Origin of the sequence: Novosphingobium rosa NBRC 15208 (genome assembly GCF_001598555.1) — a bacterium.
GTDB classification, from domain to species: domain Bacteria; phylum Pseudomonadota; class Alphaproteobacteria; order Sphingomonadales; family Sphingomonadaceae; genus Novosphingobium; species Novosphingobium rosa.
Window position 1 is genome coordinate 1 of sequence record NZ_BCZE01000010.1, and the last position, 115,343, is coordinate 115,343.

Sequence of the window (115,343 nt, forward strand, 5' to 3'; positions counted from 1 at the left end):
ACACCGGCTGCCCGGACTGCCTGGCAGATGGTGCGTATGGGCCTCGATCGTGTCGGTGTGCGGCCCGTTTTGCGTGTTGGGGCCGTGGCATGACAGGCAGACCTCGGTGACCGGCTTGCGCAGCATCGCTTCATTCTGGCTGCCATTCCATTCGGCGACAGCCTTTGTGGCGGGATTGTAATTCACCGAATGGCAGCCATCGCAGAGCGGGCCGGTGGGGCGATTGCTGTTATCGCCCTTGTCAGGATAGTGCGAAGCCCAGGCAAGTGCTGGTTCATCCGCTCCCATCGGCGAGAAATTGGGATCCAGGTGTCGACGCGGCTTCGTACCGGAAGCCACAAGGCCGCGCCGAAAGTATGAGCAGGCTGGCCGTGACGGTCTATTGCGCCCGATCGAACCATTCGAGGAAAGCCTTGGACTTGCCATCCGGAGCCTTGCCCACGCCCCAGCGCACCAGCGTCTTGCCATCGGGCGAGAAGCGCCAATATTGTCCCACGATCACATCGCCATCCTTCTGCTCCAGAACCTGATAGGTGTTGGCATCCAGTTGCTTGATGCGGATCTGGTTGAAGCGGGCATTCTCATGCAAGGGGCCGGGCACGTCATCCAGCGTCGCCTCGAAATTGTTGAGATAAGGCTTGGCCGGATTGGTGGTGTTGACGGCGTGATACTCCAGCTTGTTGGCCGTCCACTTTAGATCGATGGACAGCTTGAAGCCCTTGGGAAACTCGCCATTGCTCCAATAGCTCTTGGCTTCGTTGGAGACATATTTGCCATCATGGCTGACGGCAGCAGGCTTGGCCATGGCGGGCACAGCCACCACGGCGGCAATCATCATTGCGGCGCCCATGGCCGAGGTTTTGGCAAACGTCATCATTGTGATTGTCCCCTGTATTTCAGAAGTTGGTGGTGGATTCCAGATGCGCCTCGACATCCTTGCGAGTGGTCCACAAGGTGCGGAACGTCTTGGATGTCAGGAACTGCAACTGGTCAGCGTTATGCGGCGAATTCGGCTGGCTGGAATTGCCATAGCTCATCATGCCGACCGCCTTCATCGGGGTGGAGAACTCCACCATCGAAACCCAGGTCTCGCCATGGGCCGGGGTGCGCTCGCCATTCTTCATCGGGCCCCAGGTGATGGTGCGGAACACGCCGGTGTTGCCGAAACCGCCATTGCCCGGCAGATTGACATTGCCCAGATGGAAGCGCGACACCTCGCCAAAGGGCCGGTCGATGGCGCCATAGAGCTGCTTCGTTTTGGCGACGGCCTGCTTCAGCATCGCCACCGCCGCTGCCGGATCTTTCAAGCCGCGCGGCGTTTCCAGCGGATCGTCCAGCGACCATTTCACCGCATAATTGGCCTGGCTGGTGAAATTGCCCGGCGCGAAAATGGCCGCCCATGTCTCGAACAGCAGAGCGCCCTTGCTTTCCGCATTGTCCTGATGATCCCAGGCCGACAGCACCGCCACCGCAGCCTGCACATCAGGGTCGGTGCTGTCCTTGGCGGCAGCCAGCAGCGGAGGCAGCATGCGGTCGGCCATCAGGCTGCGCGTGGTCAGCTTGCGCGCGACGAAATCGTCGAAGCTCAGTTTGGGCGTTTCGCTCAGCAGTTTGACCGACATCTGCGCGCGTTGACTCATCGGACCGACGGTCGAAACATAGGAGGGCCACTTGCCGGGATCGAGCACGCGCGGATATGTCGCCAGCCATGGCGGATCATTGGCGTTCTGCACAAAGCCGCTGGAAGGGTCGAGCACCTTGGGCAAATCGTCATAGGAATGGACGTCCTTCCACAGGGTGGAGGAACTGTCGCCCGCCACGGGCTTCACCCAATCGGCATAGCTGCCGCCCTGCTTGTGGACGGGCAGGATGCCATTATCCAGATAGAGGATATGGCCCGCCCGGTCGGCATAGACGATGTTGAACATCGGCGCCTGCACCGTGCGCAGCGCCTTTTCGAAATGGGCCCAGTCCTGCGCCTTGCCCATGTCGAGATATTGCTGCAGCACGCCGGGGCGGTCCAGCCCCGCGACCTTGAGCGCGATGGTTTCCTTGCCGCCGGGCAGATCGAAGACCGGGCCCTGAACGGCGTAGCGCTGGGTAAAGGCTTCGGTCTTCAGGCTGCCGTCGGCCTGCCTGATCTTGAAGCTCTTCTGCTGGGTGGTGAAAGGCAGGGTCTTGCCATCGAAGCTATAGCCTTCGCCGCTCAACGTCAGCTTGTACGACGTGTAACCCTGAATGGTGTTCACCGTATTGGTGAAGCCCAGATTGTTGTTGAAGCCGAAGCGCAACACCGGCAGGCCGACCTGCGTCGCCCCATAGATCGAGAGGCCCGGCGCTGTGATCTGGGCCTCGAAATAGGTCAGGATGCTGGGCGCCCAGGGCAGATGCGGATTGGCCAGCAGCATCGCATGCCCGCTGGCCGAGCGCGAGGGCGCCACCGCCCAGGCATTCGACCCGCCCGCATTGTTCGTCGCCGGATTGACCAGCACCCGCTGGTCCGAGGCGATGTAGACATAGTTCATCAGGCGATGCGCATGGGCCATAATGTCCACGCCCTTGATCGGCAGCACCTGCCTCACCTCGGGCTTGAGCGCCTCGGGGTGGGCCTTGGCGTAGGCGTTGATCCCGGCGGCAAAAGCATCGAGATCGGCGCGCATCTGCGGCGTCTGCTGCGCATACCACTTGGCCGAGCGCTGGGGCACATCATTGGCGACCAGCCAGCGGTCCTGCTTGGCGAAGCTCTCGCCCCAATATTCGGCGGCGCGGGCGCGCGCCTCGCCCAGCATATGGAGCAGGATGTCGCCATGTGCCTGCGCCTGCGCATAGCCGAAGCCATAGAAGCCGCCCGCCTCGGTTTTCGCGTAGATATGCGGCACCCCGAAGCTGTCCCACAGGATCTGCGTGCCTGCTTGAGGGGCAGGGGCATGTTTGATGGGGGCCTTGGCCTCCACCGCCGCACCGGTCAGCGCGGCAGTGGCCATCAGGGCGATGGAAAGAAGCTTGCGTTGCATCAGAAGTTCACCCTTACTCGGCCATAATAATAGCCACCTGTGAAGCCATAGGAGCCGGTCGAGGGATATTGGCCATTGCCATAGATGGCGCTCGCCACACCCACGGCATCGGGATAGACGTTGAACAGATTGTTCGCGCCGATCGCCAGATTGATCGCCTTGGTGGCCTGAACACCCAGCTCCATATCCGTGATCCACTTGGCGCCGAAGTAGCGGTCGCTGGCATAGACGGGCTGACCACCCACCGTGCCGCTGGCATTCTGGTTGGAATAGAAACCGCCGTAACGCACCAGCCGGGTGCTGAGTGTGACCGGGCCAAAGGTGGAGATGTTGTTCAGGAACAGCTTCGACTTGGGCAGGTTTTCGGTCATGTTCATCTGCGACACACGGTCGAAGAGGACATAATTCGCGCCCAGCGCCGCCAATTGCGCCGGATTGGCGGCAACGCGGGTGATGACCGTCTGGTTGTAGTTATAACCCAGATTCCACTGCATCTTCACGCGCTGCGCCACGGTGTTGTTCCAGGTGGCGACCACATCGATGCCGCGGGTGCGGGTGTCGATGGCGTTGGAATAGTACTGGGCGCTGATGTCACCCGACAGGCCGTTGGACACCAGAATGTTTGACACCGCAGTACCGGTCAGCGTGGAGGTCAGGGCGATACGGTCATTGACCTGGATCTGATAGGCATCGACCGTGATGTTGAGGCGCCGCGTCGGCTTCAGCACGAAACCGGCGCTGAAGTTGAGCGAACGCTCGGGCTTGAGCGGCTTCGATCCCAAGGCGATGGCGGCAGGCGAATCCACCGGCAGCGTCTTGATCTGCAGCAGGTTGAGCGTGCCATTGATCGTGCGGAACTGGCCGGTCGTGGAGGCATAAAGCTGCTGCGCGATGGAGGGCGCGCGGAAGCCATTGTTCACCGCGCCGCGCAGCGCCAGCCAGGGGGTCACCTCCTGACGGATGGTGGCCTTGCCGATCACTGCATTGCCGCTGCTGTCGTCGAAATGCTCGAAGCGGCCAGCCAGATCGATGGTGGTGTGGCGGGTGGGATCATAGGCCACATCGAGATAGGCCGAGATGTTGTTGCGGCTCTTGTACCCCGCATCAGCCGGGGTGAAGCCATTGGCCGCCTGAGCGCCCGGCGCCGGGCGGATGGTGGTGCCGTTCACCACATAGGTGTAGGTGCCCGCCGCATAGGAATTGGGGTCGCCCTGCTGCACGGCATAGCTTTCACGCCGGTGCATCACGCCTGCCGAGACCTGCAGATTGCCGCCGCCCAGCTTGTAGCCCTTGGTCAGATCCAGAGAATTGTCCCATTCGGTGGAGATCAGCGAACCGACATAGAAGCTGGTCGGGCTCGTCGGCCCCAGCGAGGGGTTGAGCGTGTTGACGCCATCCTGCCAGCTGCGGTTCTTGCCGTAATTGCTGGAAAGATCCCACTTCCAGCCATCGACCGCGCCCTTGGCGCCGAGCGTGAATTCGAAATCCTCCTCATTGATCAGCAGCGAGGGGCGGAAACCGTTGGGATAGACCTGAGGCAGCGAGGCCGAATTGTTGGGATAGCGATAGGTGAAATCGAGCTGCGACTTACGCAGACCATAGGTGCCGAAGGAATAGATCTCGAAGGCACCGGCGTCATAGCTGCTGTTGTAGCCCAGGTTGACGGCCTGCGTGGGGAAGGCACCGTAATTCTTGGTGACCATGCGGTCGGCGGTGGCTTCACGCGGGTCGAGCTGGCCATTGACCGGGTAATAGAGGCAGGTCGACTGGCCCACCGCCGTGCAGTTGGCGATGGCGGTGGCACGGTTCGATGCGTCCTGCTTCTTGGCGTTGACGAAGAAATCGGCATAGCCCTTGTCGCCCAGCGAGACGCCATAGCTGGCCTCGGCCAGATAGTTCTCGCCGTCGGAGCGGTCCATGTTCTGCCCGGCGCTGAAAGAGGCCGTCCCCTTGTTGCGGTCCTTCCGCAGGATGATGTTGATCACGCCGGCAATGGCGTCGGAGCCATATTGCGCGGCTGCGCCATCGCGCAGCACTTCGATGTGGTCCACCGCAGAGGTCGGGATCATGTCCAGATCGGTCGGCACCGAACCATTGTAGAGTGAGGACACCGCATTGATCAGCGAGGTCTTGTGGCGCCGCTTGCCATTCACCAGCACCAGCATCTGGTCCGGGTTCAGGCCGCGCAAACCGCCCGTGCTGATCACGGTGGAGGTGCCGCCGCCCGCGCGGGTGGGCACGTTGAAGCTGGGCACCAGCGTGTTGAGCGCGGCCAGCACGCCCGGCTTGCCCGTGGTCTCCAGTTCCTTGCCCGAGATCACGTCGATCGGCGTCGGACTGTCGGTGACGGTACGCGGAGTCCCGCGTGAGCCGGTGACGACGATGGTGGCTGGCGGCGGTGCATCCTCGCTCGCAGCGGGGGGCGTTGCGGAGGCGGACACCGCGGATTGCGCCGCGACATAGCTGGTGGCCCCGCCGGTCAGCAGCGCCACGGGGCGCACTTCGGCGCCGGTGCCGTTCACACCGCCATTGGCCTTGGCCAGCGACAGCGCAAAGGAGCGCGTCCCGGCATGATTGGCCTTGATGCCGGTGCCCTCGATCAACGCCACCACCGCCTGTTCGGGCGACATGCGCCCATCGACGGCATGCGTTTTCACATCCTTGAGCAGGTCATAGGGAAACAGGATCTGAAACCCCGACTGGCGCGAAAACTCCGCCATGGCGGCAGGCAGCGACTGGCGCGCGATATGGAAGTCCACATTGCCCTGCCCGGCCTGCGCCGGAGCGGATATGGCGGCCAGGCATAAGCCCAGCACCCCGGCCAAATGATAGTGATGTCGTGTAGCGCCCACAAAATTTCCCCGAGTTCGTGACGATCTACCCGGCTGAAACGGATGGGGTGGGCAAGTCTGCCAGTGCCGTTTTCAGAAATATGACAAAAACTCGATATCCGGTTCGTTTACCGTATGGCAGCCGGGCGATCCCTCATGAAAACAGGCACGAGTGCTGGTGCGACAGAGGGATTCGCAAAGGAGCATCCTCACGTGACGAACAATCCTGTCCGCTTGCGGCTCGACTGGTTCAAGACCGTCATCCTGCCCCATGAAGCCGCGCTGCGCGGACGGATGCGACGCGTGCTCAGACAGCGCGAGGATATCGACGATGTGGTGGCAGAGGTGCTGGCGCGGGCCTATGCCGCCGGCGATTTCACGCGGATCACCTCGGGCCGCGCCTATCTGTTCCAGATCGCCCGCAATCTGCTGATCGACGAGGCCCGCCGCGCGAAAATCGTGGTGCTGGAGGATATTGTCGATCTCGATCTGGTGGCCGACACGCTCTCGGCGGAGCGCCTGCTTCAGGCGCGCGATCAGTTGCGGCGGCTCGAGGCCATTGTGGAGACCCTGCCCCCGCAATGCCGCCGGGCCTTCATCCTGCGCCGTGTTCATGATAGGCCGGTGAAAGAAATAGCAGAAGAGATGGGCTTATCCGTCTTCACAGTCGACAAGCATATTGCCAAAGCGACTCTGAAAGTGATGCAGGCCCTTGGCCAATTCGAGGATGCAAGGTTTGACGACCCCGATCACGTCTGGCCCGCCCCCGTCCGGCCCGACACATCCCGCTCAGCAGCGGGAAGCGATTGAGCAGGAAGCCGCTCGCCTGTTCCATCAGGCGCGTGACAGCGGCAGCGATGAGGCCTGGGCACAGGTCTATCGCTGGGTCGAACAGAGCCCGGCTCATGGCGTGGCCTTCGCCAAGGCCGAAGCCGGCTGGGAAATGGCCGAGGCCCTGCGCTCTGGGAGTGTGCAGCATGGCGTTGCCGCGGATGCGCCAACTGCTGATCTGCGGAACCGGGCCGATCGCGAGGAACCATCCGCCCGCACAGGGCCTTGCCTCTCACGCCGCAGCTTCGCGGTGCTGGCGGCGGGCAGCGGGATTGCGGCGGCGGCATCGCTGGGCTTCTGGCGTATGCTGGGCGGCCAGCGCTACATCACCAAAGTGGGCGAAGCGCGGCTGATCGAGCTGGCCGACGGCAGCAAGGTCCGCCTCAACACCGACAGCGCTATCGACGTCAACCTTGAGGAGCGCAAGCGCACCATCCGCTTTCTGAAGGGGGAGGCACGTTTCGATGTCGCCCATGATCCGAAACGCCCCTTTCTGGTGACCGCACGCGACGGTTCGGTGCAGGCGCTGGGCACGGTCTTCAACCTGCGCCAGCGCAAGGATTTCACCGAGGTGACCGTGATCGAGGGACAAGTCGCGGTGATCGATCAAGGCGCGCCTGCCACCACCGTTCCGGCAGGCACCGCAGCGATGATCCGTGCCGCCGCGGTCTCGGTGATCAGGCTGGCGCCGAGCGATCTCGACCGGCGCACGGCCTGGCAGCAGGGGCAGATCCATCTGGAGGGCGAAACGCTCTCGCAGGCGGTGGATGAGTTCAACCGCTATCGCACCAAGCCGCTGGTGATCGGCGATCCGGATCTGGCCAGCCTGCGGATGGGCGGCATGTTTTCCGCGACCCATTCCGACGATTTCGTCGAGGCGCTCAAACAGTCTTTCGGCATTCGGGTGATGGCAGGCAGTGATGGCGCCGTGATCCTGCTGCCGGAGAATGGGAAATCGCCGCTGGATCACGGATCTGTATAGGAGAGGCTAATAGCCAATGATCCGAAGCAGGTTCTGATCAGCCATGGTTTACGCCGATGTCCTCAAGCCTTTTTTTGGCGACGCCGAAGCTGCGGAAACCATGTCCTTGTCCGGGCATCCGCAGCAAATCTTTTCAGGTCCAAAAAGTGGTTGCTTCCGGAAAACCGGATTTTTAGCAACATGGCCAAATGCTGTCTTGCCGCGCGGCCCTGAACGAAAGGCTGCTGCACGACATCCGAGCCAAATAGCTGCCATTCCGGTTCCTACAACATGCTGGCGGTGTGGCTTAGTTGCGACTGAGAAGGAAGTTGCTCACGCTCCGACAGAGTGCGAGCACTCCGATAGCGTTACGCGGCCTCACTTTTGGGCGAAGAGCCAGCGATGCTGACGGTCACCCCGAAGTGAGGCGTCGTAGCCATAAAGCTGGTCCCAATTGCGTGCACCAGACCGTTGATAGGAACGAACCGGCAAGTGGCATCCTCACCCTGTCCGTGGGCCGGATCCCACAAAGGTGAGCCGGCGCATGGGCCAGCAAAGATGTTCGAGGTGATCGCTGTCACAGGCTTGGGAATGCGCACTGCGGTCAGAAGCAGCAACAGGAGCCCACGGCGTATGGTGAGGCATTTCTCCTGCGCCACGCCCTTGAGATACCAGGCGATCTCATCCTGACTAAGCTTGCGGGTGCGCGGCTTCTCGGGAAATTTGAGATCGCCAAGCTGCTTTGACGGATCGATCTTCAGCCCGATCTCGCGGCCTCGCAGCCCAGCGGCCCACCCGAAAAAAACCTTCAGCTCGGCGGCGAGGCGATTAGCCCTGACCTTTGCCGTTTTGCCCTTGTCGTTGACGAGTTTGACGAGGTCGTCCTCGGTGATCTCGCAGATGCTTCGTTTGCCGATCTTTGGGGCGATGTCGAGGTCGAAGATCTTCCGTTTATCTTTGATGGTTCGAGGCTTTTTGATCCGCTTGGCGCGTGATGCCCGTCCGTCAAGAACGGCCTCTATGTAGAGCTGGTGCGCCCGGCTGACGGTCATCTCCGCGCGCTTCTGCTCCGCGCGCAGCACCTCGCGCGGTTTGATGCCTTTCTCGACCTGCTGGTTGATATGGGCGGCCCATTTGCGTGCATCGGCAATTGTGAAAGCCGGGAAGAACCCGAGCGTCCAACGCAGCAGTTGTTTGCGTCCGGCAATCCGCCGTGAGTATTTTCAGCTCTTTTTCCCGCTGGAGAAAACCTCCAGGACGAGACCGGGCGTCATCCCGTTAACGATGCAACCTTTGCGCAGCACCTCGATGGCTGCTGTGGATAGCGTAGCCTTGCGGGTCATCACCGACTCCAGGTCGGCTCCCGCATCCAAAAACCACGATACAAATGCTGTCCAAATCAGACGAACCCAGGCTAACTGAGTCCACATTTTGAACCAATGCGATTTGACCTGACTGGGACGAAAAAGCCAAATCAAGTGGATTTTGAAAAGTCCAACTGCTTGAATCGTCGGCGTTTTCTAAGATTATCTCAACGACTCGCAACTGGCTGGGGCGGGAGGATTCGAACCTCCGCGTGGCGGTACCAAAAACCGCTGCCTTACCGCTTGGCTACGCCCCAGCATCGCGGCCTCTATCAGGCCGAGGAGGCGCGCTTTGCCGTATTTGGTTTGCCGGGGCAAGAGGGTGGGGGGAATTTTTCATCCACGCCACCGCTTATGCCCGGGCCAGCGTTACGCAGGCGCCGTCCCGGCCAGCAGCGCCGGATCGAGCGCCGCGAAATCTGTCCCCGCATGGCGCTCGCGCAGGCCACCGCTCGGCTTGTTGACGAAGCGGCCACGGCGGGTGCCGGGGCGGGCGTCGATCTCGGCCACCCAGCGGCCGACATGTTCATAGTCCTGCGTGGAAAGGAAGTCCGCCGCCTCGCCATAGGCATCGCCCTGAATCAGCCCGCGGAACCAGCCGAAGGTGGCCATATCGGCGATGGTGTAGTCATCGCCCGCCAGAAAGCGGCTCTCGGCCAGACGGCGGTCGGCCACGTCGAGCAGGCGCTTGGTTTCCATCGCATAGCGGTTGATGGCGTATTCGATCTTCTCGGGCGCGTAGAAATAGAAATGTCCGAAGCCGCCGCCGATAAAGGGCGCCGAGCCCATCTGCCACATCAGCCAGTTGAAGGTCTCGGTGCGGGCCTTGCCGCTGGTGGGCAGGAAGGCGCCGAACTTCTCGGCCAGATGCACCAGGATCGAGCCCGATTCGAAGACCCGCACCGGCTCGGGGCCGGAGCGGTCCAGCAGCGCCGGGATCTTGGAATTGGGGTTGATGTCGACAAAGCCGCTGCCGAACTGGTCACCATCGCCGATGCCGATAAACCACGCATCGTAGTCGGCGGCGTAACCAGCTTCGATCAGTTCCTCGAACATGATCGAGGCCTTCTGGCCGTTGGGCGTACCCAGCGAATAGAGCTGGAAGGCATGCTGCCCGACCGGCAGGTCCTTCTCATGTGTGGCGCCCGCGACGGGGCGGTTGAGCGCGGCGGCCGAAACGCCGGGCTTGTTGTCCCATGTCCAGACCTTGGGGGGCGTGTAAGTCTCTGTCACCGCGTGGGCACTCCTGTTGGGGGGGGCATGATCGGTGAACAGATAAGGCGCCCCGACCGGCCTTGCCAGAGGGACGCCTTATGCGATTTGATAATAGATGGCCGTGCGGTGAAAATTCCTGCACGGTGAGCAATTTAGGCCAGCTTCACAACCCAGCCATGCGTGTCCGGAGCCTGACCGCGCTGGATGGCAACAAGGCGTTCCTTCAGCTTGCCCGTGGTCTGGCCGGGGCCGCCGGTGCCGATGGTGAAGCTGCTGTCGGTGTCCGACACCTTGCCCACCGGGGTGACGACCGCCGCCGTGCCGCAGGCGAAGGTTTCAAGCAGCTTGCCCGAGGCGGCATCGGCGCGCCACTGGTCGATGCTGTAGCGCTCCTCGCGCACGGTCAGGCCTTCCTCGCGCGCCAGCGCCAGGATCGAATCGCGGGTGATGCCCGGCAGGATCGTGCCCGAGAGCGGCGGGGTGATGAGCGAACCATCCTCGAAGACGAAGTACAGGTTCATGCCGCCCAGCTCCTCGATCCACTTGTGCTCGGCGGCATCAAGGAAGACGACCTGATCGTGGCCCAGCGCCATGGCCTCGGCCTGCGGCACGAGGCTGGCGGCATAGTTGCCGCCGCACTTGGCCGCGCCCGTGCCGCCCGGCGCCGCGCGGGTGTACTGGCTGACCCAGATCGACACGGCAGGCGCGCCCGACTTGAAGTAATTGCCGGCCGGGCTGGCGATCACGATGAACTTGTAGGTCTTGGCCGGTCGCACGCCGAGGAACGCCTCGGTGGCGATCATGAAGGGGCGCAGATAGAGCGAGGCGCCATCCTGCTGGGGGATCCAGTCGCGATCGGCCAGCACCAGCGCCTTCACAGCGTCAACAAAAAGGCTTTCGGGCAGGGTGGGCATGGCGAGGCGCTTGGCGCTCTCGTTGAAGCGCGCCGCATTGGCTTCGGGACGGAACAGCGCGATGGCGCCGTCCGCCTGCTGGTAGGCCTTGAGGCCTTCGAAGATTTCCTGCGCGTAATGAAGCACGCTGGCCGCCGGATCGAGCGGGATGGGGCCGCGCGGGCCAATCACGGCATCATGCCAGCCCTTGCCTTCGGTCCATTCGATGGTCACCATATGGTCGGTGAAATTGGTGCCGAAACCGGGGTTGGCCAGCACAGCCGCGCGCACATCCGCCGGGGTGGGGGCGGGGTGGGGCAGGGGGGTGATGGTCAGTTCGGCGGCACTCGCCATGATGGTTACTCCTTGGGGGACTCGGACGGGTGGCTCTTTGTACTAAAATTTCACCCAGGGCAAGTCTTAAGACATAAAAATTCGCGAAGCTTCTGATCTAGCACAGGGCGATCAGGGGGCAAAGGTGGCAGTTTCGCGCAGGAAACAACGACTCAGGGCGGTTGTTTGGAAAATGCGCTTCCGCCGGATTTCCAAACAAACTCTTCGCCCAAATGAGAAGGGCTGCGATGGCCCGTCACCATCACAGCCCTTCGCATGGTCAGCGGCCAGAAAGTGCCGCCACGAAGCCTTTATCGCTTAATCGAAACTCAGCGATAATGCTCCATGATGCGGGTTGCCGACCTCTCTGCTGAACCATGAGACATCGGATCACCTCCTTTCGCGCTGTTGAGCCAAGTTGGCCGCGAGGAGGATCTTGTGGCACGGCACCGACCCAACCCTTGCGACGGGGCCAACCGGCATCGACCGACTGGCCTTGAGGCAAGGTGTGACTCCTTTTGCGGCGCACAACAAGACTTGAATTGCGATTTATTGCTGGCAATATACTGTGCGCTTTACGGCCTTGGCCACTTATCAACAGGGCTGAGATCAGCGGTTTACCGCAGCACCGCCATCACTGGCGGCAATCCTCGATCACGCGCGAAACCTCTGGCCAACTCGGCAGATAGAGCGCCCCCACGCCATCGGCTTTCACCGCGAAACGACCGCGCGAAAAGGCCATGGCGTCCAGCAGCGGATCGCGGGCGTTCAGCACGGTTTCCAGCCAGGCGCCGCGCGGCTGCAGCCACAGGGCGCGGGTCTGGCTGGCGGTGATCAAAGTCATGCTGACATTCTGCGTCGCCCCCGGATTGGGCAGATCGAGCGAGAGGGTGCGGTTGGCAGGGGCGCAGCGGATCACGAAACGGCTGCTGCCCGGCGCGCCGAAGCGGGCAACCGATTCGGCACCTTCGCGTGCCCAATGCCAGTCGCCCGGGGTGATTGGCGCATCGCGCCAGTCCGCGACGGGTGCGGGCGGCGGGGGGGGCGGTGTCGGCGCCGGGCGCACCGGCTGGGGCCGCGGGGCCGGGGCGGGCGGGGGCGTGCTGGCGCAGGCCGCCAGCAGGGCGATCAGGCCGCAGGCCAGAGCCCCGCGCAGCGCGCGACCGTAACGAGGCGAAAGATAGGGCGAAAGAGCGCGATTTGCCTTCATGGCCTCCCTATGGAATGAGGGGCCCGGCTCGGCAAGAGTCGAACCATCCATTCACCGCCAACAGGTTTCCGCTTGAGCCAGTCTTCTGATTCCAAACCCGCCCGTCCTCTCAAGAAGGCCAAGATCCGCGTGGATCAGGCGCTGGTTGATCGCGGGCTGGTGGAAAGCCGATCGCGTGCGCAGGCGCTGGTGCTGGCCGGGCTGGTGTTTTCCGGCGAGACCAAGATCGCCAAGCCGGGCCAGACTATCCCTGAGGATGCGCCGCTGGAAACGCGCGGGCGCGATCATCCCTGGGTCAGCCGGGGCGGGATCAAGCTGGCCCATGCCATCGATCATTTCGGGCTCGATCCCAAGGGCGTCACCGCGATGGACATCGGCAGTTCGACCGGCGGCTTTACCGATGTGCTGCTGACCAAGGGGGCAGAGCATGTCTTCGCGGTCGATTCGGGCACCAATCAGCTGGCGTGGAAGCTGCGCCAGGATCCGCGCGTCACCGTGCTGGAGCAGACCAGCGCCCGCGTGCTGACCCCCGCCCAGATCGACCGCCCGTGTGACTGGGTGGTCTGCGACGCCAGCTTCATCGGTCTGGCCAAGGTGCTGGATGTGCCGCTGAAGCTGGCGGCGCCTGTCTGTCGCCTTGTGGCGCTGATCAAGCCGCAGTTCGAGGTGGGCCGCACCGAAGTGGGCAAGGGCGGCGTGGTGCGCGACCCCGTGCTGCATGAGCGCGTCTGCGCCGAGGTGCGCGCATGGGTGGAAGGTTTGGGATTCGTGGTCGACGGCGTCGTCGAAAGCCCGATCACCGGGCCGGAAGGCAATGTGGAGTTTCTGATCTGCGCCTTGAGAAGCTGAGGCGCGCCCCGCACCACGGGGCGTAATTTCTACATAGCGGAATAGACGGAGGCAAGGGCCCTTGGGCAATCATCTCCGAAACGGAATAACCCTTAGGCGGTGGCTTGCGCGGGGGCTTTATCGTGGCATGATGAACGCCTTGTTAAGGATCTCATGCAAAGGTTCCCCCGCCTGATGACCTCCACGATGCAACAGTCTGCCGCGCGCCCCGCCGATCGACCTGCGCATCGCGGAGACACTCGGTTCACCGCAACAGAATCCTTTTCCACACCGGGATCTTTCCGTAATGTCAGCCGCGACAGGCAGGATGCCTTTCATCGTTCGAGCAGGGTCTCCTACCGCATGACCGAGATTGCCTCTTCGCGCCAATTGATGGCCGGCCTGCTGCGCTGGGTTATCGTGTTCGTGCCCGCCATGCTGCTGCTGGGTTTCGTTTCGGCCTCCGCTTCGGGCAGCGGGCCGGACAATCCGTGGTTCGCGGCGCTGGCCAAGCCCTCGCTCTATCCTTCCCCCAGCACCTTCCCGGTGGTGTGGAGCGTGGCCTATGTGCTGATGGGCGTGGCGCTTTCGATGATCGCCAGCGCGCGCGGTTCCAGCGGCCGGGGCCTCGCCATCGGGATCTTCGCGCTGCATCTGCTGGCCAATTTCGCCTGGTCGGTGATCTTCTTCGGCCAGCACAACATCGCGCTGGCGCTGGGCGATGTGGTGGTGATGGGCATCACGCTGGCCGCCTCGATTGTCCTGTTCGCCCGGCTGCGCCCGGTGGCGGCATGGCTGCTGGCGCCGGTGATGGCCTGGGTGCTGTTCGCCACGCTGCTCAACTGGCAGGTGCTGAGCCTCAACCCCGATGCCCATGAGGCCGGTCAGGCCGCCGGGGCTGTGCATGTGACGTTCTGAAGGCTGGCGCGCCACGCATCGTGGCGTTAAGGCAGGTTGCAAGCGGACTCGTGGCATCACGGGCCGCAAGACCACACCTATCCGAACGGACCTGACCCATGCAGAGCGAAAACCCCCTTCTGGCCGATGTCGTCAAGCTGATGAACAGCGCGGCGGGCACGCTGGCCGGCGCCACCCGCGAAGCCCGCGACGGCGCGCGCGAAAAGCTGCGCGAAACCTTCGGCGGTCTGGATTTCGTGAGCCGCGAAGAGTTCGACGCGGTGAAGACCATGGCCGCCCGGGCGCGCGAAGAGGCCGAGGCTCTTAAAGAGCGCGTTGCGGCTTTGGAAGCGGCTTTGGCTGCCAAGTAAGGTTTAAAGGGAAAGTGCGAGGGTGTTACACCCTCGCGCTCCCATTTGTGTCTACGTTGCGCATCGGGTTCGGCCAAAGAGCTAAAGTCGCTGCGCCGCAGGCCTTCAAAATTTTTGGTTATCGTAAAGGCGCCGGGGCTTTCTGCCTGCGGTGCCTTTTCGTTGCGCTGGTGGAGAGTTTGGACGCGCCGAACGGGTGCCACCACCCTATCGCCGGAAGACGTCTTGGGAGCGCGAGGGGGTAACCCCCTCGCATCTTCCCTTCTTTCCTAACTCCTTATCGACGCGGCGGCGGCCCACCCGGCCCACCGGGGCCGCCAAACCCGCCCGGCCGGCCACCGCGACCCGGCATCAGCTTGTCGATCTCGTCGCTGGAGAGGGTGCCGTCCTTGTCGGTGTCGGCCTTGTCGAAACGGACGTGTTCATAGGCCAGCAGTTCGGGCAGGCTCATGCCGGCGTCGTAATCGGTGTTGGCCTTGGCGATCACCACGGCGTTCAGCGGTTCGACGGCGATGGCAAGGGCGGTGTCGCGCTCGCCGTCGCCCAGAACCGGGCCGATGCTGTTGGGGATGATCTCGGCGAATTCGCCATTGCCGTTGTCTGACAGCGCCGTCGAACCCAGCTTGCCCTGCCAGGCGATGAATTCGTTCTCGTCGATCTGGCCGTTGTGGTTGGTGTCGATGGCCTTGAAGCGGGCGCGGATGATCGTGTCGCGGCGGGCGGTGACCACCTGATTGAACTCGGCCAGAGTGACGATGCCGTTATGATCGGCGTCGGCGGCGCGGAACATGCTTTCGACGGCTTCATCGAACTTCTTGAGCGAGATGGGCTTCATGTCGCGGGGGCCGCGCGGGCCGCCGACGGGCATATCCGGGCCGTGGTCAACGCCGCCGCCGGGGCCGCCACCCATACCGGCGCCACCCATGCCGCCGCCCATACCGCCCATGCCACCCATTCCGCCCATGCCTCCCATCTGCGCCATGGCCGGTGAAGCGGCGATCAGGGTTGCAACGATGGTGGCGAGCGGCAGGGCGAGCCTGCGCGAGGGAGAGCGCATCGATAATCCTTATGGTTCTGACCGGTGACGGGCGGAGTGGTGCCTTTGCCAAGATTGCTGCCAGATGAACAGGGGGCTTTCGTCGCGCATAAAGCCCGGCCTGACGGCATATTTGCATCACAGGTGGAGAGGGTATGGCGCACAGGTTGGATGCCGCTGCCGTTTCGCCGGAAGACGACATGGGAGCGCGAGGGTGTAACACCCTCGCGCTTCACCTTTTTCCTTTAAAACTGATCCGCCACATCCATCAGATGCACCAGCTTGCGGGGCGCAACCGAACGCCAGCTGCGCGCCAGCCAGTCGGCGATGCTGTCCCAATCGGTGTCGCCCAGATCGAGGCGGATGCCGATCCAGTTGTCGCCGAAATAGGCGGGGCGGGAGTAGCGCTCATCATCCTGCTCGATCAGCGAGGCCTGCTCGTCGGCGCCGCTGATCTTCACCAGCAGGGAGACACGGCCCCCGGCGTGATGATTGTTGGCGACATAGGCGAACTTCTTGCCCTTCACGATGCCGAAACAGGCCATGCCATGGCTGTTGATCTCGTCAGCCTCGGGCAGGGCGAGGGCGCGGATACGCACCTGCCCGGTCAGCCATTCGGGCGATCTTTCGCGCGAGACCCATGCGGCGAGGCAGCGGGCATAAAGCTGATGCTCGGCGAAGAGCACGCGCCCGGCCAGCGTTTCCGCCGTATCGCCGGGCAGAATGGCCACGCGGGTCTGGCCCAGCACGGGGCCGTCATCCAGCTCGGGCGTCACCAGATGGACGCTGACGCCGCCGTGGCTGTCGCCTGCGTCGATGGCGCGCTGGTGCGTGTGCAGGCCCTTGTAGGCGGGCAGCAGCGAGGGATGAATGTTGAGCATCCGCCCCTCCCAACTGCGCACAAAGTCATCCGTGAGGATGCGCATGTAACCGGCCAGCGCGACATAGGCCGCGCCTGCCTCGCGGATGGCGGCATCCATCGCGGCGTCATGCTCGGCGCGGGTCAGGCCCTTGTGAGGCAGGGCGAAGGTGGGCACACCCTCGGCGGCGGCCAGCGCAAGGCCGCCCGCTTGCGGATTGTTGCTGGCCACCAGCACGATCTCATAGGGGCAGTCCTCCGCGCGGCTGGCATAGAGCAGCGCGGCCATATTGGTCCCCGAGCCCGAGATCAGCACCGCCACCCTGGCCTTGGGGGCGGCAGGCTGGCGGATCAGATCAGGCATTGTGCGTGGCGGTCCAGGGCGCGCGGGCCGACCACACTTCGTTGTCGCCGAAAACGGTGCAGCCGCGCTGGCCAGCCTCGATGGCGCCGATGGTGTAGACGGTTTCGCCAGCAGCGGTCAGGTCTGCGGCCAGTTGTTCGGCCTCGTCAGCCGCCACGGCCAGCACCATGCCCACGCCGCAGTTGAAGGTGCGGGCCATTTCCTCTGGCTCGATGTTGCCCTGCGCCTGCAGGAAGGCCATCAGGCGGCTCTGCTCCCACGATCCGGCGTCGATGCGGGCATGCAGGTGAGCGGGCAGCACGCGGGGCACGTTCTCCAGCAGGCCGCCGCCGGTGATATGCGCCAGCGCATGGATGCGGCCCGAACGGATGAAGGGCAGCAGCGTCTTCACATAGATGCGAGTCGGCTCGATCAGATAGTCGATCAGCAGGCGGTCGGCATCGAAGAGGGCGGGGCGGTCCAGCTTCCAGCCCTTGTCGGCGGCCAGGCGGCGCACCAGCGAATAGCCGTTGGAATGTACGCCCGAAGAAGCCAGACCCAGCAGCACATCACCCTCGGCGACGCGGTCACCGGTCAGCTGCTCGCCGCGTTCCACGGCGCCGACGCAGAAGCCCGCCAGATCGTAATCGCCAGCGGCATACATGCCCGGCATCTCGGCGGTTTCGCCGCCGATCAGCGCGCAACCGGCCATCTTGCAGCCTTCCGCAATCCCTGCGACAACGCGCTCGGCCACGCCGTTCTCCAGCTTGCCGGTGGCGAAATAGTCGAGGAAGAACAGCGGCTCGGCGCCCTGCACGATCAGATCGTTGACGCACATGGCCACCAGATCCTCGCCGATGCGGTCATGGCGGTCATGGTCGATGGCCAGCTTGACCTTGGTGCCCACGCCATCATTGCCCGCCACCAGCAGCGGGTCCTTGTAGCCCGCCGCCTTGAGGTCGAAGAAGCCGCCGAAGCCGCCCAGATCGGCGTCGGCGCCCGGGCGCGCGGTCGATTTGGCGAGGGGGCCGATGGCTTTGACCAGCGCATTGCCAGCGGCGATCGACACGCCGGAATGTTCATAGGTGTAGCTGGTGGGCGTCTTCTTGTCGTCGGTCATGGCGGCTTCTCGGCTTTCCGGAAACGACGCTAAGGTGCGCCGAAAATTGAGTAGTGAACAGCTTTCGCGCGCCGCCTAGCGCTTTCCGGCTTGGATTTCCATGGGGGTTACGCCAATAGGCTCACAGCTTTTTGACGATTGAAGGCCCGATGCAGACCCTTTTCCCCCGAGAAGCCTTGCTCGAACCGCTGCGCCGCATGGTGCGCGGGCGTCCGCGCATGGCGCTGGCCGGGGCAGGCGTGCTGGCGCTGGCCGGGGGAATCGTGGCTTTCGGCCCCTCGCGGCTGATCGCGCAGATCGAGGGGGATCGCGGCATCGCCCCGGTCGTCACCACCGGCGATATCGAGATCAACGGCATTCAGGTCGATGTGCAGGGCAAGACGGCTCAGGAAGCGCGTCAGGCCGGTTGGCACGAGGCCTATAAGCAGGCCTGGGCCAAGGCGGGCGGGCCCGAGATGGGCGCCGATGCCATCGGCAATCTGGTCTCCGCCGTGGTGGTGGAGAGCGAGCAGATCGGCCCGCATCGCTATCGCGCCACGTTGGGCATCGTCTTCGATCGCGGCAAGGCCAGCGGTTTTCTGGCCGGGCATGGGCCTTCGGGCGGCATGCGCTCGGCGCCGATGCTGGTGGTGCCGGTGCTTTATTCCGGCGGCGTGGGGCAGGTCTATGAGGTGCGCGGCATCTGGCAGAAGGCCTGGGCCGAGTATCACACCGGCGCCAGCGCCATCGATTATATCCGCCCGCAGGGTTCCGGCAGCGATTCGCTGCTGCTGACGGCGGGCCAGCCCGGTCGCCGCAGCCGCATCTGGTGGCGCGCCCTGCTCGACCGTTTCGGCGCCAGCAATGTGCTGATCCCCGAGGCGCGGCTGGAGCGGCAATGGCCCGGCGGACCGGTGAAGGGCACCTTCACCGCGCGCATCGGCCCGGACAACACGCTGGTCGACAGCTTCAGCCTCTCCGTTCAGGATGAGGGGCAGGTGCCCGGCATGCTTAACCAGGCCGTGCTGCGTTTCGACCAGATCTACACGCAGGCCATGACCAGCGGCCAGCTGCGCTCCGATCCCACGCTCAATGTCGATCATCCGGTGATCGATCCGGGTCTGGCCCAGCTGATTCGCACCGGCGAGGCTGCCGAGGCCGAACAGGCCGCCGCCCGCGCCCGGGCCGAGGCCGATGCTCTGGCCGCTCAGGCCCAGCCGACTCCGGCTCCCACGCCCGAGCCCAAGCCTGCCGCCGCCGCCGCCGCTCTGTCGGTGCAGTTCGCCTCTCCGGATGCCGGGGCGGTGGATGCGGCGCTGGGCGGGGTGCGCGGCACCAAGGGGGTGGAGGGCGCGGCCACCACCAGCATCGCCATCGGCGGAACCTCCGTGATGCGGGTTACATTCAATGGAACGGCGGCGGAACTCGCCGCTGCGCTGCGTTCGCGCGGCTGGCAGGTGAGCGTGGCGGGCAACACCCTGCGCATCCACCGCTAAGGAAACTTATGACTGCACAAATTGCTCTCCCGCTCGATATGCCGGGCCGTGATACGCCGTCGCGCATCGTGGTGGGCGCGGCCAATCTGACCGTGATCGAGGCGTGTCAGCAGGCCGACAGCTGGCCCTTCCGCACCGCCATCCTCTTCGGCCCGGCGCGCAGCGGCAAGAGCCTGCTGGCCCGCTGGTTCGCCGAAAGCGGCGTGGGCGAGGCGGTGGACGATGCCGACAGCATGGACGAGACCGCGCTGTTCCACCTTTGGAACCGTGCTCAGGAAAGCGGCACGCCGCTGCTGCTGACGGCCACCACCCCGCCCGATGGCCGCGCCTGGGACGTGAGCCTGCCCGATCTGGGCACGCGTTTGCGCGCCGCGCTGCGTCTCGACATCGGCGAGCCCGACGACATCATGCTGGAAGAGCTGATCGCCCTGCATGCCGAGGCGCGCGCCCTGCCGCTCTCGCCCGAGGGTTGCCGTTACCTTGCAAGCCGGGCCGAGCGTTCCCATCTCAACGCCGAAACGCTGGTGGCCATCATCGACAGGCTCAGTCTGGAGCGCAAAGCTGCGCCGGGCATGTCGATCTGGCGCGAGGCTCTGGAGGAGGTGTCGGGTTCGGCGGGCCCCGCTTAAAGGCGGAATGCTTGTGCCGGGCGCGGCGACATGGGATAAGATACGCATGATCCGGCGTCTGTTGGCCTATATCGATTCCGTGGTGGCGCGTGATCCGGCACCGCGCTCGCGCTGGGAAGTGCTGCTCTATCCCGGCTTCTGGGCGCTGGCGCTGCATCGCGTGGCGCATGGGTTGTTTACCCGCCAGTTCTATTTTCTGGCGCGCGCGGTGAACCATCTCGCCCGCTTTCTGACCGCCATCGACATCCATCCCGGGGCCACCATCGGGCGGCATCTGTTCATCGACCACGGCTTTACCGTGATCGGCGAGACCAGCCTGATCGGCAACAATGTCACCATTTATCAATGCGTCACGCTGGGTGGCACCAATCCGGCCAATGGGGTGGGCGGCAAGCGTCACCCCACGCTGGAAGACAATTGCATCATCGGTTCGGGCGCGCAGATCCTTGGCCCCATCACTGTGGGCAGCCGCGCGCGCGTGGGCGCCAATGCCGTGGTGACCGAGGATGTGCCCGAGGGCGCGACGATGGTCGGCGTGAAGGCCCGCTCCACCCTGGTGGCGGCGGAGACCTGGTCGCGCGATTTCATCCCCTATGGCACGCCCTGCCGCGAGCCTTGTGCCGATGCCGAACCTGCTGTCAGCCGCATCGAGGCGCTGGAGGATGAACTGGCGGCGCTCAAGGCGCAGCTTGCCGCGCTGGCCGTTGAGCGTTCGCCCGATGCCCCGCGCGACGGGACACGCGATGGGACACAGGGGTAAGTGGCTGAGCCTGGCACCTCGCCCGGCACGCCGGGTTCCACCGTCGTTGCCTTTCCGCGCCCGGCCCAGCAAGTCGGCTTCGACCGGCTGGAACTGACGCGCATTCTCGATCTTTATGGGCGGATGGTCGCGGCGGGGCTGTGGCGGGACTATGCGATGAATTTCGACAAGGAGGCCGCCAGCTTCAGCGCCTTTCAGCGCACCGCCGAGCGTCCGCAGGCCCGCATCGAGAAATGCCCGGCCTTGCGTAACCGACAGGGCATGTGGACGCTGTTCGGCGAAAGCGGGCAGGTGCTGAAACGCGGCCATGAGCTGGCCGGCGTGCTCAGCCCGATTGAACGCCGGCTGGTGAAAGCGGTGGAGAGCTGATCAGGCTGGCAGCGTGCTCAAGCCTTCCAGCGTGGGGATCAGCGCGTCGAAGTGATCGATCACCGCATTGGCGCCCAGCGTATCGACCGGCAGCTGGGAAAAGCCGAAGCTGACCGCCACCACCGGCAGACCCGCCGCTTTCGCCGCATTGGTGTCGAAATTTGTGTCGCCCACATAGACGGTGCGTGGGCCGCTCAGGCCGGAGCGTTCGATCATCAGCTGCAGCAGATCGGGGGCGGGCTTGGCGCGGCCCGGGCCCAGCGTGTCGCCGCCGATGATGGTGGTGAAGTGGTGCGTCAGGCCCAGTGCGCCCAGCAGCTTGCGGGCCAGATGCTCCAGCTTGTTGGTGACCAGCGCCAGCTTCACGCCCCGCGCCGCCAGCGCCTCCAGCATGGCTTCCATGCCCGGATAGGGCTTTGTGTGGCGCGCGATATGCGCCTCGTAATAATCGACCAGTTGCGGCAGCAGCGCCTCGAACTGCTCCTGCGGCACCGGGCCGCCGGTGGCCGTCAGCGCGCGCTCCAGCATCATGCGCGTGCCGCCGCCCACAAAGGTCAGCGCTTCCTCGCGCGTGGCGGAAGGGCGCCCGGCTTGCGTGAGCGCATGATTGAGCGCCTCGGCCAGATCGGGGGCGGTGTCGAGCAGGGTCCCGTCGAGGTCGAAGCCGACCAGATCGAAGGGAAAGTCGGGGCGCTGCAAGGCGTTGGGAGAATTTTCGGTCATTGCCCCAAAGGGTGCCCTCTCCGTATGGAAACCGCAAGCTTTTGCTGGCAAAGAGCCCTCTATGACTGATGTGACATCCGCTCTGGCGATCGTCGTTCTTGCCGCCGGCAAGGGCACCCGCATGAAAAGTGACACCCATAAGGTGCTGCATCCCATCGCGGGCAGGCCGATGCTGGACCATCTGCTGGCCAGCGCCGAAGCGCTCGATCCGCAGCGCCGCGTGGTGGTGGCTGGGCATGGGCGCGACCAGCTGGAAAAGGCGCTTCAAGGTCGGGCGGATATCGCGCTGCAGGAGCCGCAGCTGGGCACCGGCCATGCGGTGCAGATGGCGGAGCAGGCGCTTGCCGGTTTCGATGGCGATGTTTTGATTCTCTATGGCGATGTGCCTTTCGTCCGCACTGAAACCATGCGCGCGATGATCGAGCGTTTGAACGCTCCCGATGCCCCCGCCGTTGTCGTGCTGGGCTTCGAGCCGGAGGACACGCTGCAATATGGCCGCGTGATCGCGGACCATGGCCGCATCCTGAAAATGGTGGAACACAAGGATGCCACCGAGGCAGAACGCGCTTGTGGCCTGTGCAACTCCGGCCTGATGGCGGTGAAGGGGCGAGACCTTTTCGCGCTGCTGGCGCGGGTGGGCAATGACAATGCCCAGGGCGAATATTACCTCACCGATATCGTCAACATCGCCAACGCCGATGGGCGGATCTGCGCTGTGACCGTTACCGATGACGAGCATGAGGTGCAGGGCATCAACAGCCGGGGCGAACTCGCCCTGGCCGAGCGCCGCTGGCAGGACCGCCGCCGCACCCAGGCGATGGTCGATGGCGCCACGCTGGTCGCGCCCGAAACCGTGTGGTTCAGCTGGGACACGCAGCTGGGCCGCGATGTGGTGGTGGAGCCCAATGTGGTCTTCGGCCCCGGCGTGTCGGTGGCCGACCATGTGGTGATCCATGCCTTCTCGCATCTGGAGGGCGCGAAGGTGGCCAGCAAGGCCGACATCGGCCCCTATGCCCGCCTGCGCCCCGGCGCGGACATTCGCGAGAAGGCCAAGGTCGGCAATTTTGTCGAGATCAAGAACGCCATCATGGGCGTGGGGGCCAAGGCCAACCACCTCTCCTATGTGGGCGATGCCGAGGTGGGCGCCGCCGCCAATCTGGGCGCGGGCACCATCACCTGCAATTACAACGGCTATTTCAAGCACAAGACGATCATCGGTGACCGGGCCTTTATCGGCTCGAACTCGGCGCTGATCGCGCCGGTGACGATCGGGGCCGATGCCATTGTGGCGGCGGGCAGCGCCGTCAGCCGCGATGTGGCGCCCGGCGAGCTGCGCATGGTGCGCGCCGAGCAGATGGTGAAGCCGGGCTGGGCCGACCAGTTCCACGACATCATGCGCAAGAAAAAGGCCGAGAAGGACAGCAGCAAGGGATAGTGCCCTTAAGCTGGCGGAAAGCCTCACCTATATAACTGCAAGCCCCACGACAGGGCATACCAAACAGGGAATTGAGCGCGCATGTGTGGCATCATCGGCATCGTCGGCAAGGATGAAGTGGCGGACCGTCTGGTCGATGGCCTGCGCCGCATGGAATATCGCGGCTACGACTCGGCGGGCGTCTGCACCGTGCATGAGGGCGAGCTGGTGCGCCGCCGCGCGCCGGGCAAGCTGCTCAATTTGGTGAAGGAGCTGGCGGTCAATCCGGCGCCGGGCCATGTCGGCATCGCGCATACGCGCTGGGCCACCCATGGCGCGCCCACGGCGGCCAATGCCCATCCCCACGCCACCAGCGTGCTGGGGCTGGTCCACAATGGCATCATCGAGAACTTCAAGCCGCTGCGTGACGAACTGACGGCCAAGGGCCGCAGCTTTGAATCCGATACCGATACCGAGGTGGTGGCCCATCTCGTTTCCGATCTGGTGGAATCCGGCCTCTCGCCCGAGGAAGCCGTGGCGCAGGCGCTGCCCCGGCTGCGCGGCGCCTTCGCGCTGGCCATCGCCTTCCGCGAATATCCCGATATGCTGATCGGCGCGCGTCTGGGCTCGCCGCTGGTGGTGGGCTATGGCGAGGGTGAGACCTATTTGGGTTCCGATGCTCTGGCTTTGGCCCCGCTCACCCAGCGCATCTGCTATCTGGAAGAGGGCGACTGGGTGGTCATCACCCGCGAGGGTGCCCGCATCCACGACAAGGACAACAACCCTGTCGAGCGCCCCATCGTGGCCAGCGGCGCCAGCGCGGCGGCGGTGGAGAAGGGCAATTACCGCCACTTCATGCAGAAGGAAATCTACGAGCAGCCCACCGTGGTCGCTCAGACGCTGCGCAGCTACGTGCGTCAGGTGGACGAGAGCGTGGCCCTGCCGCAGATCGATTTCGATCTCTCCGCCATCCGCCGCGTCACCATCGTGGCCTGCGGCACCTCTTTCTACGCCGGTTTGGTGGCGAAATACTGGTTCGAGCAATTCGCGCGCCTGCCGGTCGACATCGATGTCGCCAGCGAATTTCGCTACCGCGATCCCGTGCTGGAGCCCGGTGGCCTCGCCATCTTCATCAGCCAGTCGGGCGAAACCGCCGACACGCTGGCCGCGCTGCGCCACTGCAAGGAGAACGGCCAGACCATCGCCGTGGTGGTGAACGTCCCCACCAGCTCCATGGCGCGCGAGGCCGATCTGCTGCTGCCCACCCATGCTGGCCCGGAAATCGGCGTGGCCTCCACCAAGGCCTTCACCTGCCAGCTGGCGGTGCTGGCCGCTCTGGCCGCGCATCTGGCGGTGAAGCGCGGGCGCATGAGCCGCGAGGAAGAGCGCCATGTCGTTCATCAGCTGATCGAGACGCCCGCTGCGCTCAACGCTGCTCTGGCCTATGACGATGCGATTGCCGCCATGGCGCATCTGATCGCTCCGGCGCGCGATGTGCTGTATCTCGGGCGCGGGCAGGACTTCCCGCTGGCGCTGGAAGGTGCGCTGAAACTCAAGGAAATCAGCTATATCCACGCCGAAGGTTATGCGGCGGGTGAGATGAAGCACGGCCCCATCGCGCTGATCGACGAAAATGTGCCGGTGATCGTGCTGGCCCCCTCGGGCCCGCTGTTCGAGAAGACCGTCAGCAACATGCAGGAGGTCCGCGCGCGCGGCGGCAAGATCGTGCTGATCTCCGACGCGGAAGGTCTGGCCGAGGCCGGTGAGGGCTGCATCGCCACCATCGAGATGCCGAAAATCCACCCGCTGATTGCGCCGCTGGTCTATGCCGTGCCGGTGCAGTTGCTGGCCTATCACGTGGCCTGCGTGAAGGGCACCGATGTCGATCAGCCGCGCAATCTCGCCAAGTCGGTGACGGTGGAGTAAGGCGCCGCTCCTTACTTATTCTTAGGGATTGCTCCTTAGGAATTTGGCTATGATCCGTCCTATCGAAGTCGCGCAGGAAAGAGCCACGGGCGGTCCCGCCGCCGCTGGTGGCGCTTTCGACGCCGCTTCGCTTTTGGCCCGGGCCAATGCTCTGGCCGGGATCGGATCCTGGAGTTGCGATCTCGCCGATACCGCGCTCAGCTGGACTCCGGCGGTTTTCGACATCTTCGGTTTCCCCCCGGATCATCAGCTCGATCGGCGCGAAGCCGTTGAATTCTATGCCGAGGAGTCGCGCGCCCTGATGGAGCGGCTGCGCGCCGAGGCGCTGGCCCATGCGCGCCCCTTCACCATGGAAGCGCAGATCATGCGCGCCGATGGCACGATGCGCTGGATGCGCCTCACCGCCGATGTGATCCGCGAGAATGGCCGCATCACACATCTCTATGGCCTCAAGCAGGACATCACCGAGGACAAGCAGCGCTGGGAGGCTCTGCGCCGTCTGGCCGAACATGACCCGATCACCGGATTGGCGAATCGCGCGGTGTATGAAACTCGGTTTCTCAATGCTCCCATGGTGCAGCCTGCCATCGCGCCGCTGGGCGGGCTGATCCTCTTCGATCTTGACCGGTTCAAGCAGGTCAACGATCATTTCGGCCATGCGGCGGGCGATGCCTGCCTGAAGGCCGCGGCGCGCCGTCTGGCCGCGGCTTTCCCCGATGCGCCGCTGGTGGCGCGGATCGGCGGCGATGAATTCGCCGTGCTGACCGATGCCAGCCTGGCGCCTTTCGCGCTGGAACGCCGCGTGGCGCATGTGCTGACCGATCTGGGCAGGCCGATCCTGTGGCGCGGGCATCGTCTGGCCGTCGGCGCCTCGGCGGGGCTGGCGCTGGCCGATGATCCCTATCGCTATGATGCCGAAGCCCTGTTCGCCATCGCCGATGAAGCGCTCTATGCCGCCAAGGCGGCGGGGCGCGGTGTGATGATGAGTGGAAGCGCGTCGCGTCCGGCGCTGCGTCAGGCCTCCTGTTCCTGAAAACAGAGCGTGGCTTAAAACAAGCCATGACGAAGGCGGACAAGCGATGAACCGCTTTCCACGCTTCTTTGCTTGCGCATCTTGACATGTATTATGCACAAGCTTGATGGAAAAACACGATAATCTGTCATCTTAAGAGGCCAGACTGGCCGCTTGCGATGTATGATGGATCCGGGAGGATGGTTTGACTGGCGGGTTATGGGATCGTTTTCGACAGACTCTCGGGCTGGGCGGGCGTGACGAGGATGATGCGCAAGGCCTGCCGGTCAAGAAGCTGTTCGCCTTCTTCCAGTCTCTTGCCGAGCAGGATCGCATGCTGCCCGCGCAGATCGCGCATTATGTGACGCGTGGCGACAATCCCTCGCTGCTGCTCCAGGTGCAGACGCCCGCCGTGCGGCAGGCCTGGCAAGGCAAGCACCACCAGTATACCATCAAGGACGAGCATGGGCTTCTCGCCGATCTCTCGCCGTGGGAAGCCGGGGCGCTGCGACGGCTGGGGGAAGTCCTTGCCGCCTTGCAGCCGATCCCGTCGCCATGGAGCTTTTTCGGCACGAAAAACGGGCCTGACTGGCTGCGCCTGACCGTCACCCTCTGGATGCTTGACCGGGAGCGCAAGGATCAGCCCCTGACCCTGCTGCTGGCACTGGTCTCGGATCAGCCTGACGGCACGGCGCAGGCGCTGGACATTCTCTTCAACCGCGATCCCGGTCGAGGGGGCGACAACAGCCTCCATCGCTTCTCCGGCGTGACCGATTGGCTGGCGCAGGCGCATGACAGCATCGTGGCCGCGCTGCCCGGCGTGTCGGCGGACAGTCGCTCTGCACTGCTGGTGGCGATCGGACGCCTGGGCCTGCATCAGCCCTATCTCGCGCTGCTGATCGACAGCGCCAGCGGCACGTCGAAAAAGCTGCGGGTCACGGCGCGGCAGGCGCTGACCGGCGCGGATCGCGATCAGCTGACGGCCGGACTGAACCAGGCTTTCGCCGCCGCCGCACCGAGCCGCCGGGCGGAACTGGTCGACGTCGCCGTCACGGTGCTGGGGGAGGCGGCCCCGCCGCTGCTGGCCAGCTGGCGCCAGCAGGATGCCTCACCCAAACTCGCCGCCGCGCTGGATCGCCTTGACGCCAGCCTTGCGGCCGGTGTTGCTCAGGGGGGGGAACCGGATGGCGCGCAGGGCTATCTTGCCGTCGATGGCAGCCGGATCGAGGTGGGGCCGCGCGCGCCTCTGCCGGTCGCCACGCCGGTGCCCGAGGCTTTGCTCAAGCGCCTCGAACCGGCGCTGGCCGAGTTCAACCGCATGCTCGACCAGAGCAAGGCGGAGCCCGATGCCGTCAAGAAATGGCATTGGAGCCGCCATGAAACCCGCAGGGACGCCCGCGATCTCAAGGCGCTGGCCGCGCTGGCGGAGGGCGACGAGCCGGTGACGGAGGCGTCGCGCAAAAGCCTGAACTGGATGCATCAGATCCAGCACGCCAGCCCGGCGGTCGGCCAGTTCCTCAACGATCCGGAGCTGACGCTGTACCATCTCACCCGCATGGCCGTGGTGATGTCCGGCGGCCGTTACGTGCAGCTCTTCAACGAGTGGAGCGGCCCCTTCTGCGCCGCGCTGCGGCAGCGGCTGGAGCAGGGCGCGGATATCCGGGTGGTGCTGGGGCTGTGGCAGCAGGCGGGCGGGACGGTCATCCTGTCCGACCATCTGGCCAGCCGCTGGTCCTTGTCGCTGAAAGAGCAGGACTCCGGTCTGCTCGCCACGCTCTGCGAGAGTTTCGGCGCGCTGGACGAGGCGCTGGGGCTGGTGCCGCAAAGCGGCGCCCGGCAGACGGACATGGGGACGGTCTTTGCCTTGCTGGGGCTGTTTCCCGTTCTGCCCGAACGCTATCGCAACCGCCTGATGCTGCTGGCGGGGGACAGCTCCAAACATCTGCGTGAACCGGCGCGGGCCCTGCTGCGCCAGACGCCGGGGCTGGGCCGGGCCATCGCCCTGCAATTGCAGGACGGCAAGCAGGATGTGCGCGCTCTGGCGGCGGAATGGCTGGCCGCGCGCGGGGAGGCCGGGCAGGTGCCCGCCCTGCGCGCGGCTCTGGCCAAAGAACGCAGCGATCTGGGCCGCGCGGCGATGATCACCGCGCTGGAACGGCTGGGCGAGGATGTGTCCGACTGTTTCGATCCCGAAGCCATGCTGAAAGAGGCGAGGGCGGGTCTGGCCAGGCCGCGCCCCAAGGGGCTGGAATGGTTCCCCTTCGATCAGCTGCCCGCCCTGTCATGGGCGGATGGCACGGCGCTCGACCCGCTGCTGCCGACATGGTGGGTCGTACTGGCGACGAAGCTGAAGCAGCCGGGCGGCAACGCGCTGATGAGCCTGTGGCTGGACCGTCTCGCCCCGGGCGATGCGCAAAAGCTGGGCTGGATGATCCTGACCGGCTGGATCGAGAAGGACACGCGCACGCCCAGCGACGATGAAGCCAACGCCTATGCCGCGGCCCATGTCGACGCCACGCTTGCGAACAACATCACCTACGCCAAGCGCTATCCGCAAAGCGCCGATTACTGGCCGACCGACCGCGATGTCGTCTTTCAGCAGCTCCGGCGCGCCAAGGCGGGCACCTATCTCGACACTGCGGCGGAGAGCAAGGGCATGCTGGCGCTGGCCTCGCGCGTGAATGGCGCGGATGCGGCGCAAAGGGTCAGGGCTTTCCTCAAGGACCATGGCGGGCGCACCTCCCAGGCCAAGGCGCTGCTGGAGGTGCTGGCGACCAATGGCTCCAGCGCGGCCTTGCAGGCGGTGCTGGCGGCGGCCAACCGCTCCAAGCAGCGCAGCGTTCAGGCCCATGCCGCCCAGCTGATCGAGCAGATCGCCGAGCGCAACGGCTGGAGCGCGGCCCAGCTGGCCGACCGCACCATCCCCACCGGCGGTTTCGAGGCCGATGGCACGCAGGATGTCGATTGCGGCGAGGGGCGGGCCTATCGCCTGCAGCTCGATGCGCAGGACAATGTGGTGATCCTCAACGGCGAGGGGCGCGAGGTGAAGGCGCTGCCCGGCGTGCGGGTGGAGGATGAAAAGCCGCTGATCGATGCCGCGAAAAAGCAGCTGACCACCGCGCGCAAGGAGGTGAAGCAGGTGCTGGCCGCTCAGGGCGAGCGCTTGCAGGAATCCATGTATCTCGAGCGCATATGGGATCTGGCCGAGTGGGAGAGTTTCGTCGCGGGCCATCCGATCGTGGGCCGGATCGCGGCGCGGCTGGTCTGGCAGGGGCTGGATGGCGCGGGCGCGCCTGTCGCCACTTTCCGTCCGCTGGGCGATGGCAGCTACAGCGACGCCGGGGATGACGAGGTGGAGATCGGCGCCTTCGCGCAGATCAGGCTGGCGCACAGCTCGCTGCTGGGGGCCGGGGAGATTGCCGGCTGGCGCACCCATCTGGCCGATTACGCCGTGGCCGCGCCTTTCGACCAGCTGGGCCGCGATCTGCCGGTGCTGACGCAGGGGCAGGGCCGCCAGCGCAGCATCGCCGACCGCGAGGGCTGGATGATCGAGACCTTCAAGCTGCGCGGCGCCGCCACGAAACTGGGCTATCAGCGGGGGCAGGCGCAGGACGGCGGCTGGTTCCTCACCTATGAGAAGACCTATCGCGATGCCGGTCTGGTCGCCGAGATCGAGTTTTCCGGCAGCCCGCTCCCCGAGGAAAACCGGGCTTCGGCCTTGCAGGGGCTCAGCTTCCGCAAGCTGCGGATGAATGGCGGGGGCGGCGGTCTGGTGGTGCTCGACGATGTGCCCCCGGTGCTGCTGGCCGAAAGCTGGCGTGATCTGCATGACATTGCCGAAAAGGGGACCGGCTTCGACCCCGAATGGAACAAGAAAGTCTATTGATGGCCAGTCTTTCGCTGGAGAGCCAGCCCCGCTCGATCCGCCCCCCTGCCGAACAGCGCTATGCGCGGGAACTGGCGGTGCTGGCCGCGCAGGACAGTTTCCCGCGCCCTGCCGGATGGCACCTGTCGCCGCGCGCGGTGCGCAGCTTTCTGCTGGGCGATCCAAAGCTGGGCGTCTCGCGCAAGTTCTATGGCGACGATCCGCTGGTCGACCGTGCCATTGTCAGCCTGATGAGCCAGCAGGGGCTGATGCTGGTGGGGGAGCCGGGCACGGCCAAATCGCTGCTCTCCGAACTGCTGGCCGCCGCGATCAGCGGCACCTCGGCGCTGGTGGTGCAGGGATCGGCGGGCACCACCGAGGATCATATCCGCTATGGCTGGAACTATGCGCTGCTGCTGGCCGAGGGGCCCAGCGAAAAGGCGCTGGTGCCCTCGCCGGTGCTGAGCGCCATGCGCAGCGGGCGGATCGTGCGCTTCGAGGAAATCACCCGCTGCCCGCCCGAGGTGCAGGATGCGCTGATCTCCATCCTCTCGGAAAAGGCGCTGGCCTTGCCTGAACTGGGCAGCGATGCGGTGGCGGGGGCGACCCCGGGCTTCAATGTGATCGCCACGGCCAATCTGCGCGACCGGGGCGTCCACGAGATGTCGAGCGCGCTCAAGCGCCGCTTCAATTTCGAGACCGTCCATCCCATCGCCGAGCCCGATTTCGAGCGCGAACTGGTGCTGAAGCAGCTGGCCGAAAGGCTGGAGCCCACCGGCCTCACTGTCTCCGGCGAAGCCGATGTGGCCGACATTCTGGTCCGCACCTTTCAGGATCTGCGCACCGGGCGCACGGCGGAAGGCGCCAGCCTCAACCGCCCCGATGCGGTGATGTCCACCGCCGAGGCGGTCAATGTGCTGCATGCCGCCGCGCTGGAGGCCGCCTATTTCAACGATGGCAAGCTGTCCGCCGCCCATGTCGCGCGGCAGTTGCAGGGCGTGGTGCTGAAGGACTCGCCAGAGGACGGCAAGCGGCTGCGGGCCTATGTCGATCATATCGTGAAGGAGCGCGCCGGGCGGTCCGGGGCGTGGAAGGAGTTCTATCAGGCGGCGCGGGCGTTGAAGCTGGGCTGATACGGTGGAGCCTGTCTCGCTTCATGACGGTGCGCGCGATCTGTGGGTGGTGCCGATCCGGCATCACAGCCCGGCCTGCGCGGCGCATCTGGAACGGCTGATCGCGGCGGTTCAGCCTGTCGCCATTCTGGTGGAGGGCCCCTGCGATTTCGACCCGCTGATCGATCTGGTCTGCGATCCCCGAACGCGTGCTCCCGTGGCCATCGTTTCGATGTGCGAGGCGCCTGCCGGGCAGCCTGTGCGCCGGGTGGCGAGCTATTTCCCCTTCTGCGCGCATAGTCCCGAACTGATCGCGCTTCAGGCCGCCAAGGCGCGGGGCATTCCGGCGCATTTCATCGATCTGCCCTCCACCGCCCGCGCCATGCGCGATGAGGAGGGCGCGCCTCGCTCGCTGCTCAGCGATGAGCAGCCTTTCGATGTCGGCGATTACGTCACGGCTCTGGCCCGCGAACTGGGCTGCCGCGATGGCAATGAGGTGTGGGATCATCTGTTCGAAAGCCGCCTCGCCACGCCCGACTGGCAAAGCTTTTTCACCGATGTCGCGCAATATTGCGCCTGCATCCGCGCCGCCAGCGATCCTGCCCGCATGGAGACCGATGGCACGCTGGAGCGCGAGGCGCAGATGCGCGCGATCCTCACCAAAATCCGCACCGCCACGCAGGGGCCGATCATCGCCGTGGTGGGCGGCTTTCATGCCGAAACGCTTTTCGCCCCCGCCGAAACGCAGCCCCTTGCCGCGAAGAAGGACGCCGGGCGCTCCTGGCTGATCCGCTATGGCATGCGGCAGCTCGATGCGCTGAGTGGCTATGGCGCCGGCCTGCCGCTGCCCGGTTTTTACGACCGTTTGTGGCAGGCAGGAAACGGGCAGGATCTGGCGCTTGATCTGATCACCGGCTTTGCCGCCCATCTGCGCGCCAGCGAGGCCGAAGCGCCCTCCTTCCCGGTGATCGCCAACGCCGTGGAGCAGGCCGAGCGCCTCGCCGCGCTGCGCGGGCGGCCCTTTCCCCTGCGCGACGACATCATCGACGCCATCCGCTCCAGCTTCATCAAGGGCGAGATCCCGGTCGAGCGCGTGCCCCTGCTCACCACCCTGCATGACTGGCTGACGGGCCATGCCATCGGTGATGTGCCCGCCTCCGCCGGATCGCCGCCGCTGGTGGAGGCGGTGCGCCAACAAGCCGCCGCGCTGGGCTTCGCGGTAAAAGATGGCGAGCGCCGCAGCCGCCAGCTCGATATCTATCGCAAGCCGCGCCACCGCGCCGCCAGCCGGTTCTGCCACGCCATGGCGCTGATCGAGGCGCGCTTCTGCCAGCGCACCGCCGGGCCGGATTTCCGCCATGGCGCCATGCTGGACCGCCTGCATGAGGTCTGGTCGGTCAGCTGGTCGCCGCTGGTCGAGGCGCGGCTGATCGAACTCTCCGAAGCCGCCGATACGCTGCCCGAGGCGCTGGCCTTCGTGCTGGCGGGCAAGCTTGCCGAACTGTCGGAGCAAGGCAAGGGCCGCAGCGCTCTGGCCGCCATCGACCTTTTCGCCGCCGCCTGCCGCGCCGGTCTGGAAGAAGAGGGCGAGGCGGTGCTGGCCGTGATCGAGGCCGGCATCATCGAGGATGCCGAACTGGGCTCCGTGGTGGCCGCGCTCACCGATCTGGTGCTGCTGCGGCGCGGGCGCGAGACTCTGGGCATCACGCAGACCGGCCCCATCGACCATCTGATCGCCACGGCTTGGCGGCGGGTGCTGATCCTGCTGCCCGATCTGGCCGATTGCGGCGCCGAGCAGCTGCGCGGCGCGGTGGGCGCTCTGGCCGATCTGCGCGGGCTGGTCGAACTGGCGCAAAGGTCCGATGCGCCCATGGACAGGGCGCTGTTCGATGAAGCTCTGGCGCAGCTGCGCCTGCGCGATCTGCCGCCCATGCTGGAAGGCGCCGTCACGGCTTTCGCCCTGATCGACGGGCAGGCGCAGGCCAGCGATCTGGAAACGCGCCTCAAGGGCGAACTGGCCAGCGGCTATGTCGATCCCGCCGAAAGGCTGGCCTTTCTGGGCGGCATCATCGCCATCGCCCGCGAATTGCTGTGGAGCGTGCCCGCCATCATCGACACGCTCGACACCATGCTGGCCGATCTGGATGAGGACGCGTTTATGGCCCTCTTGCCGCATCTGCGCCTTGCCCTGATGCCGCTCGACCCGCGCGAGGTGGACCGGTTGGCCGAGGATGTGGCGACCCGCATCGGCGTGCGCGCCGATCAGGTGGCGGTGCATCTGGATATTGGCGAGGCGGAACTCGCCGCCAATCTCGCCCTCGACAAGGTCTTGGCGCAGGTGCTGGCGCGGGACGGTCTGGCATGAGCGAGGATCCCCGCCTGCGCCGCTGGCGCCTCGCTCTGGGCCGCTATGCCGAACGTGCGCTGCCCGGCAGCGGGATGGATCGCCGCGATCAGCGCACCGACCGGGCGCTCGATTACCTTTATGCGCGCGAGATGGAAAAGCGCGGCCTGCGCCGGGGCAAGGGGCAGGCCGGGTCGCTCGATCCCAGCCAGTTGACGCCGCTGGGCTGGCTGGGCGAGTTGCGCGATCTCTTCCCGCAATCGGTCTATGAGACGGTGCAGGCACACGCCATCGACAATCTGGGCATGGCCGAGCTGCTCTCCGATCCGGCTGTCCTCGATGCGCTGGAGCCGAACAAGGATCTGCTGAAAGCGCTGATCGCCTTCAAGGGCGGCGCGGACCCGGCCATGCGCGAGAAAATCCGCGAGGTGACGCGCAAGGTGGTGGAAGAGATCGTGCGCCGCCTGCGTCCCAGGGTGGAGGCGGCCCTGTCCGGCAAGCCCAATCGCTTTCGCCGCAGCCAGCTCAAAAGCATGCAGAATTTCGACTGGCGCGCCACCATCCGCGACAATCTGAAACATTACGATGCCGAGCGCGGCGTGATCATCGCCGACCGCCTCCGCTTCCATGGCCGCAGTCGCCGCCGCCTGCCATGGACGATCATTCTCTGCGTCGATCAGTCGGGGTCGATGCTGGCCTCCACCATCTATGCGGCGGTGATGGCCTCGATCCTTGCGGCCCTGCCTGCCGTGGAGATCAAGCTGGTGCTGTTCGATACCTCCATCGTTGACCTGTCCAGCGAGGCGCATGATCCGGTCGAGGTGCTGATGTCGGTGCAGCTGGGCGGCGGCACCGATATCGCCAAGGCTCTGGAATATTGCGAAACTCTGGTGACGCAACCCAGTCGCACCATCTGCGTGCTGATCAGCGATTTCGAGGAGGGCGGATCGGTGGCGCGCATGCTGGCGGCCACGCGCCGCATGGCCTCGGCGCGGGTGACGCTGATGGGGCTGGGCGCGCTCAGCGACGATGCGGCTCCCGTCTATGACCGCGCCATGGCCGAAAGGCTGGCGGGCTGCGGCATGCAGATCGCCGCGCTGACGCCGGACCGCTTCGCCGAATGGGTGGGGAGCGTGATCGCATGATCGGCACCAAGCTGCGCGACAGTCTGGCCGGTTTCGACGATGCCGCTCTGGCCACGCTTGCCAATGCCGGGCTGGTGCGCCGCGCCCGCAAGGATGTGGAGGGCGGCAAGGTGCGCCTGCTCTCCGCCCAGGGCGACAGCGCCCTGATCGAGGCCGATGGCCAGCAGGTGGCGCTGGATCTTCGCGGCCCGCGTGCCGCGCCCTGTGATTGCAAGGCGGTGACGGTCTGCCGGCACCGCATCGCCGCCGTGATTTTTGTGCGGGAAGCTGAAGACGGTCCGGCGGAGGAAACCCCCGCGGGCGATCCGGCGGAGGTGATCGCCGCGCTCGATCTGGCGGCGCTGCAACGCTGGGCGGGCAAGGCGGGCTGGCGGGCGGCGCTCGATCTGCTGGCGGAAGCGGGACAGGTGGAGGCCACGCCCAACGCCGTCTCGGTCCATGTCGCCGAGGGTGAGGCGCCGGTGCGCATCCTGCGCGGGCAAGGCTTCGATGGCATTATGTCCAAAGCCTCGGGCGCGCGGGTCAAGCCTATGCATGCCGCTGCCGTGCTGGCCGCACGGCGGCATTTCGGCATGGCATTGCCTGCCATGGAGGACGTGGCGGTCAGCGATGCCGAAGCACTTTCGATCGATCCGGCGTTTCTGGCCCGCGTGGCGACCAGCCTGACCGAGGTGGCCGCATCGGGCTTCAATCTGGCCCCTCTGCCGCTGGAGGAGAGCCTGTTCGAGCTGTCGGTTTCCTCGCGGGCCGACAGCCTGCCGCGCCTCTCCGCCATGCTGCGGGCCATTGCGGCGCAACTGCGGCTGAGACGGCAACGCAACCTCGGCTTCGATCCTGACCGTATGCTGGAACTGGCGGCCACCGCCTTTGCCCTGTGTCGCGCGCTGGGGCAGGCCGATGAGGCGCGTCTGCTGCAACTGGCTGGCAAGCTGCGCCGCGATTTCACGCCGGCATCGCCCTTCCATCTCGTCGGCTGCGGCGGTGAGCAATGGCGCGGCGAGAGCGGCGCGCGCGGCGTGACGGCATGGTTCGTGGAGCCCGGGACCGGGCGCTGGCTCTCCACCACGCTGGCGCGCGGGGCGGGGCAGGATCCGGCCTTCACCCCCGGCAAGGCGTGGCGCGAACAGCCCTTGTGGCACGCCGAGGCCCTGGCGACCCTGGCCCATGCCCGCATCGATCTGGAAGGCGCGCGCCTGTCCGAGGACGGGCGGCTCTCGGCTCCGGCGGAGGCGCGGGCGACCATCACCGCGCGCGGCGTGCGGCCCGATCCGGACTGGCCCGGCGTGGTCAGCGATTGGGACGCGTTGCGCGATGTCTGGCTCACCCAGACCGGGCTGGGGCTGGACCGCGAGGGCAGCGCGGCGGCCTGTCTGATTGATCCCGCGGGGCAGGCCTCGCCCTATTTCGACGATCTGGCGCAGCAGCTGGTCTGGCCTCTGCGTGACCGCAACGGCCAATGGCTGGGCCTCACGCTGGACCATGAGGAGGCCTCCCGCGCCATCGAGGCTCTGGAGACCCAGTTGCGTGATGGCTGGAAGGGCATGGTGCTGGTGCGCCTGGCCCGCGTCGGCGACCGGCTGGAGGTGCGGCCCGTCACCCTGTTCGGGGCGGGCGATCCGGTCGATCTGTCGCTGTGGCAGCGGCCATGGCGGGCGGATGACAAGCGCCCGAGCCGGATACAGGACTGGCTTGCCCGGTTGAAGATGAAGCGCGAGCGGCAGTTTGCGCCTTTTCCCCGGAGCGGCACGCAAGTGGTGCTGGCAACCGCATGGCGGCATCTGCTGGACCGGGCGGAGGTGGGCCCGATGGTGGCGCGATCACTCGATAGCACGCTTGAGGCGCTGGCGCGGCGGCTGGAGAGCTATGGCCTGCCCGGCCTTGCCGTTCCCATGCAGCAAGCCGTCGAGCCGGAAAGCCTGCTGCGTGCCGCCTACGGCCTGCTTATCGCTCGGCAGCAGCGCTGCGCATTGCCTTTGCTGCGATAGCGCGAGGGGCTGGAAGCTGTTAGAGGCCCACTCCCCATCAACGCAGGAATTTTTGACGATGACGTTTCAGCCCGGTGCCAGCTTCAAGGATAATCTGTCGGCCCTGCCGTCCATCGACGGGGTGGCGCGCATCGATCTGGTGAGCAGCGACGGCGCCGTGGTCGACAGCATCGCCAATCAGCCGGGCAAGCAGGGTTCGCTGGCGGTCTATCAGTATCTCAAGCAGGCCTTCGGCGCGCTGGACGCCAAGGCTGCCGAGCAGGGCCTGCTGGTTTTTGCCGAACATACGCTGGACGCCCGCAACCGCCCCGGCGCCCATCCCAACATCGACCGCCTGCTGGCGATTGTCGAGGGCGCAGCGCCGCTGGAGATCGAGGTGATTGCGGCCTGATCGGTCTATTCCTCGGTGTAGCGGACCAGCATCCGGGTCTGGCCCCACAGCACGGTGGCCAGATCATCGATCATGGCTGAGTCCGCCCCGGCGTAGAGGCTGGCCAGATCCTCGGCCAGCCTGCGTGCCGTGGGGGCGGGCAAGGGTGTGGCGCGGCGGAAGCCCAGCAAGCGCGCGCCGATGCCGAAGAGCAGCAACCCATAGCTCTCCGCCAGATGGCGTGCGAGGGCATGGTTCTGCATCGGATTGAGATCGCAGGAAAAATAGCCATTGGGAAAGGCCGCGATGGCGTCCGGGGCACAGGCCACCGGGGGGTAGAGGAAGAGGATCGGCTCGTGCGGCTTGATGCCAAGGGCCGAGGCCGGATCGCGATTGATGCTGACCGGATCATGGCCTTCAGCGCTGTCTCCGCAGGGCAGCAGTCCTTGCAGCGATGCGAAGGAGACCTTGGCCGCCATCCGCTGAAGCTTGGCGAGGCGGATTGGAAATTCCGATGGCGTGCCGAGATAACCCCGGTGCTGGCCGTTCTCATAGGCGTCCGGGGACAGCCCGGTCAGATCATGGCCGTCGGTATCGTCCAGTCCGTGATAATCGGCGCCATGGCCCGAGGTGTAACAGGCCTGCTCCAGATCATCGAGCGTGGCGATCACATGACAATCGGGGCGCTCCGCCTGAAGCGTGGCATGCAGAGCGAGCAGGCTTTCGAGAGAGGTGATGCCGCGCGCGGTCGCCCCGTCGCAGAGCAACGTGTTGAAGGTCTGCGGCATGGCCTGGGTGAAGGGCGTCAACGTCGGAGCGGGGGCGGTGTGAGGCATGCGTCCATGGGGCGCAGGCTGCGCGCCTTTGTCAATCAGGCCGAAGCGGAAAAGGCGCGAATCGGGCAGGTTGGTTAACGTTTTGCTTCCTCTTGCCCTTTGCGCGAATCTCCCGGTTTTTCTGGGTTTTTGGCCCTTTGTGCGATCTGCGCCCATCCGAAAATCTTACCAAAAGCCTCGCGGCATTTACGGTGTGCCAAGGATTGGCCCCCTATACCGCGCCGATGAATGGTAAAGCGACAATCGCGGGCAGCGGCGAGTTGGGAATTTTGTCGGTGCTGGGGCTGGCCGGGCGCGGCGATGATACGTCGGCGCATGTGCTGGGGGCTCAGCAGGCCCAACTGACCAAGGTGGCCCGCATCCGGCTGCTGACCCAGGCCCCCGGCGCCTTCGTGGTGCTGGCGCTTTACGCTCAGCAGCTGGGCTGGGCGCCGATGCTTGGCTGGCTGGTGGCGCTGGCCGCCTCGCTGGGGTTGGTGACCTATGCCGAGCGCCGGTCGAGTTTCGCCATGCAGGGCACGGCGATCATCGCCAATGCGCTGGTCTGGGCCGCTGTGCTGTGGTTTTTCGTGCCGCAGGGCACGCAGGGCAGCCATTTCGAAATCTGGACGGTGCTGGCCACGCTGATGACGGTGTCCGCGCTGGTGCTGCCCACCGCGCCGCTGGCCACGCTGCTGTTTTCGGCCATCGTGGGCGGGGCGGCGATCGGTTCCTTCGTGCAGGGCGGCTATGACGCGATGGCTGGCGTGGCCGCGCTGTTCGTCAGCTGCATCGCGCTGGGCACGATGGAGTCGGCCCGCAGCTTCCTTGCCGCGCGCATCACCGCCGCGAGCATTGCCGAGCGCGACGAGGTCGTCAGCCTGCTGTTGCGCGAATCCGAGGATGAGGCCGACTGGCTGTGGCAGAGCGACGCCCGCCACCGGGTGCGTGATGCCGGGCGGCGCTTTGCCGATGCGCTGGGGCTCTCCGCCGGCGAGATCGAAGGGCAGGGGTTGCTCCATCTCATCAGCGGCTCGGGCGATCTTGAGGCGTCCGATTCGGGGCTGATCGAGCTGGCGGGCAGGCTGGGCAACCGCGAGGGCTTCGCCGGTCTGGTGCTGCCGGTGCTGGTGATGGGCCGCCGCCGCTGGTGGGAGATGTCTGGCGCGCCGCGCTTCGATGGCGCGGGCACTTTTGAGGGCTTTCACGGCGTGATCTCGGATGTCACCGAAAAGCGGGAAAGCGCCGAGCGCATCGCCCGCCTCGCGCGGTATGACACGCTGACCGGCCTGCCCAACCGCATGATGCTGACCGAGACACTGGCCACGGCGCTGGCGGCAGGCGGCGGGGCGCTGATGATGCTCGACCTCGACCGGTTCAAGGCGGTGAACGATACGCTGGGCCATCCCGTGGGCGATGCGCTGCTGGCGCAGGTGGGCCAGCGGCTCACCGCGCTGATGGCGCCGGGCGAGATGGTGGGCCGTCTGGGCGGCGACGAATTCGCTGTCGTGCTGCCCGCCGCCACCGATGACATCCGGCTGGGAGAGATCGCGCGCGGCATTTTGCGCGATCTGTCGCGCAGCTTTATGGTCAGCGGGCATACGCTGTCGATTGGCGTGAGCGTGGGCTCGGCGGTGGGGCCGCGCGATGGCGCCAGTGTCGAGGATCTGATGCGTCATGCCGATATGGCGCTCTATCGCTCCAAGGAGACCGGGCGCGGGCGGCATGTCGCCTATGGCGCCGATCTGCGCGCCGATGCGCAGGAGCGCCTTGAGCAGGAGGAGGCCCTGCGCCGCGCCATCGAAAATGAGGACTTCGTGCTGCAATATCAGCCGGTCGTCGATCTGGTCAGCGAGCGGGTGGTGGGCTTCGAGGCGCTGCTGCGCTGGCAGCATCCCGAGCGCGGCCTCGTCGGCCCCGACACCTTCGTGCCGCTGGCCGAGGCCTGCGGGCTGATCGTGCCCATCGGCCAATGGGTGCTGGCTGCCGCCGTGCGCGAGGCGGCGCGCTGGACGGGGCCGGTGCGCGTGGCGGTCAATGTCGCGCCGCTGCAGCTGATGGCTCAGGATTTCGTCGAGGGGCTGGTGCAGGTGCTGGCGACATCGGGCCTGCCGCCGCAGCGGCTGGAGATCGAGGTGACCGAAAGCATCTTCGAAGGCGATGCCGAAAGGGCCCGCGCCGTGCTGGAGCGCGTGCTGGCGCTGGGCTGCTGCGTGTGCCTCGACGATTTCGGCTCTGGCCATGCCTCGCTGGATTATCTGCGCAAGCTGCATTTCTCGGCGATCAAGATCGACCGGGGCTTTGTGAAAGGCGCGCTGGCGGGCCATCAGGAAAGCCTCGCCACGGTGCGCGCCATCGTGGCGATGACCCATGGGCTGGAGATGGCCAGCATCGCGGAAGGCGTGGAAACCGCCGAGGAACTGGCGCTGATGCGGGATCTGGGCTGTACGCGGGTGCAGGGCTATTACTTTGGCCGCCCGATGGACAGCAGCGCGATTGATCGGCTGTTTGCAAGGCAGAAGCAGGCTTAAGGGATTTAAGCAGGGGGCCATCGCCCCCTGCACCCCCGTTACGTCTCCCGACACGGATGGAGCGCTAGGCCGGATCGAAGCGCAAACGTCCCACCGCTGGAGGCTTTCATGCCTGCGGCGCTGCGACGTTGCTCTAAGGCCGAACCCGTGGCACGAGGTAGACATTAAAGGGAGCGCGAGGGCGATGGCCCTCGCATCTTCTCTTCAACCCCTTGAAAGAAAAGGCGGCGAAGCCGAAGCCACGCCGCCCTTCAATCCGGTAAAACCGAGAAACCTCAGGCCTCAGGCCGAAACCAAAGTCCGCACCACGCTCTCGAACAGCGCGCGGCCATCGATGCCGCCCTGCGCCTTTTCGATATGGCGCTCGGGGTGGGGCATCATGCCCAGCACATTGCCCTTTTCGTTCAGCACGCCCGCGATGTTGCGCGCCGAGCCGTTGACCTCTTCGGCGTAGCGGAAGGCCACGCGGCCTTCGCCCTCGATGCGGTCCAGCGTGGCGTCGTCGGCGAAGAAGTTGCCGTCGTGATGGGCCACGGGGATGGTGATGCGCTGGTCCTTGAAGTAGCGGCTGGTGAACAGCGAGTCGTTGTTCTCGACGTTCAGCGCCACCTCGCGGCAGACGAAGCGGATGCCGGCGTTGCGCATCAGCGCGCCGGGCAGCAGGCCGGCCTCGGTCAGCACCTGGAAGCCGTTGCACACGCCAAGGACGGCCACGCCCTTGTTGGCGGCGGCGACAACGGCCTGCATCACGGGGCTGCGGGCGGCCATGGCGCCGCTGCGCAGATAGTCGCCATAGGAAAAGCCGCCGGGCAGGGCGATGAAATCAAGGCCTTCGGGCAGGGCGGCATCGCCGTGCCACACGCGATGGACCTCGCCGCCGCAGACGTTCTCGATCGCCACCGCCATGTCGCGGTCGCAGTTCGAGCCGGGGAAGGTGATGACGGCAGCGCGGAAGGTCATGCGGCGACCCTTTCGACGCGGTAGTTCTCGATCACCTGATTGGCGAGCAGCTTCTGGGCCATCTCGTCCAGAGCTGCGTCGGTGACGCTGTCATCGACTTCCAGCTCGATCAGACGACCGGCGCGCACGTCCGAAACGCCCGAGAAGCCGAGGCCCTCGATGGCGTGATGGATGGCGCGGCCCTGCGGATCGAGCACGCCGTTCTTGAGGCTGACGAAAACGCGCACTTTCATGGGGGCTGGGCCTTTCTGCTGGGCGGAAGTAGGAATCGCGGCCCCTATGGCCCCGAAAAGCGCAAAAGCCAAGGGGCAGGGTAGGCCACCTGCCCCTTTTCAGCCGATCAGCCGCCGTTGCGAGGTGCGGCGGCGCCGTCCAGACGGTCTCCGCCAAGGGCCCGGTAGAGCGAAACGCGGTTCGATCCATCGGCCAGCACCGTGGCGATCAACGTCTTTTCCGAGGTGTAGAGCGTCTGCTGGGCGGTCAGCACATCGAGGTAGGTGTCGATCCCGCCTTGGTAGCGCTGGGTGGAGAGACGGAAGTTGTCTGCTGCCGCATCGCGCGCGGCCGTGCTGGCCTCAAGCTGGTCGGCGATGGTGCCCCGCCGGGCCAGCACATTGGCGACGTCGGAGAAGGCCGATTGCACCGCCTTGCGATAGGCGGCGAGCGAGGCTTGCTGCTGCGCTTCGGCCTGGCGGGCGGTGGCCTTGGCGGCGCCGGCCTTGAAGATGGGATAGCTCAGCGTCGCGCCGCCGGCCCAGGCGAAGGTGCCGCCGGTGAACATGCTGGCCAGCGCTGAACTGGCGGTGCCCAGCAGGCCGGTCAGCGTGATCCTGGGGAAGAGCGCGGCGCGCGCGGCGGCGGCATTGCCCTTGGCGGCTTCCAGCGCGTCCTCAGCCTGCATCACATCGGGGCGGCGCAGCAGGATGTTCGAGGAAAGACCCGTGGGGATCGTCGCCAGATGGAGGTTGGCGTCGGTGAGGCTGGTCGGCAGGTTGGCTGGGTCGATGTTGTCGCCCACCAGCAGCCGCAGGGCGTTGAGATCGGCGGCCTGAAAGTTGGTCTGGCTGGCGATGTCGGCCTCGGCCTGACGCAGGGTGATTTCGGCCTTGCGCAGGTCGCCCAGCGGCGCCACGCCGCCATCGACGCGCTTTTTCGTCAGCTTCACGCTGTTGCTGGCGGCGGTCTGCGTGTCGCGCGCCAGCTTGAGCAGGCTGGTGTCGGCGGCATAGGCCAGCCAGCCTGTCGCGATGCTGGAGACCACCGAAAGCCGCGCGCTGCGCGCCGCCGCCTGTGTGCCGAGATAAGAGGCGCGGGCCGCCGCCGTCAGATCGCGCAGCCGCCCGAAAAGGTCGAGTTCGTAGGAGGAGACCACGCCCTGAGCGTTGAAGGCGTCGCCCTTGGCGCTGCTGGAAATCCCCAGAGCGCGGTCGCCACCCGAATGGGTCCAGCCCGCGCTGGCGTCCAGTTCGGGGAACAGCGCGGAGCGGGCGATGCGGAACTGCGCCTGCGCCGCCTGCACATTGGCCACGGCCTGAGCAATATCCTGATTGTGCACCAGCCCCTGCTCGATCAGGATGACGAGGCGCGGATCGGCCAGCACATCGCGATAGGCATAGGTGGGCGTCTGGTCCACGCCGGGCGCGGCATAGGCCGGGCCGGTGGGGAACTGCGCCGGGATCGGCAGGGGGCCATCCGATTTGGGCGCGGCCTGCGCGGCGCCGGCAGCCAGCACGCTTGCCAGAGCCAGAAGGACGGGCAGGCGGCTCATGCCTGCGCCTCCTGCGCGTTGCCGCCCTTCTTGCGGGTCCACTTGTCCCACTGCTCCTTGAGCGTCAGGCGGATCAGCACGAAGAACAGCGGGATGAAGAACACCGCCAGCACCGTCGCCGTCAGCATGCCGCCGATCACGGCGGTGCCGATGGCGATGCGCGCATTGGCGCCCGCGCCATGGGCCAGCGCCAGCGGCAGCACGCCGAAGATGAAGGCGCAGCTGGTCATCAGGATCGGGCGCAGGCGGATACGCGCCGAATTGAGCGCCGCCTCCAGAATGCCCTTGCCCTTGTGGACTTCGGCTTCGGCGAATTCGATCATGAGGATCGCGTTTTTCGCCGCCAGACCCATGGTGGTGGTGAGGCCGATCTGCAGATAGACGTCATTTTCCAGCCCGCGCAGCGTCACCATGGCGATGGCGCCCACCAGACCCAGCGGGATCACCAGCAGTACGGCCACCGGCACGCTCCAGCTTTCATAAAGCGCGGCAAGGCACAGGAAGACCACGATCAGCGACACGCCATAGAGGATCGGCGCCTGCCCGCCCGCCAGCCGTTCCTGATAGGATGTGCCCGACCATGCCACGCCGACACCGGGATATTTGTCGGCGATTTCCTGGAAGGTGTTCATCGCATCGCCCGAGGAATAGCCGGCTGCGGGCTGGCCCGAGAACTCATAGTTCGAAATGGCGTTGAAGCGCAGCAGCGAGGTCGGCGCCTTGCCCCAGCTGGCCGAGGCGAAGGTGGAGAAGGGCACCATCTGCCCGTCAGCGCCGCGCACATGCCAGTTGGCCAGATCCTCGGGGCGCGAGCGGAAGGGCCCGTCGCCCATCACATAGACGCGCTTCACGCGCCCGCGATCGACGAAATCATTGACATAGCTGCCGCCCCAGGCGGTGGTCAGCGTGTTGTTCACATTGGCCGCCGTGATGCCCAGCGCCTGCAGCTTCTGCGTATCGGTGTCGATCTTGAGCGTGGGCTGATCGGGCAGGCTGGTCAGGCGGACATTGGCGAGGCGCTTGTCGGCGCGGCAATCGGCCAGCACCTGATCCCGCACCTTGGCGAAATCCTCGCGTGAGAGGCCGCCGGTGTTCTGCAGCTCGGCCTGAAAGCCGGTGGCCTGCCCCAGCCCGCGCACGATGGGGGGCTGCAGTGCATAGAATTCGATATCGCGAAAGCCGGTCAGGGCCCTGGTGGCGCGGTTGGTGATGGCCTCGGCGGTGTTCTGGTCGCCGGGGCGGTCGTCCCAATCGGTCATCGAGATAAAGCCGCGGCCCGCGTTCTGGCCGTTGCCGCCGCTGCCGCCGCCCGCCACGGTGAGCACGGTGTCGACGTTCTTGGGCTCATGTTCGAGGAAGTATTTCTCGATCGCGAGTTGCGCCTGCTGGGTGCGTTCGATGGTCGCGCCGGAGGGCAGCTGGAGGCTGAGCTGGCCAAAACCCTGATCCTCATTGGGCAGGAAGCCGGTGGGCAGGCGGGTGAACAGGAAGGCCAGCAGCACCAGCATCGCCACATAGGAGATCAAGGGCAAACGCTTCTTCTTGGCCACGCGTTCCGCGCGCGGATAATACCAGTTCACCAGCTTGCCGAAGTACTTCTCGAACTTCTCGCGCATCCAGTGGCTGGCGCGGCCGACCAGACTGGTTTCATCCTCATCCTCGGGCCGCTTGAGCAGCGTGGCGGTCAGCGCGGGCGAGAGGATCAGCGCCACCATCACCGACAGCGCCATGGCCGCCACGATGGTGAGCGAGAACTGGCGATAGATCACGCCGGTCGAGCCGCCGAAAAAGGCCATCGGCAGGAACACGGCGGAAAGCACCAGCGCGATGGCGACCAGCGCGACCGAGATTTCCTTCATCGATTCGATGGTGGCGTCACGCGGGCTCATGCCGGGGTTTTCGTGCATCAGCCGCTCGACATTTTCCACCACCACGATGGCGTCGTCGACCAGCAGGCCGATGGCCAGCACCATGCCGAAGAGCGTCAACGTGTTGATCGAATAGCCGAAGGCGGCAAACACCCCGAAGGTGCCCAGCAGCACCACCGGCACGGCGATGGCCGGGATCAGCGTGGCGCGCCAGCTCTGCAGGAAGATGAACATCACGATCACGACCAGCACGATGGCCTCGACCAGCGTTTCCACCACGTCATGCACCGATTTGGTGATGAAGCGGGTGGAATCGTTCGCGAAGGCATAGGCATAGCCGGGCGGCAGCTTCTGCCGCTCGAACTCGGCCTTGACCAGTTCGGCGGTGGCCAGCGCGTCCGCGCCCGGCGAGAGCGAAACCGCCAGCGCCGCGCCGGGATGGCCGTTGACGCGGCTGACCACGCCATAGCTTTCCGCGCCAAGCTCGATGCGGGCCACGTCTTTCAGCAGCACATTGGCGCCATTGGCCTGCGTCTTCACCACGATCTGGGCGAACTGGTCCGGCGTCTGCAGGCGTGATTGCGCCGTCACCGTGGCGTCCAGCATCTGGCCCGCCGGGCTGGGCACCGCGCCGATCTCGCCCGCCGCCACTTCGGCGTTCTGGGCGGTGATGGCGCTGGTGATGTCGCTGGGCATCAGCTGATAGCTGGCCAGCTTGTTGGGATCGAGCCAGATGCGCATCGCATATTGCGAGCCATAGACCTGCGTCTGGCCCACGCCCTGAATGCGCCCGATGGTCTCCTGCATATGGCTGACCATGAAGTCGGAGACGTCGATGTTGGTCGACTTGTCATAGGTGTCGTAGAAGGCGGCGATCATCAGGAAGTCCGGGTTGGACTTCGTCACGCGCACGCCCTGCTGCTGCACCTGCGCGGGCAGGCGGGTGAGCGCCTGCTGCACCTTGTTCTGCACCTGCACCTGCGCGATGTCGGGGTTGGTGCCCTTCACGAAGGTGGCATTGATCTGCACCGTGCCCGCGGAGCTGGAGGTCGAGCTGAAATAGAGCAGCCCGTCGATGCCGGTCAGCTGCTGCTCGATCACCTGCGTCACGCTGCTTTCCAGCGTGGCCGCAGAGGCGCCCGGATAGGTGGCGTTGACGTTGACCTGAGGCGGGGCGATGTCCGGAAATTGCTGGACGGGCAGGCTCAGCAGCGCGCCCACGCCGATCATCATGGTGATGATGGCGATCACCCAGGCGAAAATCGGCCGATCGATGAAAATACGCGACATGGATCAGCCTTATTTCGCGCTCTGGGCGCCGTTTTTGTCCAGCTTGTAACCTTGGGCGCTGTTTTCCGGCACCGGCTTGACCGCGCCATTGGGGCGCAGCAGGCCAAGGCCTTGCGTGATGACCTTGTCGCCCGGCTTGATGCCGTCGGTGACCACCCATGTGTCGCCCACGGTGCGCACGGCGGTGACCTGACGCATCTCCGCCTTGTTGCCCTGACCCACGACATAGACCGTGGCGGTGCCCCGCGCATCGCGGCTGACCGCGCCCTGCGGCACGAGGATCACCCGCGTCTGCACCGCCTGGCTCAGGCGTGCCCGCACGAAGAGGCCCGGCAGCAACAGCCCCTTGGGATTGGGGAAGCGCGCGCGCAGCGTCACCGTGCCGGTGGCCGAATCCACCGTGACTTCGGAGAATTCCAGCTTGCCCGGCAGGGCATAATCCTTGCCGTCATCCAGCCGCAGTTTGACGTCTGGCTCGCGGGCCTGCGCGCCGCCATCGGCCAGCGCCTGACGCAGCTTCATCATATCCGCCGCATTCTGCTGGATGTCGACATAGATCGGATCGAGCACGGCGATGGTGGCCAGCGCATCGGCCTGATTGGCCGTCACCAGCGCGCCATCGGTGAAGGCCGAGCGGCTGATGCGGCCCGTCAGGGGCGCGGGGACGGTGGTGTAATGCAGGTTGATGCGCGCGGTTTCCAGTGCGGCGCGGGTCTGCATCACGCTGGCCGCCGCCGTGCGCGCGGTGGCGGCGGCATCGGTGTAATCCTGCTGCGAGACGGCCTGACTGGCGGCCAGCGGCTTGTAGCGGTCGGCCTTGATCTTCGCCGCTTCGGCGCTGGCCTGCGCGCTGGTGAGATTGGCCTGCGCCTGATTGGCCGCCGCGCGGTACAGGCTGGGATCGATGCGATAGAGCGGTTGCCCGGCCTTCACCATCGCGCCTTCCTCGAACAGGCGCTTCTCGATCAGGCCGGAAACCTGCGGGCGCACCTGCGAGACGCGATAGGGCGCGGTGCGGCCGGGCAGCTCCACCTCCAGCGGCACGGTGCTTTCCGTGGCGACCCAATAGCCGACCTCGGCGGGGCCCCTCTCCTTGTTCTTGCCCTTGCCAGAACAGGCGGCAAGGCCAAGGCTGCCCGCCAGCAGCAGCGTGATGGCGACACGCACGCGGGGGGCAGGCAAAAGGGGCTGGCGCTGGGCCAGCGCGGGGGAGGAAACTGTACGGCTCATGAACGGCTCTTCGGGCGAAGGCGGGGGGCAAGTCAAGGTGGTGAGCCGCGCACTTGGCGGGATCGTGACAATTTGTTACCGGGCGACCCAGCCCGTCCCCGGCAATCTTAAAAACGCCATATAAATCACCCGATCTCCCGGCCGTTTATAGGGCGAAAAATGAGCGCTTTGAGCCCGATTGCCGCTTACGGCCTGGGCAGATCGACTGCATCGGGCAGCACCACCGATTCTACGGCGGCGGCATCGGTCAGATAGCGTTGCGCCGCCGCCTGCACCTGCGCCGGGGTGACGGCCATCAGCCTTTCCTTGGCGTGCAGATTGCGCTCGATATGGTCGGGTTCGCTCTGGGCGCGCATGGTCATGCCCATCCAGCCGGCGTTGCTTTTCAGCGCATTGTCGAAACTTTCGGCCAGCGGAGCGCGGGCGCGCTGGAACACATCCTGACTGACGCCATGATCGCGCAATGCTTCGAGCGTCTCGCGGATGGCGGCGCGGGTGGCGCCCAGATCCTTCACATCCACCGAGGCATTGATGGTGAACAGGCCGAAGCCCTTGTAGATGCGTGAGTTCTCGCTGCTGGAGCCGGGCGAATAGGCCTTGCCCAGCTTCTGGCGCAGGGTCTCTGTCAGCTGGATGCGGACCACCCGCTCCAGCATGTTGAGCACCTGCTTTTCCTGCGGGTCGCTGTCATCGCGGGTCAGCCAGACGAGATAGACCAGCGACTGGTCCTTGGCCCCGGCATGGCGCACGATCCGCAAGGTGTGGTTGGCGGTGAAGGGCCTTGTGCGGCGCTCGGCATAGGGCTGGAAACCGGCCTCTCGCACCGGCAAAGCGCCCAAAGTGTGCGCGACCGAGGCGATGGCCTTGTCCTCATTCACATCGCCGACAATGCCGATCTCGATGGCGCCATGGGCGAGGCGGTCCGAGATGGTGGCTTTCAGCCGGGCGAAATTCTGGGCGCGATAGGCCTCGATCGGCTGGCGGGTGAAGCGCGGATCGCCATCGGAGAGAATACCGCCCAATTGCGAGACCAGCGCGGCGCCGGGCGTGGAGCGGCTCTGCGCGAACATGGTGTCGATCGACTGGCGGAAGGGCTCCTCGCCCTCGGGCCGATAGCCCGGATCGGTGAGCAGGGCGGCCATCAGCTCCATCTGCAGATCGAGGTCGGCGGGCAGCACGCCCGCCGAGCTGATGAAGGTATCGCCGCCATTGGTCAGGCCAAGGCTATAGGAGTGCCCGGCCAGCATGCTGCGCAGATCCTCGCGGCTGTGCTTGCCAAGGCCGCCATTGCCCAGCACCTGGGTCATGATGACGGCCAGCGGATCGGCCTTGCTGTTGAGCATCGTGCCGCCATCGAGCGACATCGCCACCATCACCTGATCCTTGGCCAGATCGGTGTGCTTGATGTTCAGCCGCACGCCATTGGCGAAGCGGATTTCGCGAATGCCGCGGTCCGGCTCGCGATGGTCTTCCGCCACTGTGCCGGCCGGGCCGAAATCGGTGTAGGCGAAGGGCACTTCGGCCTGCTGAGCCTCTTCGGGCAGGGCGGCCTTGACCCCTTCATCCCATGCCGCGCGCAGGGCTGCCTCGCCGCCCTCGGGGGCCTTGGGGCCCTCGAAGCGGATCAGCGGTTCGGTCAGGGGCACGGTTTCGGTTTTCAGCGCCGCCAGAACGCTTTGGGGCGTGATATGCGGGATCAGCTTCTGGATGCGCGCCAGCGTGGCGGCGGGCGTGGAGGGCACCGCCTCCTCGCGCAGCAGGCCGAAGGCATTGTTCAGCAGCACGCCGTTGCTGCGCGTGTCCTGCGCGGCGGCGGCATGTTCGGCATTGGTCTTGAGGTTGGCGATATGCTCGGCCACCTCGGCTTGCGTAAAGCCCCTGTCGAGCGCGCGGCGCAAGGTGGCGGTGGCCGCGATCAACCCCTTATGCCATCCGCCGACATCGGTTTCGACCGAAAGATAGGTGTTGCGCCCGGCTTTCAGCATATCCGACGTGCCGAAGCTGGCGCCACGGAAGGGCGGATGGGCCTGCGTGGCCTGCCGCTGCAGACGCCGCTGGATGATGCCATACCCGATGGAGCGCAGCGTATCGAGATCGCGCTGGGCCTGCGTGTCGGGCTCTTTCAGCCATGGGCCTTCGGCGGTGATGTCGATCCGCTCCGGGCTGGCGGGATCGAGATAGATCGAGGCATGGCCCTTATTGGCCAGATCGATCGGCCCGGCCTTGGCCGCAGCGGGCGAGGGCTTGGCCTTCCACGTTGCGAAATGGGCCTTGATGGCGGCTTCCACGGCAGCGGGATCGATGTCGCCGATCACGATGATGGTGGTCTTGGCGGGCACGTAATTGCGGGCCCAGAAGGCGCGCAGCGTATCGGGCGTGGCGGCGTCCAGCGTTGGCGTCACGCCGATGGGCATGCGCGCCACATAGCGCGCGCCCGGGGCGATAAAGTTCAGCCGGTTTTCCAGCGCGCGGTAGGACCAGCTGTTGCGGTCACGCTTTTCGGCCAGCACCACGCCGCGCTCGCGGGTGGTTTGCGCGGCGGGGAACGTCAGTTCGCTGGCGGTTTCGCGCATCAGCATCAGCGCCGTATCGATCAGCTGGGGATCGTTGCGCGGCAGATCGAGCTGATAGGTGGTGTGATCGAAGGAGGTCTGGGCGTTGGTGTCCGCGCCGAAGGCCAGACCCAGCCGCTCCAGCAGGCGGATCATCTCGCCCGAGGGCACATGGGTCGAGCCCTGAAAGGCCATATGCTCGACATAATGGGCATAGCCACGCTCGGCATCGCTTTCGTCGAGCGATCCGGCGGCGACCTCCATGCGCACCATCACCTCGCCTTTGGGGGTGGTGTTGGGGCGGATGATGTAGCGCATGCCGCTGGGCAGGCGCCCGAAGCGCCACGCCGGATCGAGCGGCACGTCGCTTTTTTCAAAGGCCCAGACGGGCTTCGAGGCTGAGGCCTCTTTGGCTTTCGCGCCTGTCGCGTGCCTTGCCGGCGCGGGCTTGGCCGCTGCCAGAGGGGCAAGCACCATGCTGCCGGCGCAAGCGGCCAGCAGCAGGCTTTTCATCGAACGGCGCGAAAGCGTCAGAGGCAAGATCAGCTTACTTGCCGCGCAGCTTGCGGTGAACCGAGAGGTCGAAGACTTCGGACGGGCCGTTGTTCTCGTTCTCAAGCAGGCCGAGGCGGCGGGCCACTTCCTGATAGGCCTCTTCCTCGCCGCCCAGATCGCGGCGGAAGCGGTCCTTGTCGAGCTTCTCGCCGGTGGTCATGTCCCACAGGCGGCAGCCGTCGGGGCTGATCTCGTCGGCCAGGATCACGCGGCTGTAATCGCCATCCCAGATGCGGCCGAACTCCAGCTTGAAGTCGATCAGGCGGATGTTGATCGCGGCGAACATGCCCGACATGAAATCGTTCACGCGGATGGCCATCGACGAGATGTCATGCATCTCCTCGTTGCTGGCCCAGCCGAAGGCGGCGATATGCTCTTCGGCGATCATCGGATCGTTGAGGGCATCGTCCTTGTAATAATATTCGATCAGCGTGTGAGGCAGGGGCTCACCCTCGGGGATGCCCAGGCGCTTGCTGATCGAGCCGGCCGCCACATTGCGGACCACCACCTCGATGGGGATGATCTCGACCTGGCGCACCAGCTGCTCGCGCATGTTGAGGCGCTTGATGAAATGGGTGGGGATGCCGATGTGGTTGAGGCGCGTGAACACATACTCGCTGATGCGGTTGTTGATCACGCCCTTGCCATTGATGGTGCCCTTCTTCTGTGCGTTGAAGGCGGTGGCGTCATCCTTGAAATACTGGATGATCGTGCCCGGCTCGGGGCCCTCATAAAGGATCTTGGCCTTGCCTTCGTAGATCTGGCGGCGACGGGACATGGGCAAATCCTTTATCAATTCAACGGCATCGAACGGGTCGGACGGAGCATCCGGCCCCAAAAGGCGAGCCCCGGCGCGCGAGGCTGCTGCGCAGTTGCGACAGCACCGCGCAGCCGGGGCGTAGGGGCCATATAGGCCAAGGTGTGTGCGTGTTCAACCACACACAGAGGTTCCTGTGTCAAGGGGGCGAATGGCGCTCAATTTTCCTTGAGAACGCCGGTGGCGAAGAAGCTTTCCAGCGCTTTGGCATGGGGCTGCCAGTCGATGCCCCGCTCGGCCAGCCAGTCGTCGCAGAAGCAGGTGTCGGTGTAGCGTTCGCCGCCGTCGCACAGGATGGTGACCACCGAGCCGCTTTCCCCCCGCGCCGCCATGTCCGAGATCAACCGCGCGCAGGCCCAGATGTTGGTGCCCGTCGAGCCGCCGACAGGCCGCCCGAGCCGTTCCGAAATCACCCGCATCGCCGCGATGGAGCGCGCATCGGAAATGGCGTCCATCCGGTCGATCACGTCGGGGATGAAAGAGGGTTCGTGGCGCGGGCGCCCGATCCCTTCGATGATGCTGGATTTGCAGGCGCCCAGCGAGGTGATCGAACGATCCGCATAGTGGCGGTGGAAGATCGAGGTTTCGGGATCGGCGACGCACAGCTGCGTATCGACCCGGCGATAGCGCAGATAGCGCCCGATGGTGGCCGATGTGCCGCCCGTGCCCGCGCCGCACACAACCCATGCGGGGATGGGATGCTCTTCGCGCGCCATCTGCTGGAAGATCGATTCGGCGATGTTGTTGTTGCCGCGCCAGTCGGTCGCCCGCTCGGCATAGGTGAACTGGTCCATGTAATGGCCGCCGGTTTCCTCGGCGAGGCGCGCGCTGGCCTCGTAGACCGCGCCGGGGCTGTCCACATAATGGATCGCGCCTCCATGGAAGCGGATCAGCGCGATCTTGGCGGCGGCCACCGTGCGCGGCACCACGGCGATAAAGCGCAGCCCCAGCAGCCGGGCGAAATAGGCTTCAGACACGGCGGTCGAGCCCGAGGATGCCTCGATCACGGTGGTGTCGGGCCCGATCCAGTCGTTGCACAGGGCATAGAGGAACAGCGAGCGGGCGAGGCGGTGCTTCAGGCTGCCTGTCGGGTGGCTGCTCTCGTCCTTGAAGTACAGGGTGATTCCGCCGCCCGGCAAGTGGCTGGTCCCCTCGATCGCATGATTGATCAGATGCGTGTCGCTGGTGCGGGTGATGTCGGCTTCGATGCGGCGGATGGCCTGGGCGTTCCAGGCGCGCCTCTCGCTCAGGGCTGCTTGCGTCATGCCGTTCACTTCCCTGTGGGCCGGGTAAAGTCAAGGAGCAGATCACCGATTGCATGATCGGGCGCCGCAAGATCCGGCGCAGCCGGATGCTCTCAAGTCGTGTAGAGGTTGCAGGTCGATGGCGTCACGCTGGGCGAAGGGTTGTAGATCATCGAGTAATCGCGCGTGTCGCGCACGATGTAGGACGCGATGTAGTGAATGCGCATCGGCGGCGCGTAGAGCGTGCCGAACAGCGGCTGATAATCGTAATTGATCTCCACGAACATCACGCCATAGCCCAGCGGCGCGGTCACCGGCGGTGTGGCGTCGCCCATCCCGGTCGAGACCGTGCCCGCATTGGCCAGCGAGACCGAGGTGCCCGCCGTGACCGAGGTGGTGCCATAGGAGCTGTCGTAATTGGCGCCGCTGCGCTTGCCCAGGCAGCGCTGCCAGTGGATGCGCTGCACCGGCACCACATCATAGGACTGGAGCGTATACTCCAGGCTGGAAAGGGTGATGCGGCCATAGGTGGTCAGTTTGAGCCCGTTGCTCTGCAGCCGCACGCCCGCGAAAATATCGTTGATGTCGGTCTCGCGGATCTGGGTGGTGGCCAGCGTGCTGGAGAGGCCCACGCGGCTGGCATTGTCGGCCAGCGTCATGGCGGTCTGGCTGACACGCAGCTGGGCAAGGCCGTAATTGGCATATTCGATGCCCCCGCCGCCCAGATACATCAACAGCGGCAGCATCAGGGCGAATTCGATCACCGAGGCCGCCGCCTCGTCACGCAGCAGCCTTTTGAACAGAGCGCCCCTCATGTGCAGATCGTGGTGGGCGTGGGCACGGTCTGGGCGGCGTAGGGCTGGTTTTTCAGAATGGTGGTGGCCGTGATCGTCACCATCTTTGTCCATTTCATCCAGCCTGCGGTGGGAAACAGGCGTGGATAGGTCATGGTGGCGGTGTAGACCACCGTGTCGCCCGCGCCGCCATTGCCGCTGATCCCGGGGTTGGCGTCCCATGTGCTGTTGCCGTTGACATCGGTGAAGCATTCGCCTGGATCGCGCACGCCATTGCCGTTGCTGTCGGTGAAGGGCTCGGGCGAGATGTAGCCATATTGCGCATAGCTCATGCGCGAGGGATAGCCGGTGACCCAGGCCGCATTGCGGTTGCCGCCCTGCACGATGGTCAGCACCTGCGCGTCAAGCGTTGCGGAGGTGGAGTTCTGGATCGTGGCATCGCGCGCGGCCTTTTGCACCGCGCCGCTCAGCAGGGCCTGCATATAGAGCTGATAGGCAAAATCGCAGAGCCCCATGATCAGCAGCAGGGCGATGGGCGCGGTCATGGCGAATTCGATGGCCGCCGCGCCGCCGCTGGCGCGCCAGAAACGGCGCAGGATCACCCGGCCTTTCACTGCGAAATCCTCAGCGCGGCCACCTGCTTGGCGATGGTGGCGAAGGCATCGTTCAGCCCGGTGCCGCTGGTGGTGGCCAGCGCCTGACCGGTCGAGCTGGCGCAGCTGACCAGCGGGGTGGGCGGCGTGGTGGCGATCGAGACCGTCCAGATGTTGATGTTGCGCGCCTTGGCGGCGGAACACTCGGCCAGGAAGCGGGCGATGTGGTAATTGGTCAGATTGTTGAAATCGCCGCCCGAGACGCGCCGGTCGTAATATTCATTGCCATACATGCCATAGATCTGCGTGTTGGGGGCCATCTGCCCGTCGGTCAGGAACACGACCACCCGGTTGGGCTGGGTGCGGCCCGTCCAGGCGGCGGTGTCGTTGGCGAAGATGCCGGTGGGCGAAATCAGCCGCGTGCCCCAGATCATGCCGGTATCGTGATAGGTGCCGCCGATGGGGCGGAAGTCCGCCGCATTGACATAGGCCGTCACCTGATCGGTCGTCATCGTCTGGAGGCGCGCCACCGGCTTGCCGCAGGTGACATAGCCCTGCTGCATGTAGCTGGCCGTGCCGATGTTGGGGTTGGGGCCGCTGCCCAGCAGATCCAGCAGCGAGGTGGTGTTGGCGGTGCTGGTGAAATTGTTGCGGGCGTAGAAGACCTCGGGCCACATCGGCTTCCACTGCGTTTTGATGTCGCTGGTGGGCACCAGATCGGGGTCGAGGTCATAGGGCAGGCTGTTGATGTTGAAGCTGGAGACGCCCGGCGTGGTGTAGCGCTCTTCGAGGCATCCAGCCCAGGCGCTGGTCACGCCGATCTTGGTGGGGTCCAGCGTGGGCAGGCCGGTGCTGTAGACGCTTAGATTTTCCGAGACCGGCTGATAGCTGTAGAGAATGGGAATGCCCAGCAGGTTGAGCGTGATGGTGCGGGCATTGTAGGTCCAGCTGGTGTTGCTGCTGCCCACGCCGCCCACCAGATATTTGGGCGAGATATCCATCACCGCGCGCCCGGCATTGACCGTGGAGCTGTAGGTGACGAAACCATAGCGGATATGGCTGCCGGTGTTTGTCGCGGCATTGTTGAGTGTGGTGGCGAAGTTGATCACCGCCGTGCGCAACGCGGAAATGCGCGATCCGCTTTTCTCCGGCACGTAATAGGCGGTGGAGAGCGGATAGCCCGCGACGCTGGTGTTGCCGCTGGCGGTGCCATCGAGCGGGCGGCTGTAGGTGGTGGTGCCTGCGGCGCCGACGTAATTGTTGCAGGTGGTGTCGCTGTCGCCGGGCAGACAGGCCATCGACCCGGTGGTGTCCAGCACGAACATCACATCGGTGTCGGGCACGTCGAGCCGGGCGGTGCAATTGGCCGTCAGCGTGATGGCGCCGAAGCCCAGCATCTTCATGAAGACCGTGGGCACCGTGGCGGTGGCCGTGGCCGTCAACTGCACATCCGCCGTCTTGGAGGGGGTGATGCCGGAACCGGTGACGCCGAACCAGCCATCTTGCAGATTGTTCTTGAAAAAGGCGCTGGCCTGACCGGAGGCGACGCTGTCGAGCGCGGTTTTGGGCGACATGTCGGTCATGGCGCGGCGCCCGGCCAGCGCGCCCGCGTCGCAGGCCTGCTGCAGGCGGGAGTTGACCACATAGAAGCGCGCCGCATCGATGGCACAGCCGCAGAAGGCCGCCAGCACGAAGATCATGCCGGCCATCATCAGCATCACATTCCCTGCCTTGTCCTTCCGCAGCCGTATCAGCAGGGGGAGGGCCTTGCGGGAAGGAGGGCGGGAGGGGGTGGCCGCCACGATAAAGATCGCCTCGCTCTGTTTGCCATCCTCCATGGGTGGCGCGAGCATGGCATGGCATGGCCCCTGTTGAGAGCATGCCAGTGGCACCTTCCGCATATGTGCTTAACGTTTGCAGCGCGCCGCTAACCTTGATGAGCGGTCCCATCCGGAAGTTGACGGAGATGAGCGGTAGCATGGCACCGTTTTGCCCGCGTCAGGGGGGAGGGAGCGGGTGGGCAGGGTAAGGTATCATGGTGAATGGAGGCTTGTTTCAGGCCTTTTGTCCATCCTCTCCGCTTTGGAGGGAGCCACTAAGGAACATTCCGGATTTCCGCTGTTTTATGCTGCGTTAGCTCATTTAGGCAGGATCGATCATGGCGGCACGCACTCTGCTTCAGTTCTTCCATTGGTACTATCCCGAGGGCGGCAAGCTCTGGGCCGAGGTGGCGCAAAAGGCGCAGGGGCTGGCCGAGATGGGTGTCACCGATGTCTGGCTGCCCCCGGCCTATAAGGGGGCCTCGGGCGGGGCCTCGGTGGGGTACGACACCTATGACCTCTTCGATCTGGGCGAGTTTGACCAGAAGGGCGCCGTGGCCACCAAATATGGCGGCCGCGCCGGGCTGGAAGCGGCGACCAGGGCGTTGAGCGAAGCCGGTCTGCGGGTGATCCATGACGTGGTCTTCAACCACAAGATGGGCGCGGATGAGAAGGAGCGCGTGCACGTCCACCGCGTCAATCCCGAGGACCGCACCCAGATCGAGGACGAGGCCTTCGAGGCCGATGCCTACACCAAATTCACCTTCCCGGGCCGCGCGGGGCAGCATTCGCAATTCGTCTGGGATGTGAAATGCTTTGCCGGGGTGGACTGCGTCGAGAACCCCGATGAGCAGGGCGTGTTCCGGCTGGTCAATGAATATGGCGATGGCGAATGGAACGAGGAGGTCGACGACGAGCTCGGCAATTTCGACTATCTGATGGGCGCCGATGTCGAGTTCCGCAACCGCGCGGTTTACGAGGAATTGAAGTACTGGGGCCGCTGGCTGGCCGATCAGCTGCCGGTGCAGGGTTTCCGCCTCGATGCCGCCAAGCATATCCCGGCATGGTTCTTCCGCGACTGGGTCGGCCATATGCGCGACACGGTGGACAGCGAGCTTTTCGTCGTCGCTGAGTACTGGAAGCCCGATATGGAGGCGCTGCGCCAGTATCTCGATCTGGTCGACAAGCAGCTGATGCTGTTTGACGTGGCGCTGCTTCACCATTTCCATGAAGCCTCGCGCGCCGGCGCCGATTACGATCTGCGCACCATCTTCGATGGCACGCTGGTCGCCGAAGAGCCCGATCATGCCGTCACCGTGGTGGGCAATCACGACACGCAGCCGCTGCAGGCGCTGGAGGCTCCGGTGGAAAGCTGGTTCCAGCCTTTGGCCTATGCGCTGGTGCTGCTGCGCGCGGGCGGCGTGCCCTGCGTCTTCTACCCCGACCTTTATGGCGCGCAATACAGCGACGCGGGCGGCGATGGCGGCGAATATCAGATCACCATCGAACCCGTGCCCTGCCTGCCGAGGCTGATCGAGGCCCGCCAGCGCTTCGCCCATGGCGAGCAGACCGACATCTTCGATGAGGCCAGCAGCATCGCCTTTGTCCGCCATGGCACGGCGGATGAGCCGGGCTGCGTGGTGCTGATCTCCAATGGCGATGAGGCGGGCAAGGTCGTGGAACTCGGCCCGGATCATGCGGGCGCGGGCTTCCGCGATTTTCTCGGCCATTGTCAGGAGGAAATCCACGCCGATGAGGAAGGCCGCGTCAACCTGCGGGTGAATGGCGGCAGCGTCAGCGTATGGGTGCGTAGCGACGCGCTTTGATGGCATTGCAGAGCCGGGTGCGCGGGGCGTGTCCGGCTCGGTGCAATAATTATGTCTTTTTTATTTCTGCCGTCGCTCTTTTTCCGCCCCTCGCGCATTTCCTTGTGACATTTGCACAAGGGAGTGGCCATGGAGCACAACGGCGGTGGTTTCGACAACAGCGAAAGGACACTCAGGCTGACCCGCAGCCGCGCGCTCAAGATGGCGCGATCCACCCACGCTTATGTGCGGGGCAACACCGCGAAATTCTATGAATGGCTGGCGCAATCGCGCTCGGCACAGCATTTGCCGGATGGCCCGGCAAGCTGGATCTGCGGCGATTGCCATCTCGGCAACCTTGGCCCGATCGCCGCCGCCGATGGCCAGATCGACATCCAGATCCGCGATCTCGATCAGAGCGTGATCGGCAATCCCGCGCATGATCTCATCCGGCTGGGCCTGTCTCTGGCCTCGGCGGCGCGGGGGTCGGACTTGCCGGGGGTGACCACCGCGCGGATGATCGAAGAGATGGTCGATGGCTATGCCCGCGCCATGGCTCAGGGCGAGGAGGGCGAAACGCCCGAGCCCAATGTGGTGAAGGCCGTCAAGCGGCAGGCGCTGGGGCGGCGCTGGCGCCATCTGCTCGGCAGGGTGGATGATGGCCACCTGCAATTGCCGCGCGGCAAGAAGTTTTGGCCTCTGGAACCTGCGGAGGACAAGGCGCTCAAAGCCCTGTTCAAAGAACCCGCCGTGATTGCCATGGTGCTGGCGCTCAAGGGGCGCGATGAAGGCGACCGGGTCAGGCTGCTGGATGCGGCCTTCTGGAAGAAGGGCTGCAGTTCGCTGGGGCATCTGCGCTATGCCGCGCTGCTGGGCATCGGCGGCACGCGCAGGCAGCCCGCCGATTATGCGCTGATCGATCTGAAAGAGGCGGTGACGGCGGTGGCGCCTTCCAGCGATCCCGCCGCCATGCCGCAGGATCATGCGCAAAGGGTGGTGGCGGGCGCCATGGCTCTGGCGCCCAATCTGGGCGAGCGGATGCTGGCCACCCATGTGCTGGGCCGCTGCGTGATGATGCGCGAATTGCTGCCTCAGGATCTGAAGCTGGAGGTGGAGCAATTCTCGCGCGGAGAAGCGACCAAGGCCGCGCGTTATCTCGCCTATGTGGTGGGTCTGGCCCATGCGCGGCAGATGGACCGGGACGCGCGCCGCTGGTGGCAGGATGCCGTGAGGCGGCGGCAAAGCGCCACGCTGGATGCCCCCGGCTGGTTGTGGGAAAGCGTGGTCGACCTCACCGGCATTCATGAGGCGGCTTATCTGGAGCATTGCCGGGCCTATGCGTTATCGGCGCCGGGCGCCTAGACGCGGCGCGTTGCGGAACTCTGGTGGAGACGGCCTGTTCCCTCACGCGGAGACCTGATGGAGGCCTGCATGAGTGATGCCAGCGATGCCCATACCGACCGACCCGGCCTGAAAGGGCGAAAGGCCATCATCACCGGCGGCACCACCGGCATTGGCCGCGCCATAGCCGTGCTGCTGGCCAGTGAGGGCGTGCAGGTCTTTGTCTGCGGGCGCGATCCCGACCATCTGGCCGATGCTCTGGCCCGTATCCGCGCGGTGGGGCAGGGCGATGGCATCGCGCTCGATCTGGCCGATGAGGATGGGGTGGAGCGCTTCTTCACCGCCGCCGCACGCGCACTGGGCGCGCCCGATATCGTGATCGTCAATGCCGCCGTGCCCGCGCAGGGCTTGTCGGCCATGTCGGCGCAGGAGCTGCGTTATGCCGTCGCTGTAGATTTCACGGCCTATCTGCTGAGCGCCCATGCCGCTGTCGGGATGTTGGGCGATTCCGGCGATATCGTGCTGATCGGCTCGATGTCGGCCCATGTACTGGGGGGCGGCTCGACAGTCTATGCCGGGATCAAGGCGGGCATCGCAGGCTTTGCCGAGGCGCTGCGCCGTGAACTTGGCCCCAGGGGTATCAAGGTCTCGCTGGTGGAGCCCGGCAAGACCGGCGCGGATTTCCAGTATCCCGACATAAGCGCCGAACAACAGCGCGCGATGATCCATGACGAAACCATGCTCCGCGCCGAGGATATCGCCGTCGCCTTGCATTATCTGCTGACCCAGCCGCGCCGGGCTGTCGTTCAGCAGCTGACCATCACCCCGCGCGGGCAGGAACAGGAGTAGGCGCCATGGAGACGCATCCCTTCGATCAACTGCTGCTGGCGCCTGACGACATCGACCTGTCACGCTCGCCGCTGGCCGGGCAACTGGGGGTGGAAACCTATGTGCTGGGCGCCTTCAATCCCGGACTGACCCGGCTGCCGGGTGGCAATCTGCTGATGATGGTGCGGGTGGCCGAGGCGCTGCGCGAACCCATCCATGACGGCCATGTCCACGCCATCCGTTGGGAGGATGGGCATTATGTGCTGGACGCCTGGCCTCTGGAGCATGCCGACACCGCCGATCCGCGCAAGTTCATGCTGCTGGGCGGCGGCTGGAAGATCATGGCGCTGACCTCGCTGTCGTGGCTGCTGCCGGTGGAATTGAGCCCCGATGGCACGCGGCGTGTCGCCATCCATTATGACAAGGCCATTGCTCCGCAAAACAGCCTGCAATGCTATGGCGTGGAGGATGCGCGGATCAGCAAGGTGGGGGAACGCTGGCTGATGACCACCTGCTCGGTCAGCCCGGAGCGGCATTCGACCACGCTCTACACCTCGGACGATGGGCTGGCCTGGGTCTTTGCCGATATCGTGCTGGACCATCAGAACAAGGATATGCTGATCTTCGAAGGGCTGATCGGCGGGCAGTACTGGGCGCAGACGCGGCCCCTGGGCGATCTCTATTTCGCCTATCCGCCGGGCAGCGCATGGCGCGCGGGCCCGTCGATCAATCTGGCGACATCGCCCGATGCGCTGCACTGGAAGCCGCATGCGAAGCCCGGCATTCGCCCCCATGCGGGCACGGTGGCCACGGCGCGCATGGGCGGCGGTGCGCCGCCGATCCTGACCGATGAGGGCTGGCTGACCTTGTGGCACGGCGTCGAGCCCAAGGAGATCGTGGGCATTTACCGCACCTATTGGTCGCTGCTGGACAGGGACGATCCCACGGTGGTGCTGCGCAGCGGCGAAGGGCCTCTGCTGGAGGCCGATCCCGACCTTTTGCGCCCCATCGAGCATCAGATCTATCTTCGCGACGTGGTCTTCACCACGGGCATTGTCGCAGGGGATGACGGCTTTATCGTCGCCTCGGGCGAGGGCGATCTGGCGTGCCGGATCACCCATATCCCGCGTGCGGCTTTCGGGCTGAAGCCTTAAAGCCGGGACGCGTGGAGGCGTCCGCCGCTCAGCAATTTCGTGGCCCTGGGGGTGACGCGCATCATCAGATTGCCCAGCGCCACGCTTGCGCCCAGCACCATGAAGGGCTGGCCCAGCAGGAACAGCGGATAGGCCGGTGATCCGATGGGGCCGAATATATGGTCGCCGATCAGCGGGCCGAAGAGCCAGATCATGATCAGATGCGCGCAGAACATCAAGAACATGTAGGGCTCTATCTTCAGCAGCGGCGCGGCGACCCGGCTGGCGGCCAGTCGCCAGGCGATGGACCAGAAGAAGATCGCCGTGGCGCAGCGCATCGCCAGATCGATCCCGGCCAGCATCAGCGGATTGTTGTAGCCGCGATCGATGCCCACCACCTCGAGCCACACCTTCGTCGCGCCGATGGCGAGATAGGGCATCCCCACCAGCAGCAGCGGGCGTGAGGCCATCCACGCCGCCAGGGTGTGCCGCCGCGCCAGCAGACCGGCGATAAAGAACAGCAGGATAGAGGGACGCTGGAGCACCACCGGAGCCGGGTTCACCGGCATCAGCGACCATGCCATGGCAGCCAGCGCCACGCCGATCAGCACCTTGCTGGGCAGGCGCACCAGCAGCGGCACGGCCAGCATGCAGACGAACAGGTCGCGCAGGAAGGGGATCTGCACATTGATATCGTTGGGGGTGATGAGGCAGAACAGCTCGTCGATGGTCCACCACACCGTCGTGGGGCGCGGGGCATAGATCAGCCCGAGATAGGCCGCGCCCGAGACCAGCAGAATGGCCAGCGCGTTCCACAGCACCATCGGCAGCGCCACGGTGCGCAGCTTGCCTTGCAGAAAGATCCGCCAGCCGCGTTTGGCGAAAGACGGCCCCACCAGCCAACCCGAGATCATTGAGAGCAACGGCACCGAACTACGCGCCATCAGATCGATCAGCGCCCAGCGCATCAGCCCTTGCGAAGTGTCGTTGAACAGCTGCAGATCCTGCCCGTTTCGCCCTGTCCAGGCGTGCACATAGACGATGCCCATGATGCAGATCACCCGCGCGATGCCGATCGCCCGCGACAGGCGCGTCTTTTCGTCGAGCGGGGCCGTCCCGTCGGACGGGGCCTGCTGGTCGGATGGGGCGGAAGGGGGGACGGAAACGTTGCGCGTATCAATCTTTGTCGCTGAATTCACCGTGTTCCGCCTGTTGCCGCGCCATGACCATGCTCTGTCTTGTTCGGACAGCTCCATGCGCTTTCACTCATCCCGCCGTGTTGATAGGCAGAATTACAAAGCTGCCAAGCGAGGAAAGGTTGCGTGCCCGGCGTTCTGCGTCAAGCCGAGGCTGAGTCGGGGCAGGCGGCGTCTGGCCCCATGCCCCGAGCCATGCCCTTTCCCGGCGCGGCGCGGCAGGGGCAGGTCAGCGCATGGTCGTTCACCAGGCCTGCCGCTTGCATAAAAGCATGGACGGTCACCGCGCCGACGAATTTGAAACCCTTCGCCTTCAAGGCTTTCGACAACGCCAGCGAGGCAGGCGTGCTGGCCAGCACCGTCTGCCCGTCACCCAGCTGAGGCTTGCCGTCCACGACATTCCAGATCCATGCCGCGAAATCCTCGCCGGTTTCCTGCCCAGCCTCTTGGATCGCCAGATAGGCGCGGGCGTTGCTGATGGTGGCCTCGATCTTGGCGCGGGCGCGGATGATGCTTTCGTCCAGCATCAGGCGCTCGACATCCTCGGGGCCGAAAGCCGCCACGCGGTGCGGATCGAAGCCCGCGAAGGCTCGACGGAATCCTTCGCGCCGGTGCAGGATGGTGCGCCATGACAGGCCTGCCTGAAAGCCTTCCAGAAGCAGCATCTCCCACAGGTCGCGCGGGTCGTGCATGGGCACGCCCCATTCCTCGTCGTGATAGGCCTCCATCAGCGGATCGCCCTCGGCCCATTTGCAGCGTTGAAGGGCCTCCACCATCGGAAAAACATCCTGATTGTTCATGATATGTACTCGCGTCTAGCATCTTCCTGCCGCGAGGGAAGAGGCAAAATCGCGAGAGCATCAGTCCGCCGCTCATCTTACCGCAAAATCCGCAAGGAAGGGCCGATGGCACAGGACTTTAGCCTTACGACCCGGACCCAAGCGGCGATCCCTTCGTTTCGGAAGCAAGCTTAGGAAGGATGCACTTCGCATGACCGATACGCTCGCCCCCAACAGCTTTGCATCTGCCACGCTGACCCCCCAGCCGCCCCATGCAAGGGAAGACGGTTCGCTCCAGCGCCCCACCGTCAAACTGGCCATCGATACGATCCGCACGCTGGCGATGGATGCGGTGCAAAAGGCCAATTCAGGCCACCCCGGAACGCCCATGGCGCTGGCGCCCGTCGCCCATACGCTGTGGAGCCGGTATCTGCGCTATGATCCCGCCACGCCGGACTGGCCGAACCGGGACCGCTTTGTGCTCTCCTGCGGCCATGCCTCGATGCTGCTCTATGCGCTGCTGCATCTGGCGGGCGTGGAGGAGATCGACGCCGACGGAAAGAAGACCGGCGCGCCCGCTGTCAGCCTTGATGACATCAAGCAGTTCCGGCAGCTCGATTCCAAGACGCCCGGCCATCCCGAATATCGCATGACCACCGGAGTGGAGACCACCACCGGGCCGTTGGGGCAGGGCTGCGGCAATTCGGTGGGCATGGCGATTGCCGCGCGCTGGCTGGGCGCCACGTTCAACCGCGATGGCTTCGATCTCTTCGATCACGATGTCTATGTGCTGTGCTCGGACGGTGATTTGATGGAGGGCGTGGCCAGCGAGGCAGCCTCCATCGCCGGGCATCTGAAGCTGCCCAACCTCTGCTGGATCTATGACAGCAACCATATCACCATCGAGGGCGAGACCGATCTGGCCTTCGACGAGGATGTGGCCAAGCGCTTCGAGGCCTATGGCTGGCAGACGGTGGCGGTCGAGGATGCCGAGGATGTCGAGGCCTTCGCCAAGGCGCTGGATGTCTTCAAGGCGACGCAGGACAAGCCCACGCTGATCGTGGTGAAATCGGTGATCGGCATCGGCTTCCCCACCCGCGCGGGCACCCATAAGGCGCATAGCGATGCCCCCGGCGAGGAAGAAATCCGCGGCGCCAAGAAAAGCTACGGCTGGCCCGAGGATGCGCAGTTCCTCGTGCCGGAAGAGGCAAAGGCCGAATTTTCCCAAGCCGTTGCCGGGCGCGGCCAGCCTTTGCGCGAAGCGTGGGAAGCCACCTTTGAACGCTACCGTGAAGCCCATCCCGATCTGGCCTCAGCGGTCGAGGCTCTGCGCCAGGGCAAGCTCCCCGATGGCTGGCAGGAAGCCCTGCCGACCTTTGAGCCCGACGCCAAGGGCATCGCCAGCCGCGAGGCCAGCGGCAAGGTCATCAATGCCATCGCCGACAAGGCCCCATGGCTGGTGGGCGGCGCGGCGGACCTCTCGCCCTCGACCAAGACCGATGTGAAGGGCGCTCCCTCGCTCGAGGCGCAGACCCCCGGCGGCCGCAACATGCATTTCGGCATTCGTGAGCATGCCATGGGCAGCATCGCCAATGGCATGGCACTCAGCTATCTGCGGCCCTACACCGGCACCTTCATGGTCTTTTCCGACTATATGCGCCCGCCGATCCGTCTGGCGGCGATCATGGAACTGCCGGTGATCTTCGTCTTCACGCACGACTCCATCGGCGTGGGCGAGGATGGCCCCACTCACCAGCCCATCGAGCATCTGGCCGCCCTGCGCGCCATTCCGGGGCTCGATACGATCCGCCCCGGTGACGCCAATGAGGCGGCGGTGGCCTGGAAGGTGGCGCTGACCCACACCCATGAGCCGACAGCGCTCATCTTCTCGCGACAGGCGATCCCCACGCTGGATCGCGGCACATACGGTTCCGCCGATGGCCTCGAAAAGGGCGGCTATGTTCTGGCCGACAGCGATGGCGAGCCCGAGATCATCCTGATCGGCACCGGTTCGGAACTGCCTCTGGTGGTGGCCGCGCATGAGAAGCTGAAGGGCGAGGGTGTGCAATCGCGCGTCGTCTCGCTGCCCAGCTGGTATCTCTTTGAAAAGCAGGATCGGGCCTATCGCGACAGCGTGTTCCCGCCCCATATTCGCGCCCGCCTCGCCGTGGAACAGGGCGGCGCGCTCGGCTGGGACCGTTATGTCGGGCAGGATGGCGCCACCATCACCATGTCGACCTTCGGCGCCTCGGCCCCTCTGGCCAAGCTTCAGGAGAAGTTCGGCTTCACCCTCGACAATGTTTGCAAAGTCGCTCGCGACGTGATGGAGAATGCCCGATGAACAGCCAGAGCGGCGTGGTGGTGCGCACCAAGACCAGCCTGCTGAAGCAGCTGCATGAGGCCGGGCAGGCCGTGTGGCTGGATTTCGTGGATCGCGGCTTTCTGGCGCAGGGCGGCCTCAAAAAGCTGATCGCGGAGGATGATGCCACGGGGGTTACCTCCAACCCCTCGATTTTCGAAAAGGCGATGGGCCATGGCGATGCCTATGACGAAGGCTTCAAACAGGCGCTGACCCAAGGCGATGTTTCTGTTCAGAAGCTTTATGAAAAGCAGGCCATCGCCGACATCAAGACGGCGGCCGCCGATCTGCGCCCGGTCTATGACCACCTGCAAGGGCAGGACGGCTATGTCAGCCTTGAGGTCTCGCCCTATCTCGCCAATGACACTGCCGCCACCATCACCGAGGCGCGGGAGCTGTGGCAGCAGGTCGATGCACCCAATCTGATGGTCAAGGTACCGGGAACGCAGGCGGGCGTGCCCGCGATCCGCCAGCTGATCGCCGATGGGCTGAACATCAACGTCACGCTGCTGTTCTCCATCGAGGCCTATCAAGCCGTAGCCCATGCCTATCTGGACGGGCTGGAGGCGCGCGTCGCCAAGGGCGAGCCCATCGACCATATCGCCAGCGTGGCCAGCTTCTTCGTCAGCCGCATCGACACGCAGATCGACAAGAAAATCGATGCCCGCGTGAAGGATGGCGACAAGGAGAGCGAGGCCCTGAAAGCCCTGCGCGGCAAGGTGGCCATCGCCAATGCGAAGCTGGCCTATGCCTGGTATCAGGCGCTGATCGCCAGCGATCGCTGGCAGGCGCTGGCCGCCAGGGGCGCGCGGCCCCAGCGCCTGCTCTGGGCCTCGACCGGCGTGAAAGACCCCGCCTATCCCGATACGCTCTATGTCGATACGCTGATCGGGCCGGACACCGTCAACACCATGCCGCCCAAGACGATGGACGCCTTCCGCGACCATGGCGCCGTGGCCCAGACCCTGACGCAGGATGTGGACGCCGCCCGCCATGTGCTGGAAGAGGCCGACCGTCTGGGGCTGGATCTGCCCGCCGTCACCTCGGCTCTGGTCGAGGATGGTGTGAAGCAATTCGCCGATGCCGCCGATGCCCTGCTCGGCGCGGTGGCGGCCAAGCGTGCGCAATTCGCGGGCGATGCCATCAACACCTTCGAGGCCACGCTGCCGCATGATCTGCAGGGCGCGGTCGAGGCGCGACTGAAGTCAGCCGCTAGCGAAGGCTGGTCCCGCCGCCTGTGGCAGGGCGATGCCTCGCTGTGGACCGGCAAGGATGAGGGCAAATGGCTCGGCTGGCTGGCGGCGGCGGAAGGCAAGCAGGTCGATGCCGAGGCGCTGGAAGCGCTGCGTCAGGATGCCCACCAATATGCCGATGCCGTGTTGCTCGGCATGGGCGGATCGAGCCTTGGGCCAGAGGTGCTTTCGCTCATCCTCGGCCATGGCGAGGGCAGCCCGCGCCTGCATGTGCTGGACACCACCGATCCGGGGCAGATTGCGGGCGTGGCCAAGCTGATCGATCCGGCGCGCACGCTGTTTATCATCTCCAGCAAATCGGGCTCGACGATGGAGCCGGAACTGCTGCGCACCTATTTCCACGCGCTGAGCGGCGGGCAGAGCGATCATTTCGTCGCCGTCACCGATCCCGGCTCGAAGCTGGAGGCCAGGGCCAAAGCGGATGGTTTCGCCCATATCTTCCTTGGCGATCCGGCGATTGGCGGGCGTTATTCGGTGCTGTCGGTCTTCGGCATGGTGCCTGCCGCGGCCAGCGGCCTGGTGGCCCCGGTGCTCTATCATGCCACCGCGCCGATGGTGCTCTCCTGCGGACCCGATGTGCCGCCTGCCGCCAATCCCGGCGTGAAGCTGGGCGCGATCATCGGCGAGGCGGCGGTGAGCGGGCGTGACAAGCTGACGATCCTTGCCTCTCCCAAGCTGCAACCCTTCGGATCCTGGCTGGAGCAATTGCTGGCCGAAAGCACCGGCAAGCAGGGCAAGGGCATCGTCCCTGTGGATCTGGAGCCCCTGGGCGGGCCGGAAGCCTATGGCGCGGATCGCCTCTTCGCCTATTTCGCTCTGGCAGGCGAGCGCGATGCCGAGCAGGAGGCCCGCTTGGAAGCACTGGCCGCCTCCGGCCATCCGGTGCTGAGGATCACCTTGGCCGAGGCCGAGAACATCGGTCAGGAGTTCTTCCGCTGGGAGGTCGCCACGGCGATTGCCGGCGCGGTGATCGGCATCGATCCCTTCGACCAGCCCGATGTGGAGGATGCCAAGGTGGCCACCCGCAAGCTGGTCGATGCCTATGAAAAGGATGGCGACGAGGCACGGGAACAGCCGGTGGCGGAAACCGATGATTTCGCGGTCTTCGGTTTCGGCGATGGCATCAAGGGCGATGCCGCCGCCTTGCTCAAGGCCCATCTCGCCAGCCTCAAGCCGGGCGATTACGCCGGTTTCCTCGCCTATATCGAGCGCAATGAGACCGACGGCCTGCTGATCGAATCCATCCGCACAGCCCTGCGCGACGCGAAAAAGGTGGCGACCGTCGCCGGTTTCGGCCCGCGTTTCCTGCATTCCACCGGGCAGGCTTACAAGGGCGGCCCCAACAGCGGCGTCTTCCTCGTCATCACCCGCGACCCCGATCCCGATCTGGCCATTCCGGATCATCGCGCCAGCTTCGGCTGGGTGCAGATCGCTCAGGCCAAGGGCGATGCGCAGGTGCTGGCGGAGCGTGGGCGGCGCGTGCTACGGGTGCATCTCAAGCAGGGCGGTGGCGGACTCGCCGCGCTCAAGACGGCGATCCTCGCTGCCCTGTAAGCCTTTGACGATACCCCCCAAGAAAAGGACTACCGCATGCGTCTTGCAATGATCGGCCTTGGCCGGATGGGCGCCAACATCGCGCGTCGGCTGATGCGCAACGGCCATGAGATCGTGGCCTTCGATCTGAGCGAAAAGGCCATCGATGCTCTGGTGAAGGACGGCGCCACCGGCTCCACCTCTGTCGAGGATCTGGCGGGCAAGCTCGATGAACGCCGCATCTTCTGGGTGATGCTGCCCGCCGGCGAGCCCACCGAGAGCATGATCCAGAAGCTGTTGGGGCTCTCGCGCCCTGGCGACATCATCATCGATGGCGGCAACACCTTCTACAAGGACGATATCCGCCGCGCCAAGGCCTGCGCCGAAAAGAGCGTCACCTATGTCGATGTCGGCACCTCGGGCGGCGTCTGGGGGCTGGAGCGCGGCTATTGCATGATGATCGGCGGCGAGAAGGAAGCGGTCGATCTGCTCGACCCGATCTTCGAGGCGCTGGCCCCCGGCATCGGCACCATCCCCAAGACCAAGGAGCGCGCCGAGGCCAGCGATCCCCGCGCGGAAAAGGGCTACATCCATGCCGGTCCGGCGGGCGCCGGGCATTTCGTCAAGATGGTCCACAATGGCATCGAATATGGGTTGATGGCCGCCTATGCCGAGGGCTTCGATGTGCTCAAGGGCAAGGCGTCGGAAAAGCTGCCCGAGGATGAGCGCTTCGACCTCAACCTCACCGACATCGCCGAAGTATGGCGCCGGGGCAGCGTGGTGTCCTCCTGGCTGCTGGACCTCTCGGCCTCGGCGCTGGCCAAGGATCAGGCGCTGGATGCCTTCAGCGGCAATGTCGCGGATTCCGGCGAAGGCCAGTGGACCATCGACGCCGCCATGGAAGAAGCGGTGCCCGCCTATGTCCTCTCGGCGGCGCTGTTCGCCCGCTATCGCAGCCGGGTGGAGAACACCTTTGGCGACAAGCTGCTCTCGGCCATGCGCTTTGGCTTTGGCGGCCATGTGGAGATCCCGCAATAATGAAGAAAGCACCCGTTGCTCCCCCCGCGACGGTGGTGATCTTCGGCGTGACAGGCGACCTGACCCGTCGCCTGTTGCTGCCGGCCATCGTTAACCTCCAGCAATCAGAGCTGCTCGATCCGGCCACCAAGATCATCGGTGTGGGCCGTGACGATATCGATGCCGATATCCTCTGCAAGGAACGCCTGCCCGGCTTCTTCGAGGAGGACGGCGCCGCGTGGAAGGCGCTGAAGCCGCGCATCGCCTATCAGCGCGGCGATTTCGGCGATGAGGCGCTCTATCAGGCGCTGGGTGAGCAGCTGGATGCCAGTGCCATGTTCTATCTGGCGGTGGCTCCCAGCTTCTTCGGCCCCATTGTGGAGCAATTGGGCAAGGCCGGGCTGCTGGACGAGAGCAAAGGCTTCCGCCGCGTGGTGGTGGAAAAGCCTTTCGGCACCGATCTGGCCTCGGCCAAGGCGCTGAACGCGCGCCTGCTGGCTCAGGCCGGCGAGGAGCAGCTTTACCGCATCGATCATTTCCTGGGCAAGGAAACGGTGCAGAACATCATCGTCAGCCGCTTCGCCAATGCGCGCAATGAGGCGGTCTGGAACAATCGCTACATCGATCACGTGCAGATCACCGCCGCCGAAACGGTGACGGTCGGTTCGCGCGGGGCGTTTTACGATGCCACCGGTGCGCTGCGCGATATGGTGCCCAATCACCTGTTCCAGCTGCTGGCGCTGGTGGCGATGGAGCCGCCGATCAATCTGGAAGCCGAAAGCCTGCGCAATGAAAAGGTGAAGGTGATCGACGCGATCCAGCCCATCGCGCCGGAAGATGCGGTGCGCGGCGCCTACACCGCCGGCAAGATCGGCAAGGAGAAGGTGCCAGCTTTCCGCGAGACGGAGGATGTTTCGCCCGACAGCAGCACCGAGACCTATGTCGCCCTCAAGCTGGCGGTGGAGACCTGGCGCTGGCACGGCGTGCCCTTCTACCTGCGCACCGGCAAGGGCCTGACCGCGCGCGATACCGAAATCGTGATCCGTTTCCGCGACGCGCCCATCGCCCTGTTCCGCGACACGCCGACCGACAGCCTTCCCCCCAACCAGCTTATCCTGCAGATCCAGCCGGATGAAGGCATCAGGATGGATATGGCGGTGAAACGCCCCGGTCCCCTGATCGAGGCCGTGCCTGCCAGCATGTCTTTCGCTTATGCCGATATCTTCGATATGGGCCACCGCACCGGCTATGAGACGCTGATCTATGACGTGCTGATCGGCGACCCTTCGCTGTTCCAGCGCGCCGACCAGATCGAGGCGGGCTGGCGCGTGGTCCAACCGCTGCTTGACGCATGGACGAGCGGCGAGCCGGAGGCCTATGAACCGGGCAGCGCTGGTCCCGCAGGCGCGGATGAGCTGATCGCGCGCGATGGCCGCAATTGGCACGAGATTGGATAGAACTCGCCCCATGAAAGACCTGCGCCTTTTTATCTCCGACATCGACGGCACTCTTACCCGCAGCGACAAGACCATCAGCCCCGCCGTGGTGGAGGCCGTCCACCGGCTGGGCGCGGCGGGCGTGCCCTTCACGCTGATCAGCGCCCGTCCGCCCAGCGGCTTGCTGTGGATCGCCGAGACTTTGGGCATCACCCATCCCATCGGCGCCTTCAACGGCGGAACCATCGTCAAGCCCGATGGCACGGTGCTGCATTCGGAGCAGGTGCCCGCCGATGTGGTGCTGCAGGTGCTGGCGCTGATCGACCGGCCCGATGTGACCATCTGGCTCTTCAGCCATGGCCGCTGGATCGCTCAGCGCCCCGACGATCACTATGACGACCGCGAGCGCAAGTCCGTCAGCCAGGAGCCGACCTACGACGCCAAGCTGGAAGCCTATGCCGACAGCGTGGACAAGATCGTCGCCGTCTCCAGCGATCATGCCATGCTGGCCGATCTGGAAGCCGTGGTGGAGCGCGCCGTGGGGACGCGCGCCACGGTGGGCCGGTCGCAGCTTTATTACCTCGATATCACGGCGACGCGGGCCAACAAGGGCGATGGCGTGCTCGCTCTGGCGCAGGCTTTCGGGGTCGATCCGGGGCAGGTTGCCGTGATCGGTGACCAGCGCAACGATATGCCGATGTTCCGTGAGGCGGGCCTCTCCATCGCCATGGGGCAGGGTCCGGAGGAGGTGCGGGAAGCCGCAACCCATGTCACCGCATCGAATGATGAGGATGGTGTGGCTCAGGCCATCGATTCTATTCTGCTGCCCATCGTGGCGTTGCGCGGTAAATAGCTGATAAAAATTGTTTTATGCCTTTCGGGCGGTGTAAAATACCGCCCGGAACATTCCCCTCCCGCTGGCGTTCCAAACTTGCCATCAAGGAGGTGGAACTCATGACATTGAAATCGACCATCGGCGCATTGTGCGCCGCGAGCCTTGCTGTCTGCGGCATCTCTGCCGTTCACGCCCAGCCTGTCGCGCATGACAATGCCGCGCCCAACCCGGCCATGAAATCGCCCGATCACATGACCCATGCGCCGCTGGCCAAGGGCAAGAACTCCTTTACGGAAGGCGAGGCCAAGTCGCGTCTGGAAAAGGCGGGCTATGCCAATGTCGGCGATCTGATGAAGGACAATGACGGCCTGTGGCAGGCCAGCGCGACCAAGCACGGCAAGCCCGTGAAGGTGGCGCTGGATTACAAGGGCAATGTGGCCACGCGCTAAGCGCTGAGCCTGTTCAATGGGAAAGGATTCATCATGACCCAGATCGTTACCCGTCTGTTCGACAATTTCTCTGATGCGCAGCATGCCGTGCTGGAACTGGAACGTGTCGGCGTGCCCCATGGCGACATCAGCCTCGTCTCGCACCAGAAGGGCGGCGGCCATGCCGTGGCCGATGTGCGCGAACCCCATGACCATACCGCTGGCGATGCCGCCGCGCGCGATGCCGGTGTCGGCGCCGCGCTGGGCGGGGTGATCGGAGCCGGTGGCGGCGCCTTGGCGGGCCTTGGCCTGCTGGCGATTCCGGGCCTTGGTCCGGTGATCGCGGCTGGCTGGCTGGCTTCGGCGGCGGTCGGTGCTGCTGTTGGCGGCGCGGTGGTGGCGGGCGCTGGCGGCATTGTCGGCGCGTTGACCCACTCGGGCGTCAGCCGCGAGGAAGCCGATGTCTATGCTGAGAGCGTGCGGCGCGGCGGCACGCTGGTCAGCGCCAAGGTGGACGACGATCTGGTGCTGACCGCCCAGACCGCGCTCGACAACACGCCCTATGTCGATATCGCCCAGCGCCGCACCTATTATCAGGGGCAGGGCTGGACCGCTTTCGACGACAGGCTCGATCCCTACACCGATGCCGAGATCGAGGCCGAGCGCGCTCGCTGGCGCTAAAGCTTAGGCTTTGCAGCAAAAAGCCCGGCTTCCAGAAGGGAGCCGGGCTTTTTCTCATTCCGCCTTTTCGCCGTCGGGCTGTTTTTCCTGCCCCAGACCGTGGCGCAGCAGCATCGGCATATGGGCAAAGGTGAACAGGAATGACAGCGGCATAAAGACGATCAGCTTGGCGCGCAGCCACTGGTCGAAGGTGAACCAGCCCTTGTAGGCGAAGACCTCGTTCAGCGCGGCGAAGAAAAGGAAAAACCAGCCCCAGTTGCGCGACAATTTCATCCAGCCCTCATCGGAAAGCCCGTCGAAGGCGCTTTCCAGCAGGTACTTCAGCGTCGGCTTGCCCTTGGCCCAGCCAATCAGCAGCATCACCGAAAACAGCGCGTAAACGGCAGTGGGCTTGTGCCGGATCCAGCCTTCATCCTGGCTGATCATGGTCAGCGCGCCAAAGCCGCAGACCAGCACGGTGGAGAGCCACAGCATGGGCGAGACCTTGCCGCGTATCCACTTGGACGCGATCAGCGCCAGCACCGTGGCCGCCATAAAGACGCCGGTGCTTTTGGTGACGGCGGCCACATCGCTGAGACTTGCCGCGCCCGAAGGCTTGAACAGGCGATAGGCGACAAAGAAGGCCGCGACCGGGCCGTAATCGATCGCCAGATTAACCAGCGGCGAGTGGTTCTTGCGTTCCGGCGCCGTCATGCCGCGACCCCAGCGATCACGCGGGCCACCAGATCGGGATCGAAGGGGCGCAGATCGTCGATCCGCTCGCCCACGCCGATGGCATGGATGGGCAGGCCATATTGCTCGGCGGCGGCCACCAGCACGCCGCCGCGCGCGGTGCCATCCAGCTTGGTCATGACCAGACCCGTCACGCCCGCGACCTCCTTGAAGGTCTCGATCTGGGCGAGGGCATTCTGGCCGTTGGTGGCATCGAGCACCAGCACCACATCATGCGGTGCGGCCGGATTGAGGCGACCCAGCACGCGGTGGATCTTGGCCAGCTCGTCCATCAGCTCGCGCTTGTTCTGCAGGCGCCCTGCCGTATCGACGATCAGCGCATCGGTGCCGCGCTCGCTGGCGGCTTTCACCGCATCGAAGACGATGGCCGCCGGATCGCCGCCCTCGGGGCCTTTCACGATGGGCACGCCCAGGCGATCCGCCCAGACGCCCAACTGGCCGATGGCGGCGGCGCGGAAGGTGTCGCCCGCCGCCAGCATCACCGCATAGTCCTCTTCCTGGAACAGGTGGGCCAGCTTGGCGATGGTGGTGGTCTTGCCGCTGCCGTTGACGCCGATCACCAGCACCACATGCGGGCGCGGGAAGGCGGTGACCTCCAGCGGCTTGGCCACCGGGCGCAGGATGGCGGCGATTTCCTCGGCGACGGCCTCGCGGATCGCGGTTTCATCGGCGGAACCATCGAACCGACGCTGTGCCATGGCGCCACGGATGCGCGCGGCGGCACGCGGGCCCAGATCGGAGAGGATCAGCGCATCCTCCAGCTCGTCGAGCTGGTCTTCGGTCAGGCGCGCGGCACCGGTGATGCCGGAAAGATTGCCCGCCAGACGTTCGGAGGTCTTGGCGAGGCCGCCCATCAGGCGGGAGGTCCAGTTCTCGGCGCTCATGAGAGCAATCCTTCGGTGATGCGTGTGGGGGTGATGGTCAGCATCTGCCCGGGCGTGGAGCCTGCGGGCAGGGCGATCCTTGCGAAATTTTCGGCGTGGCCGGTGCCGTCGCGCTCGGCCAGCACGGTCTGGGGCTGGCCGATCAGGCTTTCCAGCCAGACGGCGCGGCGTGTGGCGACGGCGTTGCGGAGTTCAGCAGCGCGCTGGCTGACCAGCGGGCGCGGCAGTTGCGGCATGCGCGCGGCAGGTGTGCCGTGGCGGGCGCTGTAGGGGAAGATGTGGCCGTGGACGACTCCAAGCTCATCGATGATCGAGAGATTGTCGGCATGGGCGGCCTCATCCTCGGTGGGGAAGCCGGCGATCAGATCGGCGCCCACGGCGATATCCGGGCGGCGGGTTTTTAACGCAGCCACCAGATCGACAGCATCGGCGCGGCTGTGGCGGCGCTTCATGCGCTTGAGGATCAGATCGGCGCCATGCTGCAAGGAAAGATGAAGATGCGGCATCACCCGCGCCTCGCTGGCGATGATTTCGCGCAGCAGGGGGTCGATCTCCACGCCATCCATCGAGGAGAGGCGCAGGCGGGGCAGGGTGGGCACATCGCGCAGGATCGCGGCGACCAGATCGCCGAGGCGCTGATCGCCATGGTTCCAGCCGGTGAGATCCACGGCGGTCAGTACCACCTCGCCCACGCCAGCTTCGGCATGGGCGCGCACTTCGGCCACCACATCAGGGATAGCGCGCGAACGGCTCGGGCCGCGACCGGCGGGGATGATGCAGAAGGTGCAGGCATGGTCGCAGCCGTTCTGCACCGCCACAAAGGCGCGCGTATGCTGGCCCGAAGGCACCGGCAAGGCAGGCGCGGGCGGCACATTCCAGGCGCGCGCATCTAGCTTGTCGGCGTTGGCGATCAGGCCGTCGATATCGAGGGCGGCGATGGCCTCGCGCTCCACCTCAACCGCGCAGCCCGTCACCATCAGCCGCGCATCGGGTCGGGTGCGGCGCGCTTTGCGGATGGCCTGACGCGTCTGGCGCAGCGCCTCGGCGGTGACGGCGCAGGAGTTGATGACCACCATGTCGCGCTCGCCTGCCAGCAGCGCGCGCATATGCTCGCTCTCGGCCAGATTCATCCGGCAGCCCAGCGAGACGACCTCGACACTCATCCCTGATAAAACGCGGACAGCTCGAACGCGCCGCGGAAGGCTTCGGTGGCGGGGCCGGTCATGGTGATCCCTTCGTCGCCGCGCCATTCGATCACCAGCGGGCCGCCCGGCAGGGTGACCGTCACGCGGCGATCGACCAGACCGCGCCGCATCGCGCCGATGGCGGTGGCGCAGGCGCCGGTGCCACAGGCCAGCGTCAGCCCCGCGCCGCGTTCCCACACGCGCAGGGTGATGGCATCGCGCGCCGTGATAGTGGCGACATTGACGTTGATGCGTTCCGGGAACAACGGATCATGCTCGATCAGCGGGCCGAGGCGATCCAGCTCTACGGCATGCGTATCGGGCGTGAAGAAGATCACATGCGGGTTGCCCACATTGACGGCGGTGGGGGCATCCAGATCCTCCCAACCCACCGGCATGGTCAGCGTGTCCATGGCATAGGCCAGCGGAATGGCGTCCCACTCAAAGCGGGGGCGGCCCATATCGACCGAAATGCCATCGGGCGTGGGCGCGGCATAAATCACGCCCGCCAGCGTCTCGATGGCTGCCGCGCTGCCGTGGAGCAGGCCCACGGCGCGGGTGGCATTGCCGCAGGCCTCGACCTCGCTGCCGTCCTGATTGAAGATCCGCATTTTCAGATCGGCGATTTCGGAGTTTTCGAGCAACACCAACTGGTCGCAGCCGATGCCGCGATGGCGGTCGCCCAGAGCGGCGGCCAGAGTGGCGGTCATGGGCGGTACGTTGCCTTCGCGCGCGTCCAGCACGACGAAATCATTGCCCAGCCCATGCATCTTGACGAAAGGAACACGCATAATGGGGCGCTCTAGGCGCATGGGGGGGCTGCGTCCAGTGTTGGCAGGCGGTAAATTCGTCTGGATGGTGGGGCTGGGTGAGCTGCCTCTGGCCAAGACGGTCAAGCGGTGTCACATAGGGATGGTTGCAAAACCATGGCGCAATGCCGGGGAGAGTCTTGCGTGATCGTTCAATTCGGAACCAGCCGGTTCCTTCAGGCCCATGTCGATCTTATGGCCAGTCAGGCGCGGGATGCGGGGCAGGATGTGCCGCCCATCACCATCGTCCAGACCACGGGTGACGCGGAAAGAGCCAGGCGTCTGGTGACTTTTGCCGATGCGGAGGGCTTCCCGGTGATCCTGCGCGGGATCGAGGCGGGCAAGGCGGTGGATCAGACGGTGCAGGTGCGCAGCGTGATCGGCGGGATCAGCGCCGTGACCGACTGGCCTCCTCTTGTGGAGCTGGTTGCCGGGCAGGCGCGGTTTCTTGTCAGCAACACGGGTGACACCGGTTACCATATTTTGCTTGAGGATCGAGAACGTCCAGCGGCGGGACAGGCGCCGGGCGGATTTGTGCCCAAGCTGACGGCTTTGCTCCATGCCCGCTGGCAGTGGGGTGGCGCACCGATCACCTTGCTGCCTTGCGAACTGGTGCCGCGTAATGGTGATGTGCTGCGCGGTCTGGTGCTGGGTCTGGCGCGCGACTGGGGGCTGGAACAGGGCTTTGCCGCATGGCTGGAAAGCTGCCTCTGGATCAGCACGCTGGTCGACCGCATTGTCAGCACGCCGCTGGAACCGGCAGGCGCGGTGGCCGAGCCCTATGCGCTCTGGGCGGTGGAGCGCCAGCCGGGGCTGGTCATGCCTTTCACCCATCCCCAGCTGGTGCTGACCGATGACCTGGAGCCGTTCGAAAGGCTCAAGCTGCATATCCTCAATCTGGGCCACACATGGCTGGCGCAGCAATGGCATGAGGGCGGGGCCGATCCCGCTCTCACCGTGCGCGCGATGATGGAGGATGGTGTGACGTTGCCTGCGCTGCTTTCACTTTATGTGCAGGAGGTTGTGCCGGGCTTTGCCATGCGTGGTCTGGGCAAGGAGGCGGAGGCCTATGTCGAAACCACGCTGGATCGCTTTGCCAACCCTTATCTCGACCACCGGCTTGCGGATATTTATAGCCATCATCGCGCCAAGATCGAACGGCGGGTGACGGGCTTTATCGATTGGGTGAGGACTGAAACGCCCGATCTTGCCCTGCCGCGCCTTGAAGCTTTGGCCCATTCTGTTTCGGAGACTGCCGCATGACCCGGGCCCTTCGCCTTTCCCCCTTTGACGATGTGGCGGTGCTGATCGATCCGGCCTCTGCGGGCGACGATGTGCTGGGGGTGACTGCCCGCGATGCCGTGCCTTTTGGCCACAAGCTGGCGCTGCATGATCTGGCGGGGGGCCAAGTGGTGCGCAAATATGGCCAGCCCATCGGCATCGCCACGCAACCCATTCAGGCGGGCGAGCATGTCCACAGCCACAATCTGGCCGTCGGTGAGGGTCGTCATGCCGGAGCGGCGGTGACGTCAGGCGTGGCGGGCCGTCTGGTGGCGCCTCCCACGGATGCCCATTTCGAGGGCTACCTGCGCGCCAATGGCCAGGTCGGCACGCGCAATTGCATCGCGGTGATGGGCAGCGTCAATTGCGCCGCCACGGTGGTGCGTCGCATCGCCCGGCGTTTCGAGGATGCCGCCATCCCCGGCATCGACGCCGTGGTGCCGCTCACCCATGCCAGCGGCTGCGGCATGGCCAAGAGCGGGGAGGGCATCGACACGCTGGAGCGCACCCTGACCGGCTATGCCCGCAACCCCAATTTCGCGGGCGCGGTGATCATCGGTCTGGGCTGCGAGGTGGCGCAGATCGGCGAGATGCTGGAACGCCACGGGCTGGCGCCGGGGCCTTTCCTCAAAACCTACACCATTCAGGATGCGGGCGGCACGGCCCCGGCCATCGAGCATGGCATCGCTCTGGTGCAGGAGCTGATCGAGGAAATCTCCACTGCCCGGCGCAGCACGCGCCCTGCCAGCGATCTGGTGCTGGGGTTGCAATGCGGCGGGTCGGATGGCTGGTCGGGCATCACCGCCAATCCGGCGTTGGGCGCGGCGAGCGATCTGCTGGTGGCGGCGGGCGGCACGGCCTTCCTCTCCGAAACGCCGGAAATCTATGGCGCCGAGCATCTGCTGCTGGCCCGCGCCGCCGATCCTGCCGTGGCGGCGGCTCTGGAAGAGCGCATCGGCTGGTGGGAGGCGCATGCCAGCCGCCATGGCATCAGCCTCGACAACAATCCTTCGCCCGGCAACAAGGCGGGCGGGCTGACCACCATCTTCGAGAAATCGCTGGGCGCGGTGGCCAAGGCCGGATCGGCGCCTCTGAGTGAGGTGCTGCTCTATGGGCAGCCGCGCAGCCGCAACGGGCTAATCTTCATGGATTCGCCGGGTTACGATCCCTGTTCGGCCACGGGGCAGATCGCCTCGGGTGCCAATCTGCTGGCCTTTACCACCGGGCGCGGCTCGGTCTTCGGGGCGCAATGCGTGCCTTGCCTCAAGCTGGCTTCCAACGCCGCGCTGGCCGGGCGCATGGCCGAGGATATCGATGTCGATTGCTCGCCCGTTCTGGAGGGCATGAGCGTCGAGGAACTGGGCCAGCGCATCTTCCGGCAGCTGCTGGAGGTCGCCTCGGGCCGCCCGACCAAGAGCGAGGCGCAGGGCGTGGGCGATTATGAATTCGTGCCCTGGCAGTTGGGCGCCTGGGTTTAAGCGAGACGCAAGGGGGCTGGTTTGGCCGGGCTTTGGGTGTATCCCGGCCCGGCCATAGTTCAGGACCAACCCCATGATCCAGCGCTCGAAACCGAGCCTTTTCGATATTCTCTTTGCGTGGAAAGGCACGATCCTGCCGCGCATCGGCGGGCGTCTGGCGCTGATCGTGCTGGCCAGCATGGGGGCGGTGGTGGCGGCGCGCGCACATCCCGGCATCTTTGCGCAGATCAGCGCCTTTCCTTTCACGCTGATCGGTCTGGCGCTCTCGATCTTTATGAGCTTCCGCAACAATGCCTGTTACGCCCGTTGGTGGGAGGGGCGGCAATTGTGGGGCGCTCTGGTGATCGAGTGCCGTACCATCGCGCGGCAGGTCGCCACCTTGTCCGCGGGCGAGCGGGAGCGCTTTGTGCTGGGGCTTTGCGCCTTTTCCGCAGGGCTGAAGGCAAGGCTGCGCGGCGACGATGAGCCCGGCGCCATCGCCGCATGGTGGGAGGGGGGCTCATGGCAGGAGGCCATCAACCCCACCAATGGCGTGGTTCACGAGATGGGTGTGGCCAGCCAGCGCCTGCTGGCGCAAGGCGCGCTCGATCCCATGCGCTGGACTGCGCTGGAGCAGCATCTGGCGGCGCTGTCAGGCATTCAGGCGGGCTGCGAGCGGATTGCCGCCACGCCGGTGCCCTTCGCCTATTCGCTGCTGCTGCATCGCACGGCCTATATCTTCTGCCTCAGCCTGCCTTTCGCGCTGGCCGGGGCTTTGGGCTGGTGGGCGGTGCTGCCCTCGGCGCTGGTGGCCTATACGTTCTTCGGGCTGGACGCGCTGGGGGACCAGCTGGAGGATCCCTTTGGCCGCGATGTCAACGATCTGCCGCTCGATGCGATCCTGCGGGTGATCGAGCGGGATATGCTCTCGGCGCTGGGGCGCAAGGATTTGCCGCCTGTGCTCAAGCCTGTGGATAATGTGTTGATGTGAGGTGGAGGGCATGTCGATAACATGTCGACAATGCCGGGAAAGAAAAAAGCCGACCCGAAGGCCGGCTTTCTCAATTCCTTGATATCACAAGGAATAAAATGGTCGGGGAAAGAGGATTCGAACCTCCGGCCCCTGCCTCCCGAAGACAGTGCTCTACCAGGCTGAGCTATTCCCCGACCGGTGCTGCAGAGGCGGTTTGAAGCGTCTCTGCGAGGCAGGAGCGGGCCTATAGACAGCGATTCCGAACCACGCAAGCGGCGTTTCGCATTTTTTTGCCGATCTGCGAATTTTCCCCGTTTTCAGCTTTTTGCTGAAAATGAGAAATGATGACTTCCGCAACGCCTTGGGCCAAACTGCGGGGATGACCTTGCCTTATACGATCCGCACCGAGTCCACCCACTGGGAAGAGCAATATCTGGCCCTGATGGACCATATCTGGCGCCATGGCGATGAACGGCGCGACCGCACGGGCGTTGGCACGCGCTCGGTCTTCGGGGCGCAGATCCGCTGCGATCTTTCTGACAACCGCATGCCGCTGCTGACCACCAAGCGTGTCTACTGGAAGACGGCGACGCGCGAATTCCTGTGGTTCCTCACCGGCGACACCAACATCCGCTCGCTCTGCGCGCAGGGGGTGGAGATCTGGACCGACTGGCCGCTCGACCGCTATCGCAAGGAAACCGGCGACCCGATCAGCCGTGAGGATTTTTCCGCCCGCATCGTGGCGGATGAGGCTTTCGCGCGGCAATGGGGCGATCTGGGCCCGGTCTATGGCAAGCAGTGGGTCGATTGGCCGAACTATCAGCCTGCGGGCGATGGCCTTTATCGCAAGGCGGAGGGCATCAACCAGATCGCCGATCTGGTCCACAGCCTGCGCCACAATCCGGGCAGCCGCCGCCATATTCTGGAAGGCTGGAATGTGGCCGAACTCGATTCGATGGCGCTGCCGCCCTGCCACAAGACCTATCAGTTCCATGTCGCCGATGGCCGCCTCTCGGGGGTTCTCTATCAGCGCAGCGCCGATGTGGCGCTTGGTCTTCCCTTCAACCTGTGGAGCGCCGCGCTGTTTATCCGCATGCTGGCCCAGCAATGCGATCTGGAGCCGGGCGAACTGGTCTGGATGGGCGGTGACACCCACCTCTACCTCAACCACGAGGATCTGGTGGAGGCGCAGTTGCAGCGCAAGCCCTCGGGCGAACCGCGCATGGGCCTGGCGCGCCGCCCGGAGACGATCTTCGATTACGCCATCGAGGACTTTGTCGTCCCCGATTATGCGCCTCAGGGCAAGCTGGCCGCGCCGGTCGCGGTCTGAAGGGGAGAGGGCGATGGAGCAGGATCCGCGAATCGATGCCTATATCGAGAAGGCCGCGCCCTTCGCCCGCCCGATCCTGACCCATCTGCGCGCTCTGGTGCATGAGGCGCTGCCCGATCTTGGCGAGACCATCAAATGGGGCATGCCGCATTTCACGGTCGCGGGGAAAAATCTGGCGGGGATTGCGGCCTTCAAGGCGCATTGCGCCTTCGTGATCCATGGCACGGGCCGTCAGGGCATGGAGCGTGACCCCGGTATGGGTGATTACGGCAAGATCGCCAGTCTGGACGATCTGCCGCCCGCCGAAGAGTTGAAAACCAAGCTGCTCGCTGCTGCCGAGAAGATCCGACAAGGCGGCGGCATGGCCCGCCCCAAGAAGGCGCCGAAAGAAGCGATTCCCATGCCTGAGGATTTCACGCAGGCTCTGAAGGCTCATCCGGCGGCTCAGGCGGTGTTCGAGGGTTTCGCCCCCTCCAACCGCCGAGACTATCTGGAATGGATCGTGGAGGCCAAGCAGGCCGCCACGCGCGCCAAGCGCATCGCTCAGGCCGTGGAATGGTTGGCCGAGGGCAAGAAGCGCAACTGGAAGTATGAGAAGTGCTGAACTGAAGCATCGTGCGAAAAAGTGGGAACCGGTTTTTCGCGCCAACGATGCGACAACAGAAGGCCCGGTTTACCTGACCATTCCGGCATAGGCGATCCGCCCAGACCCGGCCAAGGCCTGCGCCGGCGTAATATGCCAGCGCATATGCGTCACATCCTGAGCCGTCGCCAGCCGGTGGCCGATATGAAGGGCGCCCAGACGGCCCCATGTCTTGCCGCCGTCGGCAGAGACCTCGGCTTCATCCTTTTCGCCCGGCTGATAGCTCATGCCGCCCGGCACGGCATCGGTGACGATGAAGCCGCCCGTGCCGCCCAGACGATACCAGCTGAGCAGCGTCACCACCTTGTCGCCTGAATTCACCTGCCGGGCCGGTTCCAGCAGATGCACCGGGCCTCGGGCGTTCTGGCGGGTGTGTTCGACGAACAGGCTCGATTCGAGCATCACATCGCTCTGGGTGACCAAGGCGGCCTGCTGGAGATGGGCATTGTCACGCGCGCGACCGGGACCGGCCAGCAGCGCCATGCCGAGGACCAGAGGCGTCAGGCAAGCAGCGCCCCGCAGCGAGAGGCGGAAAGGTGACGCAGATGTTTTGCGCATGGGCAGAACTTTCACTCGCGGGATCATGCGATGATTCTGCGCCCGATCGATAAAAATTACGGTTAACGCGCTGTTTGGCATAAGCCCGAAACGGCGCGGAAACGGCATCAACCGTGCCGAAACCGCATTTTGGGCGGCTTAAAGCATAGTTTTCCACAGCTTAACGGCAAAATTGAGAAAGCTGGCGGATCGTTGTTGACAGGGTCGGCGGTCCCGCCTAGAGGCGCGTCTCCCAAGGGGCGCTGCCTCTTCGGAAACACAGGTGAGCGGGTGTAGCTCAGTTGGTTAGAGTATCGGCCTGTCACGCCGAGGGTCGCGGGTTCAAGTCCCGTCACTCGCGCCACTTGTGTTTCAGTAAGAGTGTTCCGGGCATTGCGCGGGTGTAGCTCAGTTGGTTAGAGTATCGGCCTGTCACGCCGAGGGTCGCGGGTTCAAGTCCCGTCACTCGCGCCACCTTGGGAATGTTTTCTCCTAGCGGAAAATGAGAACGGCGGCCTTCGGGTCGCCGTTTCTGTTTGTGCGCCGGACAGCTTATGCGCAGGATAGGGCGCAAAAAAATGCCGGGGTTTTCAGCCCCAGCGCCCGGTCTCCATCCAGATCAGATAGCGCCGCAAGGGCAGCAGCCAGATTACCCCCAGCAGGGCATAGGCGGGCAGCTGGGCCAGCACCGGCCATGGCGCGATCCATGGCGCCACAAAGCGCGCCACCAGCCCGCCATAGACCAGCAGCGCCCCCACCAGCGCCAGAATGCCGATGGGGATGCGCCATGTCGGCGCCTTGCGCGCCGACGCATTACGGGACGTCGGCGCCTTGCGCGTCGACGCATTACCGGACGTCGGTGCCTTGCGCGGCGGAGGTTTGGCCATCAGGGCGCCTCGTAAAGGCGGGTGGGAGTGATGACGGCTTTCAGCGGGTGGTCATGGGCTTCCAGAGGCAGATTGTCCTCCAGCTGGCAGTCCCAGCCCAGGCCAAGCGCGGTCACGCCATGATGCGCCGCCAGCCAGCGGTCATAATGGCCGCCACCTTGCCCCAGTCGCGCGCCATCCGGGGAAAAGCCCACCAGCGGCACGAAAACCAGCTGCGGATCGGCCAAAGGCGAATCGGCTGTGGGTTGCAGTGCGCCATGCGGGCCAACCTCCAGCCCCTGATCCTCATAGGGATCGAGCCAGAGCCGGAACTGCATCGGCGCATCCTTATGCGCAAACCAGGGCAGGGCGATCGGGTGGCCCTGCTCGGCAAACCATTTGGCGTAGCCGCGCGTCGGCGCCTCATCGGGCAGGGCGTGATAGAGGCCGACCGCCGCGCCCTCGGGCGCCAGAGCGGCCACGGCGGCGGGCGGCCGCATCAAGATCAGCGCCCGCACGCGCGGGTCCAGAGCAGCGACATGCGCGCGCCGGGCCTTGCGCAAACGGGCCCGCAGCGCCTTCTTCTCGTCCAAGCGATGCCTCATGGGATGGCGCGGGCCAGGCAGCGCGCGCAAGGAAGGGGTGACGGGACCACCATGGGTCGTTTGCCTAGAAATCCACCGACGCCTACACGTCAGGTGGGGACCATGTACCACGGACCAGGATCCGGGCAGAGACAGCCCCCAAGGATTTGCTTATAGCCTCAGGGATGTTCGAAAGGCTCGTGCGCGGCAGTACCCGTCGCCATGCAATTTAGGCGCGAAAGAGCCGATCCTCAAGGGGGTCTTCCAGCAAAGAGGCCAGATTTTCCAATCGCAACGCCAGATCGGTGAGGCGATCGGTGTCGTCGGGCCAGGCTGGCGCAGGAGGCAGCACTGCTTCAGGCGTCTTTTCAAGGGCCAGCGGGATGGCTGAAGCAACGTCCTCCTGCTCGGGAAGAAACTCTTCGGCCTCGAAACTTTCCGTAGGCGGGGGCAGGCCAAGATCGCCTTTCTTCGCCTCATAAACCTCATCGGCCAGCAACAGGGCGGCAAACAGCAACGCCCGGCTTTCGCCCTGCACGGCGGCGGGTGGCAGGCTGGCAAGCCTTGCATCGATCATCCGCCCCAGATCGGCGATATGCTCTTCCTCGCCCGAGGCGCAGCCCACCACATAATCGCGACCGGCAATGGTCAGAGTGACATTGCTCACGCCGTGCCAGCTCCGCCATCGGATGTGTGGGAAACGATCAGCGCATCGAGTCGCCCCAAGGTCTCGCGCAAGGCGCCGCGCAGGGCCTGATGGCGCTCCTGCTCTTCATGCAGGCGCAGTTCCAGCGTGGCGGCATCGCGGCGGTCACGCGCCGCCGCGTCCAGCCTTGTGAGGGCTGCTTCGATTCTTTGCCAGGCTGCTTCGCGGGGGGACTCATTCATATGCAGGGAAGCCTAGCCCAGCGGCGCGCGGCTGCAAAGCGGCTCTGCGATGGAAAAGGGATGATATGCGGCGATGAGCGGCGCATCACCTCACATTCGTATTCATGGCCGCATACTTATTATTCCCCTTGTGCCTCCGGGGCGGTTGACGGGGCAGGGTGCATCCGCAAAGAGGTCCGCGCGATTCGCGTATCATCTGGAGCCAGCAAAGTATGACCATCGCCGCCCCGCTCGACGCCCCCCAGCTCGACAACGCAAGGTTGCAGGCGATGGCCAATGCCATCCGCGTTCTCTCCATGGATGCCGTTCAGGCCGCCAACAGCGGCCACCCCGGCATGCCGATGGGCATGGCCGATGTGGCGACGGTGCTGTTCTCGCGCTTTCTGAAGTTCGATCCGGCCGCCCCGCGCTGGGCCGACCGTGACCGCTTCATCCTGTCGGCGGGCCATGGCTCGATGCTGATCTACTCGCTGCTGCATCTCACCGGCTACGAGCAGCCGACGATGGATGACATCAGCAAGTTCCGCCAGCTGCACAGCGTTTGCGCCGGCCACCCCGAGAATTTCGAGCTGCCGGGCGTGGAATGCACCACTGGCCCGCTGGGGCAGGGGCTGGCCATGGCGGTTGGCTTCGCCACCGCCGAGCGCCACCTCAACGCCACCTTCGGCGACGATCTGGTCGATCACAACACCTTCGTGATCGCGGGCGACGGCTGCCTGATGGAAGGCATCAACCATGAGGCGATCGGTCTGGCCGGTCACCTCAAGCTGGGCCGCCTCAACGTGCTGTGGGACGACAACCGCATCACCATCGACGGCGACACCAGCGTGTCCACCAGCGAGGACATTCCGGCCCGCTATCGCGCCACCGGCTGGCACGTCGTGGAGTGCGACGGCCATGATTTCGACGACATCGCCCGCGCCATCAGCGAAGCCATCGCCGATCCGCGTCCCTCGCTGATCGCCTGCCGCACCATCATCGGCAAGGGCGCCCCCAACAAGCAGGGTGGCCATAACGTCCACGGCTCGCCGCTGGGCGACGCCGAAATCGCCGCCGCCCGCGCCGAGCTGGGCTGGACCCTGCCGCCCTTCGAGCTGCCCGCCGACATTCTGGCCGACTGGCGTTCGCTGGCTGGCAAGGGCGCCGCTGCCCATGCCGCATGGAGCGCCCGTCTGGCCGCCGATGCTCAGGGTCAGGAATTCAGCCGCCGCATGGCTGGCGAACTGCCCTCGCTGGAAGAGGCGGAGGCCACTTTCGCGGGCTGGCTGGACGGCAATCAGAAGGTCGCCACCCGCAAGGCCAGCGAGCTGGCGCTTGAGGTGCTGGCGCCGCTGGTGCCCGAACTGGTGGGCGGCAGCGCCGATCTCACCGGCTCGAACCTCACCAAGGTGAAGGCCACCACGCCGCTCACTTCCGACGATTACAGCGGTCGCTATGTCTATTACGGCATCCGCGAATTCGGCATGGCCGCCGCGATGAACGGCATGGCGCTGCACGGCGGCATCATCCCTTACGGCGGCACCTTCCTGGTGTTTTCCGATTATTGCCGCAATGCCATTCGTATGTCTGCTTTGCAGCGCGCCCGAGTGGTCTATGTGCTGACGCATGACTCGATCGGCCAGGGCGAGGATGGTCCCACGCACCAGCCCATCGAGCATGTGATGAGCATGCGCATGATCCCGAACCTTGAGCTGTTCCGCCCCGCAGACGTCATCGAGACGGCTGAGTGCTGGCAGCTGGCGCTGGAAAACGATGACGGCCCGACCGTGCTGGCCCTGACGCGTCAGAATGTCAGCCAGGTCCGTAAGTCGGGTGAGAACCTGTCGGCGCTGGGCGCCTATCGCCTGGCCGAGGCGACCGCGCCCCGCAAGGTGGTGCTGATCGCCACCGGCTCGGAAGTGGAAATCGCGGTTGCCGTGCGCGCTGCTCTTGAAGAGCAGGGCATCGGCGCCGATGTTGTCTCCATGCCCTCGATGAGCCGCTTCCGCGCGTCGGACGCCGCCTATCAGGCTGACCTGCTGCCTGCCGATGTGCTGAAGGTCTCGATCGAGGCTGGCACCACCTTCGGTTGGGAAAGCTTCACCGGCGCTGACGGTCTGCGCTTCGGCATCGACACCTTCGGCGCCAGCGCTCCGGCGGCTGCGCTTTACGATTACTTCGGTCTGACGGCGCCCAAGATCACGCCGCAGATCGTCGCGGCCCTGAAGGCCTGATTTCAGAACACCCAAAAATCCATCCAATTGAGGAGCAAGACATGGCTGTGAAGGTAGCGATCAATGGTTTCGGTCGCATTGGCCGTAACGTCGCGCGCGCCATTCTGGAGCGCCCGGACTGCGGTCTGGAACTGGTCTCGATCAACGATCTGGCCGATGCCAAGGCCAACGCCCTGCTCTTCAAGCGCGACAGCGTGCATGGCACCTTCCCCGGCACCGTCGAGGTGGACGGCACCGATCTGGTCATCAACGGCAAGCGCATCCACGTCACCGCCGAGAAGGACCCCGCCAATCTGCCGCATGCCGCGCAGGGCATCGACATCGCCCTGGAATGCACCGGCTTCTTCGTGGACCGCGAGAGCGCCGGCAAGCACCTGACGGCGGGCGCCAAGCGCGTGCTGATCTCGGCGCCCGGCAAGAAGGTCGATCTGACCGTCGTGTTTGGCGTCAACGATGACAAGCTGACCTCGGAGCATCTGATCGTCTCGAACGCCAGTTGCACCACCAACTGCCTGGCCCCCTTCGCCAAGGTGCTGCACGAAGCCATCGGCATCGAGCGCGGCCTGATGACCACGATCCACAGCTACACCAACGATCAGAAGATCCTCGACCAGATCCACAAGGATCCGCGCCGCGCCCGCGCCGCTGCCCTGAACATGATCCCCACCAGCACCGGCGCCGCCGTGGCCGTGGGCGAGGTTCTGCCCGAACTGAAGGGCAAGCTGGACGGTTCGTCGATCCGCGTGCCGACCCCCAACGTCTCGGTCGTCGATCTGGTCTTCACGCCCAAGCGCGACACCACGCTTGAGGAAGTGAACAGCCTGCTCAAGGCCGCAGCCGAGGGTCCGCTCAAGGGCGTGCTGGGCTACACCGAGGAGCCGCTGGTCTCGGGCGACTTCAACCATGACTCGCACTCCTCGACCATCGACAGCCTGGAAACGGCTGTGCTGGAAGGCAAGATGGTGCGCGTGCTCAGCTGGTACGACAATGAGTGGGGCTTCTCCAACCGCATGGTCGATACGGCCGGTGCGATGGGCAAGCTGCTCTGATCCAAAAGCGGGGCGGGGCGAAAGTCCCGCCCTTTCTCTTTATGGCCCGGGGTTCTAGGCTCCGGGCGATGTTCTGACGCCCCGCGCATCTGCGCCGAGGGGCTGGGGGAAACCATGGCCAATTTCCGCAAGCTTGACGATCTGGGTGATGTGAAGGGCAAGGTTGTGCTGCTGCGCGTCGACCTGAACCTACCGATGCAGGATGGCGCCGTCACCGACGACACCCGCGTGCGCGCCGCCGCGCCGACGATCAAGGAACTCTCGCTCAAGGGCGCCAAGGTGCTGCTGCTGGCGCATTTCGGCCGCCCCAAGGGGCAGCGTGATCCCAACCAGTCGCTTTCCCTCGTGCTGGGCGCGGTGGAGAAGGTGCTGGGCCATGAGGTGATGTTCGTGCCCGAGATCGCGGGCGACATCGTCAAGCAGGCGGTGGGCATTCTGGGCGAGGGCGATGTGGCCTGCCTTGAGAACACCCGCTTCTGGCCCGGCGAGGAAAAGAACGATCCCGAGCTGGTGAAGGCCATCGCCGCCAATGGCGACATCTATGTCAACGATGCCTTCTCCGCCGCGCATCGCGCCCATGCCTCCACCGAAGGTCTGGCCCATGTGCTGCCCGCCTATGCCGGCCGCAGCATGCAGGCCGAGCTTGAGGCGCTGGAAAAGGCGCTGGGCAATCCGGTCAAGCCCGTGGCGGCTGTCGTGGGCGGCGCCAAGGTGTCCTCCAAGCTGGACGTGCTCAAGCATTTGGTGACGCAGGTCGATCATCTGGTGATTGGCGGCGGCATGGCCAACACTTTCCTCGCCGCGCGCGGCGTCGATGTGGGCAAGAGCCTGTGCGAGCACGATCTGACCGGCACCGCCGAGGAGATCATGGATGCCGCCGACGCTTCGGGCTGCACCATCCATCTGCCTTACGAGGTGGTGGTCTCCAAGGAATTCGCCGCCAACCCGCCCAGCCTGCGCACCACCAATGTGCATGAGGTCGCCGCCGACGAGATGATCCTCGACGTGGGGCCGACGGCGGTGGAAGCCGTCGGCGATGCGCTGAAAACCTGCAAGACGTTGGTGTGGAACGGGCCGATGGGCGCGTTTGAAACCGTGCCTTTCGACGCGGCCACCGTGGCTCTGGCCAAGATCGCCGCCGCGCTGACCGAGGAAGGATCGCTGGTCTCGGTCGCCGGTGGTGGCGACACGGTGGCGGCGCTGCATCACGCGGGCGTGGCGAATGACTTCAGCTACATCTCGACGGCGGGCGGCGCCTTCCTCGAATGGATGGAAGGGCGCGAGCTGCCCGGCGTGAAGGCGCTGGAAATCTGAGCATTCCACCAGCTTCCTTAACATCTGCAACACAGGGCCCGTCGCCGGATGGCGGCGGGCCTCTGCGTGCTGCCCGCCATCGTTTCGTCACACTCGATGCAATGCGTGGGCTTGCGGCTCTGGCGGTTGCGATCTTCCATCTGAGCAATGCGCTGGTCCCCGCCGGCTATCTGGCGGTGGATTTCTTCTTCGCCCTGTCCGGCTTTGTGCTGGACCGCACCTATCGCCCGCGTTTCGCCGCGGGGCTGGGCAATGGTGAGTTTCTGGCATGGCGCTTTGTGCGCCTCTGGCCGCTGCATCTGTGCGGGCTGCTGCTGTGCTTTGGCTGGTTGGCGAGGCTGGTGGCGCGCGACGCCACCGACATTGGCTGGGGCACGCTGCTGAGTGGCCTCACCGCCAATCTGTTGTTCCTGCCCAGCGTGATCGGGCGCGATATTTCGCCGATCAACCCTCCGGCCTGGTCGCTGCTGATGGAGTTTGGCGCCAACATGCTGATGGCGTTGTTCGCGATCCGCCGCCCCACGCGCGCGCTGATCGCCATGCTGGGGGTGATCGCGGCGCTGCTGGTGGCCGATCTGACGATCACGCAGGCGCTTACCCCTTTTGCCGACAATGCCTCCATCGTGAAGCAGGGCTATCGCTGGCACGATGTGCATCTGGGCGTGGTGCGCACGATCTTTTCCTTCCTTGCAGGGATGGTCCTTTCACGCCTGCTCGAGGGCCGCCTGCCGCGCGTCAGCCGCTGGTCGCTGGCGGTGTTGGCGCTGGGGCTTATGCCCTTGTTGCTGCCTCTTTCGGGTTGGAGCCGGTTTACGCTCGATCTGGGCTTTATCCTTCTGCTCTCACCCGCGCTGGTGCTGGCGGGCGCCCGGTTTGAGATGCCGCGAGCCTTCTCCCGCTGGGGTGAAAGGCTGGGCGATCTCTCCTACCCGCTCTACGCCGTGCATTTCTTCTGGACCTATCCGGTGGTCAGCTACGGTTACGGCCACGGCTGGCCGGTCGGCCTCACGCTGACGGTGTTCCTCATCGCCGCGCTGGGCAGCGCGGCCTTTCTGGCCCGCTTTGTGGACGTGCCGCTGCGGCGCTGGCTGGGACGCCATCTTGGTGTCTTTTTGGCGCAAAAATAGTTTGGCATGCTGCGTTCTCGCAGTTGCGGAAAAACAGGTTTGTAGCTACCAAACGGGAACTGCATACCTATGCGATGCATAAATTGACCGAATTTTACCCCGATAGGAGCCTGTATGACGACGAAGGCCGTGGCAAAGATCCTCGCCAATTATGAGTCCGACAATCCCGGCGTGAAGGCCAATCTCTATCGCATCCTGTCGCAGGGTCGCCTGGGTGGCACCGGCAAGCTGGTGATCCTTCCGGTCGATCAGGGCTTCGAGCATGGGCCGGCCCGCTCCTTCGCGGTGAACCCCGATGCCTACGATCCCCACTACCACTATCAGCTGGCCATCGACGCGGGCCTCTCGGCCTATGCCGCCCCCCTCGGCATGCTCGAAGCCGGCGCTGACAAGTTCGCCGGCCAGATCCCGACCATCCTGAAGGTCAACTCCTCGAACAGCTGGGGCACCAGCGCCAACCAGGCCGTCACCGGCAGCGTGGCCGACGCCGCGCGCCTGGGCTGCTCGGCCATCGGCTTCACCATCTACCCCGGTTCGGACGATGTCTTCGAGATGATCGAGGAAATCCGCGAGCTGCGCGAAGAAGCCGCCAGCGTCGGCATCGCCACCGTGATCTGGTCCTACCCGCGCGGCGGCAAGCTGCCCAAGAGCGGTGAGCTGGCTCTCGATGTCGGCGCCTATGCGGCCCATATTGCCACGCTGATCGGCGCCCACATCATCAAGGTGAAGCTGCCCAGCGCCCATATCGAGCAGGAAGAGGCCAAGGCTGCCTATGCGGGGCAGGACTGGTCCGATCAGGCCGACCGCGTCAGGCATGTGGTGCAGTCCTGCTTCGCGGGTCGTCGCCTCGTGGTCTTCTCGGGCGGCGCCACCAAGGGTTCGGATGCCGTCTATCAGGACGCGCGCGACATTCTGGCCGGTGGCGGCAATGGCTCGATCATTGGCCGCAACACCTTCCAGCGCCCGCGCGCCGAAGCGATGGCCATGCTCGACAAGATCGTGAAAATCTATAAGGGCAAGGAATAATCGCCCTGAGCGCCGGTGGGACTCGCCCCGCGAGCCCACCGGCCGCATTTCGGCGAGCAGCGGCGTCGGCCCGTTTTTCCATTCCTGCCCCTGCGTGCGGGGGTATCGATGGGAGAGAGGGCCGACGCCGTTCGCGTTTTGGGGCAGGGGATCAGGAAAAGAAGATGCGAGGGGGCCCGGAGCATTTCTCTCGAGAAATGCGACCAACAAAACGCCCCTCGCGCTCCCATGACCGTCTTCCGGCGATGGGGCAGCGGCTCCCGATCCTTGTGCAGCAACTCTCCACCTGCGCAATGGGCGTTGCACCAGCGCCTGTGCGGGTTTAGAGCGCGCCCATGGCTGACGAAACCTTTGAAGACGACTTCGAGAACCCCTTCGACTCGGGCATCCTGCCCGACGAAACCTCCTTCGGCGACGAGATCGATCCGGAGCTGCGCCCGCGCACCAAGATCTATCTGATCTCGCCCCTCGATGTGACGGGTGATTTCCCCGAGCGCCTGCGCCGCGTGATCGAGGCGGGCGTGAAGAACAAGCATGGCGTCGCCGCCTTCCAGTTCCGCGTCAAGGGGCTGGACGAGCATGCCGCCGCCGCTCTGGCCGCGCCCCTGCAGGCGATCTGCGCCGAGCGTGAAGTGGCCTTTATCGTCAACGATTCGATCAGCCTCGCCAAGCGTCTGGGCGCCGATGGCGTCCACCTGGGCCAGGAGGATGGCGACCCGCGCGAAGCCCGCGACCGTCTCGGTCCCGATGCCCAGATCGGCGTCTCCTGCAATGACAGCCGCCATCTGGCGATGAGCGCGGGCGAGGCCGGCGCCGATTACGTCGCTTTCGGCGCTTTCTATCCCACCACCACCAAGGAAACCAAGCACACCGCCAAGCTCTCGACGCTGGCCTGCTGGCAGACGGTTTTCGAGATCCCGTGCGTCGCCATCGGCGGCATCAAGCCCGAGAATTGCGGGCCCATCGTGCGTGCGGGCGCCGATTTCCTCGCCGTCTCCAGCGCCATCTGGGACGGGGATGAGGTGGCCAATGTGCAGGCCCTGATCGCGGCGATCCACGCCGCCTGATCGTCCTGCTGTCGCGCGCTTGCTGACATCTCTGTCAACAAGCGCGCGAACGGGGCTTTTCAGCCCTGATGCGCCGTGCCATCAGGCGTCATGACCACACAGACCTCAACGTCCGCGCCCGCGCGCGAACTGACTTTGCGCGGCGTCATCCTCGGCGCGCTGCTGACGGTGATCTTCACCGCGGCCAATGTCTATCTCGGCCTGAAGATTGGGCTGACCTTCGCCACATCGATCCCGGCGGCGGTGATTTCCATGGCCGTGCTGCGCACCATGCGCGGCTCGACCATTCAGGAAAACAACATCGTCCAGACCATCGCCAGCGCGGCGGGCACGCTCAGCGCGATCATCTTCGTGCTGCCGGGCCTGCTGATGATCGGCTGGTGGGTGGACTTCCCCTATTGGCAATCGGTGGCTGTGATCGGCGTCGGCGGCATTCTGGGCGTGATGTATTCCGTGCCCCTGCGCCGCGCATTGGTGACCGGCACCGATCTGCCCTATCCCGAAGGCGTCGCCGCTGCCGAGGTGCTGAAGGTCGGCGCCGGGCAGACCGCCGAGGGCGAGGGGGATGAGGAAAACCGCAAGGGCCTCTCCGCCATCGTCAGCGGCACGGCGCTGTCGGCGCTGTACACGCTGCTGGCCAAGATGGGTCTGGTGGCCGAGGAAGCCGCCAAATCCTTCCGCGTCGGCTCCAGCCTCAGCCAGGTTTCGACCAGCTTTTCCATGGCACTGATCGGCGTGGGCCATCTGGTGGGGCTTGGCGTCGGCATCGCGATGCTGGCGGGCATGCTGCTGAGCTGGGGCGTGCTGGTGCCTTTCTACACCCATGGTTTTGCGGGCGACGAGATCGGCGCGGCGATTGGCGCCACCTTCAAGATGAAGGTGCGGATCATCGGCGCGGGCACCATCGGCATTGCGGCGGTCTATACGCTGCTGCGGGTGATTGGCCCCATCGTGAAGGGCATTGCGGGGGCCATTGCCGCCCAACGCCAGCGTCAGGCCGGGCAGGGGGCGTCGCTGCCGCTGACCGAGCGCGACCTGCCCATCGGCATCGTGGGTGCGGTAATCGTGGCGGCGATGCTGCCCATCGGTCTGCTGCTGGCGGATTTCGCGCGAGGCGGCCCCATCGAGGCGCATTTCTGGCCGGTGCTGCTGGCCACCATCGCCTATGTGCTGGTGATCGGCATCGTGATCGCCTCGGTCTGCGGCTATATGGCGGGGCTGATCGGTGCGTCGAACTCGCCGGTGTCGGGCACGGGGATCATTTCGGCGCTGGGCATTGCGTTGCTGCTGGCCGCCTTCTTCGGGCGGGATATTGATCCAGCGGCGACCAAGGCTCTGGTGGCGTTTTCGCTGTTCGTGACGGCGATCATCTTCGGCGTTGCCACCATCTCCAATGACAATCTTCAGGATCTGAAGACCGGCGAACTGGTCGGCGCGACACCGTGGCGTCAGCAGGTGGCGCTGGTGCTGGGCGTGATCTTCGGTGCGCTGGTGATCCCGCCGGTGCTGAGCCTGCTCAACCAGCGCTTCGGCTTTGTCGGCGTGCCGGGGGCCGGGCCGAATGCTCTGGCCGCGCCTCAGGCGGCGTTGATCTCGACGCTGGCGCAGGGTGTGCTGGGCGGTCAGCTCGACTGGAGCCTGATCGGTATCGGCGCGGCCATCGGTGCTGTGGTGATCGTGATCGACGAGGTGCTGCGCAAAAGCGGCAAGGGCATGCTGCCGCCGCTGGCGCTGGGCATGGGCATCTATTTGCCGATGGCGCTGACGCTGCTGATCCCCATCGGTGCGGTGATTGGCCATGCCTATGACCGCTGGGCCAGGCGCACCGCCAATCCCGAACTGGCTGAGCGCCTGGGCATGCTGGCCGCAACGGGTCTGATCGTGGGTGAAAGCCTGTTCGGCGTGATTTTCGCGCTGCTGGCCGGCGTGACGCAGAAGGCGACGCCGCTGCAGGTGATTGCCGAGAATCCCTTTGCGGAAGGGGCCGCGATTGTCGTCTTCGCCGCCGGTATTGGCTGGATCTACCTGCGCGTGAAAAAGCAGGCAGTGCAGTAACAGGGAGGTGAAGCGCCCGGATCGGGCGCCACTGCCCTGTCGTCGGAAGACGTTCTGGGAGCGCGAGGGGGTAACCCCCTCGCATCTTCCCTTTTACCCCTACTGATTGTTCATCACCGCCCGCACGCAACGCATATCGGTGTCCTTCCCGTTCGCATCGGTCTTGCGCAGGAAGTTCTCGCTCACGCGGCGGAATTTCTGGCCCTTGCGCGGGCCGCTGGTGAAGCGGATCACGTCGCCGGTCAGCAGATAGATGCCACGCCCGCCTTTCACGCTGTAGACCGAGGCGTGGAGGATGGTGAAATCCTCATCCTCATGGCGGATGCCGGTCTTGCCCAGCGCATTGCCGGGCGTTTCGCATTGATAGTCGCCCTGCTTCATCACGGCCACCTGGCCGATCTCGCTGGCTTGCGCGGGCAGACTCGTCCCGAAGATGGCCATCAAGGCCATGAACGCCCCGGATTGCCACGGGCGTCCACTCGCGCTAAGGGCGCGGCTTGCGCTTTTCAGGCGCGGGCCTTTCGGGGCCTGTAACTCGTTCTTTCGCATCAAAGGTTCATCCCCATGAAGATCAGCGGCGTCGATATCCGCCCCGGCAACATTCTGGAATACGAAAAGGGCATCTGGAAAGTCGCCAAGACCCAGCATACCCAGCCCGGCAAGGGCGGCGCCTTCATGCAGGTCGAGATGAAGAACCTGATCGACGGACGCAAGACCAATGTGCGTTTCCGCAGCGCCGACACGGTGGAGCGCGTGCGTCTCGACACCAAGGACTTCCAGTTCCTGTACCCCGAGGGCGACGATCTGGTGTTCATGGACGTGGAGACCTACGACCAGATCACCCTGCCGAGCGATCTGCTGGGCGATGCCGCCGCCTTCCTGCAGGACGGCATGACCGCCGTGCTCGAAATGTATGACGAGCGCCCGATCAGCGTGCAGCTGCCCGATCAGGTGGAAGCCACCATCGTGGAAGCCGACGCCGTGGTGAAGGGGCAGACCGCCTCGTCGTCCTACAAGCCCGCGCTGCTCGACAATGGCGTGCGCGTGATGGTGCCGCCCCATATCAGCTCGGGCACGCGCATCGTCGTGAACGTTTACGAGCGCAGCTACGTCGGCAAGGCCGACTGATTGTTCCGGGCGGCGTTTCGCGCGCCGCCCCCTTCTTTCTAATTCGGGAATTTGCCCAGTGAGTGTCGTTTCAGGTCTTATCCGCGTGATGGAGCGCGCCGCGCGCAAGGCAGGCCAGCGCCTGCGCCGCGATTTCGGCGAGGTGGAGCACCTTCAGGTCAGCCGCAAGGGCCCTGCCGATTTCGTCAGCCGCGCCGATCAGGCGAGCGAGCGCACCATCTATGACGAGCTGCGCGCCGCGCGCCCCGATTGGGGCTTCGTGCTGGAAGAGGGCGGCATCATCGAGGGCGATCCCACCAAGCCGCGCTGGATCATCGATCCGCTCGACGGCACCAGCAACTTCCTGCACGGCATCCCGCATTTCGCGATCTCGATCGCGGCGCAGGAACCGCGTCTGGACGGCAATGGCTGGGGCGATGTGATCGCGGGCCTGATCTATCAGCCGATCACCGACGAGAGCTTCTGGGCCGAAAAGGCGCGCGGCGCATGGCTGCATGACCGCCGCCTGCGCGTTTCGGGCCGCCGTCATCTCGACGAGAGCCTGATCGCCACCGGCATCCCCTTCGCGGGCCATGGCGACACGCTGGAATGGCAGAAGATCTATGCCGCCCTGGCGCCTCAGGTGGCGGGCATCCGCCGCTTTGGCGCGGCGGCGCTGGATCTGGCCTGGGTGGCCTCGGGCCGTTACGAGGGCTTCTGGGAAAGCAACCTCAAGCCCTGGGACACGGCGGCAGGCTGCCTGCTGGTGCGTGAGGCGGGCGGTTTCGTCTCCGACTGGCGCGGCGTGTCGCAGCCGATCTGCGATGCCCAGCTGCTGGCGGGCAACGATGCGCTGCACTCGCGCCTGCACAAGATCGTGGCGACCGCGCTCAAGGATTGAGCATGATTTGGCCGGGGATTGATGCTTTCTGGCATTGATCCCCGGCGCAAGGTCCGCTAGGCGGTGCCTATATCGAGCCCGCCTGGCGGGCTGACGCGCAAGACAGTCTGCTCTTGCTGCAGTGCCCCCGTGGCGGAATGGTAGACGCGACCGACTCAAAATCGGTTGTCGAGAGATGTGCCCGTTCGAGTCGGGCCGGGGGCACCATTTCCTGATCGGCTTTTAGCCGCCGGATCAGACGAGACCTGTAAAATCTGGCGACAGGCAGCAGGCGCAAAGCCTGTACTTTCCGATATCTATGTCGCATTCTTGCTCGTGAGGCGGTCTGGCGCTCCTGTCAGGTTTACCGACATTTTACGGCTTTGCGCCTAAACCCCTCGGCAAGATCCGTATCGGGGTCGGAGGTTAAAACGGCAAAGCCATGATCCGCTTGTTCAAGCATTATATTCCCCATGCCGTGCTGCTGCTTGGCCTGATCGATCTGGGCCTGCTGATGATGGCGGGCGATTTCGCCTGGCGTCTGCGTGCGGAGCAGCTCGGCATGGCCTCCGGGCCGGTCGATGAGCGGTTGCGCCCACTGGCGGTGTTTACCGTCATGATCCTCACCGCCATGATTTCCGTGGGCGTTTATGGCGCCGACGCGCTGCGTTCGGTGCGCTTTGCCTCGGCGCGTCTGCTGGTGGCGGTCTCACTGGGCATCATCGCGCTGGCGCTGCTCAATTCGCTGACCGGCGGGCATGATTTCTGGCGCTCCACCCTGTTTTACGGAATGGTGGCGGCCATCGTGCTGCTGGTGGCCAACCGCCTGCTGGTGGGCGGCATTCTGGGCGCCTCGGCCTTTCGCCGCCGCGTGCTGGTGCTGGGCGCGGGCGCCCGCGCACAGCGCCTGCGTCTGCTGGCCGAAAGCGGTTCGGCAGGCTTCGCCATCGTCGGCTATGTCGGCATGAGCGAGGGCAGCCATATCGTGGAAGAGGCGATCCCGCGTAGCGCGATCCATAACCTCAAGCGCCATGTGGAAAATCTGGGCGTGTCCGAGGTGGTGCTGGCGCTGGAGGAGCGGCGCAACGCGCTGCCCCTGAAGGATCTGCTGCGCATCAAGACAGCGGGCGTCCATGTGAACGACTTCTCCTCCTTCGTGGAGCGCGAGACGGGCCGCGTGGACCTCGATACGGTCAATCCCAGCTGGCTGATCTTTTCGGACGGTTTTTCCTCGGGTCGGTCCTTTTCCAGTGCGGCGAAACGCCTTTTCGATATCGTGCTGAGCCTGCTGCTGCTCACGCTGACGGCGCCGATCATCCTCTTCTTCGCGCTGGTGGTGAAGCTGGACAGCAGGGGCCCCGCCTTCTTCCGCCAGAAGCGCGTCGGGCTCTATGGCCAGCATTTCGATGTCATCAAGCTGCGCTCGATGCGGGTGGATGCCGAGGCCAATGGCGCGCAATGGGCCACCAAGAACGACCCGCGCGTGACCCGCGTCGGCAATTTCATCCGCAAGATCCGCGTCGACGAACTGCCTCAGGCCTGGACGGTGCTGAAGGGCGAAATGAGCTTCGTGGGCCCGCGCCCCGAACGCCCGGAATTCGTCGCCGATCTGGAGGAAAAGCTGCGCTACTACGCCGAGCGCCACATGGTGAAGCCCGGCATCACGGGCTGGGCGCAGGTCAACTATCCCTATGGCGCCTCGATCGAGGATTCCCGCAACAAGCTGGAATATGACCTTTATTACGTGAAGAATTACACTCCCTTCCTCGATGTCCTGATTATCCTGCAAACCCTGCGCGTGGTGATCTGGCACGAGGGCGCACGCTGAGCGCGCGATGAGCGCTCTTCCCTCCTCGGGCCCCTGGCCGGTTATCGCCGACGCCACCCATGGCGCCGGGGCCTGCGCCGCCGTGACGGTGGCCGCCGTGTTGTGGGGCCATCGCCACCGTTTCGGTCAGGCGGGCAAGGCGATCATCGCGGCGATCCTGTGCCATGCCCTGTGGTGCCTCTCCACGGCGGTGGAAGGCCATGCCAGCCTGGTCACCACCGGCCTGCTGGCGCTGCGCAATCTGTCATGGCTGGCCGCGCTCTATCGCCTCTTCGCGAGCGACGGGCGCCTGACCAGCGTGCGCCCGGTGCGCCCGGTGATCGTGGCGCTGACGCTGGTGGACCTGCTGGTGCCCGCCGTGCTGACGGCGGAATATCGCATCGATCCCACGCTGCTGGCCGATCCGGCGCTGACGCGATTCAACATTCTGCTGCTGATGCTGGCGGTGGTGGGATCGCTGGTGCTGGTGCACAATCTCTATGTCGGGGCCGATCCGCAGGCGAGGGCGATGCTGCGCTGGCCGGTGCTGGCTTTCGCCGCGGTCTGGGTGTTCGAGCTGAACCTCTACACCGTGGCCTATCTCGATTCGGACTGGCCGGTGCAGCTGTCCGCCCTTCATGGGGTGGTCGACATCGGTTTTGCCGTGCTGATGGCGGGCGGGGCGCTGCGCGGTCAGGCGATGCTGCGGCTGCGCCCCTCGCGCGCGGTGACGTTCCATTCGGTCTCGCTGCTGGTGATCGGCGCTTACTTTGTGGCGATGATCGGCGTGGCGCAATGGCTGGCCTATGCCGGGGGCAATTACGCGCGCTGGCTGCAATATGGCTTCATCATTCTGGCCACGGCCGCCGCATTGCTGATGCTGCCATCGCGGCGGCTGCGCGGGTGGCTGCGGGTCACGCTGGTCAAGCATCTGTTCCAGCACCGCTATGATTATCGCGCCGAATGGATGCGCTTTACCCGCACCATCGGCAGTCAGGCGCAGGAGGCCCCGCCGCTGCATCAGCGCGCCGTTCAGGCCGTGGCCGACATCACCGACAGCCCGGCAGGCCTGCTGCTGGTGCCCGACGATCTGGGCGATATGGTGCTGGCCGCCCGCTGGCATTGGCCCACGGCCGATGTGCCCGGTCCGGCGCTGTCCCCCGATGCGGTGCGTTTTTTCGAGGGGCATGATTTCATCATCGACCTCGACGACCTGCGCGAGGGCAAATCCCAGCATGACGAGGCCGCGCTGATCCCCGCATGGCTCAGCGACGATCCCCTCGCATGGGCGCTGGTGCCGCTGGTCCATTACGACCGGATGGTCGGCGCGGTGGTGCTGGCCCGCCCGCCTCAGGCGCGCAAGCTGGACTGGGAGGATTTCGACCTGCTGCGCCTCGTCGGCCAGCAGCTGGCGACCTATCTGGCCGAGCACCGTGGGCAGGAAGCCCTGGCCGAGGCCAGCCGCTTCGATGATTTCCACCGCCGCATCGCCTTTGTGATGCATGACATCAAGAACCTGTCGAGCCAGCTCACCCTGCTCACCCGCAATGCCGAGCGCCATGCCGACAATCCGGCCTTCCGCGCCGATATGCTGGTGACGCTGCGCAATTCGGCCGAAAAGCTCAACACGCTGGTGGCGCGCCTCTCGCGCTATGGCGGGCAGGTGGAGAAGGTCGAGCCGGTGGCGCTGGGCGTGATCGCCCGTGAGGTGGCCAAGCCGTTCGAGGGCCGTCATCCCGTCAGCGTGATCGAGCGCGACCCTTGCGTGGTTTCGGGCAACAGCCATTCGATTGAGCAGGTGTTGACCCATCTGCTGCAAAACGCCGTGGAAGCCAGCCCAAACGGCAGCCCGGTCTTCATCGCCATCGCCGAGGATGGCGCGGCGGCGCGCATCGAGGTGGTCGATTCGGGAAGTGGGATGAGCGAGGATTTCGTGCGCACCCGCCTGTTCCGCCCCTTCGTGTCGACCAAGGCGGGGGGCTTTGGCATCGGCGTCTATGAGGCGCGCGAGCTGGTGAAGGCGATGCAGGGCAACATTCTGGTCGAAAGCCGCGAGGGGGTGGGCACGCGCTTTGTGGTGCGCCTGCCGCTGGCCGCGATGCACAAGCGGCCCAACATGAAGAGTAAGGTGGCATGATGAGCGAGCGCCCGAGCCTGCTGATTGTGGAGGACGATGCCGGTCTTCAGGCCCAGCTCAAATGGGCCTATGAGGATTTCGACGTCACCGTTGTGGGTGACAAGGCCAGCGCTCTGGCCGCGATGCGCGCCATCGAGCCCGAGGTGGTGACGCTGGACCTCGGCCTGCCGCCCGACCCGGACGGCACCAGCGAGGGCTTTGCCGTGCTGGACGCCATCATGACGATGCGCCCGCAGACCAAGGTGATCGTGGCGAGCGGCCATGGCGCGCGGGAAAGCGCGCTCAATGCCATCGCGCGCGGGGCCTATGATTTCTACCAGAAGCCCGTCGACATCGAGGAGCTGGGCCTGATCGTGCGCCGCGCCCTCAAGCTGGCGCGGATCGAGGCGGAGAACCGCGCGCTGGCCGCAAGAGTGGGCTCGGAAAACCGTGTGCTGGGCGGCATGATCACCGCCGCGCCCGAAATGCTGCGTGTGGCCCGCACCATCGAGCGGGTGGCGGGCACCAATGTCTCGGTGATGCTGCTGGGCGCCAGCGGCACCGGCAAGGAGTTGCTGGCGCGTGGACTCCATCAGGCCAGCGACCGGCGGGAAGGGGCCTTCGTCGCCATCAACTGCGCGGCGATCCCCGAAAACCTGCTGGAGTCCGAACTTTTTGGCCATGAAAAAGGCGCCTTCACCGGCGCCGTGAAAACCACCGAGGGCAAGATCGAGCAGGCCCATGGGGGCACGTTGTTCCTCGATGAGGTCGGCGATATTCCCCTGCCGCTGCAGGTCAAATTGCTGCGCTTCCTGCAGGAGCGCGTGATCGAGCGCATCGGCGGGCGCAAGCCCATCGCGGTGGACACGCGCATCGTCTGCGCCACGCATCAGAACCTGGAGGCGATGATCGTCGATGGCCGTTTCCGCGAGGATCTGTGGTATCGCCTTGCGGAGATCGTGGTGAAGATCCCCTCGCTGGCCGAGCGGCCCGGGGATCCGGTGCTGCTGGCCCGCGCCTTTCTGCAGCGCTTCGCCACCGAGTTGAACCTGCCCGCCAAGGGCTTCGCCGGGGACGCGCTGACCGCCATCGATCGCTGGCCCTGGCCCGGCAATGTGCGCGAGCTGGAAAACCGCGTGAAGCGCGCCGCGATCATGGCCGATGGCAAGCTGGTGACAGCGGAAGATCTCGATTTGACCACGCCGGATGCGGAAGCGGATCTGCCGCTCAATCTGAAGGCCGCGCGTGAGAATGCCGACCGCCACGTGATCCGCCACGCGCTGGCGCGCAGCGAGGGGAATATTTCCAGCACGGCGCGTCTGCTGGGCATCAGTCGCCCGACGCTTTACGATCTGCTCAAACAGTATGATTTGCAGGGTGAGGGCGGCGCGGCGCGGTAAAGCGTTGATTGGCCTGAAAATTCACCGATATGGCGTGAAAAAGGGCGGCCCTTGGAGCCGCCCTTCCCCTCCCATTATCTTCCGAGAGACGGATTGCCAAACTACGGGCTGCTTCGCAACAAGCTTTCGTCGAATGTCAAAAAATTGACATGAAGCGTTGCAGTATAACCACAGTGGTTTGTTTTCACCAGATTGATCTGATTTATTCGGAACCGAACTTACGCCGATAACGCAGAGACCACGCCAGAGACGCCGCGATCAGCACCGCGCCCACAAGTCCCGTCAGCACATCGGGCACTTCCACCAGCGTTCCGGTCAGCATGATCCCGCCCAAAGCCACGATGGCCCAGAAGGCGCCATGCTCCAGATAGCGATATTCGGAGAGCGCCCCGCGCTCGATCAGCAGCACCGTCAGCGAGCGCACGAAGATCGCCCCGATGGAAAGGCCCAGCGCGATCACCACCATGTTGTTCGACAGCGCAAAGGCCCCGATCACGCCATCAAGGCTGAAGGACGTATCCAGCACATTGAGATAGAGAAAGCTGCCCAACCCGGCGCGCACCGCCACGCCAGCCACGGCCCGCGCCGCCGCGCGGCTTTCCAGCCAATGGCCCAGTGCCTCCACCAGCACAAAGGTGACGATGCCCAGAATGCCCGCGCTCAGCAGCACAAAGCCGTCATGCTCGGGCAATTGGCGCGCCACCAGCAACAGCACGCCCAGCACCAGAGCAACGCCCACGGCATGCACGCCGCCAAGGTTGCTCAGCCGCCGCTCGACCCAGCCCAGCCAATGGACATCCTTCTCGTCATCGAGAAAGAAGTTCAGCCCGACCAGCGCCAGAAAGGCCCCGCCAAAACCCGCGATGCCGATATGGGCGGCGCTGACGATCCGCTCATATTCGGCCGGATTGCCCAGCGAGAGGCGCACCGCCTCCACCGGGCCAAGCCCCGCGCCGATGCCGACAATCGCCAGCGGAAAGGCCACCCGCGCCCCGAAGACCGCAATCACCATCCCCCAGGTGAGGAAGCGCTTGCGCCACACCGCCTCCATCTCGCCCAGCACCGAGGCATTCACCACGGCATTGTCGAAGGAGAGCGACACCTCCAGCACCGCCAGCACGCCGACGATCCACAGCACCGCCAGCGTGCCTTCCACGCTGCCGCTTTCATGCCAGCCATAGGCCGCCGCGCCGATCAGGCACAGCAGGGTGAACAGGATGGCGCCGGTGAAATGGCGGCGCAGAACGGTCAGCACGGCGCGAGTCACTTGGGCTGATAGGTCTGTTCGATCCCGGGGAAGCTACGGTTGCGCACCTCCGTCGCATAGTCGGCGGCGGCCTGAGAGATCAGGCTGGCCGCATCGGCGTAGCGCTTCACGAAACGCGGCACGCGCTCGAACATGCCGACCATATCGTCGACCACCAGGACCTGACCGTCACAGCGCGCCGAACCACCGATGCCGATCACCGGGCAGGACACCGCCTCCGTCATGGCGATGGCGATGGGCTCCACCACGCCTTCCACCACGATGGAGAAGGCCCCGGCCTCGTCCAGAGCTTTGGCGTCGTTGAGGATTTTCTCGGCCTCGGCAGGGTCGCGGCCGCGCGCGCCATAGCCGCCCAGCTGGTTCACCGCCTGAGGCGTCAGGCCGACATGGCCCATCACCGGGATGCCGCGCTGCGTGAGGAAACGCACGGTTTCGGCCATGGCCTCGCCGCCTTCCAGCTTCACGCCGGCGCAGCCGGTTTCCTTCAGGATGCGCGCGGCGCTTTCGAAAGCCTGTGCCGGGCTGCCCTCATACGTGCCGAAGGGCATGTCGACCAGCACGGTGGCATGCCAGCTGCCGCGCACCACCGCTGCGCCATGGGCGATCATCATGTCGAGCGTGACCGGCACCGAGGAGGGCAGGCCATAGATCACCTGACCCAGCGAATCACCCACCAGCAGCAGGTCGCAATGTTCGTCCAGAAGCTGGGCCTGACGCGCCGTATAGGCGGTCAGCATCACCACAGGCTCCTGCGTTTCCCCATTTTTCTTGCGGCGGCGGATCGCCGGAATGGTCAGGCGCTTCACCGGCGCGGGTGTGGGGTTGGCCCTGCTGGTGGCGGTGTCGAGCTGAAAGGTCGTGGACATATCAGCCTGATAGACCAGCGCGAGGGGCGGGGAAAGTCCAAGGAGCATCAAAGCGCTCAACCCCCAAATGCCACAAATGCCCGGGATTCACAGCTTTCTGTCTGGGGAGTGGGCAGATGCCCCTTGCGAATGTTGCGTGTTGCTTTAATTTTCTTACCCAATAGGCAATGCCCGAGGGGAAATGCATGTTTGGTCGCGTCAAGCCGTTGGATGCCATTCTGGCAACGGCTGAAAAGAAATCGCTCCATCGATCCTTGGGGGCGTTCCAGCTGACGATGCTGGGGGTTGGTGCGGTCATCGGCACCGGTATCTTTGTTCTCACCGCCGAGGCCGCGCAAAAGGCGGGCCCCGGCATGATGGTCAGCTTTATCATCGCCGGTTTCGTCTGCGCCGTGGCAGCCCTGTGCTATGCCGAAATGGCCAGCATGGTGCCGGTCTCGGGTTCGGCCTACACCTATTCCTATGCCGTGATGGGCGAGCTGGTGGCCTGGATGGTCGGATGGGCGCTGGTGCTGGAATATGCCATTGCGGCAGGCGCGGTCTCGGTCGGCTGGTCGGGCTATTTTACCGGCATGTTGGGCCATCTGCATGATTATGCGGATTTTCTGCCCAACATCGTGATCCCCCACGCGCTGGCCAATGGCCCCACGGCTGGCGGCATCGTCAACCTGCCCGCCATGCTGATCGCCACGGCGACCACCGCCCTGCTGGTGCTGGGCACCACGGAGAGCGCCACGGTCAACGCCATTCTGGTGGTGATCAAGATCACTGCGTTGACGGTGTTCTGCCTGCTGGCGCTGCCGGTGATCAAGGGCGCGAATTTCACCCCCTTCATGCCCACCGGTTTTGGCGGCGTGTCGGCGGCGGCGGCCTCGATCTTCTTTGCCTATGTCGGTTTCGACGCGGTTTCGACGGCCGCTGAAGAGACGGTGAACCCCCAGCGCAACATGCCCATCGGCCTGATCGGCAGCCTTGCCATCTGCACCCTGTTCTACATTCTGGTCGCCGCCGGCGTGATCGGCAGCGTGGGCGCCCAGCCTATGCTCGACTCGATGGGGCATGCCCTGCCGACCGGTTCGACCGCACTGACCGACGCCTGCGGCAAGATCAACGGCCAGGCTGTGGTCTGCTCGAAGGAGGCTCTGGCCTGGACGCTGCGCCAGATCGGCTTTCCCAAGATCGGCAATTTCGTGGGCCTGGCCGCCATCATGGCGCTGCCCTCGGTGATTCTGATGATGATCTACGGCCAGACGCGCATCGCCTTCGTGATGAGCCGCGACGGCCTGCTGCCCGCCAAGCTGAGCAACGTCCACCCCAAGTTCAAGACGCCGCATGTGGTGACCATCGCCACCGGCATCTTCGTGACGGTCTTCGCCGCCTTCTTCCCGGTGGGTCTGCTGGCCGATGTGTCGAACTCGGGCACGCTGTTCGCCTTCGCCATGGTGACGATCGCCGTGCCGGTGCTGCGTCGCACGGATCCCGATCGTCCGCGTCCTTTCCGCACGCCGGCGGTGAACGTTGTCGCTGCGATCTCGCTGATCGGCTGCATCTATCTGTTCTTCAGCCTGTCGTTCTACACGCTGCTGCTGTTCTTCAGCTGGGCGGCATTCGGTCTGGTGATCTATTTTGCCTATGGCAAGAAGCACAGCCATGTCGGCCTTGGTACGGAGCCGGGCGACGAAGCCTGATCGTCCGTGATGATTGCCAAAAGAAAGGCCGGGGTGTTCGCCCCGGCCTTTTTGTTTTTACCCTGTGTGTCAGATCACACCGCTTCGAGCGCGTAACCCGCCGAGCGGACCGTGCGCACCGGATCGGGCGCGCCTTCCTGCTCGATGCCCTTGCGCAGGCGGCGGATATGAACGTCCACCGTGCGCAGTTCGATGTCGCTGTCCGTGCCCCACACCGCATCGAGCAGCTGCCCGCGCGAGAAGACGCGGCCCGGATGCTCCATGAAGAACTTGAGCAGGCGGAACTCCGTCGGCCCCAGCGAGATGATCTGGCTGCGGCGGGTGACCCGATGGGCCGTCGCGTCCAGCGTCAGATCGCCCACCGTCACCAGCTCGCCGGCAAGGGCGGGGCGGATGCGGCGCATGATCGCGGCGACGCGGGCGATCAGCTCGCGCGGCGAGAAGGGCTTGGTGAGGTAATCGTCGGCACCGGTTTCCAGGCCGCGGATCATGTCGTCTTCCGCGCCGCGCGCGGTCAGCATGATGATCGGCACATGGGCGGTGGCCTTGTCGCGGCGCAGGCGGCGGCAGACCTCGATCCCGCTGGTGCCCTCGATCATCCAGTCGAGGATGACGAGGTCGGGAATTTCCTCGGCGGCCAGCAGCAGGGCTTCGTCGCCATCGGGGGTGACCGAGACGCCATAGCCTTCCGCGCGGAAGCGGAATTCGAGCAGTTCGGCAAGCGCTGGATCATCCTCGACCAGCAGCAGACGGGGCGGATTCATGGGGTGGTGTCCTCCCTGTTGAGCGTTTTCGAACCGGATGGAACATCCGGTGACTTCCGAAAACGCGGTCATTTAAAAATCTCAGTTTTCGGGCCGGTCGCCGCGCTCGCCCAGATAGTCGGCGGTGGCGGCGAAATAGACCTGTTCGGCAAGATTGGTGGCATGGTCGCCGATGCGTTCCAGATTGCGGGCCACGAACAGCAGATGCGCCGCCGTGCCCACGCTTTCGGGCTTTTCGACCATGTGGCTGACCAGATTGCGGAAGATGCTGTCGTAAAAGGCATCGACCTTGGCGTCGCGCTCGACGATCTCCATCGCCAGATTGGGGTCGCGCGCGGCATAGGCGCTGAGCACGTCATGGACCATTTCGGCGGCGATCTCGGCCATGGCGGGGATCAGCGGGAAGGGGCCGAAACGGTCGCGATCGGTGATGCGCCCAGTGCGGCGGGCGATGTTCTTGGCATAATCGCCGATGCGTTCGAGAATGCCCGCGATTTTCAGCGCCGCGATCACCTCGCGCAGATCGTCAGCCATGGGCGCGCGCAGGGCAATCACCCGCACCGCCAGCTTGTCGACCTGGGCTTCGAGCGCATCGATCTTCTTGTCACGCGCGATCACTGCATCGGCCAGCGTGGTGGAGCCCTTGACCAAAGAGGCCATGGCCTCGCTGATGGCCACTTCGGCCAGGCCGCCCATTTCCGCGATCAGACCGCGCAGGCGGGTAATGTCTTCATCGAACGCCTTGACCGTATGCTCAACCACCGCGCAACCTCACTCTGGCCGAAACGCCGGCCCAATCTCGCCATCAATTCCTGCGATAATCGCTCGCTGAATATCTGTCACAAAAACGTCACAAAGGCTATCGCAGCCTGTGTTTACGCCTGCATCCCTGACGAAATATGGTGACAGTAATGTGACGATCTGTAACTTTTCGCGTTGAAAAGTCCTAATCGGCGGCGAGCGGCAGTCTCACGCTGACGGTGGTGCCCACGCCAAGCTTGCTGGCGATATCGAGCCGCCCGCGATGCCGCTCGACGATATGCTTGCAGATCGCCAGACCCAGCCCCGTGCCGCCCGCCGCCCGGCTGCGGCCCGGATCGGTGCGGTAGAAGCGGCGGGTAAGGTGAGGAAGATGTTCGGGCGCGATTCCCGCGCCGGTGTCAGTCACGCTCACTTCGGTCATGTTGCGCGGCGCGGGCTTGAGAACCACGCGCACCGGGGTTTCGCCGTCGCCATATTTCAGGGCGTTGTCGATGAAGTTGCGCAGCAATTGTTCGAGCTGCTTGGCGTCGCCGCGCACCACGGGGGCATCCTCGCCCTTTTCGAACTCCACGCGGATGGCGCCGCCCGGGGCGGGCGCGAACTCGCGTACCACGCGCTGAGCCAGCTGCGGCAGTTCGATGCGCGTCTCGGGCAGATCGTGCTTTTCCGCCTCCAGCTGCGAGAGCGACATCAGATCGGCCAGCAGCGTCTGCATGCGCCGCGCCTCGCGCAGGACAGTGCCAAGGAAACGCTGGGTGAGCGCGCCATCCACCTTGTCCCCCGCATCGCTCAGCGTCTCGACATAGCCGATGATCGAGGAGAGCGGCGTGCGCAGCTCATGGCTGGCATTGGCCACGAAATCGGTGTGGGCGCGGCTGATGTCGGCCTCGGCGGTGCGGTCGCGCATCTCGATCACGCGGTAGCGGGCATCGATGCCGTGGCGCGTGAGATGCCACACGCTGTCGCTGACCGTCAGCGCGGGCACGGTCACGGTCGAGCCATCGGGCTGGTCGAGCAGGCGGATCGCATCGGGATGGCGCAAGGCGATGCGTGTATCCTGCCCCACCAGATGCTTGCCCAGCACGGCGCGGGCGGCGGCGTTGGCGGCGCGGATGCGGGTCTCATCGGTAAGGATCATGGGGATGCTCACCGATTCGACGGTGGCTTCCATGGCGTTGCGGGCAATGGCGTCGAGGTCGGGCCTTTCGGAGATGGGCTGGCGCGCGGGCTCCTCTTCCATGCTGCGCAGCCGGTCGGCCCAGAGCGAGAAGAACCACACGCCGGCCACCACCGCCACGATCAGCAGCGAGACGCTGGCCCAGACCAAGCATATGCTCGTCAGCAGGGCCAGCAACATGCCTGCCCAGGGGATCTGCCGGTTGCCGCTCATCCGCCGGGCCGCCTTCCAGTTGTGCGTGGTCGGCCCCGATGGCCATGATCGCGAAAGCGCGTCATGTATTCTGTGTGTGACAGGGCCATGTCAATCTTCGCCCTGTCGATGGCCGGGGAGGAATCAGGGGCCGCGAAACAGATGCCGGGGGCCAAGGGCGGAGACGCTGGCGCAGCCCAGTTGCGCCATGGCGAGTTCCAGTTCCGCGCGCACAATGTGCAGCATATGGGCGACGCCGGTGAAGCCTCCGACCGCCAGCGCATGCATTTGCGGCCGCCCGACCAGCACGGCTTGCGCGCCCAGCGCCAGCGCCTTGGCGATATCTGTGCCTGAACGCAGGCCGCCATCGACCAGCAGCGGGAAGGTGGGGCCGACGGCTTCGCGGATTGGCGCGATCAGCTCCAAAGCGGAGGGCATGCCGGGAAGAACGCGTCCGCCGTGGTGCGAGATGACCACGGCGTCGGCGCCCATTTCGGCGGCCATGCGCGCATCCTCGGGGGCGGCGAGGCCCTTGATCAGCAGCGGCAGGCTGGTGTGTTGGCGTAGCCACGCGAGATCCTCCCAGCGGGGAGCGTTCTCGGTCAGCGGGGTGCCGAAGAGGATCGCGCCATGGTTGGTGACCTGCTGTTGCGTGGGGAAGCCGCGCAGATTGGCGGCCTCGACACCCGGGGGTAGCGGAAAGCCTGCGCGTTTGACTGCCGCATCGACGGTGAAGGCGATGGCCTGATAGCCCGCATCTTCTGCGCGGCGGATCAGCGCCAGCGTGTGGTCTCTGTCAGGCTGGGCATAGAGCTGGAACCAGTGCGGCACCTCGGGCTGAGCCAGTTGGCGGGCGGCATCCCGCGCGGCCTGCGCCACCTCTTCCAGCGTGACGCTCGACAGGGTGCTGAGGATCATCGACAGGCCCATGGCGGTGGCCGCGCGCACGGTGGCCAACTCGCCTTCGGGATGCGCCAAGCGCTGATAGGCGACGGGGGCCAGCAGAATCGGCGCGGCGTGATGCTGGCCGAAAAGGCTGATCGCGGTCGAGCCGCCGCGCAGATCGGTCAGGCGGCGGGGCAGCAGCTTTAGGCGATCGAGCGCGACGCGGTCGTTGTCGGGGGCGCCGTGAAAGCCGCTGCCCTCCTGAATATGGCCCCAGACGGCGGGGGGCAGGCGGGTGGCGGCATGTCTTTCGTAATCGGCCAGCGTGTGGATATCGTCGGGCAGAGCGCTCATGTCAGCGACCATTCGCGCAGCAGATTGTGATAGACGTTGGTAAGGCTATCGACGCTTTCGTGGTCAGGATGGTCGGCGGACAAGCTCTGGATCGACTGGTCCAGATCGTAAAGCAACCTTCGGCGGTGGTCCTGCGGCACAAGGCTCTGCACCCAGAGGAACGAGGCGAGGCGCGCGCCGCGCATCACCGGCGTCACGCGGTGCAGGCTGGTGCCGGGATACAGCACGGCGTCGCCTGCGGGCAGTTTGACCTGCTGCTGGCCGAAGGTGTCCTGAATGATGAGTTCGCCGCCGTCATAGTCTTCGGGTTCGCTCAGGAAGACGGTCATCGAGCAATCGGTGCGCACGCTCTGCGCGGTGCCGGGGATCGGGAAGATCGCATTGTCGACATGGTTGCCGTATTCGCCCTCGCCCTCATAGCGGTTGAAGCGGGGGGGCACCATGCGCAGCGGCAAGGCGGCGGACAGGAAGGATGGATTGCGCATCAGGCGGTTGCCGATCAGCGCACCCAGCTGCTGGGCCTGAGGGCTGTCTGCGGGCAATTGCTGGTTGCGCTTGACGCCCTGAGCGCGATGCCCGGCAGTGGCGCGGCCATCCTGCCATTCCGCCGCCTCCAGCAGGGCGAGGGCCTGTTGCAGGTCTTCGGCGCTCAGCAGGGCAGGGATGTGCAGCAGCATGGATGGTCTTTCGCGGGGATGACGGCGGGTCTTTGGGCCGGGGCGGACGAAGGCGATATGCGCTAACGCAAATCAGAAACGTCTTTCTGCGTTTTACCGAAGGAGAACGCAAGACCGGGCGCGGAAAGGGACTTTTCCCGCACCCGGTCCGGCCGGCCCGTGAAGGCCGACCGTCCAGCTCAAGGACGGCACGCGGGCGTTACATCTTGTAGGAGACCGTCAGCGTGGCCGAGCGCGCATCACCCGGCGTGGCCCAGCCATTGTTGGCGCGGATGCGGGTGTAATACAGCTTCTGCCCGATGTTCTTGACGTTGATCTGGGCGTTGAGGCGCTTGGTCACGTCATAGGAAATCGTAGCATTGTGAACCACATAGGACTTGGAGCGATAGACCTTCTGCGAGGCATCGGTGGTGGAGGGCGTGTTCAGCGCAAAGCTGCCCTGATAGGTCGCGCCGTAACCCACCGTCACGCCGAAGGGCAGGCGATAGGTGGTGAAGATGCTGCCCGAATGGTGGGGCGTCTGCACCAGTTCCGAACCGCCGCCGGGGTTGGGATAGGCTCTGGAGTTGGTGCAGCTACCCGTGCCCGGATTGGCAAGGCACTGTGCCGAGACCGAGCGGATCAGCTTGCTGTCCAGATAGGTGTAGTTGGCGGTCACCTGCCAGCGGTCGGTGATGTTGCCGCTGGCGCCCACGGCCACGCCGTTGACCCGCGACTTGCCCTGGTTGGTCTGATCCGGCACCAGCGGATCGCCCGAGACGACCTTATAGGCATTGCGCTCGTTGCGGAACACGGCGGCGGTCAGCAGCAGGCCCTTGGCGACCTCGGCCTTCACGCCCACTTCGTAGTTCTTGGCGGTTTCGGGCGCGGTGTTGCAGGTGGAGGTGGTGTTGGTGGCCGTCACCACGGTGCAGGCGCCGTTGACGGTGTTCTGCGAGGGCGTCTTGGAATTGCCATAGGCGATATAGGCGCTGACGGCCTCCACCGGCTTGTAGACCGCGCCGATGCGCCATGAGAACATGGTGGCGGCATTGCGGGTGGTGGCGATGGTATGGGCCTGCCCCAGCGTCACGGCCGAGCCCGGCGTCACCAGATTGGCGGTGGTGGGGGCCGCACCGGCGGCGGTCGCCAGCGTGTAGGCGGTGGAGTGGCCGATGTTGCGATCGATGCGCACGCCGCCGTTCAGTTCGAAATGGCTGCCGAATTTGGCGGCGTCGAACAGATAGAGGGCATAGTCCTCGATATCGTTGCGGCTCTTGCTGCCGACGATGAAGTTGACCGGCCCGGTGTAGGTGTTGTTCAGCCCCGGATTGTAAAGATTATAGGCCGGGACCGCCACCGCCACGCCTGCCGCCGTGCGCTGCGAATTGCCCGAGGAGAGGTTGTAATACTCCTTGGAGACCTGCAGGCCTGCGTCCAGCGTATGCTCGATGCCGCCGGTGTTGACGGTGGCCGAAAGGTCGGCCTGTTCGTAGAACATCTGGTTCTGGGTGTCGCGGGTGTTGCCGCGCGAACCGCCCGAGGGAACGAAGGTGCCCGCCGCCTGACCCGTGGCGCAGGGCAGGCCCACCGGGGTGAGGTTGTTGGGCATGCAGAAGGTGCCCTCCGGCCCGTCCGAGCGGCTGAACTGGGACACCTGATCGTAGCGCATCAGATTGCGCAGCTTCACCTTGCTGCTGAAATCATGCTCGACGATGCTGGTGATCTGGTTCGAGTTGATGCGCTGCGTGTCGTAATTGGCGAAGCCGTAATAGGCGCTGCGGTCCACGCCCGGCAGCACGCCGGTGTAGCCATTGGTGCCTGCCGCATTGTTGGCGAAATAGGGCAGGCCATATTGCGGAATGTTGCGGTCTTCCTGATGGACATACATCAGCGTCAGCCGCGTGGGGGAGCCCAGTCCCACGGTGATGGCGGGGGCAATGCCCCAGCGGTCGTTCTTTTCCACCTGACGGCCCGGAATGTCATTGTGGTGGACCATGCCGTTGAGGCGGAAGGCCACGCTGTCCGACAGGTGGCGGTTGATGTCCACCGTGCCGCGATAATAGTTAGCGGTGCCCACGCCGCCGGTGACCAGCATCTGGTCGCGGTCCAGCGGGCGCTTGCTGACCAGATTGATGGTGCCGCCCACCGAGCCCGAGCCGTTGACGACCGAGCTGGCGCCGTTGGTCACCTCGATCTGCTGGACATTGAAATTGTCCGAGCGGGTGTATTGTGCGCTGCTGCGCACATTATCGACCTGAATGTCGTTGCTGGCGGTGTAGCCGCGCAGGGTGATGCTGTCGCCATAGCCGCTGCCGCCTTCGCCCGCGCCGAAGGTGATGCCCGGCACGGTGGAGAGCGCTTCCTGAAGCGAGATGATGTTCTGCTGCTGAAGCACCTCATGCGAGAGCACGGTGACGGTCTGGGGTGTGTCGCGCAGCGGGCGCACGGCCTTGGGCGAGGCCTGGCGGCGGCCCAGTTCAACATCGTCGATCGCGGTGTCGGAGACGGTGACGCCGCCCAGCGAGCGTTCCTCGCCCTTGGAGTCCTGCGCGTGAAGCGCGGCGGCGGTGAAGGGCAGGATCGCGGTGCTGACGCAGGACAAGGCCAGCGAGGCCCGGGCACGCGCCGGGCTGGAGAGTTTGCTCATGATGTCCCCCTGTTGTGGTTGGGGGCGGGCTAAGGGCGTTTCCGCATTGAGTCAATAACGATTCTCAATAGCATCGTTGTATCTGTTTTATGACGCAGCTGACAATGTGTCACAGAAGTGCGTGGCAGCCCCTGACACAGCGATCGCACAGTCCCGGATTTGCCCGATGCGATGTCTGCCATTCCATGCTAGGCGCGGGTCCATGGATTTCGACGATCAATTGCGCCGCTATTTCGCCACCACCGATCTCTCCGACGTGCCGCAAGGTGCGCTGGAGGCCGGCATCGAGAAGATGCAGGTCGATCTGGGGATGGAAGCGGATCGCGGGCGGCGCTTTGCGCTCTGGGCGCTGCTCAGCATGCTGGGGGCCGCGCCCGATCTGGACGTGGCCTTCAAGGATCCGGCGGACCGCGACACCGCGCGCGACTTTATGGAGATGATGGAGCGCGCTCAGGATGGCGAGGGCTGAAGCGCTTCAGATCACCGCGATCTCAAGCACTTCGATAGCATCGTCCTTGCCGCTGAAGGGCAGGAACTCGCCTTCTTCCCCGCCGATCAGCGCGCGGGCCAGCGGCGCGGAAAAGGCGATGCTGCCCTGCGTCGGATCGGCCTCGTCATCGCCCACGATGGAAAGGTCGCGGCGCTTGCCGTTCAGTATGAAGCCCACCCGCGTGCCGATGGCCACGACAGAGCCATCAGGCGCGGGCACCAGTTCGGCGGTGATCTGGCGGGTGGTCCAGTAGCGCAGCTCGCGTTTCAGCGCATTGATCTGCGCTTCTTCGCCTCCCTTGGCCAGTTCCACCTCCAGCGCCGCCAGCTTCTTGCCGATCAGCGCCAGTCCGCGCGGCGTGACCAGATTGGGGCCGGGCGGGATGGGGATCTCGAACTTGGGTTCCAGATGCTCGTCGTCGCCGTCGCGGCGGAAGGCGACGCTCATCAGGCCTGAGACGCCGACAGGGCCAGCGCCATGAAGGTGTCCACCGCCTCGCTGGCTTCCATCCACGCCGCTTCGGCTGCTTCGATGGCGGCGTCGGTTTCGGCGCGGCGCTTCATCAGCTCGGTCATGGTCAGCTTGGTGAGGTGCTTTTCCGCCGTCGAGGGATCGAACATCGCCTTGTCGATGGCGTTGCGGGTGTTGGTCAATTTCTCGACCTCTCCCTCCAGCTTCTTGGCGTGTTTGCGCAGCTCCTGGCTCTTTTCGCGGGCCTCGGCGGCGGCGCGGCGCTGGTCCTTCTTGTTCATGCCCTTGGAGGCGGAGCTGCCTTCCTTCGAAGGCTCCTTGGCCAGCACGAAGGCGATGTAATCCTCGATGGAGCCGTCGAAATCCTGGCCGGTGCCTTTGTCCACCAGCACCAGACGGTCGGCGGTCATTTCCAGCATGTGGCGGTCATGGCTGACGATCACCACCGCGCCGGTGTAGGCGTTGAGCGCCTGAATGAGCGCCTCGCGCGCGTCGACGTCCAAGTGGTTGGTGGGCTCGTCGAGAATCAGCATATGCGGCGCATCGCGGGTGATGAGCGCCAGCGCCAGACGCGCGCGCTCACCGCCCGACAGGCGGCCCACCTGCGTGGTGGCCTTGTCGCCCGAAAAGCCGAAGCGGCCCAGCTGGCCGCGCACGGCGCCCGGCGTCGCGCCCTTCATCAGCGCTGTCATATGCTGCAGCGGGGTCTCGTCGCGGTCCAGCTCTTCCACCTGATACTGGGTGAAATAGCCCACGCGCATCTTGCCGCTGGCGTTCATCGCGCCATCCATCGGCGTCAGCTGGGCGGCCAGCAGGCGGGCCAGCGTGGTCTTGCCGTTGCCGTTGCGGCCCAGCAGCGCCATGCGCTCATCGGGATCGATGCGCAGGTTGAGGCGGCTCAGGATCGTCTTGTCGCCATAGCCCACCGAGGCGAGGTCCAGCGTGATGAGCGGCGGGCGCAGCTCGTCCGGGTTCGGAAAATCGAAGCTGAGCGAGGGATCGTCGATCATCTCGGCGATGGGCTGCAGCTTGGAGAGCGCCTTCTGGCGCGACTGGGCCTGCTTGGCGGTGGAAGCGCGCGCGGAGTTGCGGGCGA

Annotated in this window: 95 protein-coding genes and 5 tRNA genes (1 of these 100 running past the window's edge); 52 read left to right on the plus strand and 48 right to left on the minus strand. The window is 65.2% G+C overall.

Features of this window, described 5'->3' with window-relative positions; translation table 11 throughout:
* From SR3_RS32160 to SR3_RS04515, 4 genes are all read right to left on the minus strand, one after another.
* Positions 1 to 288: cytochrome c3 family protein (locus SR3_RS32160; RefSeq protein ID WP_218018755.1), on the minus strand; the 288-nt coding region annotated here is incomplete at its 3' end.
* 91 nt (positions 289 to 379) lie between these two features.
* Positions 380 to 877: a hypothetical protein gene (locus SR3_RS04505; RefSeq protein ID WP_218018756.1), complete on the minus strand. Its 498-nt coding sequence runs from the start codon at positions 875 to 877 to the stop codon at positions 380 to 382.
* Positions 878 to 896: 19 nt separating this feature from the next.
* Complete coding sequence (locus SR3_RS04510) at positions 897 to 3,014, minus strand: penicillin acylase family protein (protein WP_084454915.1); 2,118 nt, start codon at positions 3,012 to 3,014, stop codon at positions 897 to 899.
* Entirely contained in the window at positions 3,014 to 5,866 is a 2,853-nt protein-coding gene (locus tag SR3_RS04515; protein ID WP_068081379.1) for a TonB-dependent receptor plug domain-containing protein, read from the minus strand. The genes SR3_RS04510 and SR3_RS04515 overlap by 1 nt, the downstream gene beginning before the upstream one ends.
* A gap of 192 nt (positions 5,867 to 6,058) precedes the next feature.
* Between SR3_RS04515 and SR3_RS04520 the strand changes: the two genes are divergently transcribed.
* Both SR3_RS04520 and SR3_RS04525 read left to right on the plus strand, forming a co-directional pair.
* Positions 6,059 to 6,655 (plus strand): RNA polymerase sigma factor, encoded by a 597-nt coding sequence (locus SR3_RS04520; protein ID WP_068081381.1) that lies wholly within the window; start codon positions 6,059 to 6,061, stop codon positions 6,653 to 6,655.
* Complete coding sequence (locus SR3_RS04525; protein ID WP_068081385.1) at positions 6,582 to 7,658, plus strand: FecR family protein; 1,077 nt, start codon at positions 6,582 to 6,584, stop codon at positions 7,656 to 7,658. Before SR3_RS04520 ends, SR3_RS04525 begins: the two co-directional genes overlap by 74 nt.
* Positions 7,659 to 8,005: 347 nt before the next feature.
* Here the strand turns inward: SR3_RS04525 and SR3_RS04530 are convergent, their stop codons facing one another.
* From SR3_RS04530 to SR3_RS04555, 5 genes are all read right to left on the minus strand, one after another.
* Positions 8,006 to 8,689: a tyrosine-type recombinase/integrase gene (locus SR3_RS04530; protein WP_157098629.1), complete on the minus strand. Its 684-nt coding sequence runs from the start codon at positions 8,687 to 8,689 to the stop codon at positions 8,006 to 8,008.
* Positions 8,690 to 9,183: 494 nt separating this feature from the next.
* Positions 9,184 to 9,258 (minus strand) — tRNA-Gln (locus SR3_RS04540).
* 112 nt (positions 9,259 to 9,370) lie between these two features.
* Positions 9,371 to 10,234, minus strand: coding sequence for a glutathione-dependent disulfide-bond oxidoreductase (gene yghU, locus SR3_RS04545; protein ID WP_068081395.1), 864 nt, complete (start codon positions 10,232 to 10,234; stop codon positions 9,371 to 9,373).
* 134 nt (positions 10,235 to 10,368) lie between these two features.
* Positions 10,369 to 11,463: a branched-chain amino acid aminotransferase gene (locus SR3_RS04550; protein ID WP_068081399.1), complete on the minus strand. Its 1,095-nt coding sequence runs from the start codon at positions 11,461 to 11,463 to the stop codon at positions 10,369 to 10,371.
* 613 nt (positions 11,464 to 12,076) lie between these two features.
* On the minus strand, positions 12,077 to 12,652 hold the full coding sequence (locus tag SR3_RS04555) for a hypothetical protein (RefSeq protein ID WP_068081402.1): 576 nt from the start codon (positions 12,650 to 12,652) through the stop codon (positions 12,077 to 12,079).
* Positions 12,653 to 12,724: 72 nt separating this feature from the next.
* Between SR3_RS04555 and SR3_RS04560 the strand changes: the two genes are divergently transcribed.
* The 3 genes from SR3_RS04560 to SR3_RS04570 all read left to right on the plus strand — a co-directional run bounded on the left by SR3_RS04560 (position 12,725) and on the right by SR3_RS04570 (position 14,748).
* Positions 12,725 to 13,501 (plus strand): TlyA family RNA methyltransferase, encoded by a 777-nt coding sequence (locus SR3_RS04560; RefSeq protein WP_245653769.1) that lies wholly within the window; start codon positions 12,725 to 12,727, stop codon positions 13,499 to 13,501.
* 342 nt (positions 13,502 to 13,843) lie between these two features.
* On the plus strand, positions 13,844 to 14,398 hold the full coding sequence (locus tag SR3_RS04565; RefSeq protein WP_068081404.1) for a TspO/MBR family protein: 555 nt from the start codon (positions 13,844 to 13,846) through the stop codon (positions 14,396 to 14,398).
* A 98-nt stretch (positions 14,399 to 14,496) separates the two neighbouring features.
* Positions 14,497 to 14,748, plus strand: coding sequence for an accessory factor UbiK family protein (locus tag SR3_RS04570; RefSeq protein ID WP_068081407.1), 252 nt, complete (start codon positions 14,497 to 14,499; stop codon positions 14,746 to 14,748).
* Positions 14,749 to 15,025: 277 nt separating this feature from the next.
* Here SR3_RS04570 and SR3_RS04575 read toward each other — a convergent pair whose 3' ends face one another.
* From SR3_RS04575 to purM, 3 genes are all read right to left on the minus strand, one after another.
* Positions 15,026 to 15,805 (minus strand): EF-hand domain-containing protein, encoded by a 780-nt coding sequence (locus SR3_RS04575; protein ID WP_068081410.1) that lies wholly within the window; start codon positions 15,803 to 15,805, stop codon positions 15,026 to 15,028.
* Positions 15,806 to 16,029: 224 nt separating this feature from the next.
* Positions 16,030 to 17,007: a phosphoribosylglycinamide formyltransferase gene (purN, locus tag SR3_RS04580; protein ID WP_068081413.1), complete on the minus strand. Its 978-nt coding sequence runs from the start codon at positions 17,005 to 17,007 to the stop codon at positions 16,030 to 16,032.
* Positions 17,000 to 18,106, minus strand: coding sequence for a phosphoribosylformylglycinamidine cyclo-ligase (gene purM, locus SR3_RS04585; protein WP_068081416.1), 1,107 nt, complete (start codon positions 18,104 to 18,106; stop codon positions 17,000 to 17,002). The genes purN and purM overlap by 8 nt, the downstream gene beginning before the upstream one ends.
* 149 nt (positions 18,107 to 18,255) lie before the next feature.
* On the opposite strand from purM, the gene SR3_RS04590 reads away from it, so the two are divergent.
* From SR3_RS04590 to SR3_RS04605, 4 genes are read left to right on the plus strand one after another with little or no spacing between them, the layout of a single operon-like run.
* Entirely contained in the window at positions 18,256 to 19,581 is a 1,326-nt protein-coding gene (locus SR3_RS04590) for a heavy-metal-associated domain-containing protein (RefSeq protein WP_245653770.1), read from the plus strand.
* A gap of 8 nt (positions 19,582 to 19,589) precedes the next feature.
* A complete protein-coding gene (locus tag SR3_RS04595; protein WP_068081419.1) occupies positions 19,590 to 20,210 on the plus strand; it encodes a P-loop NTPase family protein in 621 nt (206 codons plus the stop codon).
* Positions 20,211 to 20,256: 46 nt separating this feature from the next.
* Entirely contained in the window at positions 20,257 to 20,970 is a 714-nt protein-coding gene (gene epsC / locus SR3_RS04600) for a serine O-acetyltransferase EpsC (protein WP_068081422.1), read from the plus strand.
* Positions 20,971 to 21,339: a DUF2794 domain-containing protein gene (locus SR3_RS04605; protein ID WP_068081425.1), complete on the plus strand. Its 369-nt coding sequence runs from the start codon at positions 20,971 to 20,973 to the stop codon at positions 21,337 to 21,339.
* Here the strand turns inward: SR3_RS04605 and gph are convergent, their stop codons facing one another.
* Positions 21,340 to 22,062 carry a phosphoglycolate phosphatase gene (gene gph, locus SR3_RS04610; RefSeq protein WP_068081428.1) on the minus strand — a complete coding sequence of 241 codons (723 nt, stop codon included), beginning with the start codon at positions 22,060 to 22,062 and terminating at the stop codon, positions 21,340 to 21,342.
* A 61-nt stretch (positions 22,063 to 22,123) separates the two neighbouring features.
* On the opposite strand from gph, the gene glmU reads away from it, so the two are divergent.
* The 9 genes from glmU (at position 22,124) to SR3_RS04655 (ending at position 37,256) form a co-directional block, all read left to right on the plus strand.
* A complete protein-coding gene (gene glmU, locus SR3_RS04615; RefSeq protein ID WP_068081431.1) occupies positions 22,124 to 23,497 on the plus strand; it encodes a bifunctional UDP-N-acetylglucosamine diphosphorylase/glucosamine-1-phosphate N-acetyltransferase GlmU in 1,374 nt (457 codons plus the stop codon).
* 81 nt (positions 23,498 to 23,578) lie between these two features.
* Positions 23,579 to 25,402 (plus strand): glutamine--fructose-6-phosphate transaminase (isomerizing), encoded by a 1,824-nt coding sequence (glmS, locus tag SR3_RS04620; protein WP_068081434.1) that lies wholly within the window; start codon positions 23,579 to 23,581, stop codon positions 25,400 to 25,402.
* 49 nt (positions 25,403 to 25,451) lie between these two features.
* Positions 25,452 to 26,435 (plus strand): GGDEF domain-containing protein, encoded by a 984-nt coding sequence (locus tag SR3_RS04625; protein ID WP_084454923.1) that lies wholly within the window; start codon positions 25,452 to 25,454, stop codon positions 26,433 to 26,435.
* 184 nt (positions 26,436 to 26,619) lie between these two features.
* Complete coding sequence (locus SR3_RS04630) at positions 26,620 to 30,300, plus strand: DUF4132 domain-containing protein (protein ID WP_068081437.1); 3,681 nt, start codon at positions 26,620 to 26,622, stop codon at positions 30,298 to 30,300.
* Entirely contained in the window at positions 30,300 to 31,412 is a 1,113-nt protein-coding gene (locus tag SR3_RS04635; RefSeq protein ID WP_068081440.1) for an ATP-binding protein, read from the plus strand. The genes SR3_RS04630 and SR3_RS04635 overlap by 1 nt, the downstream gene beginning before the upstream one ends.
* Before the next feature lie 4 nt (positions 31,413 to 31,416).
* Positions 31,417 to 33,756 (plus strand): DUF5682 family protein, encoded by a 2,340-nt coding sequence (locus tag SR3_RS04640; protein WP_068081444.1) that lies wholly within the window; start codon positions 31,417 to 31,419, stop codon positions 33,754 to 33,756.
* Positions 33,753 to 34,880: a VWA domain-containing protein gene (locus SR3_RS04645; protein ID WP_068081446.1), complete on the plus strand. Its 1,128-nt coding sequence runs from the start codon at positions 33,753 to 33,755 to the stop codon at positions 34,878 to 34,880. The genes SR3_RS04640 and SR3_RS04645 overlap by 4 nt, the downstream gene beginning before the upstream one ends.
* Positions 34,877 to 36,865: a hypothetical protein gene (locus SR3_RS04650; protein WP_157098630.1), complete on the plus strand. Its 1,989-nt coding sequence runs from the start codon at positions 34,877 to 34,879 to the stop codon at positions 36,863 to 36,865. Before SR3_RS04645 ends, SR3_RS04650 begins: the two co-directional genes overlap by 4 nt.
* Positions 36,866 to 36,923: 58 nt before the next feature.
* On the plus strand, positions 36,924 to 37,256 hold the full coding sequence (locus tag SR3_RS04655) for a DUF2322 family protein (RefSeq protein ID WP_068081452.1): 333 nt from the start codon (positions 36,924 to 36,926) through the stop codon (positions 37,254 to 37,256).
* 5 nt (positions 37,257 to 37,261) lie between these two features.
* Here the strand turns inward: SR3_RS04655 and SR3_RS04660 are convergent, their stop codons facing one another.
* Positions 37,262 to 38,071 (minus strand): hypothetical protein, encoded by an 810-nt coding sequence (locus SR3_RS04660; RefSeq protein ID WP_068081455.1) that lies wholly within the window; start codon positions 38,069 to 38,071, stop codon positions 37,262 to 37,264.
* 224 nt (positions 38,072 to 38,295) lie between these two features.
* Between SR3_RS04660 and SR3_RS04665 the strand changes: the two genes are divergently transcribed.
* On the plus strand, positions 38,296 to 40,581 hold the full coding sequence (locus tag SR3_RS04665; protein ID WP_068081459.1) for a putative bifunctional diguanylate cyclase/phosphodiesterase: 2,286 nt from the start codon (positions 38,296 to 38,298) through the stop codon (positions 40,579 to 40,581).
* Positions 40,582 to 40,863: 282 nt separating this feature from the next.
* On the opposite strand, the gene purQ is transcribed toward SR3_RS04665, so the two are convergent.
* From purQ to SR3_RS04720, 11 genes are all read right to left on the minus strand, one after another.
* Positions 40,864 to 41,541, minus strand: a complete 678-nt coding sequence (gene purQ / locus SR3_RS04670) for a phosphoribosylformylglycinamidine synthase subunit PurQ (RefSeq protein WP_068081462.1) — start codon at positions 41,539 to 41,541, stop codon at positions 40,864 to 40,866.
* Positions 41,538 to 41,774, minus strand: coding sequence for a phosphoribosylformylglycinamidine synthase subunit PurS (gene purS / locus SR3_RS04675; RefSeq protein ID WP_068081464.1), 237 nt, complete (start codon positions 41,772 to 41,774; stop codon positions 41,538 to 41,540). The genes purQ and purS overlap by 4 nt, the downstream gene beginning before the upstream one ends.
* 107 nt (positions 41,775 to 41,881) lie before the next feature.
* Positions 41,882 to 43,309: an efflux transporter outer membrane subunit gene (locus SR3_RS30410; protein WP_084454927.1), complete on the minus strand. Its 1,428-nt coding sequence runs from the start codon at positions 43,307 to 43,309 to the stop codon at positions 41,882 to 41,884.
* Positions 43,306 to 46,467 carry an efflux RND transporter permease subunit gene (locus SR3_RS04685; RefSeq protein WP_084454929.1) on the minus strand — a complete coding sequence of 1,054 codons (3,162 nt, stop codon included), beginning with the start codon at positions 46,465 to 46,467 and terminating at the stop codon, positions 43,306 to 43,308. Before SR3_RS04685 ends, SR3_RS30410 begins: the two co-directional genes overlap by 4 nt.
* A gap of 9 nt (positions 46,468 to 46,476) precedes the next feature.
* On the minus strand, positions 46,477 to 47,697 hold the full coding sequence (locus tag SR3_RS04690) for an efflux RND transporter periplasmic adaptor subunit (RefSeq protein WP_084454931.1): 1,221 nt from the start codon (positions 47,695 to 47,697) through the stop codon (positions 46,477 to 46,479).
* Positions 47,698 to 47,882: 185 nt separating this feature from the next.
* Positions 47,883 to 50,789, minus strand: a complete 2,907-nt coding sequence (locus tag SR3_RS04695; RefSeq protein WP_245653771.1) for a M16 family metallopeptidase — start codon at positions 50,787 to 50,789, stop codon at positions 47,883 to 47,885.
* 7 nt (positions 50,790 to 50,796) lie between these two features.
* Complete coding sequence (purC, locus tag SR3_RS04700) at positions 50,797 to 51,582, minus strand: phosphoribosylaminoimidazolesuccinocarboxamide synthase (RefSeq protein ID WP_068081470.1); 786 nt, start codon at positions 51,580 to 51,582, stop codon at positions 50,797 to 50,799.
* A gap of 197 nt (positions 51,583 to 51,779) precedes the next feature.
* Positions 51,780 to 52,886: a PLP-dependent cysteine synthase family protein gene (locus SR3_RS04705; protein ID WP_068081473.1), complete on the minus strand. Its 1,107-nt coding sequence runs from the start codon at positions 52,884 to 52,886 to the stop codon at positions 51,780 to 51,782.
* A gap of 92 nt (positions 52,887 to 52,978) precedes the next feature.
* Positions 52,979 to 53,680 (minus strand): TadE/TadG family type IV pilus assembly protein, encoded by a 702-nt coding sequence (locus SR3_RS04710; RefSeq protein WP_068081476.1) that lies wholly within the window; start codon positions 53,678 to 53,680, stop codon positions 52,979 to 52,981.
* Positions 53,677 to 54,273, minus strand: coding sequence for a TadE/TadG family type IV pilus assembly protein (locus tag SR3_RS04715; RefSeq protein WP_068081478.1), 597 nt, complete (start codon positions 54,271 to 54,273; stop codon positions 53,677 to 53,679). The genes SR3_RS04710 and SR3_RS04715 overlap by 4 nt, the downstream gene beginning before the upstream one ends.
* Complete coding sequence (locus SR3_RS04720; protein ID WP_245653772.1) at positions 54,270 to 56,105, minus strand: TadE/TadG family type IV pilus assembly protein; 1,836 nt, start codon at positions 56,103 to 56,105, stop codon at positions 54,270 to 54,272. The genes SR3_RS04715 and SR3_RS04720 overlap by 4 nt, the downstream gene beginning before the upstream one ends.
* Positions 56,106 to 56,410: 305 nt before the next feature.
* Between SR3_RS04720 and amyA the strand changes: the two genes are divergently transcribed.
* From amyA to SR3_RS04740, 4 genes are all read left to right on the plus strand, one after another.
* Positions 56,411 to 57,898 (plus strand): alpha-amylase, encoded by a 1,488-nt coding sequence (gene amyA / locus SR3_RS04725; RefSeq protein ID WP_068081484.1) that lies wholly within the window; start codon positions 56,411 to 56,413, stop codon positions 57,896 to 57,898.
* Between the two features lie 129 nt (positions 57,899 to 58,027).
* Positions 58,028 to 59,239, plus strand: a complete 1,212-nt coding sequence (locus tag SR3_RS04730) for a DUF2252 family protein (protein ID WP_068081487.1) — start codon at positions 58,028 to 58,030, stop codon at positions 59,237 to 59,239.
* Between the two features lie 69 nt (positions 59,240 to 59,308).
* On the plus strand, positions 59,309 to 60,067 hold the full coding sequence (locus SR3_RS04735; protein ID WP_068081490.1) for an SDR family oxidoreductase: 759 nt from the start codon (positions 59,309 to 59,311) through the stop codon (positions 60,065 to 60,067).
* Between the two features lie 5 nt (positions 60,068 to 60,072).
* On the plus strand, positions 60,073 to 61,200 hold the full coding sequence (locus tag SR3_RS04740; RefSeq protein WP_068081493.1) for a glycoside hydrolase family 130 protein: 1,128 nt from the start codon (positions 60,073 to 60,075) through the stop codon (positions 61,198 to 61,200).
* Here the strand turns inward: SR3_RS04740 and SR3_RS04745 are convergent.
* Both SR3_RS04745 and SR3_RS04750 read right to left on the minus strand, forming a co-directional pair.
* The gene (locus SR3_RS04745) at positions 61,197 to 62,378 is read right to left on the minus strand and encodes an acyltransferase family protein (RefSeq protein WP_245653773.1); all 1,182 of its coding nucleotides are present in this window, start codon (positions 62,376 to 62,378) and stop codon (positions 61,197 to 61,199) included. The genes SR3_RS04740 and SR3_RS04745 overlap by 4 nt on opposite strands.
* 140 nt (positions 62,379 to 62,518) lie before the next feature.
* Positions 62,519 to 63,151, minus strand: coding sequence for a DNA-3-methyladenine glycosylase I (locus tag SR3_RS04750; RefSeq protein WP_068081790.1), 633 nt, complete (start codon positions 63,149 to 63,151; stop codon positions 62,519 to 62,521).
* A gap of 214 nt (positions 63,152 to 63,365) precedes the next feature.
* Here SR3_RS04750 and tkt (SR3_RS04755) point away from each other — a divergent pair, with 214 nt between their 5' ends.
* From tkt (SR3_RS04755) to SR3_RS04785, 7 genes are all read left to right on the plus strand, one after another.
* A complete protein-coding gene (tkt, locus tag SR3_RS04755) occupies positions 63,366 to 65,495 on the plus strand; it encodes a transketolase (RefSeq protein ID WP_084454935.1) in 2,130 nt (709 codons plus the stop codon).
* A complete protein-coding gene (locus tag SR3_RS04760; RefSeq protein WP_068081496.1) occupies positions 65,492 to 68,320 on the plus strand; it encodes a bifunctional transaldolase/phosoglucose isomerase in 2,829 nt (942 codons plus the stop codon). Before tkt (SR3_RS04755) ends, SR3_RS04760 begins: the two co-directional genes overlap by 4 nt.
* Before the next feature lie 36 nt (positions 68,321 to 68,356).
* Positions 68,357 to 69,337 carry a phosphogluconate dehydrogenase (NAD(+)-dependent, decarboxylating) gene (gene gnd / locus SR3_RS04765; RefSeq protein WP_068081498.1) on the plus strand — a complete coding sequence of 327 codons (981 nt, stop codon included), beginning with the start codon at positions 68,357 to 68,359 and terminating at the stop codon, positions 69,335 to 69,337.
* Positions 69,337 to 70,773, plus strand: coding sequence for a glucose-6-phosphate dehydrogenase (zwf, locus tag SR3_RS04770; RefSeq protein ID WP_068081501.1), 1,437 nt, complete (start codon positions 69,337 to 69,339; stop codon positions 70,771 to 70,773). The genes gnd and zwf overlap by 1 nt, the downstream gene beginning before the upstream one ends.
* Positions 70,774 to 70,783: 10 nt before the next feature.
* On the plus strand, positions 70,784 to 71,605 hold the full coding sequence (locus SR3_RS04775) for a Cof-type HAD-IIB family hydrolase (RefSeq protein WP_068081504.1): 822 nt from the start codon (positions 70,784 to 70,786) through the stop codon (positions 71,603 to 71,605).
* A 101-nt stretch (positions 71,606 to 71,706) separates the two neighbouring features.
* Entirely contained in the window at positions 71,707 to 72,036 is a 330-nt protein-coding gene (locus tag SR3_RS04780; RefSeq protein ID WP_068081507.1) for a hypothetical protein, read from the plus strand.
* A gap of 33 nt (positions 72,037 to 72,069) precedes the next feature.
* Positions 72,070 to 72,696 (plus strand): hypothetical protein, encoded by a 627-nt coding sequence (locus tag SR3_RS04785; RefSeq protein ID WP_068081510.1) that lies wholly within the window; start codon positions 72,070 to 72,072, stop codon positions 72,694 to 72,696.
* Between the two features lie 54 nt (positions 72,697 to 72,750).
* Here SR3_RS04785 and SR3_RS04790 read toward each other — a convergent pair whose 3' ends face one another.
* The 4 genes from SR3_RS04790 to dapF are packed head-to-tail and all read right to left on the minus strand — an operon-like array spanning position 72,751 to position 76,287.
* Positions 72,751 to 73,389: an inner membrane-spanning protein YciB gene (locus SR3_RS04790; RefSeq protein WP_068081513.1), complete on the minus strand. Its 639-nt coding sequence runs from the start codon at positions 73,387 to 73,389 to the stop codon at positions 72,751 to 72,753.
* Positions 73,386 to 74,312: a signal recognition particle-docking protein FtsY gene (gene ftsY, locus SR3_RS04795; RefSeq protein ID WP_068081516.1), complete on the minus strand. Its 927-nt coding sequence runs from the start codon at positions 74,310 to 74,312 to the stop codon at positions 73,386 to 73,388. Before ftsY ends, SR3_RS04790 begins: the two co-directional genes overlap by 4 nt.
* Positions 74,309 to 75,475 carry a MiaB/RimO family radical SAM methylthiotransferase gene (locus tag SR3_RS04800; protein ID WP_068081519.1) on the minus strand — a complete coding sequence of 389 codons (1,167 nt, stop codon included), beginning with the start codon at positions 75,473 to 75,475 and terminating at the stop codon, positions 74,309 to 74,311. Before SR3_RS04800 ends, ftsY begins: the two co-directional genes overlap by 4 nt.
* Positions 75,472 to 76,287 (minus strand): diaminopimelate epimerase, encoded by an 816-nt coding sequence (gene dapF / locus SR3_RS04805; protein WP_068081522.1) that lies wholly within the window; start codon positions 76,285 to 76,287, stop codon positions 75,472 to 75,474. Before dapF ends, SR3_RS04800 begins: the two co-directional genes overlap by 4 nt.
* Before the next feature lie 162 nt (positions 76,288 to 76,449).
* Here dapF and SR3_RS04810 point away from each other — a divergent pair, with 162 nt between their 5' ends.
* From SR3_RS04810 to SR3_RS04820, 3 genes are all read left to right on the plus strand, one after another.
* Positions 76,450 to 77,568 carry a mannitol dehydrogenase family protein gene (locus SR3_RS04810; protein WP_218018757.1) on the plus strand — a complete coding sequence of 373 codons (1,119 nt, stop codon included), beginning with the start codon at positions 76,450 to 76,452 and terminating at the stop codon, positions 77,566 to 77,568.
* Entirely contained in the window at positions 77,565 to 79,064 is a 1,500-nt protein-coding gene (locus SR3_RS04815) for a UxaA family hydrolase (protein ID WP_068081528.1), read from the plus strand. The genes SR3_RS04810 and SR3_RS04815 overlap by 4 nt, the downstream gene beginning before the upstream one ends.
* 73 nt (positions 79,065 to 79,137) lie before the next feature.
* A complete protein-coding gene (locus tag SR3_RS04820; RefSeq protein WP_068081532.1) occupies positions 79,138 to 80,034 on the plus strand; it encodes a bestrophin family protein in 897 nt (298 codons plus the stop codon).
* 99 nt (positions 80,035 to 80,133) lie between these two features.
* Here the strand turns inward: SR3_RS04820 and SR3_RS04825 are convergent.
* A tRNA-Pro gene (locus SR3_RS04825) sits at positions 80,134 to 80,210 on the minus strand.
* 185 nt (positions 80,211 to 80,395) lie between these two features.
* Here SR3_RS04825 and thyA point away from each other — a divergent pair.
* Together thyA and SR3_RS04835 are read left to right on the plus strand one after the other, a co-directional pair.
* Entirely contained in the window at positions 80,396 to 81,346 is a 951-nt protein-coding gene (thyA, locus tag SR3_RS04830) for a thymidylate synthase (RefSeq protein WP_068081535.1), read from the plus strand.
* A 13-nt stretch (positions 81,347 to 81,359) separates the two neighbouring features.
* On the plus strand, positions 81,360 to 81,950 hold the full coding sequence (locus SR3_RS04835; RefSeq protein ID WP_068081538.1) for a YdeI/OmpD-associated family protein: 591 nt from the start codon (positions 81,360 to 81,362) through the stop codon (positions 81,948 to 81,950).
* Positions 81,951 to 82,019: 69 nt separating this feature from the next.
* Here SR3_RS04835 and SR3_RS04840 read toward each other — a convergent pair whose 3' ends face one another.
* Positions 82,020 to 82,547 carry a hypothetical protein gene (locus tag SR3_RS04840; protein WP_068081541.1) on the minus strand — a complete coding sequence of 176 codons (528 nt, stop codon included), beginning with the start codon at positions 82,545 to 82,547 and terminating at the stop codon, positions 82,020 to 82,022.
* A 266-nt stretch (positions 82,548 to 82,813) separates the two neighbouring features.
* Here SR3_RS04840 and SR3_RS04845 point away from each other — a divergent pair.
* Positions 82,814 to 82,890, plus strand: a tRNA-Asp gene (locus tag SR3_RS04845).
* Positions 82,891 to 82,923: 33 nt separating this feature from the next.
* A tRNA-Asp gene (locus SR3_RS04850) sits at positions 82,924 to 83,000 on the plus strand.
* A 116-nt stretch (positions 83,001 to 83,116) separates the two neighbouring features.
* Here the strand turns inward: SR3_RS04850 and SR3_RS32725 are convergent.
* From SR3_RS32725 to SR3_RS04870, 4 genes are all read right to left on the minus strand, one after another.
* Positions 83,117 to 83,413, minus strand: a complete 297-nt coding sequence (locus SR3_RS32725) for a DUF2842 domain-containing protein (RefSeq protein ID WP_084454937.1) — start codon at positions 83,411 to 83,413, stop codon at positions 83,117 to 83,119.
* Positions 83,413 to 83,985: a 5-formyltetrahydrofolate cyclo-ligase gene (locus SR3_RS04860; protein ID WP_245653774.1), complete on the minus strand. Its 573-nt coding sequence runs from the start codon at positions 83,983 to 83,985 to the stop codon at positions 83,413 to 83,415. Before SR3_RS04860 ends, SR3_RS32725 begins: the two co-directional genes overlap by 1 nt.
* 220 nt (positions 83,986 to 84,205) lie before the next feature.
* Positions 84,206 to 84,643, minus strand: a complete 438-nt coding sequence (locus tag SR3_RS04865) for a cell division protein ZapA (protein WP_068081544.1) — start codon at positions 84,641 to 84,643, stop codon at positions 84,206 to 84,208.
* Entirely contained in the window at positions 84,640 to 84,864 is a 225-nt protein-coding gene (locus SR3_RS04870; protein ID WP_068081547.1) for a hypothetical protein, read from the minus strand. The genes SR3_RS04865 and SR3_RS04870 overlap by 4 nt, the downstream gene beginning before the upstream one ends.
* 212 nt (positions 84,865 to 85,076) lie before the next feature.
* Here SR3_RS04870 and tkt (SR3_RS04875) point away from each other — a divergent pair, with 212 nt between their 5' ends.
* The 7 genes from tkt (SR3_RS04875) (at position 85,077) to SR3_RS04905 (ending at position 94,715) form a co-directional block, all read left to right on the plus strand.
* Complete coding sequence (tkt, locus tag SR3_RS04875) at positions 85,077 to 87,077, plus strand: transketolase (RefSeq protein WP_068081550.1); 2,001 nt, start codon at positions 85,077 to 85,079, stop codon at positions 87,075 to 87,077.
* Positions 87,078 to 87,118: 41 nt separating this feature from the next.
* A complete protein-coding gene (gene gap / locus SR3_RS04880; RefSeq protein WP_068081553.1) occupies positions 87,119 to 88,126 on the plus strand; it encodes a type I glyceraldehyde-3-phosphate dehydrogenase in 1,008 nt (335 codons plus the stop codon).
* 114 nt (positions 88,127 to 88,240) lie between these two features.
* Positions 88,241 to 89,440: a phosphoglycerate kinase gene (locus SR3_RS04885; RefSeq protein WP_068081556.1), complete on the plus strand. Its 1,200-nt coding sequence runs from the start codon at positions 88,241 to 88,243 to the stop codon at positions 89,438 to 89,440.
* Between the two features lie 101 nt (positions 89,441 to 89,541).
* Positions 89,542 to 90,567, plus strand: coding sequence for an acyltransferase family protein (locus SR3_RS04890; protein WP_068081559.1), 1,026 nt, complete (start codon positions 89,542 to 89,544; stop codon positions 90,565 to 90,567).
* Between the two features lie 114 nt (positions 90,568 to 90,681).
* Positions 90,682 to 91,593, plus strand: a complete 912-nt coding sequence (locus SR3_RS04895; RefSeq protein ID WP_068081562.1) for a class I fructose-bisphosphate aldolase — start codon at positions 90,682 to 90,684, stop codon at positions 91,591 to 91,593.
* Positions 91,594 to 91,928: 335 nt separating this feature from the next.
* Positions 91,929 to 92,660, plus strand: a complete 732-nt coding sequence (thiE, locus tag SR3_RS04900; protein WP_084454941.1) for a thiamine phosphate synthase — start codon at positions 91,929 to 91,931, stop codon at positions 92,658 to 92,660.
* Positions 92,661 to 92,750: 90 nt separating this feature from the next.
* Positions 92,751 to 94,715 carry an OPT family oligopeptide transporter gene (locus SR3_RS04905; protein WP_068081566.1) on the plus strand — a complete coding sequence of 655 codons (1,965 nt, stop codon included), beginning with the start codon at positions 92,751 to 92,753 and terminating at the stop codon, positions 94,713 to 94,715.
* A 99-nt stretch (positions 94,716 to 94,814) separates the two neighbouring features.
* Here the strand turns inward: SR3_RS04905 and SR3_RS04910 are convergent, their stop codons facing one another.
* Positions 94,815 to 95,165, minus strand: coding sequence for a hypothetical protein (locus tag SR3_RS04910; protein WP_245653775.1), 351 nt, complete (start codon positions 95,163 to 95,165; stop codon positions 94,815 to 94,817).
* A gap of 114 nt (positions 95,166 to 95,279) precedes the next feature.
* Between SR3_RS04910 and efp the strand changes: the two genes are divergently transcribed.
* The 6 genes from efp (at position 95,280) to prsR (ending at position 102,025) form a co-directional block, all read left to right on the plus strand.
* Positions 95,280 to 95,843, plus strand: a complete 564-nt coding sequence (gene efp / locus SR3_RS04915) for an elongation factor P (RefSeq protein WP_068081569.1) — start codon at positions 95,280 to 95,282, stop codon at positions 95,841 to 95,843.
* Positions 95,844 to 95,901: 58 nt separating this feature from the next.
* Positions 95,902 to 96,723, plus strand: coding sequence for an inositol monophosphatase family protein (locus tag SR3_RS04920; protein ID WP_068081573.1), 822 nt, complete (start codon positions 95,902 to 95,904; stop codon positions 96,721 to 96,723).
* Between the two features lie 123 nt (positions 96,724 to 96,846).
* A tRNA-Leu gene (locus tag SR3_RS04925) sits at positions 96,847 to 96,930 on the plus strand.
* A gap of 214 nt (positions 96,931 to 97,144) precedes the next feature.
* On the plus strand, positions 97,145 to 98,530 hold the full coding sequence (locus tag SR3_RS04930; RefSeq protein WP_068081576.1) for a TIGR03013 family XrtA/PEP-CTERM system glycosyltransferase: 1,386 nt from the start codon (positions 97,145 to 97,147) through the stop codon (positions 98,528 to 98,530).
* Positions 98,531 to 98,537: 7 nt separating this feature from the next.
* Positions 98,538 to 100,646: an XrtA/PEP-CTERM system histidine kinase PrsK gene (gene prsK, locus SR3_RS04935; RefSeq protein WP_068081579.1), complete on the plus strand. Its 2,109-nt coding sequence runs from the start codon at positions 98,538 to 98,540 to the stop codon at positions 100,644 to 100,646.
* Entirely contained in the window at positions 100,643 to 102,025 is a 1,383-nt protein-coding gene (gene prsR / locus SR3_RS04940; RefSeq protein WP_068081582.1) for a PEP-CTERM-box response regulator transcription factor, read from the plus strand. Before prsK ends, prsR begins: the two co-directional genes overlap by 4 nt.
* A gap of 202 nt (positions 102,026 to 102,227) precedes the next feature.
* Here the strand turns inward: prsR and SR3_RS04945 are convergent, their stop codons facing one another.
* Both SR3_RS04945 and panB read right to left on the minus strand, forming a co-directional pair.
* A complete protein-coding gene (locus SR3_RS04945) occupies positions 102,228 to 103,280 on the minus strand; it encodes a DUF475 domain-containing protein (protein ID WP_307558956.1) in 1,053 nt (350 codons plus the stop codon).
* A gap of 8 nt (positions 103,281 to 103,288) precedes the next feature.
* Entirely contained in the window at positions 103,289 to 104,158 is an 870-nt protein-coding gene (panB, locus tag SR3_RS04950) for a 3-methyl-2-oxobutanoate hydroxymethyltransferase (protein ID WP_068081810.1), read from the minus strand.
* 185 nt (positions 104,159 to 104,343) lie between these two features.
* On the opposite strand from panB, the gene SR3_RS04955 reads away from it, so the two are divergent.
* The gene (locus tag SR3_RS04955; protein ID WP_068081585.1) at positions 104,344 to 105,846 is read left to right on the plus strand and encodes an amino acid permease; all 1,503 of its coding nucleotides are present in this window, start codon (positions 104,344 to 104,346) and stop codon (positions 105,844 to 105,846) included.
* A 74-nt stretch (positions 105,847 to 105,920) separates the two neighbouring features.
* On the opposite strand, the gene phoB is transcribed toward SR3_RS04955, so the two are convergent.
* The 6 genes from phoB to SR3_RS04985 all read right to left on the minus strand — a co-directional run bounded on the left by phoB (position 105,921) and on the right by SR3_RS04985 (position 113,286).
* A complete protein-coding gene (gene phoB, locus SR3_RS04960) occupies positions 105,921 to 106,610 on the minus strand; it encodes a phosphate regulon transcriptional regulator PhoB (protein ID WP_068081588.1) in 690 nt (229 codons plus the stop codon).
* Between the two features lie 81 nt (positions 106,611 to 106,691).
* Positions 106,692 to 107,372 carry a phosphate signaling complex protein PhoU gene (gene phoU, locus SR3_RS04965; protein WP_068081591.1) on the minus strand — a complete coding sequence of 227 codons (681 nt, stop codon included), beginning with the start codon at positions 107,370 to 107,372 and terminating at the stop codon, positions 106,692 to 106,694.
* A gap of 184 nt (positions 107,373 to 107,556) precedes the next feature.
* Positions 107,557 to 108,762 carry a sensor histidine kinase gene (locus tag SR3_RS04970; RefSeq protein ID WP_245653776.1) on the minus strand — a complete coding sequence of 402 codons (1,206 nt, stop codon included), beginning with the start codon at positions 108,760 to 108,762 and terminating at the stop codon, positions 107,557 to 107,559.
* Between the two features lie 123 nt (positions 108,763 to 108,885).
* A complete protein-coding gene (locus tag SR3_RS04975) occupies positions 108,886 to 109,980 on the minus strand; it encodes an alpha-hydroxy acid oxidase (protein ID WP_245653777.1) in 1,095 nt (364 codons plus the stop codon).
* On the minus strand, positions 109,977 to 110,657 hold the full coding sequence (locus SR3_RS04980) for a Fe2+-dependent dioxygenase (RefSeq protein ID WP_068081600.1): 681 nt from the start codon (positions 110,655 to 110,657) through the stop codon (positions 109,977 to 109,979). Before SR3_RS04980 ends, SR3_RS04975 begins: the two co-directional genes overlap by 4 nt.
* Positions 110,658 to 110,856: 199 nt before the next feature.
* Positions 110,857 to 113,286, minus strand: coding sequence for a TonB-dependent receptor (locus SR3_RS04985; RefSeq protein WP_068081604.1), 2,430 nt, complete (start codon positions 113,284 to 113,286; stop codon positions 110,857 to 110,859).
* A gap of 202 nt (positions 113,287 to 113,488) precedes the next feature.
* Between SR3_RS04985 and SR3_RS04990 the strand changes: the two genes are divergently transcribed.
* Positions 113,489 to 113,755: a hypothetical protein gene (locus SR3_RS04990; protein WP_068081607.1), complete on the plus strand. Its 267-nt coding sequence runs from the start codon at positions 113,489 to 113,491 to the stop codon at positions 113,753 to 113,755.
* Between the two features lie 6 nt (positions 113,756 to 113,761).
* On the opposite strand, the gene SR3_RS04995 is transcribed toward SR3_RS04990, so the two are convergent.
* Both SR3_RS04995 and SR3_RS05000 read right to left on the minus strand, forming a co-directional pair.
* On the minus strand, positions 113,762 to 114,223 hold the full coding sequence (locus SR3_RS04995) for a GreA/GreB family elongation factor (RefSeq protein ID WP_068081610.1): 462 nt from the start codon (positions 114,221 to 114,223) through the stop codon (positions 113,762 to 113,764).
* A protein-coding gene (locus SR3_RS05000) for an ABC-F family ATP-binding cassette domain-containing protein (RefSeq protein WP_068081613.1) crosses the window boundary here: on the minus strand, positions 114,223 to 115,343 show its 3' portion. Its footprint extends 784 nt past the window's final position; the window shows 1,121 of its 1,905 coding nt (coding positions 785-1,905); its start codon lies off the right edge, out of view — the gene reads right to left on this strand; its stop codon occupies positions 114,223 to 114,225. Before SR3_RS05000 ends, SR3_RS04995 begins: the two co-directional genes overlap by 1 nt.

Coding starts and splice junctions, on each gene's coding strand:
- SR3_RS04505 (WP_218018756.1), bottom strand. CDS start 877: ATGATGACGTTTGCCAAAACCTCGGCCATGGGCGCCGCAATGATGATT.
- SR3_RS04510 (WP_084454915.1), bottom strand. CDS start 3,014: ATGCAACGCAAGCTTCTTTCCATCGCCCTGATGGCCACTGCCGCGCTG.
- SR3_RS04530 (WP_157098629.1), bottom strand. CDS start 8,689: ATGACCGTCAGCCGGGCGCACCAGCTCTACATAGAGGCCGTTCTTGAC.
- SR3_RS04550 (WP_068081399.1), bottom strand. CDS start 11,463: ATGGCGAGTGCCGCCGAACTGACCATCACCCCCCTGCCCCACCCCGCC.
- SR3_RS04555 (WP_068081402.1), bottom strand. CDS start 12,652: ATGAAGGCAAATCGCGCTCTTTCGCCCTATCTTTCGCCTCGTTACGGT.
- SR3_RS04565 (WP_068081404.1), top strand. CDS start 13,844: ATGACCGAGATTGCCTCTTCGCGCCAATTGATGGCCGGCCTGCTGCGC.
- SR3_RS04570 (WP_068081407.1), top strand. CDS start 14,497: ATGCAGAGCGAAAACCCCCTTCTGGCCGATGTCGTCAAGCTGATGAAC.
- SR3_RS04575 (WP_068081410.1), bottom strand. CDS start 15,805: ATGCGCTCTCCCTCGCGCAGGCTCGCCCTGCCGCTCGCCACCATCGTT.
- purN (WP_068081413.1), bottom strand. CDS start 17,007: ATGCCTGATCTGATCCGCCAGCCTGCCGCCCCCAAGGCCAGGGTGGCG.
- purM (WP_068081416.1), bottom strand. CDS start 18,106: ATGACCGACGACAAGAAGACGCCCACCAGCTACACCTATGAACATTCC.
- SR3_RS04590 (WP_245653770.1), top strand. CDS start 18,256: ATGCAGACCCTTTTCCCCCGAGAAGCCTTGCTCGAACCGCTGCGCCGC.
- SR3_RS04595 (WP_068081419.1), top strand. CDS start 19,590: ATGACTGCACAAATTGCTCTCCCGCTCGATATGCCGGGCCGTGATACG.
- epsC (WP_068081422.1), top strand. CDS start 20,257: ATGATCCGGCGTCTGTTGGCCTATATCGATTCCGTGGTGGCGCGTGAT.
- gph (WP_068081428.1), bottom strand. CDS start 22,062: ATGACCGAAAATTCTCCCAACGCCTTGCAGCGCCCCGACTTTCCCTTC.
- glmU (WP_068081431.1), top strand. CDS start 22,124: ATGACTGATGTGACATCCGCTCTGGCGATCGTCGTTCTTGCCGCCGGC.
- glmS (WP_068081434.1), top strand. CDS start 23,579: ATGTGTGGCATCATCGGCATCGTCGGCAAGGATGAAGTGGCGGACCGT.
- SR3_RS04625 (WP_084454923.1), top strand. CDS start 25,452: ATGATCCGTCCTATCGAAGTCGCGCAGGAAAGAGCCACGGGCGGTCCC.
- SR3_RS04635 (WP_068081440.1), top strand. CDS start 30,300: ATGGCCAGTCTTTCGCTGGAGAGCCAGCCCCGCTCGATCCGCCCCCCT.
- SR3_RS04645 (WP_068081446.1), top strand. CDS start 33,753: ATGAGCGAGGATCCCCGCCTGCGCCGCTGGCGCCTCGCTCTGGGCCGC.
- SR3_RS04650 (WP_157098630.1), top strand. CDS start 34,877: ATGATCGGCACCAAGCTGCGCGACAGTCTGGCCGGTTTCGACGATGCC.
- SR3_RS04655 (WP_068081452.1), top strand. CDS start 36,924: ATGACGTTTCAGCCCGGTGCCAGCTTCAAGGATAATCTGTCGGCCCTG.
- SR3_RS04660 (WP_068081455.1), bottom strand. CDS start 38,071: ATGCCTCACACCGCCCCCGCTCCGACGTTGACGCCCTTCACCCAGGCC.
- SR3_RS04665 (WP_068081459.1), top strand. CDS start 38,296: ATGAATGGTAAAGCGACAATCGCGGGCAGCGGCGAGTTGGGAATTTTG.
- purQ (WP_068081462.1), bottom strand. CDS start 41,541: ATGACCTTCCGCGCTGCCGTCATCACCTTCCCCGGCTCGAACTGCGAC.
- purS (WP_068081464.1), bottom strand. CDS start 41,774: ATGAAAGTGCGCGTTTTCGTCAGCCTCAAGAACGGCGTGCTCGATCCG.
- SR3_RS30410 (WP_084454927.1), bottom strand. CDS start 43,309: ATGAGCCGCCTGCCCGTCCTTCTGGCTCTGGCAAGCGTGCTGGCTGCC.
- SR3_RS04685 (WP_084454929.1), bottom strand. CDS start 46,467: ATGTCGCGTATTTTCATCGATCGGCCGATTTTCGCCTGGGTGATCGCC.
- SR3_RS04690 (WP_084454931.1), bottom strand. CDS start 47,697: ATGAGCCGTACAGTTTCCTCCCCCGCGCTGGCCCAGCGCCAGCCCCTT.
- purC (WP_068081470.1), bottom strand. CDS start 51,582: ATGTCCCGTCGCCGCCAGATCTACGAAGGCAAGGCCAAGATCCTTTAT.
- SR3_RS04705 (WP_068081473.1), bottom strand. CDS start 52,886: ATGACGCAAGCAGCCCTGAGCGAGAGGCGCGCCTGGAACGCCCAGGCC.
- SR3_RS04710 (WP_068081476.1), bottom strand. CDS start 53,680: ATGAGGGGCGCTCTGTTCAAAAGGCTGCTGCGTGACGAGGCGGCGGCC.
- SR3_RS04720 (WP_245653772.1), bottom strand. CDS start 56,105: ATGCTCGCGCCACCCATGGAGGATGGCAAACAGAGCGAGGCGATCTTT.
- amyA (WP_068081484.1), top strand. CDS start 56,411: ATGGCGGCACGCACTCTGCTTCAGTTCTTCCATTGGTACTATCCCGAG.
- SR3_RS04730 (WP_068081487.1), top strand. CDS start 58,028: ATGGAGCACAACGGCGGTGGTTTCGACAACAGCGAAAGGACACTCAGG.
- SR3_RS04735 (WP_068081490.1), top strand. CDS start 59,309: ATGAGTGATGCCAGCGATGCCCATACCGACCGACCCGGCCTGAAAGGG.
- SR3_RS04740 (WP_068081493.1), top strand. CDS start 60,073: ATGGAGACGCATCCCTTCGATCAACTGCTGCTGGCGCCTGACGACATC.
- SR3_RS04750 (WP_068081790.1), bottom strand. CDS start 63,151: ATGGTGGAGGCCCTTCAACGCTGCAAATGGGCCGAGGGCGATCCGCTG.
- tkt (WP_084454935.1), top strand. CDS start 63,366: ATGACCGATACGCTCGCCCCCAACAGCTTTGCATCTGCCACGCTGACC.
- SR3_RS04760 (WP_068081496.1), top strand. CDS start 65,492: ATGAACAGCCAGAGCGGCGTGGTGGTGCGCACCAAGACCAGCCTGCTG.
- gnd (WP_068081498.1), top strand. CDS start 68,357: ATGCGTCTTGCAATGATCGGCCTTGGCCGGATGGGCGCCAACATCGCG.
- zwf (WP_068081501.1), top strand. CDS start 69,337: ATGAAGAAAGCACCCGTTGCTCCCCCCGCGACGGTGGTGATCTTCGGC.
- SR3_RS04775 (WP_068081504.1), top strand. CDS start 70,784: ATGAAAGACCTGCGCCTTTTTATCTCCGACATCGACGGCACTCTTACC.
- SR3_RS04780 (WP_068081507.1), top strand. CDS start 71,707: ATGACATTGAAATCGACCATCGGCGCATTGTGCGCCGCGAGCCTTGCT.
- SR3_RS04785 (WP_068081510.1), top strand. CDS start 72,070: ATGACCCAGATCGTTACCCGTCTGTTCGACAATTTCTCTGATGCGCAG.
- SR3_RS04790 (WP_068081513.1), bottom strand. CDS start 73,389: ATGACGGCGCCGGAACGCAAGAACCACTCGCCGCTGGTTAATCTGGCG.
- ftsY (WP_068081516.1), bottom strand. CDS start 74,312: ATGAGCGCCGAGAACTGGACCTCCCGCCTGATGGGCGGCCTCGCCAAG.
- SR3_RS04800 (WP_068081519.1), bottom strand. CDS start 75,475: ATGAGTGTCGAGGTCGTCTCGCTGGGCTGCCGGATGAATCTGGCCGAG.
- dapF (WP_068081522.1), bottom strand. CDS start 76,287: ATGCGTGTTCCTTTCGTCAAGATGCATGGGCTGGGCAATGATTTCGTC.
- SR3_RS04815 (WP_068081528.1), top strand. CDS start 77,565: ATGACCCGGGCCCTTCGCCTTTCCCCCTTTGACGATGTGGCGGTGCTG.
- SR3_RS04820 (WP_068081532.1), top strand. CDS start 79,138: ATGATCCAGCGCTCGAAACCGAGCCTTTTCGATATTCTCTTTGCGTGG.
- thyA (WP_068081535.1), top strand. CDS start 80,396: ATGACCTTGCCTTATACGATCCGCACCGAGTCCACCCACTGGGAAGAG.
- SR3_RS04835 (WP_068081538.1), top strand. CDS start 81,360: ATGGAGCAGGATCCGCGAATCGATGCCTATATCGAGAAGGCCGCGCCC.
- SR3_RS04840 (WP_068081541.1), bottom strand. CDS start 82,547: ATGCGCAAAACATCTGCGTCACCTTTCCGCCTCTCGCTGCGGGGCGCT.
- SR3_RS32725 (WP_084454937.1), bottom strand. CDS start 83,413: ATGGCCAAACCTCCGCCGCGCAAGGCACCGACGTCCGGTAATGCGTCG.
- SR3_RS04870 (WP_068081547.1), bottom strand. CDS start 84,864: ATGAATGAGTCCCCCCGCGAAGCAGCCTGGCAAAGAATCGAAGCAGCC.
- tkt (WP_068081550.1), top strand. CDS start 85,077: ATGACCATCGCCGCCCCGCTCGACGCCCCCCAGCTCGACAACGCAAGG.
- gap (WP_068081553.1), top strand. CDS start 87,119: ATGGCTGTGAAGGTAGCGATCAATGGTTTCGGTCGCATTGGCCGTAAC.
- SR3_RS04885 (WP_068081556.1), top strand. CDS start 88,241: ATGGCCAATTTCCGCAAGCTTGACGATCTGGGTGATGTGAAGGGCAAG.
- SR3_RS04890 (WP_068081559.1), top strand. CDS start 89,542: ATGCGTGGGCTTGCGGCTCTGGCGGTTGCGATCTTCCATCTGAGCAAT.
- SR3_RS04895 (WP_068081562.1), top strand. CDS start 90,682: ATGACGACGAAGGCCGTGGCAAAGATCCTCGCCAATTATGAGTCCGAC.
- thiE (WP_084454941.1), top strand. CDS start 91,929: ATGGCTGACGAAACCTTTGAAGACGACTTCGAGAACCCCTTCGACTCG.
- SR3_RS04905 (WP_068081566.1), top strand. CDS start 92,751: ATGACCACACAGACCTCAACGTCCGCGCCCGCGCGCGAACTGACTTTG.
- SR3_RS04910 (WP_245653775.1), bottom strand. CDS start 95,165: ATGGCCTTGATGGCCATCTTCGGGACGAGTCTGCCCGCGCAAGCCAGC.
- efp (WP_068081569.1), top strand. CDS start 95,280: ATGAAGATCAGCGGCGTCGATATCCGCCCCGGCAACATTCTGGAATAC.
- SR3_RS04930 (WP_068081576.1), top strand. CDS start 97,145: ATGATCCGCTTGTTCAAGCATTATATTCCCCATGCCGTGCTGCTGCTT.
- prsK (WP_068081579.1), top strand. CDS start 98,538: ATGAGCGCTCTTCCCTCCTCGGGCCCCTGGCCGGTTATCGCCGACGCC.
- prsR (WP_068081582.1), top strand. CDS start 100,643: ATGATGAGCGAGCGCCCGAGCCTGCTGATTGTGGAGGACGATGCCGGT.
- panB (WP_068081810.1), bottom strand. CDS start 104,158: ATGTCCACGACCTTTCAGCTCGACACCGCCACCAGCAGGGCCAACCCC.
- SR3_RS04955 (WP_068081585.1), top strand. CDS start 104,344: ATGTTTGGTCGCGTCAAGCCGTTGGATGCCATTCTGGCAACGGCTGAA.
- phoB (WP_068081588.1), bottom strand. CDS start 106,610: ATGAATCCGCCCCGTCTGCTGCTGGTCGAGGATGATCCAGCGCTTGCC.
- SR3_RS04970 (WP_245653776.1), bottom strand. CDS start 108,762: ATGAGCGGCAACCGGCAGATCCCCTGGGCAGGCATGTTGCTGGCCCTG.
- SR3_RS04975 (WP_245653777.1), bottom strand. CDS start 109,980: ATGAGCGCTCTGCCCGACGATATCCACACGCTGGCCGATTACGAAAGA.
- SR3_RS04980 (WP_068081600.1), bottom strand. CDS start 110,657: ATGCTGCTGCACATCCCTGCCCTGCTGAGCGCCGAAGACCTGCAACAG.
- SR3_RS04985 (WP_068081604.1), bottom strand. CDS start 113,286: ATGAGCAAACTCTCCAGCCCGGCGCGTGCCCGGGCCTCGCTGGCCTTG.
- SR3_RS04990 (WP_068081607.1), top strand. CDS start 113,489: ATGGATTTCGACGATCAATTGCGCCGCTATTTCGCCACCACCGATCTC.
- SR3_RS04995 (WP_068081610.1), bottom strand. CDS start 114,223: ATGAGCGTCGCCTTCCGCCGCGACGGCGACGACGAGCATCTGGAACCC.